97 protein-coding genes and 1 pseudogene (1 of these 98 cut by a window edge) are annotated in these 108,324 nt (G+C 43.0%); 49 read left to right on the top strand and 49 right to left on the bottom strand.

The window, feature by feature from the left end; translation table 11 throughout:
* On the top strand, positions 1-939 hold a 939-nt coding region (locus tag V7K50_RS07485; protein ID WP_334958661.1), incomplete at its 5' end, for a dihydroxy-acid dehydratase domain-containing protein.
* 658 nt (positions 940-1,597) lie between these two features.
* On the opposite strand, the gene V7K50_RS07480 is transcribed toward V7K50_RS07485, so the two are convergent.
* Positions 1,598-2,023: a universal stress protein gene (locus V7K50_RS07480; RefSeq protein WP_334958659.1), complete on the bottom strand. Its 426-nt coding sequence runs from the start codon at positions 2,021-2,023 to the stop codon at positions 1,598-1,600.
* A gap of 248 nt (positions 2,024-2,271) precedes the next feature.
* Positions 2,272-3,573, bottom strand: coding sequence for a histidinol dehydrogenase (gene hisD / locus V7K50_RS07475; protein WP_334958657.1), 1,302 nt, complete (start codon positions 3,571-3,573; stop codon positions 2,272-2,274).
* Positions 3,574-3,855: 282 nt separating this feature from the next.
* On the opposite strand from hisD, the gene rpsT reads away from it, so the two are divergent.
* The 5 genes from rpsT to V7K50_RS07450 all read left to right on the top strand — a co-directional run bounded on the left by rpsT (position 3,856) and on the right by V7K50_RS07450 (position 15,302).
* Positions 3,856-4,149, top strand: coding sequence for a 30S ribosomal protein S20 (gene rpsT / locus V7K50_RS07470; RefSeq protein ID WP_334958655.1), 294 nt, complete (start codon positions 3,856-3,858; stop codon positions 4,147-4,149).
* Between the two features lie 71 nt (positions 4,150-4,220).
* Positions 4,221-5,006, top strand: a complete 786-nt coding sequence (locus tag V7K50_RS07465; RefSeq protein ID WP_334958653.1) for a TatD family hydrolase — start codon at positions 4,221-4,223, stop codon at positions 5,004-5,006.
* A gap of 828 nt (positions 5,007-5,834) precedes the next feature.
* Positions 5,835-9,134, top strand: coding sequence for a DNA-directed RNA polymerase subunit beta (gene rpoB, locus V7K50_RS07460; protein WP_334958651.1), 3,300 nt, complete (start codon positions 5,835-5,837; stop codon positions 9,132-9,134).
* 100 nt (positions 9,135-9,234) lie between these two features.
* On the top strand, positions 9,235-11,112 hold the full coding sequence (locus V7K50_RS07455) for a DNA-directed RNA polymerase subunit gamma (RefSeq protein WP_334958640.1): 1,878 nt from the start codon (positions 9,235-9,237) through the stop codon (positions 11,110-11,112).
* A gap of 137 nt (positions 11,113-11,249) precedes the next feature.
* Positions 11,250-15,302, top strand: a complete 4,053-nt coding sequence (locus tag V7K50_RS07450) for a DNA-directed RNA polymerase subunit beta'' (protein WP_334958638.1) — start codon at positions 11,250-11,252, stop codon at positions 15,300-15,302.
* A gap of 139 nt (positions 15,303-15,441) precedes the next feature.
* On the opposite strand, the gene V7K50_RS07445 is transcribed toward V7K50_RS07450, so the two are convergent.
* On the bottom strand, positions 15,442-16,014 hold the full coding sequence (locus V7K50_RS07445) for a Uma2 family endonuclease (RefSeq protein WP_334958636.1): 573 nt from the start codon (positions 16,012-16,014) through the stop codon (positions 15,442-15,444).
* A 127-nt stretch (positions 16,015-16,141) separates the two neighbouring features.
* Between V7K50_RS07445 and V7K50_RS07440 the strand changes: the two genes are divergently transcribed.
* Entirely contained in the window at positions 16,142-17,476 is a 1,335-nt protein-coding gene (locus tag V7K50_RS07440) for a hypothetical protein (protein ID WP_334958634.1), read from the top strand.
* Positions 17,477-17,892: 416 nt separating this feature from the next.
* Positions 17,893-19,008, top strand: a complete 1,116-nt coding sequence (locus tag V7K50_RS07435) for an acyltransferase family protein (protein WP_334958632.1) — start codon at positions 17,893-17,895, stop codon at positions 19,006-19,008.
* A 172-nt stretch (positions 19,009-19,180) separates the two neighbouring features.
* Here V7K50_RS07435 and V7K50_RS07430 read toward each other — a convergent pair whose 3' ends face one another.
* Positions 19,181-19,639 (bottom strand): MgtC/SapB family protein, encoded by a 459-nt coding sequence (locus V7K50_RS07430; protein ID WP_334958630.1) that lies wholly within the window; start codon positions 19,637-19,639, stop codon positions 19,181-19,183.
* A 275-nt stretch (positions 19,640-19,914) separates the two neighbouring features.
* Here V7K50_RS07430 and V7K50_RS07425 point away from each other — a divergent pair, with 275 nt between their 5' ends.
* Positions 19,915-22,257 carry a putative PEP-binding protein gene (locus V7K50_RS07425; protein ID WP_334958628.1) on the top strand — a complete coding sequence of 781 codons (2,343 nt, stop codon included), beginning with the start codon at positions 19,915-19,917 and terminating at the stop codon, positions 22,255-22,257.
* On the opposite strand, the gene V7K50_RS07420 is transcribed toward V7K50_RS07425, so the two are convergent.
* The 6 genes from V7K50_RS07420 to V7K50_RS07395 form a co-directional block, all read right to left on the bottom strand.
* A complete protein-coding gene (locus V7K50_RS07420) occupies positions 22,258-22,941 on the bottom strand; it encodes a DUF4276 family protein (protein WP_334958626.1) in 684 nt (227 codons plus the stop codon).
* 2 nt (positions 22,942-22,943) lie between these two features.
* A complete protein-coding gene (locus V7K50_RS07415) occupies positions 22,944-24,044 on the bottom strand; it encodes an AAA family ATPase (RefSeq protein ID WP_334958623.1) in 1,101 nt (366 codons plus the stop codon).
* Positions 24,045-24,192: 148 nt separating this feature from the next.
* Entirely contained in the window at positions 24,193-24,855 is a 663-nt protein-coding gene (locus tag V7K50_RS07410) for a DUF1361 domain-containing protein (RefSeq protein ID WP_334958621.1), read from the bottom strand.
* A gap of 555 nt (positions 24,856-25,410) precedes the next feature.
* Positions 25,411-26,442 carry a hypothetical protein gene (locus tag V7K50_RS07405; RefSeq protein ID WP_334958619.1) on the bottom strand — a complete coding sequence of 344 codons (1,032 nt, stop codon included), beginning with the start codon at positions 26,440-26,442 and terminating at the stop codon, positions 25,411-25,413.
* Between the two features lie 147 nt (positions 26,443-26,589).
* A complete protein-coding gene (locus V7K50_RS07400) occupies positions 26,590-28,482 on the bottom strand; it encodes an iron uptake porin (protein ID WP_334958618.1) in 1,893 nt (630 codons plus the stop codon).
* A gap of 166 nt (positions 28,483-28,648) precedes the next feature.
* Positions 28,649-29,128, bottom strand: a complete 480-nt coding sequence (locus tag V7K50_RS07395; RefSeq protein ID WP_334958681.1) for a hypothetical protein — start codon at positions 29,126-29,128, stop codon at positions 28,649-28,651.
* A 197-nt stretch (positions 29,129-29,325) separates the two neighbouring features.
* On the opposite strand from V7K50_RS07395, the gene V7K50_RS07390 reads away from it, so the two are divergent.
* Positions 29,326-29,475 carry a hypothetical protein gene (locus tag V7K50_RS07390; RefSeq protein WP_334958616.1) on the top strand — a complete coding sequence of 50 codons (150 nt, stop codon included), beginning with the start codon at positions 29,326-29,328 and terminating at the stop codon, positions 29,473-29,475.
* A gap of 38 nt (positions 29,476-29,513) precedes the next feature.
* Here V7K50_RS07390 and V7K50_RS07385 read toward each other — a convergent pair whose 3' ends face one another.
* From V7K50_RS07385 to V7K50_RS30650, 6 genes and pseudogenes are all read right to left on the bottom strand, one after another.
* A complete protein-coding gene (locus V7K50_RS07385; protein WP_334958614.1) occupies positions 29,514-32,051 on the bottom strand; it encodes a calcium-binding protein in 2,538 nt (845 codons plus the stop codon).
* A 117-nt stretch (positions 32,052-32,168) separates the two neighbouring features.
* Complete coding sequence (locus V7K50_RS07380) at positions 32,169-32,306, bottom strand: hypothetical protein (protein ID WP_334958612.1); 138 nt, start codon at positions 32,304-32,306, stop codon at positions 32,169-32,171.
* Positions 32,307-32,436: 130 nt separating this feature from the next.
* The gene (locus tag V7K50_RS07375; RefSeq protein WP_334958610.1) at positions 32,437-33,201 is read right to left on the bottom strand and encodes an energy-coupling factor ABC transporter ATP-binding protein; all 765 of its coding nucleotides are present in this window, start codon (positions 33,199-33,201) and stop codon (positions 32,437-32,439) included.
* Between the two features lie 69 nt (positions 33,202-33,270).
* Positions 33,271-33,924 carry an energy-coupling factor transporter transmembrane component T family protein gene (locus V7K50_RS07370; RefSeq protein ID WP_334958608.1) on the bottom strand — a complete coding sequence of 218 codons (654 nt, stop codon included), beginning with the start codon at positions 33,922-33,924 and terminating at the stop codon, positions 33,271-33,273.
* Positions 33,917-34,840: an energy-coupling factor ABC transporter permease gene (locus tag V7K50_RS07365; protein WP_334958606.1), complete on the bottom strand. Its 924-nt coding sequence runs from the start codon at positions 34,838-34,840 to the stop codon at positions 33,917-33,919. The genes V7K50_RS07370 and V7K50_RS07365 overlap by 8 nt, the downstream gene beginning before the upstream one ends.
* Positions 34,841-35,233: 393 nt before the next feature.
* Positions 35,234-35,734, bottom strand: a pseudogene (locus V7K50_RS30650) (transposase); the annotation flags it as partial.
* Between the two features lie 87 nt (positions 35,735-35,821).
* Between V7K50_RS30650 and V7K50_RS07360 the strand changes: the two are divergent.
* The 4 genes from V7K50_RS07360 (at position 35,822) to V7K50_RS07345 (ending at position 41,893) form a co-directional block, all read left to right on the top strand.
* Positions 35,822-35,995 carry a hypothetical protein gene (locus tag V7K50_RS07360; RefSeq protein ID WP_334958604.1) on the top strand — a complete coding sequence of 58 codons (174 nt, stop codon included), beginning with the start codon at positions 35,822-35,824 and terminating at the stop codon, positions 35,993-35,995.
* Positions 35,996-36,383: 388 nt separating this feature from the next.
* Positions 36,384-38,081, top strand: a complete 1,698-nt coding sequence (locus V7K50_RS07355; protein WP_334958603.1) for a multicopper oxidase family protein — start codon at positions 36,384-36,386, stop codon at positions 38,079-38,081.
* Between the two features lie 596 nt (positions 38,082-38,677).
* Entirely contained in the window at positions 38,678-39,922 is a 1,245-nt protein-coding gene (locus V7K50_RS07350; RefSeq protein ID WP_334958601.1) for a glycosyltransferase, read from the top strand.
* A gap of 102 nt (positions 39,923-40,024) precedes the next feature.
* A complete protein-coding gene (locus tag V7K50_RS07345) occupies positions 40,025-41,893 on the top strand; it encodes a glycosyltransferase family 39 protein (RefSeq protein ID WP_334958599.1) in 1,869 nt (622 codons plus the stop codon).
* Between the two features lie 83 nt (positions 41,894-41,976).
* Here the strand turns inward: V7K50_RS07345 and V7K50_RS07340 are convergent, their stop codons facing one another.
* Positions 41,977-42,261, bottom strand: a complete 285-nt coding sequence (locus V7K50_RS07340; RefSeq protein WP_334958597.1) for a peptidase — start codon at positions 42,259-42,261, stop codon at positions 41,977-41,979.
* Positions 42,262-42,698: 437 nt separating this feature from the next.
* On the opposite strand from V7K50_RS07340, the gene V7K50_RS07335 reads away from it, so the two are divergent.
* Positions 42,699-43,190, top strand: a complete 492-nt coding sequence (locus tag V7K50_RS07335) for a DUF4363 domain-containing protein (protein ID WP_334958595.1) — start codon at positions 42,699-42,701, stop codon at positions 43,188-43,190.
* A 358-nt stretch (positions 43,191-43,548) separates the two neighbouring features.
* On the opposite strand, the gene V7K50_RS07330 is transcribed toward V7K50_RS07335, so the two are convergent.
* From V7K50_RS07330 to V7K50_RS07320, 3 genes are all read right to left on the bottom strand, one after another.
* Positions 43,549-44,415, bottom strand: a complete 867-nt coding sequence (locus V7K50_RS07330) for a DUF928 domain-containing protein (protein WP_334958593.1) — start codon at positions 44,413-44,415, stop codon at positions 43,549-43,551.
* Positions 44,416-44,565: 150 nt separating this feature from the next.
* Complete coding sequence (locus V7K50_RS07325) at positions 44,566-46,899, bottom strand: CHASE2 domain-containing protein (protein ID WP_334958679.1); 2,334 nt, start codon at positions 46,897-46,899, stop codon at positions 44,566-44,568.
* Between the two features lie 284 nt (positions 46,900-47,183).
* Positions 47,184-48,152, bottom strand: a complete 969-nt coding sequence (locus V7K50_RS07320; RefSeq protein WP_334958591.1) for a DUF1822 family protein — start codon at positions 48,150-48,152, stop codon at positions 47,184-47,186.
* A gap of 165 nt (positions 48,153-48,317) precedes the next feature.
* Between V7K50_RS07320 and V7K50_RS07315 the strand changes: the two genes are divergently transcribed.
* Positions 48,318-48,722 (top strand): four helix bundle protein, encoded by a 405-nt coding sequence (locus V7K50_RS07315; protein WP_334958589.1) that lies wholly within the window; start codon positions 48,318-48,320, stop codon positions 48,720-48,722.
* Positions 48,723-48,842: 120 nt separating this feature from the next.
* Here the strand turns inward: V7K50_RS07315 and V7K50_RS07310 are convergent, their stop codons facing one another.
* The 9 genes from V7K50_RS07310 to V7K50_RS07270 form a co-directional block, all read right to left on the bottom strand.
* The gene (locus tag V7K50_RS07310) at positions 48,843-51,476 is read right to left on the bottom strand and encodes a CHAT domain-containing protein (protein WP_334958587.1); all 2,634 of its coding nucleotides are present in this window, start codon (positions 51,474-51,476) and stop codon (positions 48,843-48,845) included.
* Between the two features lie 675 nt (positions 51,477-52,151).
* Entirely contained in the window at positions 52,152-52,802 is a 651-nt protein-coding gene (locus tag V7K50_RS07305) for a sigma-70 family RNA polymerase sigma factor (RefSeq protein ID WP_334958585.1), read from the bottom strand.
* Positions 52,803-53,008: 206 nt separating this feature from the next.
* Positions 53,009-54,388 (bottom strand): DUF2330 domain-containing protein, encoded by a 1,380-nt coding sequence (locus V7K50_RS07300; protein ID WP_334958583.1) that lies wholly within the window; start codon positions 54,386-54,388, stop codon positions 53,009-53,011.
* Between the two features lie 10 nt (positions 54,389-54,398).
* A complete protein-coding gene (locus tag V7K50_RS07295) occupies positions 54,399-55,259 on the bottom strand; it encodes an RnfABCDGE type electron transport complex subunit D (RefSeq protein WP_334958582.1) in 861 nt (286 codons plus the stop codon).
* A 332-nt stretch (positions 55,260-55,591) separates the two neighbouring features.
* A complete protein-coding gene (locus tag V7K50_RS07290) occupies positions 55,592-56,998 on the bottom strand; it encodes an ATP-binding protein (RefSeq protein WP_334958580.1) in 1,407 nt (468 codons plus the stop codon).
* A gap of 370 nt (positions 56,999-57,368) precedes the next feature.
* Positions 57,369-58,346, bottom strand: a complete 978-nt coding sequence (locus V7K50_RS07285; RefSeq protein ID WP_334958578.1) for a chemotaxis response regulator protein-glutamate methylesterase — start codon at positions 58,344-58,346, stop codon at positions 57,369-57,371.
* Between the two features lie 73 nt (positions 58,347-58,419).
* Positions 58,420-60,678: a hybrid sensor histidine kinase/response regulator gene (locus V7K50_RS07280; RefSeq protein ID WP_334958576.1), complete on the bottom strand. Its 2,259-nt coding sequence runs from the start codon at positions 60,676-60,678 to the stop codon at positions 58,420-58,422.
* Positions 60,678-61,400 carry a chemotaxis protein CheW gene (locus V7K50_RS07275; protein ID WP_334958574.1) on the bottom strand — a complete coding sequence of 241 codons (723 nt, stop codon included), beginning with the start codon at positions 61,398-61,400 and terminating at the stop codon, positions 60,678-60,680. The genes V7K50_RS07280 and V7K50_RS07275 overlap by 1 nt, the downstream gene beginning before the upstream one ends.
* Positions 61,401-61,409: 9 nt before the next feature.
* A complete protein-coding gene (locus V7K50_RS07270) occupies positions 61,410-63,194 on the bottom strand; it encodes a methyl-accepting chemotaxis protein (RefSeq protein WP_334958572.1) in 1,785 nt (594 codons plus the stop codon).
* A 120-nt stretch (positions 63,195-63,314) separates the two neighbouring features.
* Between V7K50_RS07270 and V7K50_RS07265 the strand changes: the two genes are divergently transcribed.
* The 5 genes from V7K50_RS07265 to V7K50_RS07245 all read left to right on the top strand — a co-directional run bounded on the left by V7K50_RS07265 (position 63,315) and on the right by V7K50_RS07245 (position 67,546).
* Entirely contained in the window at positions 63,315-63,791 is a 477-nt protein-coding gene (locus V7K50_RS07265) for a chemotaxis protein CheW (protein WP_334958677.1), read from the top strand.
* Between the two features lie 21 nt (positions 63,792-63,812).
* Positions 63,813-65,084 (top strand): CheR family methyltransferase, encoded by a 1,272-nt coding sequence (locus V7K50_RS07260; protein ID WP_334958570.1) that lies wholly within the window; start codon positions 63,813-63,815, stop codon positions 65,082-65,084.
* A 46-nt stretch (positions 65,085-65,130) separates the two neighbouring features.
* Positions 65,131-65,811 (top strand): polysaccharide deacetylase family protein, encoded by a 681-nt coding sequence (locus tag V7K50_RS07255; protein WP_334958568.1) that lies wholly within the window; start codon positions 65,131-65,133, stop codon positions 65,809-65,811.
* A 65-nt stretch (positions 65,812-65,876) separates the two neighbouring features.
* A complete protein-coding gene (locus tag V7K50_RS07250; protein ID WP_334958566.1) occupies positions 65,877-66,788 on the top strand; it encodes a HipA-like protein in 912 nt (303 codons plus the stop codon).
* Positions 66,785-67,546: an HIRAN domain-containing protein gene (locus V7K50_RS07245; protein ID WP_334958564.1), complete on the top strand. Its 762-nt coding sequence runs from the start codon at positions 66,785-66,787 to the stop codon at positions 67,544-67,546. The genes V7K50_RS07250 and V7K50_RS07245 overlap by 4 nt, the downstream gene beginning before the upstream one ends.
* Here V7K50_RS07245 and V7K50_RS07240 read toward each other — a convergent pair.
* A complete protein-coding gene (locus tag V7K50_RS07240; protein WP_334958562.1) occupies positions 67,543-68,520 on the bottom strand; it encodes a carbohydrate kinase family protein in 978 nt (325 codons plus the stop codon). The genes V7K50_RS07245 and V7K50_RS07240 overlap by 4 nt on opposite strands.
* 362 nt (positions 68,521-68,882) lie before the next feature.
* Here V7K50_RS07240 and V7K50_RS07235 point away from each other — a divergent pair, with 362 nt between their 5' ends.
* The 4 genes from V7K50_RS07235 to rfbB all read left to right on the top strand — a co-directional run bounded on the left by V7K50_RS07235 (position 68,883) and on the right by rfbB (position 72,602).
* On the top strand, positions 68,883-69,146 hold the full coding sequence (locus tag V7K50_RS07235) for a helix-turn-helix domain-containing protein (RefSeq protein ID WP_334958560.1): 264 nt from the start codon (positions 68,883-68,885) through the stop codon (positions 69,144-69,146).
* Between the two features lie 453 nt (positions 69,147-69,599).
* Positions 69,600-70,301, top strand: a complete 702-nt coding sequence (locus tag V7K50_RS07230; RefSeq protein WP_334958558.1) for a DUF6391 domain-containing protein — start codon at positions 69,600-69,602, stop codon at positions 70,299-70,301.
* A 67-nt stretch (positions 70,302-70,368) separates the two neighbouring features.
* On the top strand, positions 70,369-71,370 hold the full coding sequence (locus V7K50_RS07225; protein ID WP_334958556.1) for a glycosyltransferase: 1,002 nt from the start codon (positions 70,369-70,371) through the stop codon (positions 71,368-71,370).
* 170 nt (positions 71,371-71,540) lie between these two features.
* Complete coding sequence (gene rfbB, locus V7K50_RS07220; protein ID WP_334958554.1) at positions 71,541-72,602, top strand: dTDP-glucose 4,6-dehydratase; 1,062 nt, start codon at positions 71,541-71,543, stop codon at positions 72,600-72,602.
* Here rfbB and V7K50_RS07215 read toward each other — a convergent pair.
* Positions 72,593-72,904, bottom strand: a complete 312-nt coding sequence (locus V7K50_RS07215) for a helix-turn-helix transcriptional regulator (RefSeq protein ID WP_334958552.1) — start codon at positions 72,902-72,904, stop codon at positions 72,593-72,595. The genes rfbB and V7K50_RS07215 overlap by 10 nt on opposite strands.
* 26 nt (positions 72,905-72,930) lie before the next feature.
* Positions 72,931-73,113, bottom strand: coding sequence for a hypothetical protein (locus tag V7K50_RS07210; protein WP_334958550.1), 183 nt, complete (start codon positions 73,111-73,113; stop codon positions 72,931-72,933).
* Positions 73,114-73,226: 113 nt separating this feature from the next.
* Between V7K50_RS07210 and V7K50_RS07205 the strand changes: the two genes are divergently transcribed.
* Entirely contained in the window at positions 73,227-74,420 is a 1,194-nt protein-coding gene (locus V7K50_RS07205; RefSeq protein ID WP_334958548.1) for a serine/threonine protein kinase, read from the top strand.
* A gap of 61 nt (positions 74,421-74,481) precedes the next feature.
* Entirely contained in the window at positions 74,482-75,108 is a 627-nt protein-coding gene (locus V7K50_RS07200) for a type I restriction enzyme HsdR N-terminal domain-containing protein (protein WP_334958546.1), read from the top strand.
* Positions 75,109-75,229: 121 nt separating this feature from the next.
* Here V7K50_RS07200 and msrA read toward each other — a convergent pair whose 3' ends face one another.
* Positions 75,230-75,895, bottom strand: coding sequence for a peptide-methionine (S)-S-oxide reductase MsrA (gene msrA, locus V7K50_RS07195; protein WP_334958544.1), 666 nt, complete (start codon positions 75,893-75,895; stop codon positions 75,230-75,232).
* A 180-nt stretch (positions 75,896-76,075) separates the two neighbouring features.
* On the opposite strand from msrA, the gene V7K50_RS07190 reads away from it, so the two are divergent.
* Positions 76,076-76,573: a YidH family protein gene (locus tag V7K50_RS07190; protein WP_334958541.1), complete on the top strand. Its 498-nt coding sequence runs from the start codon at positions 76,076-76,078 to the stop codon at positions 76,571-76,573.
* 172 nt (positions 76,574-76,745) lie between these two features.
* Here V7K50_RS07190 and V7K50_RS07185 read toward each other — a convergent pair whose 3' ends face one another.
* Positions 76,746-78,944 (bottom strand): recombinase family protein, encoded by a 2,199-nt coding sequence (locus tag V7K50_RS07185; protein WP_334958540.1) that lies wholly within the window; start codon positions 78,942-78,944, stop codon positions 76,746-76,748.
* Positions 78,945-79,022: 78 nt separating this feature from the next.
* On the opposite strand from V7K50_RS07185, the gene V7K50_RS07180 reads away from it, so the two are divergent.
* On the top strand, positions 79,023-80,378 hold the full coding sequence (locus V7K50_RS07180) for a proton extrusion protein PcxA (RefSeq protein ID WP_334958538.1): 1,356 nt from the start codon (positions 79,023-79,025) through the stop codon (positions 80,376-80,378).
* Between the two features lie 202 nt (positions 80,379-80,580).
* Positions 80,581-81,849, top strand: coding sequence for a murein transglycosylase A (mltA, locus tag V7K50_RS07175; RefSeq protein WP_442944558.1), 1,269 nt, complete (start codon positions 80,581-80,583; stop codon positions 81,847-81,849).
* A gap of 209 nt (positions 81,850-82,058) precedes the next feature.
* Here mltA and V7K50_RS07170 read toward each other — a convergent pair whose 3' ends face one another.
* The 5 genes from V7K50_RS07170 to V7K50_RS07150 form a co-directional block, all read right to left on the bottom strand.
* Positions 82,059-82,292: a DUF3134 domain-containing protein gene (locus V7K50_RS07170; protein WP_334775704.1), complete on the bottom strand. Its 234-nt coding sequence runs from the start codon at positions 82,290-82,292 to the stop codon at positions 82,059-82,061.
* Between the two features lie 175 nt (positions 82,293-82,467).
* Entirely contained in the window at positions 82,468-82,896 is a 429-nt protein-coding gene (locus V7K50_RS07165; RefSeq protein ID WP_334958536.1) for a hypothetical protein, read from the bottom strand.
* Between the two features lie 135 nt (positions 82,897-83,031).
* Positions 83,032-83,160, bottom strand: a complete 129-nt coding sequence (locus V7K50_RS07160; RefSeq protein WP_334958534.1) for a hypothetical protein — start codon at positions 83,158-83,160, stop codon at positions 83,032-83,034.
* A 194-nt stretch (positions 83,161-83,354) separates the two neighbouring features.
* On the bottom strand, positions 83,355-83,516 hold the full coding sequence (locus tag V7K50_RS07155) for an integrin alpha (RefSeq protein ID WP_334958533.1): 162 nt from the start codon (positions 83,514-83,516) through the stop codon (positions 83,355-83,357).
* Between the two features lie 349 nt (positions 83,517-83,865).
* On the bottom strand, positions 83,866-84,972 hold the full coding sequence (locus tag V7K50_RS07150) for a substrate-binding domain-containing protein (RefSeq protein WP_334958531.1): 1,107 nt from the start codon (positions 84,970-84,972) through the stop codon (positions 83,866-83,868).
* Positions 84,973-86,414: 1,442 nt separating this feature from the next.
* Between V7K50_RS07150 and V7K50_RS07145 the strand changes: the two genes are divergently transcribed.
* The 12 genes from V7K50_RS07145 to V7K50_RS07090 all read left to right on the top strand — a co-directional run bounded on the left by V7K50_RS07145 (position 86,415) and on the right by V7K50_RS07090 (position 99,410).
* On the top strand, positions 86,415-87,617 hold the full coding sequence (locus V7K50_RS07145; protein ID WP_334958529.1) for a choice-of-anchor tandem repeat GloVer-containing protein: 1,203 nt from the start codon (positions 86,415-86,417) through the stop codon (positions 87,615-87,617).
* Between the two features lie 770 nt (positions 87,618-88,387).
* On the top strand, positions 88,388-89,008 hold the full coding sequence (locus V7K50_RS07140) for a hypothetical protein (RefSeq protein ID WP_334958527.1): 621 nt from the start codon (positions 88,388-88,390) through the stop codon (positions 89,006-89,008).
* Positions 89,009-89,022: 14 nt separating this feature from the next.
* A complete protein-coding gene (locus tag V7K50_RS07135; protein ID WP_334804042.1) occupies positions 89,023-89,394 on the top strand; it encodes a hypothetical protein in 372 nt (123 codons plus the stop codon).
* Complete coding sequence (locus tag V7K50_RS07130; RefSeq protein ID WP_334958525.1) at positions 89,348-92,095, top strand: hypothetical protein; 2,748 nt, start codon at positions 89,348-89,350, stop codon at positions 92,093-92,095. The genes V7K50_RS07135 and V7K50_RS07130 overlap by 47 nt, the downstream gene beginning before the upstream one ends.
* Positions 92,096-92,157: 62 nt before the next feature.
* Positions 92,158-93,021, top strand: a complete 864-nt coding sequence (locus V7K50_RS07125; protein ID WP_334958523.1) for a hypothetical protein — start codon at positions 92,158-92,160, stop codon at positions 93,019-93,021.
* Between the two features lie 231 nt (positions 93,022-93,252).
* The gene (locus tag V7K50_RS07120; RefSeq protein WP_334958521.1) at positions 93,253-94,305 is read left to right on the top strand and encodes a hypothetical protein; all 1,053 of its coding nucleotides are present in this window, start codon (positions 93,253-93,255) and stop codon (positions 94,303-94,305) included.
* 228 nt (positions 94,306-94,533) lie between these two features.
* Positions 94,534-95,358 carry a hypothetical protein gene (locus tag V7K50_RS07115; RefSeq protein ID WP_334958519.1) on the top strand — a complete coding sequence of 275 codons (825 nt, stop codon included), beginning with the start codon at positions 94,534-94,536 and terminating at the stop codon, positions 95,356-95,358.
* A 50-nt stretch (positions 95,359-95,408) separates the two neighbouring features.
* Positions 95,409-96,113 carry a hypothetical protein gene (locus tag V7K50_RS07110; protein WP_334958517.1) on the top strand — a complete coding sequence of 235 codons (705 nt, stop codon included), beginning with the start codon at positions 95,409-95,411 and terminating at the stop codon, positions 96,111-96,113.
* A complete protein-coding gene (locus V7K50_RS07105) occupies positions 96,110-97,720 on the top strand; it encodes a hypothetical protein (RefSeq protein WP_334958515.1) in 1,611 nt (536 codons plus the stop codon). The genes V7K50_RS07110 and V7K50_RS07105 overlap by 4 nt, the downstream gene beginning before the upstream one ends.
* Before the next feature lie 37 nt (positions 97,721-97,757).
* The gene (locus V7K50_RS07100; protein ID WP_334958514.1) at positions 97,758-98,330 is read left to right on the top strand and encodes a hypothetical protein; all 573 of its coding nucleotides are present in this window, start codon (positions 97,758-97,760) and stop codon (positions 98,328-98,330) included.
* 519 nt (positions 98,331-98,849) lie between these two features.
* Positions 98,850-99,089, top strand: coding sequence for a hypothetical protein (locus tag V7K50_RS07095; RefSeq protein WP_334804050.1), 240 nt, complete (start codon positions 98,850-98,852; stop codon positions 99,087-99,089).
* 60 nt (positions 99,090-99,149) lie between these two features.
* A complete protein-coding gene (locus V7K50_RS07090) occupies positions 99,150-99,410 on the top strand; it encodes a hypothetical protein (protein WP_334958673.1) in 261 nt (86 codons plus the stop codon).
* A 35-nt stretch (positions 99,411-99,445) separates the two neighbouring features.
* On the opposite strand, the gene plsY is transcribed toward V7K50_RS07090, so the two are convergent.
* The 4 genes from plsY to V7K50_RS07070 form a co-directional block, all read right to left on the bottom strand.
* Complete coding sequence (gene plsY / locus V7K50_RS07085) at positions 99,446-100,126, bottom strand: glycerol-3-phosphate 1-O-acyltransferase PlsY (protein ID WP_334958512.1); 681 nt, start codon at positions 100,124-100,126, stop codon at positions 99,446-99,448.
* Positions 100,127-100,239: 113 nt separating this feature from the next.
* Positions 100,240-101,514: a DUF3086 domain-containing protein gene (locus V7K50_RS07080; RefSeq protein ID WP_334958510.1), complete on the bottom strand. Its 1,275-nt coding sequence runs from the start codon at positions 101,512-101,514 to the stop codon at positions 100,240-100,242.
* A gap of 136 nt (positions 101,515-101,650) precedes the next feature.
* The gene (locus tag V7K50_RS07075) at positions 101,651-102,037 is read right to left on the bottom strand and encodes a DUF3119 family protein (protein WP_334958508.1); all 387 of its coding nucleotides are present in this window, start codon (positions 102,035-102,037) and stop codon (positions 101,651-101,653) included.
* Positions 102,038-102,180: 143 nt separating this feature from the next.
* The gene (locus tag V7K50_RS07070) at positions 102,181-102,975 is read right to left on the bottom strand and encodes an MlaE family lipid ABC transporter permease subunit (RefSeq protein WP_334958507.1); all 795 of its coding nucleotides are present in this window, start codon (positions 102,973-102,975) and stop codon (positions 102,181-102,183) included.
* Positions 102,976-103,391: 416 nt separating this feature from the next.
* Between V7K50_RS07070 and V7K50_RS07065 the strand changes: the two genes are divergently transcribed.
* Positions 103,392-103,685 (top strand): hypothetical protein, encoded by a 294-nt coding sequence (locus tag V7K50_RS07065; protein ID WP_334958505.1) that lies wholly within the window; start codon positions 103,392-103,394, stop codon positions 103,683-103,685.
* A gap of 230 nt (positions 103,686-103,915) precedes the next feature.
* On the opposite strand, the gene V7K50_RS07060 is transcribed toward V7K50_RS07065, so the two are convergent.
* Complete coding sequence (locus V7K50_RS07060; RefSeq protein WP_334958504.1) at positions 103,916-104,059, bottom strand: hypothetical protein; 144 nt, start codon at positions 104,057-104,059, stop codon at positions 103,916-103,918.
* A 123-nt stretch (positions 104,060-104,182) separates the two neighbouring features.
* On the opposite strand from V7K50_RS07060, the gene V7K50_RS07055 reads away from it, so the two are divergent.
* Complete coding sequence (locus V7K50_RS07055) at positions 104,183-104,332, top strand: hypothetical protein (RefSeq protein ID WP_334958503.1); 150 nt, start codon at positions 104,183-104,185, stop codon at positions 104,330-104,332.
* Positions 104,333-104,334: 2 nt separating this feature from the next.
* Here the strand turns inward: V7K50_RS07055 and V7K50_RS07050 are convergent, their stop codons facing one another.
* From V7K50_RS07050 to V7K50_RS07035, 4 genes are all read right to left on the bottom strand, one after another.
* The gene (locus V7K50_RS07050; RefSeq protein ID WP_334958501.1) at positions 104,335-104,742 is read right to left on the bottom strand and encodes a PIN domain-containing protein; all 408 of its coding nucleotides are present in this window, start codon (positions 104,740-104,742) and stop codon (positions 104,335-104,337) included.
* The gene (locus V7K50_RS07045) at positions 104,729-104,971 is read right to left on the bottom strand and encodes an antitoxin family protein (protein ID WP_334949082.1); all 243 of its coding nucleotides are present in this window, start codon (positions 104,969-104,971) and stop codon (positions 104,729-104,731) included. The genes V7K50_RS07050 and V7K50_RS07045 overlap by 14 nt, the downstream gene beginning before the upstream one ends.
* Before the next feature lie 208 nt (positions 104,972-105,179).
* Positions 105,180-105,698, bottom strand: a complete 519-nt coding sequence (locus V7K50_RS07040) for a hypothetical protein (RefSeq protein ID WP_334958499.1) — start codon at positions 105,696-105,698, stop codon at positions 105,180-105,182.
* Positions 105,698-105,901: a hypothetical protein gene (locus V7K50_RS07035; protein WP_334958497.1), complete on the bottom strand. Its 204-nt coding sequence runs from the start codon at positions 105,899-105,901 to the stop codon at positions 105,698-105,700. Before V7K50_RS07035 ends, V7K50_RS07040 begins: the two co-directional genes overlap by 1 nt.
* A gap of 273 nt (positions 105,902-106,174) precedes the next feature.
* On the opposite strand from V7K50_RS07035, the gene V7K50_RS07030 reads away from it, so the two are divergent.
* The 5 genes from V7K50_RS07030 (at position 106,175) to V7K50_RS07010 (ending at position 107,903) form a co-directional block, all read left to right on the top strand.
* On the top strand, positions 106,175-106,441 hold the full coding sequence (locus V7K50_RS07030; RefSeq protein WP_334958495.1) for a UPF0175 family protein: 267 nt from the start codon (positions 106,175-106,177) through the stop codon (positions 106,439-106,441).
* Positions 106,438-106,908: a DUF3368 domain-containing protein gene (locus V7K50_RS07025; protein WP_334958493.1), complete on the top strand. Its 471-nt coding sequence runs from the start codon at positions 106,438-106,440 to the stop codon at positions 106,906-106,908. Before V7K50_RS07030 ends, V7K50_RS07025 begins: the two co-directional genes overlap by 4 nt.
* A 154-nt stretch (positions 106,909-107,062) precedes the next feature.
* Positions 107,063-107,188: a hypothetical protein gene (locus tag V7K50_RS07020; RefSeq protein ID WP_334958491.1), complete on the top strand. Its 126-nt coding sequence runs from the start codon at positions 107,063-107,065 to the stop codon at positions 107,186-107,188.
* The gene (locus V7K50_RS07015; protein WP_334958671.1) at positions 107,185-107,712 is read left to right on the top strand and encodes a calcium-binding protein; all 528 of its coding nucleotides are present in this window, start codon (positions 107,185-107,187) and stop codon (positions 107,710-107,712) included. Before V7K50_RS07020 ends, V7K50_RS07015 begins: the two co-directional genes overlap by 4 nt.
* Before the next feature lie 8 nt (positions 107,713-107,720).
* Positions 107,721-107,903, top strand: coding sequence for a hypothetical protein (locus V7K50_RS07010; protein WP_334958489.1), 183 nt, complete (start codon positions 107,721-107,723; stop codon positions 107,901-107,903).
* Positions 107,904-108,196: 293 nt separating this feature from the next.
* Here V7K50_RS07010 and V7K50_RS07005 read toward each other — a convergent pair whose 3' ends face one another.
* A protein-coding gene (locus V7K50_RS07005) for a type II toxin-antitoxin system HicA family toxin (protein ID WP_334958487.1) crosses the window boundary here: on the bottom strand, positions 108,197-108,324 show its 3' portion. Its footprint extends 94 nt past the window's final position; 128 of the gene's 222 nt are visible here — the last part of the coding sequence; its start codon lies beyond the right edge, outside the window — the gene reads right to left on this strand; it ends in the stop codon at positions 108,197-108,199.

The following is a 108,324-nucleotide window of genomic DNA, read 5'->3' as shown; positions in this document are numbered from 1 at the left end:
ATTATCACCCGCAAATCTATAGAGAATGCCATCTCTGTGATTATGGCGGTGGGTGGTTCGACCAATGCAGTGTTGCATTTTTTAGCGATCGCCCGTGCCGCTAATGTAGAGTTAACCCTGGATGACTTTGAAACTATCCGCGCCCGTGTTCCCGTTTTGTGTGATTTAAAACCTAGTGGTAAATATGTCGCTACAGATTTACACAAAGCTGGTGGCATTCCCCAAGTCATGAAGATGTTACTTGTCCATGACTTATTACACGGTGATAGCCTCACCATTAGCGGTCAAACCATTGCAGAGATATTAGCAGACATCCCCGAAGAACCATCCGTCAACCAAGATGTGATTCGGACTTGGAACAACCCGATGTATCCTCAAGGACACTTAGCCATCCTCAGAGGTAATCTGGCAACAGAAGGGGCTGTCGCCAAAATTACCGGGGTGAAAAAACCAGTAATTACCGGCCCGGCACGGGTATTTGAATCGGAAGAAGCCTCTTTAGATGCAATTTTGGCGGGTAAGATTCAAGCTGGTGATATTCTAGTTATCCGCTACGAAGGGCCTAAAGGCGGCCCGGGAATGCGGGAAATGTTGGCTCCCACCTCAGCAATTATCGGGGCTGGTTTGGGTGATGCTGTAGGGTTAATTACCGACGGGCGTTTTTCTGGCGGTACTTACGGCATGGTGGTTGGTCATGTTGCACCAGAAGCGGCAGTTGGTGGCGCGATCGCTCTGATCGAAGAAGGCGATAGTATTACTATTGATGCACCGGCTCGTTTATTGCAGTTGAATATATCGGAAGCAGAATTAGCGCGTCGTCGTGCGAACTGGCAAGCCCCCGCTCCACGTTACACTAAAGGCGTGTTGGCGAAATATGCCTTTTTGGTATCTTCTAGCAGCGTTGGTGCTGTGACAGATTTGGACTTGTTCAATAACTAGTTAAGCCAATAGTTATTTAAGTTTCACTTTTAAAGTTTTGAGGAGTCAAAGAACGAACAGGCATCGGCGGGCGGCCTTCTTCTGTATCCGGGGTGAAGTAAGCATCCGTACAGAAAGTTACGCGCTTGGATTTGATGAGCCGCTTTTTACCCAAGCGTTCGCCACGGAGAAACCTGTAAGCTGTCGCGCAAATAAGATTGCACAACTAGGGTGGGCAAGATGCCCACCCCACAAGAGATTTATTTTTTGGAGGATGCAAATTAAAAGATTTTTAGCTTACCAATTGAAGTGTGATTTGAATTTTGCCAATATTTTTGATTTTATTTTCTTATCCCGGTTTTCTGTTCCGTTGCTGATACTGTTGGCGAATGTAATACATTATTGTCTTATTAAGTATTACCTAAGCTCAAACCTTCAATCTGTAGTTGCGGCTTTGAGTTGTAACACTTTCGCCAACAGTATCCGTTGCTACTCGCATCCCTCAAACATCGCCATCTTCCCCATACTCAAAATTAACCTTCTGTATATTGAGTATAAAAAATGCGCTACTCTTAATCGTAAGCGCATTCCCGATCATGTACTGCGATCGCAATACTCCCAGCCCAAATAATCAGGCGTGTAAGTTTAACTTTGGAAAATTGCTTCCCCTGGCAAATTTTTACCTTGATTTTACGACTAACACTGAACAATTAGCTTCTTCTACAACTTGACTGCTAACAGAACCCTGAACAATTCGCTTCATCCCCATCAACCCCCGACTGCCAATTATGATCAACTCAATTTTGTAAATATTGGCAAGGCGAATAATCTCTTCGGCAGGATCACCAGTTACCAACTCTAACTCACTTGTGACTAATAACTTTTCCTGATAGGATTGCAACTGTTTTTCAATATGAAAATAAGAAAATGTTGGGGAATCTGACTGAGGACGATCGGCGGGTAGTTCCATCTCTGACTCTGGTGTGGGAAATACATGACAGAGAATAACCTTGGCATCTTTTGACAAGGCCAAATTATCTAAAGTCTGAATTACTCGTTCTGAAATTTCCAAACCGTCCAGAGCTACCAAAATATTGTTTAGCACCGCTCTTGTCTCCTAAAAAGTAGACTCCTTACATAAGTATCTAGCAAAATAAGTCGGCAGCGACACTAAACCAATTTTTTATTTGCCAACTTAGTTTATGTAGTTTATGTCTTGAGGCTGCTTGCGTTGTAGCAACTGTTCTGGAGAAGGTTTTCACGAGTTTATGGGAGAGGAAAAACCTCTCCCATAAACTACTGTCGGCAATGCCCGACTTGTGGACGCATAAGAAAAAAAATAAGCATTGCAAATCACTCTTCTCGCTGAATTCGGCGTCGGACTGAATCAGCATGAGAAGGTAAACCCTCTGCTGTTGCTAGCACATCAATAGCACCAGCTACATTTTGCAGTGCGGTTTGGGAGTATTGAATAATACTCGAGTGCTTGAGGAAAGTTTCAACCCCTAATGCCGAAGCATAGCGGGCAGCACCAGAAGTTGGCAAGGTATGGTTAGGGCCTGCCAAATAGTCTCCTACGGCTTCTGGTGTTGAGTAGCCTAAAAAGATTGCCCCAGCGTGGCGAATCTGTGGTAATAATGCCCACGGGTCTTTGATTTCTAATTCCAGATGTTCGGGGGCAAATTCATTTGAGAGTTCTGCTGCTGCTTCGAGCGATTCCACAACGACAATCAAGCCGTAATGAGCGATCGCTTTTTCTGTGTCTATTCGCCGTGGGTGATCCACTAGCTGTCTTTCTAAGGCTAATTGCACGTTTTTTGCCAACGCAGCATCCGTCGTCAGCAAAATTGCTGCCGCCATTGGATCGTGTTCGGCTTGGGCTAGCAAGTCAGCAGCTACATGCACCGGATTTGCGGTTTCATCGGCAATCACCAGCACTTCGCTAGGGCCTGCCAAAGAATCAATGCCGACGGTGCCGTAGACAAGTTTTTTCGCTAGGGTGACATAAATGTTCCCCGGGCCAGTAATCACATTCACTTTCGGAATCGTTTCTGTACCATACGCTAAAGCGGCGATCGCTTGTGCGCCCCCAATGCGATAAATTTCTTGCACCCCTGCTTCTTGAGCAGCTACCAACACTGCTGGGTTAATAGCACCCCCTAGTCCCGGTGGTGTCACCATCACCACATGGGGTACAGCAGCAACATGAGCCGGAATTGCATTCATCAGTACTGTACTGGGATAGGAGGCACGGCCACCAGGCACATACAACCCGGCTCGATCTACGGGGGTGTAGCGTTTGCCCAGCACTACTTCATCATCGCCAAAGTGTACCCAGCTTTTTGGGACTCGCTGACGATGAAACGCTTCAATTTGGCGGCAAGCTAGCCGAATTGCGCCCAACAACTCCTTTGACACCTGTTGATAGGCTGCATCTAATTCCGAGCCTGTAACTCGGAGTTCTTCTGCTTTCAGGGTTTGTTTGTCAAATTCGGCTGTGTAATGCAATACAGCTTTGTCGCCTTGGCGCTTCACTGCTTGCAAAACTTCCCGCACCGTTGCTTCTTTGTGAATAACCTGTTCGTCATGGGTGCGATCGCAGATCCGTTGTAGTTCTGCTCTAACGTCTGCCTGCTGAGTAATGATTCGCAGCATGGAGTAAGGAGAATGCCAAAATTATAATATTGCCATCTGAGATTTAGTATTGCTCTTGACCCACTGGGGTCTACAAGCTGACTCTAATTCTCTTCTCTAGCTTAACCTGGATTTTTTTGATACTCTCAAGGCTGCCAGCATTGATTATTCATTCATCCATCTCAAATGCCCCATAGCCAATCCCAGAAATTTTTTAGGAAATTATAACATTGGCAATTTGGATGCTATATTAGTAAGTCTAGTAGTGTGTGTACATAATTAATAGTATTTTTGGAATTGACTGTGGCGAATACAAAGTCTTCTCTCAAGCGTGCCGAAATCGCAGAACGTAACCGACTGCGTAACAAAGCTTATAAATCAGCAGTCAAGACGCTGATGAAGAAATACGTTAATGCTATAGCTGCCTATACAGCTAATCCTACCCCAGAATTAAACCAAGAAGTCCAGGCTCGGTTATCCGAGGCTTACGGCAAAATCGATAAAGCCATTAAACGGGGTGTACTTCACCCCAACAATGGGGCAAGGAAAAAGTCAAGATTGGCTCACAAGCTAAAACCCTTACAAACAGCTGAGTAGTCATTGGTCATTTGTCCTTAGTCATTAGGTCATAAGACAAAGGACTAAGGACAAACAACAAAGGACAAAAGATGCAACTGATAGACACGCACGTTCATCTCAACTTTGAGAGTTTTCAGCCGGATTTAGCAGCAGTACGATCGCGGTGGCAAGAAGCAGGTGTAGTGCGTTTAGTACATTCCTGTGTTCACCCGGAGGAATTTTCCAGCATTCAATCCATCGCCCAAGAATTTCCCGAAATCAGTTTTGCAGTGGGGTTACACCCTTTAGATGCTGATAAATGGAATAGCGACACAGCCGAGAAAATCAAAGCTTTAGCAAGTTCTGACTCAAGTGTGGTAGCAATTGGGGAAATGGGGCTGGATTTTTACAAAGCTGATAACTCCGAGCAACAGTATATGGTGTTCGAGTCACAGTTAGCGATCGCATCTGAACTCAACTTACCAGTGATTATCCACTGCCGCGATGCTGCGGTGGCAACCAGAGAAGTGTTGCAAAAATGGCGGGAACTCAAAGGAGAAAGAGTCCGGGGTGTTATGCATTGCTGGGGAGGAACGCCAGAAGAAACTCAATGGTTTCTTGATTTAGGCTTCTATATCAGCTTTAGCGGAACGGTAACGTTCAAAAACGCCAAAGCAATCCAATCTTCAGCAGCGATGGTGAGTAGCGATCGCCTACTGATTGAAACAGACTGTCCATTTCTGGCTCCAGTTCCCAAACGGGGCGAGAGACGCAACGAGCCGGCCTACGTGCTTCATGTAGCCGAGCAAGTAGCGAAACTGCGTCAGGAAACAGTAGAGGCGATCGCCCATCAAACCACCCAAAATGCCTGTGAGTTATTCGGTCTGTCAATATAAAGTCTGCCCTAGTGTCTTTTGTTAAGTTGTGCTAAAAAAATAAAACTTTAGGGGGACAAAAATATGGTAATATTATTCCCTCAAAAACATTTTGCTTGCGCCATAATGATAAAGGAAGGAACCTAAAACTTCTCATCTAAATTTTCCGTGCTGTTATGGCTTGGCCATCCTCCAAATCTCTACAAGCGGATGCTCTCCAGATAATCACTAACTGTGCCAACCCAAATTGAGCTAGACTTTTGCCAAACATTAGCCTGATGTGTATTGAACCTATTCAAAATCTTAAACAAAATTGCCTTGTGAGTACAATTCAGCAAAATGAAGTGATTCTGATTCCAATCCGGCAAGGTACGGATCATTCCCTCAGACGGAGGATATCTAAATTCTCACTGAGAGTATAGACATCGGAGTGGATTTTAAGACACACCGTGTGGATCTGCGTCAGCAAATTAAGGCGCTTTTTGGAGGGGAAATGAGGAAAGTAAGTCAAACTCAGGAATATCTCAATTGTATATTCTTTTTGAAATGGGGATTGAGCATGAAGCATTGGGTACAGAGTGGAAAGACTTTCAGCAAATTATTTGCTGCTCCTGTGATCCCCAAGTCCCTAGTACCCATTACCCAGACACTATTAGGGGCGATTACCCCCTTGTCAAAATTGCTCATTCCAGCCAGCTTTAATCGCTGCGTTTGTCCACACCTGTAAATAGCAAGCAAGTGTGTAAGAACAAGTTCCCAAACAGCTAAGGACACTGGCTAGCAGTGGGAAGCGTCAAACAGCAGTGTCCAAGGGAAAATTTATTTAACCAGGTTGACAAAGGTAGAGGCATGACTAAAGAAACATATATGGAACCGGCCTTTCTGTTGCCCGACTTGATTGAAATCCAGCGCTCAAGCTTTCGCTGGTTTTTGGAAGAAGGGTTGATAGAAGAACTTAACTCCTTTAGTCCGATCACAGATTATACGGGCAAATTAGAACTGCACTTTTTGGGTCATAACTACAAACTCAAGGAGCCAAAGTACAACGTCGAAGAAGCCAAACGGCGGGATAGTACTTATGCCGTCCAAATGTATGTTCCCACAAGGCTGATTAATAAAGAAACCGGGGAAATCAAAGAGCAAGAGGTATTCATTGGTGATTTGCCTTTGATGACCGATCGCGGCACGTTTATTATTAACGGGGCCGAACGGGTAATTGTCAACCAAATAGTGCGATCGCCAGGAGTCTATTACAAATCAGAAATAGACAAAAACGGGCGACGTACTTATTCAGCTAGCTTAATTCCCAACCGGGGAGCATGGCTGAAATTTGAAACAGACCGTAACGATTTGGTGTGGGTACGCATCGACAAAACCCGCAAACTCTCAGCCCAGGTACTCCTAAAAGCTTTAGGCTTATCAGACAACGAAATCTTTGACGCCTTACGCCATCCCGAATATTTCCAAAAAACCATCGAAAAAGAAGGGCAATTCTCTGAAGAAGAAGCCCTGATGGAGTTATATCGGAAACTGCGTCCAGGTGAACCACCCACAGTCTTAGGTGGACAACAACTCCTAGACTCTCGTTTCTTTGACCCGAAACGTTATGACCTTGGTCGCGTCGGACGCTACAAGCTCAACAAGAAACTACGCCTTTCTGTCCCAGACACCATGCGGGTACTGACTGCTGGCGATATTTTGGCAGCCGTAGATTACCTGATCAACCTAGAATATGACATTGGTAATATTGACGACATTGACCACTTGGGCAACCGCCGGGTCAGAAGCGTCGGTGAATTGCTGCAAAACCAAGTAAGGGTCGGCTTAAACCGCTTAGAGAGAATCATTCGAGAACGGATGACTGTATCCGATGCCGAAGTATTAACCCCCGCTTCCTTGGTCAACCCCAAACCATTGGTAGCAGCAATTAAAGAATTCTTTGGTTCCAGCCAATTGAGTCAGTTCATGGATCAAACAAATCCTCTCGCAGAACTGACCCACAAACGCCGTCTAAGTGCCCTTGGCCCTGGTGGTTTAACCCGCGAACGCGCCGGCTTTGCCGTGCGGGATATACATCCTAGTCACTATGGACGCATTTGCCCCATTGAGACACCAGAAGGCCCCAACGCCGGATTAATTGGCTCCTTAGCAACCCATGCGCGGGTGAACCTGTATGGATTCCTAGAAACACCGTTTAGACCTGTAGAAAATGGGCGAGTCAGATTTGACGTGCCTCCAGCCTACATGACAGCCGACGAAGAAGACGACCTGCGCGTTGCTCCTGGGGATATTCCTGTAGATGAAACTGGGCATATTATTGGGCCCTTAGTGCCAGTCCGCTATCGCCAGGAATTCTCTACCACAACACCAGAACAGGTAGACTACGTAGCAGTATCTCCAGTACAGATTGTGTCGGTAGCAACCAGCATGATTCCCTTCTTGGAACATGATGATGCTAACCGAGCGCTGATGGGATCAAACATGCAACGGCAAGCAGTACCGTTACTCAAGCCAGAGCGTCCTCTGGTGGGTACTGGTTTGGAAGCCCAAGGAGCCAGAGACTCCGGGATGGTGATTGTATCGCGTACCGATGGCGATGTCACTTATGTCGATGCTACAGAAATTCGTGTCCGTCCTAAACCTAATACCCCAGAAATTAGATACACCCTTTCCAAATACCAACGTTCCAACCAAGACACCTGTTTAAATCAGAAACCTCTCGTCCGCATTGGTGAGCGGGTTGTTGCTGGTCAGGTGCTAGCTGATGGCTCCTCTACCGAAGGCGGTGAACTGGCGCTAGGACAAAATATCGTCGTTGCCTATATGCCTTGGGAAGGCTACAACTACGAAGACGCGATTTTAATCTCTGAAAGACTGGTGCAGGATGATGTCTACACCTCAATTCACATTGAAAAATATGAAATTGAAGCGAGACAAACAAAATTGGGGCCAGAAGAAATCACTAGAGAAATTCCCAACGTCGGGGAAGATGCCTTGCGTCAGTTGGATGAACAAGGAATCATTCGCATTGGGGCATGGGTAGAAGCTGGTGATATCTTGGTAGGAAAAGTCACACCCAAAGGTGAATCTGACCAACCGCCAGAAGAAAAACTGTTGCGGGCTATTTTCGGTGAAAAAGCGCGGGATGTGCGGGACAATTCCTTGCGAGTTCCCAACGGTGAAAAAGGGCGTGTAGTTGATGTGCGCTTGTTTACTCGTGAACAAGGCGATGAACTACCACCAGGAGCCAATATGGTAGTCCGGGTGTATGTTGCCCAAAAACGCAAAATCCAAGTTGGCGACAAAATGGCAGGACGTCACGGTAATAAAGGAATTATTTCTCGGATCTTACCGGCGGAAGATATGCCTTATTTGCCCGATGGTTCACCAGTGGACATTGTACTTAACCCCTTGGGCGTACCCAGTCGGATGAACGTTGGACAAGTATTTGAGTGCCTCTTAGGTTGGGCTGGTCAAACCTTGGGAGTACGATTTAAGATTACTCCCTTTGACGAAATGTACGGTGAAGAGACATCCCGCCGAATTGTACATGGCAAATTGCAAGAAGCCCGGGACGAAACAGGGAAAGACTGGGTGTATAACCCAGATAATCCCGGCAAAATCATGGTGTATGACGGTCGTACAGGTGAACCCTTTGACCGAGCAATTACTATTGGTGTGGCTTATATGCTGAAACTGGTGCATTTGGTGGATGATAAGATCCACGCCCGTTCAACTGGACCTTACTCACTGGTAACTCAGCAACCCTTGGGTGGTAAAGCCCAACAAGGTGGTCAGAGGTTTGGAGAAATGGAAGTGTGGGCATTGGAAGCCTTTGGTGCTGCTTACACCTTACAGGAATTGCTCACAGTTAAATCTGACGATATGCAAGGACGGAATGAAGCGTTAAATGCGATCGTTAAAGGTAAGGCAATTCCTCGACCTGGAACTCCAGAATCCTTTAAGGTGCTAATGCGCGAGTTGCAATCATTGGGGTTAGACATTGCCGTACACAAGGTAGAAACCCAAGCAGACGGCAGTTCCCTAGATGTGGAAGTCGATTTGATGGCAGACCAATCAGCCCGTCGCACACCTCCTAGACCAACTTATGAATCTCTTTCGCGCGAATCGCTGGAAGATGATGATTAGTGATTAGTCATTAGTCATTTGTCCGATGAATCATGACAAATGACTAATTGACCAATGACCAATGACTAATTGACCAATGACCAATGACCAATGACTAAATATGAGACCTGCCCAAACTAATCAGTTTGACTACGTAAAAATCGGCTTGGCTTCCCCAGAACGCATTCGGCAGTGGGGCGAGAGAACATTGCCCAATGGTCAAGTAGTCGGTGAAGTTACCAAGCCAGAGACGATTAACTACCGAACTCTCAAGCCAGAGATGGATGGCTTATTTTGTGAGCGCATCTTTGGCCCCGCGAAAGATTGGGAATGCCATTGTGGTAAGTATAAAAGAGTTCGTCATAGAGGTATTGTTTGTGAGCGCTGTGGCGTGGAAGTCACCGAGTCACGGGTGCGTCGTCACCGCATGGGCTATATTAAACTCGCCGCACCAGTAGCTCACGTTTGGTATCTCAAAGGCATTCCTAGCTATATTTCCATCCTGTTAGATATGCCTTTACGGGATGTCGAGCAGATTGTCTATTTCAACTCTTATGTTGTCCTGAGTGCAGGTAATGCCGAAACTTTAACTTACAAACAGCTACTGAGTGAAGACCAGTGGTTGGAAATAGAAGACCAAATTTATAGCGAAGATTCTGTGCTGCAAGGCGTAGAGGTAGGTATTGGTGCTGAAGCGCTGTTGCGTTTACTTGCCGATATCAATTTGGAACAAGAAGCGGAAAGCCTACGCGAAGAAATTGGCAATGCTAAGGGACAAAAGAGAGCCAAGCTAATTAAGCGATTGCGGGTAATTGACAACTTTATCGCCACTGGTTCCAAACCAGAGTGGATGGTAATGGCAGTCATTCCCGTAATTCCTCCTGACTTGCGCCCAATGGTGCAACTAGATGGCGGACGCTTTGCCACCAGCGATTTAAATGATTTGTATCGGCGGGTAATTAACCGCAATAATCGTTTGGCAAGGTTGCAAGAGATATTGGCACCAGAGATTATTGTGCGGAACGAGAAGCGGATGCTGCAAGAAGCAGTGGATGCTTTGATTGACAATGGTCGTCGGGGACGCACTGTGGTAGGGGCAAATAACCGACCACTGAAATCTTTGTCTGACATTATTGAGGGTAAGCAAGGACGTTTCCGACAAAACTTGTTAGGTAAACGGGTTGACTACTCTGGACGTTCGGTAATTGTGGTCGGGCCAAAGCTGAAAATTCACCAGTGCGGTTTGCCTAGAGAAATGGCAATTGAGCTATTTCAACCATTTGTGATTAACCGCCTGATCCGTAGCGGCATGGTAAATAATATCAAAGCTGCGAAAAAGCTGATATCGCGTAATGACCCCAGTGTTTGGGATGTGCTGGAAGAGGTGATTGAAGGACACCCTGTAATGCTAAATCGGGCACCAACGTTGCACCGTTTGGGTATTCAGTCTTTTGAACCAATTTTAGTAGAAGGTAGAGCGATTCAACTGCATCCTCTGGTGTGTCCAGCGTTTAACGCCGACTTTGACGGCGACCAAATGGCGGTACACGTCCCTCTATCGTTAGAAAGTCAGGCGGAAGCGCGGTTGCTGATGTTGGCTTCTAACAATATTTTGTCACCAGCTACAGGTAAACCCATCATCACACCCAGCCAAGATATGGTGTTGGGGGCTTATTACTTAACAGCAGAAAATCCCGGTGCCACAAAAGGCGCAGGAAAGTACTTTTATTCGCTGGATGACGTAATTATGGCTTTCCAGCAAGACCAAGTTGACTTGCACGCCTATATTTATGTCCGGTTTGATGGTGAAATAGAATCAGACCAAGCGGATATAGAACCCCTGGAAGTGACGGAAAACCACGATGGTACGCGGACATTACTCTATAAGTTCCGCCGAGTTAGACAAGACGCTAAGGGCAATGTACTTTCCCAGTATATATACACAACTCCTGGCCGCGTTATTTACAACAATGCCATTCAGGAAGCACTAGCAAGTTAATTCGCAATTTCTAATTCGTAATTCGTAATTGAAAAATTACGAATTACGTAGCTTGCTTCTCGCCTTCTCTACGAGACCCTACGCGAATGGCGAGTATTACGAATTATTAATTATTGATGACTTAGGACTAATGATTAATGACTAACGAAAAAATGATTTTTCGCAATCGCGTGGTTGACAAAGGTCAACTGAGAAATTTAATTTCTTGGGCTTTTACTAATTTTGGTACGGCGCGAACCGCAGTGATGGCGGACAAATTGAAAGATTTGGGATTTCGCTACGCTACCAAAGCAGGGGTTTCCATCAGTGTAGATGACTTGATGATCCCACCAACTAAGCGATTGCTCTTAGAAGCAGCCGAAGAAGAAATTCGGGCTACTGAAATCCGTTACCAACGGGGAGAAATCACTGAAGTAGAACGCTTCCAAAAGGTAATCGATACCTGGAATGGTACCAGTGAAGCCCTGAAAGATGAAGTAGTCGTCCACTTCAAGAAGACTAATCCCCTGAACTCCGTATATATGATGGCATTTTCCGGGGCACGGGGTAACATCTCTCAAGTCCGGCAATTGGTGGGGATGCGGGGACTGATGGCAGATCCTCAAGGGGAAATTATCGATTTGCCGATCAAAACCAATTTCCGAGAAGGACTAACTGTAACGGAATATATTATTTCGTCTTACGGTGCCAGAAAAGGATTGGTGGATACTGCTTTGCGGACGGCTGACTCTGGTTATCTCACGCGGCGGTTGGTGGACGTATCCCAGGATGTAATTATTCGGGAATTTGACTGCGGTACCACCAAAGGTCTTGCCATTCGACCAATGACAGAAGGTGCCAAAACCTTAATTCCTCTAGCAACCCGCTTGATGGGACGGGTAATTGGCGAAGATGTGCTGCATCCGGTGACAAAAGAAGTGATTGCAGCCCGCAATTCTCCAATTTCTGAGGACTTGGCGAAAAAGATTGAAAAATCTGGGGTGGGAGAAGTTGTGGTGCGATCGCCACTAACTTGTGAAGCCGCACGTTCTGTCTGTCAACACTGCTACGGCTGGAGTTTGGCCCACGCCAAGATGGTAGACTTAGGCGAAGCTGTGGGGATTATTGCCGCCCAAAGTATCGGTGAACCTGGTACTCAGTTAACCATGCGGACATTCCACACAGGTGGTGTGTTTACTGGAGAAGTGGCGCAACAAGTTCGTTCTAAAATCGGTGGGACTGTCAAGCTTCCCCGCAAACTGAAGACCAGAACATATCGGACTCGCCACGGGGAAGATGCCCTCTATGTTGAGGCGAATGGCATCATGCTTTTGGAACCAACAAAAGTAGGTGATGTTACCCCAGAGAACCAAGAGGTTCATCTGACTCAAGGTTCAACACTATATGTCTTTGATGGAAATAAGGTAAAACAAGGTCAGTTGTTGGCAGAGGTTGCTCTCGGTGGACGGACAACTCGGACTAATACAGAAAAAGCAGTTAAAGATGTCGCCTCTGACTTGGCAGGGGAAGTGCAATTTGCTGAAGTAGTTCCAGAACAAAAAACTGACCGTCAGGGTAACACCACAACCACAGCCGCACGGGGGGGGTTGATTTGGATTTTGTCTGGGGAAGTTTACAACTTGCCACCAGGCGCAGAATTGATTGTCAAAAATGGTGATGCGATCGCCGCTAATGGAGTGTTAGCAGAAACCAAGTTAGCCAGTTTACATGGCGGTGTGGTGCGCTTGCCCGAAGCTACCCCAGGTAAGAGTACCAGAGAAATTGAGATTATCACGGCTTCTGTGGTCTTAGACCAAGCAACGGTGACAGTCCAAAGTTCTCAAGGTCGTAATAACTACTTAGTCTCCACTGGCAACAACCAGGTATTTAACCTCCGGGCTACACCAGGCACAAAAGTGCAAAATGGTCAAGTAGTAGCTGAGTTAATTGATGACCGCTATCGCACAACCACTGGTGGATTCCTGAAATTCGCGGGTGTCGAAGTCCAGAAAAAAGGCAAAGCCAAGCTGGGTTATGAAGTTGTCCAGGGCGGTACCCTGTTGTGGATTCCCGAAGAAAGCCACGAAGTTAATAAAGATATCTCCTTGCTGTTGGTGGAAGACGGTCAGTTTGTCGAAGCTGGTACGGAAGTAGTCAAGGATATCTTCTGCCAAAACAGTGGTGTGGTAGAAGTGACACAGAAAAACGACATCCTCCGGGAAGTGGTGGTGAAGCCAGGGGAACTGCTGATGGTAGACGATCCAGAGTCAGTTATCGGGCGAGATAACACTTTCATCCAACCAGGTGAGGAATTCCAAGGCAACGTCGCCACGGAATTGCGTTATATCCAGTATGTGGAGACACCAGAAGGACCCGCCCTGTTAAGTCGTCCAGTAGTCGAGTTTGCCGTACCGGATAATCCAGATGTGCCATCAACGACATCGGTAAGTCAAGAAACCGGGCGATCAATTCAGCTGCGGGCTGTGCAGCGACTACCTTACAAAGATTCCGAACGCGTCAAATCTGTTGAAGGTGTAGAACTGCTGCGAACCCAGCTAGTGCTGGAAATTGATCAAGAAGGGGAACAAGACCATAATGCTTCGCCCCTGGCAGCAGATATTGAATTGGTACCGGATACCGAAGATCCAGAAGTTCAGCGTTTGCAACTGGTGATTTTAGAGTCTTTGGTAATTCGTCGAGACATTACTGCCGATGCCACCCAAGGTAGCACCCAGACCACACTTGAGGTACACGATGGGCTAACCATCGCCCCAGGTTCTGTGGTCGCACGTACCCAAATCTTGTGTAAAGATGGGGGAGAAGTACGGGGTGTCCGAAAAGGAACTGAAAACGTGCGTCGCTGCTTAGTGTTACGCGACGTTGACAGGCTGATCACCAATACTAGTACTCAGCCCAAGGTGAAAGTGGGTGACTTGCTAGTAGAAGGTACAGAAGTTGCTGCTGGGGTTTTTGCCCCAGAATCAGGGCAAGTAGTAGATATCAAAAGTGCTGCTGCTGCATCTGCTGGGGAATCAGCTCTGAGTAGTAAAAACTATGTTGTTACTACCCGCATCGGTCGCCCCTACCGAGTCAGCCCTGGTGCTGTATTGCAGATAGAAGACGGCGATTTGGTACAACGGGGTGACAACTTGGTGTTGCTGGTATTTGAACGCGCCAAAACTGGAGACATCATTCAAGGTTTGCCCCGGATTGAAGAACTACTTGAAGCTCGTAAGCCGAAAGAAGCGTGCATTTTATGTCGGCGGGCGGGTGAAATTAAGGTAGTTTACGCTGATGGTGGTGATGAAGCGATCGCTATCAAGGTCGTAGAATCAAATGGCGTGGTGACAGATTATCCTCTAGGACCTGGACAAAATTTGATTGTACCAGATGGATCAATGGTATTAGCGGGACAACCGTTAACCGATGGCCCATCCAATCCTCACGAAATTTTGGAAATCTTCTTCAGCCTCGGTTCCGAAGACGGAATTTATGCTTGTGCTAGCATTGCCTTGCAGAAGGTACAGACATTCTTGGTGAATGAAGTGCAAATGGTGTATCAGTCTCAAGGGATTGATATTTCTGATAAGCACATTGAAGTAATTGTTCGCCAGATGACCAACAAAGTCAGGATTGATGATGGTGGTGACACCACAATGCTTCCCGGCGAATTGGTGGAACTGCGCCAAGTTGAGCAGGTGAACGAAGCGATGGCAATTACAGGCGGTGCTAGGGCACAGTATACCCCAGTATTGTTGGGGATCACCAAAGCATCGTTGAACACCGACAGCTTTATCTCTGCCGCATCCTTCCAAGAGACAACACGGGTACTTACCGAAGCAGCCATTGAAGGCAAATCTGACTGGCTGCGCGGATTAAAGGAAAACGTGATCATCGGGCGATTAATTCCGGCTGGTACTGGGTACAATACCTATGATGAACCCGGTGCGATCGAAGATTATGCTGCTGAGATTAGTAGTAGTGTCTTAGATGAAGTTGATGATCCTCTGGATATGGTTTTAGATGATCGCACAGCTCGCACCTATAATTTAGATTCTCCTACTCTTGGAGAATCTGGTTTTGGCAGCAGACGTGCAGAAAGGTCAGTTATAGATGAGGAAGATGAGTTAATCGCCGATGAAGTCGCAGAAGACGACGATTACGAGGAAGAAGAGGAAGACGACGACGAAGATGATTTCGATGAGGAATAGAGACTTGAAATTTTGCGTCTCTATTAAAGGCTAAAAAGTTAAAAGGCAGAAGAAGAATTTCTTTTGCCTTTTTATTTTGCTCTCTAAAAACACATTTTTAAATCCTCAAGATTCTGGTTTCTGGCTAGTAGTCTGTCAATTACGGCGATTCAAAAGTAACATCTTCATAGAAATCTGCAACAGCACACCGAAAATCTACACTTGCCAGATGAATGATATCTTCTTGCCCATAAGGATAAAGTACCCATTGTCTCTCTGAGTTACGGCGAAAACACTCAACATTTAACCGAGTTGGACTCACAAGTACATATTCCTGAAGTGACTCCATCTTTCGGTAGTCAGCAAATTTATCACCTCGGTCAAAGGCTTCTGTTGTTGGAGATAGCACTTCTACAATTAAGCAAGGGTAACGCAGAAAGTTGTTAAAAGCTCTATCTCGTTGGTCACAACTTACTATAACATCGGGGTAGTAATAGATATTAATCGACTCAATATGTGCTTTAGTGTCTGAGATATAAGCCTGACACCCACTCCCGCGCAAATGATTTCTCAACATTGAAGCAATATTAAGAGAAATAATGACATGAGCATTACTTGCCCCTGCCATTGCATAAACCTGTCCCTGTCTATATTCATGCTTGATAGGACTGGTTTCTTCTCCTTTGAGATACTCTTCTGGGGAAATATAGCTAGAATTTGGAATTGCGACCATCTGTAATCACCTTGTGTCTATTTTAAGAGAAGCTTTACGGCTAAATTCGCATAAATCTAGCTACTGCTAGATGCTGTAATTCTCTCAAACGCTATAATCTACATCTGTTACACCGAGAGATTAACTTGTGGATGTCATATTAGAACGATCGCAGCAATTAAAACAAGCCTTAGTTGATTTTGTCCTTGATGCTGAAGGCGAACTGGCACAAGCATTGGAAACCTATGCAGCCGCACAGTTGCGCCGTGGAAGTGGGGATAGTACACAGCAGGACTTAATCATCGATAGCTTTCTGACAGCCGGGAAAGTCGGTGATAAGTCTCCATTAGAGTTGTTTATCGAAAGCAATCCAGATTTAGAAGAAAGCGATCGCAGCCTGATCAACAGCTGGCATCATAGTTTTATTGGCTTATTTGCCATAACTAATATTCTACCTGATGGCTTTGAATTGACTAACTGGTTGACAGATAAACGCTACATCGTCAAGCCGAACAATACTCAAACATTACAGGCAATATCTCGGTTGAAAGTCGGGGAAATCTTGCTAACTCGCATTTCTCCTGTTACCGATAGCTACTGGATGTTGTCTGGCCCTTACACAATAATGGGTAAATTGGGTAAACCAAAACTTGCTGTAGCAATTGGCAATTTCAAAGAAAACTATAAAAGTAATCTTTATAGTGATGCTCCAGACTTGCTAGAAGAAGCTTGGCAGTCAGTAGGACAATATCATCAGCAGTTTGTGGACTTTTTTGGCACTGATGAAATCACACTATCTGGATACCACCTTAATAAAAAAATAGCCGAGTTTCAAGAAGTAATTACTGAAAAAACCTTTGCAGCCGCAGGAATTGATACTTCTAAATCTCTGGCGGAAGTGGCAGAAGCAGCTGGCATTGGAGACGAGGAAATCAAAGCAGTAGCAGCAGAATTTGGCGCTGATTCCAACGTAGTCTCTCAGATGTTTAACAGCAAAAGCGGCAATAGCAAAATGGTGATGCCAAAGGTTGATTTGCCTGCTGAACTCAAGAAAGCAGAACAGGTAACAGCACTTTCTCATCCCCGTTGGGGACAAATCTTTTTACCAACATATAGTAAGGTACAAGCAATCTTATCAGCAGAGGACTGGCAAAGTGTTCAAGGGTCTGAAAAACTAATTCGCTACTACCTTGAAGATAAAAGTATTAATACTTTTATCTGGCACCGATTAGCGCAACAGTATCCAACTCAATTAGAAAAGGTGTTGCAAATATTTTTACAACGCCCAGAGTTTAGGCTCGAAAGTGACTTGAATCCACTTTTGCAAGAATTCCACAAACCTATTGAGCCAGAGTTACCAGACATTGCTAGTGTACCCATACATTTGCATAACTTATTTCAGGAAGCTTTAGGAGAAGTTAACAAATCTAAGCCAAAGAGTAAGGGGCAACAAAAGCCAGCAAAGGGTTTTCAACGAGGTTAGCAAATCTATTATCAATAAACACATCTCGAAACATCCCAAAAATTGTGGAATTTAAAGCCACATATAGGATTAATATTTGATTTTTGAACAGATACGTAGTGGCGTGGCAAGGCTAAAATGCTGCAAAAAAATTGTCGGTTGGGGAGCCACTGCGTTGCGCGGGTTAAGAGCGTTGTAGCAAGTGGCGTTGGAGGCTTTGCCAAAGCCAACATCCTGATAATCAGTTGGGTTGCACTCCGCTCCACCCAACCTACGTCTAATGCACTATTTTTTGCTTGACACGCCACTACAATACCTAATTTTTTCAACCATCTAAGTATGCTTAGGGTATCTTACAGCTTCCGTATAATTCTATTTATAGGATACAAACTATATAATGCAAACTATTGTGTCGCACACTCAAAGAGTAAAGATTTGTGGAAGAATCCTTAACATCTTCGCCTGTAGCTAATCTAGAGTCTTCATCCTCTGGGAATGCACACTCAAAAATGCACATACCATCCCTTGATGGAATGAGAATTATTGCTTTCTTAATTGTTTTTTTATCCCATACAGGACTTGCGAAGACTTTTCCGGGAAGTTTCGGCGTAACAGTATTTTTCTTTCTCAGTGGTTACTTAATTACAACTCTTCTCAGGCAAGAGTACGATCGCTATGAGACTATTGATTTTAAGCATTTTTATCTAAGACGAATCCTGCGTATTTGGCCGTCATTTTATCTAGTCTTGGGGTTAGGAGCTGGCTTAACTCTCTTAAAATTACTTCCGGCAAAAATTCTCCTCCCAGCATTCTTGGCTCAGTCTCTTCACTATACCAACTACTACGGAATTTTTTTTAGTGGTGGAATGGCTGCTGGTAGTTGGGTATATTGGTCTCTCGCTGTCGAAGAACACTTCTATTTACTTTTTCCAGTGTTTTATCTAGCTCTACGGAAACTGCGTGTGAGTTCACGTGGGCAAATGCTAATTTTTTGGGGGTTATGTTTAGCTGTCTTACTTTGGCGGTGTGTTCTAGTTTATGGTTTTAGAGTACCTGAACTACGTGTATTTTGTTCAACAGATACCCGGATAGATAGTATTCTCTTTGGTTGTGCCTTGGCAGTCAGTGGTAATCCAATGCTGGATACACAATATTTATCTAACAAACTTTGGAAGTATTTATTTCTGCCAATAGGAATAATTTTGATTATTTTTTCATGCCTATCTCGCTCATCGGAGTTTCGAGAAACCATTCGTTATACCATACAGGGAATTGCCTTATATCCAGTCTTTATTACTGCTATTCGCTTTCCCAGTTGGGGATTATTTGCGGCGCTAAATCTAAAGTGGATGCGTTTTCTTGGTGCCCTATCTTACTCTTTGTACCTTGTTCATTACAGTGTTATTTTCTTTGTTTGGAGGTATCTACCCCAATTACCTAAATTTGTCCAAGCAGGAATTTCTCTATTAATTTCTTTTGGATTAGCATATCTGATTTACCAGTTTATAGAACTTCCAATTGGACAGTTACGCAAAAATTTATCCCGGAGATAAATTGGCAGATAAAGACAGCATTTACTCAAACTTGAAGTAGATCGGTGTTAATATTTTTATTTGTAATCAAGCAGGTATAGGACTTACGCAAAATTATACGTGGTAGGGGCAATTCATGAATTACCCCTACCTTAAAATAAGGGTTTCAGCTATTGTTTGCGTAAGTCCTAAACTATTGACGTTTTTCTAACCTTTTAAAAACGTTGAGAACCAAAAAAGCCAGGAAAGCACCAATTAATCCTAACTGCCATAAACCACAGCCGGCAGCAATTCCCAATGCAGCTGAAACCCAAATAGCGGCTGCTGAGGTGAGTCCATGAATTTCAAGTTGCTGTGATTCTTGGGAAGATTGGCGCACAATTTCTCCAGCACCGATAAATCCTACACCAGTTGCAATTCCCTGAATCACGCGGCTAAGTGCATCAGGACTAGCTTTCAGTCCTCCTGTTTGCATAATTATCAAGGTAAACACGGCTGAACCAAAACTCACCAGTATATGAGTTCTTAAACCGGCTGGTTTGCGGCTAATTTGGCGCTCTAAGCCAATCATTGCTCCAATAAGTAATGCAATGCATAGCCGGAAGCTGATATTCAGCCAATCATTAGTTGTAAGGTAGTAAGTATTTGGCAATGCTTAGTTATTAAAATGATTTAGATATCAAATTATACCTTAAGTTGCTAGATTTAACTCATGCACTCAATAATTAAATATGATACTGCCATGTACAACTCGATCAAAGAACTAAACCGCCGGTTTTAGGAAAGGGAGGCAAAATGAAGCAAAAAATTTGATAGTCCTATTCATGAGTGCTGAGTTAACCCCATAGCGAAACCGGGGGATTGAAATAACCTACCAGGAAGAAATAGCCGTGGCTACAAATAGACAACTGACAAGTAACAAATTGAGTGGATAAACTCTACTGGCTAGACCAAATTAAACTACAAGACTGCGCCAAAGTAGGGGATAAAGCCTTTTACTTGAGCAAAATTACTCAACGTGGCTATCCGGTGATGCCTGGTTTTGTCATTTCGGCGGAAATCTTGCAAGAATTTCTCGAAAATCTCAACAGTTCAGAGTCCTTAGTGGCTGACTTACCCCATTCTTCGTTACACCTGGATGTCACTAATTGGCGTCAACTTCAGCAGGTGGCTAGTCGCTTACGTCAAGAAATTCTGACTGCGACTGTGCCCCAGCAGTGGGTAAATACAATTTTCCAAGCAGCTAGAGAATGGGAAATTGGCTGTTTAATTTTTAGACCTACTTTGGCAGTATCGACTGCTACGCCAGGGATGAAGAATACATCTGGGTTGTTGGAGTCGGTGTTTTGCCAATGTGAACCGGAAGCGATCGCACTGGCTCTCAAGCGGACCTGGAGCCAGATATTTCGCGCCCGAAGTCTATTATCTTGGCAGCACTCAGGAATTAATCTGCAACAAATTAATCTGGCAGTTTTGGTGCAACCTGTTGAAAATGCGATCGCTAGTGGTTTGCTAAACGTCAACCCTTCTGGGTGGGAAATTGAAGCTACTTGGGGATTAGGAATTGCGATCGCTCTTGGCGAAGTCCAGCCAGATATTTACTACATTCAACCGGAAACTGGGGTTGTACTTGAGCAACAGATGGGCAATAAAATGCTGGCTTATGGTGTTGATAATGCCGCGCCTGGAGCTTTTTCGCAACCCGCGCCTAATTCAGGGCTAACACCAGATCACACTTGTCTGATTACATATCTACTTCCAGAAGCCCAACAAAAACAGTACTCTTTGCAAGAAGAATACTTACAACAAATAATTGCTCTGGGAACTCAATTGGTGAGTGAATTAGGTAAAACCTTTACCATTAAATGGACTATCGTCAGGCAAACTATATCTGACAAGCTCTACATAACACAAGTTAGTCCTTCCCAATCGATAGTTCCCCACGTACACTTCATTCGGGGATTAGGGGCAGCTGGGGGACGTGTTGTAGCCACTGCCCTGGTAATTATTAATTCGCAACAGAAACCCGAACAACTACCCAAGGGAGTGATCTTAGTAGTACCAACGATTACACCTGATTGGTTGCCATTACTCCAACAAGTTGCTGGTATTATCACAGAACAAGGGGGATTAACTAGCCACGCGGCAATTCTAGCTAGAGAATTAAGTATTTCAGCAGTAGTAAACGCCACATCTGCCACAACTTTAATCCAAACTGGCGAACGATTACTGCTTGATGGCGACAGAGGAGAAGTTTATCGGATCAAAGGAAACTCAAAGGAGGAGATGGAGAAAGGGAGAGAAGAAAATCTTCTTTCGCCTCATCAGCCGAAAGTGTCCCATGCGCCTCTTACTGCTCATCTACCGATGATTGCTACCCAACTGCTGGTTAACTTGAGTCAGTCCACTTTAATAGAACAAGTGCGAAGCTTACCTGTGGATGGGGTGGGATTGTTGCGCTCAGAATTGATGGTATTAAATATATTGTCCGGGCAACATCCTAATAGTTGGATTTTAGGCGGGCGTCAGGCAGAATTATTAGAGTTATGGTCTGAGCAGATTATGCAGTTTGCCCGTGCCTTTGCACCAAGACCAGTTTTTTATCGTTCTTTAGATTGGCGATCGCACGATTTACCATCGTTGAGTGATAATTTAGAATCTTCGCCCCAGTCGATGTTAGGTGAACGCGGCACTTTTAGCTATTTACAAAATCCCGCAGTATTTGAACTGGAACTGCAAGCTTTGGCAAGTGTGCAGCAAGCTGGTTACACTAATATCAACCTACTGTTGCCCTTTGTGCGGACTGTGGAAGAATTTGTCTTTTGCCGTCGCAAAGTTGAGCAAGCTCTTTTAACCGAGGTGGCGCAGTTTCAATTGTGGATGATGGCAGAAGTACCAAGTGTTCTATTTTTACTGCCAGAATATGTTAAGGCAGGTGCAGCCGGAATTTCCATTGGTACAAACGACCTGACTCAATTATTGCTAGGAGTGGATCGAGAACAAGGACAGCTAGCAAAAGTATTTAATGAACGTCATCCGGCGGTGATGAGTGCGATCGCGCAACTGATCCAAATGGCTGAAAGTGCCGGTATACCTTGTTCAATTTGTGGTCAAGCACCAGCCCTCTATCCAGAAATTATTGATAAGTTGGTGGAATGGGGTATTAGTTCCATTTCCGTGGAACCGGAAGCAGTGGAGCGAACATATCAGGCGATCGCTCGTGCTGAACAACGCCTAATTTTGGCAGCAGCCCGACGAAAACTGCATTAGCTAGGAGTCATTCAATGATTCTAGGCGTGATAGCCAGATGTTGAAGTGGGGACACCTGCTCCGAATTATTTCTAGTCCAATTCGTTCAGCCAACTGTGGCCCAAAAGCAGACTTTGCTCTTCCATAATCAGGAAACCGAGCGATGATGCGTTTACTCGGAGCTGTATCCTGTCCGTCGTTGATCAACTCAGGTGTTTCATATTGATTAGCGATCGCCTGGAGAGCCTCAATTTCCTTTGTACGACTAGCATCAAGGTATTCAAAGCACGTTGGATCAGCAAAAAGGTATGCCTCATATTCATGTAACTGAATGTACGGGATGAATCGGTAATCGTTAATATCTTCTGCAAAGCGTTGCTCTAGAAATTCGACCCGTTGTACAGAATTTTGGCGCAGACTCTCAGCTTCAGCCAATCCCGGAAAATCAGGATGGATAGCATACAAATCAATCATCGTAGTGAAGAATACATCACGATTACTATCTTCGTTGAGCGATCGCAGAATATCATTTTTCATTGGCGCGTAATTGCGCCCACCACCGCGATGCACCTTCCCCTTTTTTCTGGCGTGAGCGATCAGCCGAGGGTAGTGCATAAACACTTCATGTTGAGCTAAGTGCGGTTTTATCAAAGTGTCGGCGAATGTCTGCTCAGTTTGTCCTTCAGCAAATAGGTAGAGGCGCATCCTTAATGTGGTCCTCCCCCAATAATATTTTTCTCCCAGACTTCTCCCAGACTGTACTCTTCGAGCCAAGTTTCTAATACTGTGGGATTAAGCCGCTTAAATTGCGATTCCTTACCCTCTCGGTTTACCGCAATCACATCTTCAGGATCAAAATTATCCAAAAAAGAACTAGATTGGGTGCTGATGAGGATTTGCGTATGGAGCGAAGCCTTGCTAAACAAGGCAGCCAGAACATTTAGAGCATAGGGGTGAAGACCTAATTCTGGCTCATCAACAACGATGAGTTTTGGTAGTTCATCCTCTGGCTGTAAGAGCAATGTTACAAGACATATAGCGCGTAAAGTGCCATCTGAAAATTGATGGGGTCCAAATACGCTATCTGAATCCTTTTCTTGCCAGTTCAGAATAACACGACTAGATGCATCTGGCTCAAGAACAAAGTCATGGAAAAATGGTGCAATTAAACGGATTGTTCCGATGATACGTTGATAAGTTGAAATATTTTCTTCGCGGAATTTCAGAAGTAATGCAGCTAAATTTCCGGCATCAGGCATGAGCCATCGGTTATCGCCAACGTAACAGGATTGCCGCACTCCCGCCGTAGAAGATGTATCGTGAAAGTGATATACACGGCAACGATCAAGCAAGTATTTGAGCGTCCTGGCTGTTTGTTTACCTTCCTCTGCTGCTTGACTAATTTTTGTTTCCTGATGCCCTGCACTCAACTGGTCAATCCTTGGGGATGTCCAACCCTTTTGCAGAAAGCTCAATGTCTCATCGGCGAAGATCAGCGTATCACCGGCTGCATGGAATAATCGCAGATGATAGGTATCCACCCCGTTTTCGACTTCAAACTCCAATTTTGCTTCGATCTGAGGAGTTATCTTGGGTCCAAAGTGCAAGAGGGACTGAGCACGCCCCGACATACCGATATATTGTTGGAAGCGTCCGGCCATCATCTCATTAAGCATCTTGAAGAACGAGATAAGATTGCTTTTGCCTGCTCCGTTTGCTCCAATCAAGATATTTAAGGGACGCAAATCAAGATCCATCGCCTTAATAGACTTGAATCCATTAAGGGTTAATCGTTGCAGCTTGTTCAAAAGTCGTCTCCTGAATCCGTAAATGTGTATTTGCTTCCTCTAGACTTCTAGTAGAGCGTTTAGAGTGGGTGTGACGAGGCAGATACAGTTAACCATGCGACTACAAACCAATTTTTTCGATTTATTAAGCCTGCTTCGACACAGTTAGTCATCGAGCATTTGGGGTGTTGGTATCGGCTGATTGTGTGTTGATCGGATATGCATTTTTTGGTTGTCTGATAAAACCCAAACTCACTCGTTTCATAATCCAGTACAGCCCGACAAGGATCACAAAAGTGATAGCAATAATCACCAATGGCTGTTTACCAAGAATTTCCTCAACACCTTCAGCTAGTACGGCATCGGGTTTAGTAATAAAATCCCAACTGTTGAAACGCAAAAATCGTCCCCAATACACACCAATTGCACACAGAAAATGGGTAATCAACTCAAAGCGCCAAATCCATTGGCTTTTGCCGATACGATGTAAGTAGTGTCCCCAATTAATTAACGATATTACATAAGCTTCAAATCCACCTAGAATTACTAGCAAATACACAGGAATAAGTACTAAAGTAATTATCCACACCGATTGAATCGTGCGGATATCATCTATTAAGTGAATTACATCAGTCAACAAATATGGTGCATTTGGTAAGAAAGCATAGAAAACTAAGAATCCTAGCCACCAAAGCCAAGTGCCACCGCGCTTCATGCGAAATAGCCATACACTCAAAGCTAAAGGTATAAAGGCCAGAAACAAATTCCAAGTCATCCAACTCATATTAATTCGCAAGACCTGCATGACTCTGGCTATCAATTCTTCTTTCATAGGTGCTTACTCGGAAGATGTTTAATTGATGTAGATTCACTCTGTAGTGGTAGTGTTAACATTATTGATTGGTCAATTTTTTATAGTTCCCAAGAAAATTAGTTTTCTCCAACATCAGACAGTATTTTTGTGTCAGTTAAAAGTCAAATACACACTCATTCATGTCCAAAATTTAGAGTTTTTGTATGTTTCATGCTGGGGGATGAAATTTATTAATCAGCTTAAATCACTAGTATAGCCAGAAAATCATCAGGGTAAAATCTACCACCGAAAGGAAGTCTGAGCAGCAAAAACGCTGCGAATGACTTCTGGTAGACTTTTTTAATTGCAATTTTGCCCGTGTCGTGGCTATTAGATAGATTTCATTTTGTCCTGCTAGAGTTCCAGAAAGACCTAAAGTTTTTGTCAAGAGGGGCGGGCGAGACGCCTTTAACCCGCGCAGGCGGTCACTGAGCCTGCCGAAGTGCGGGTTTTGCCTATGTAGACGCGGTTTCCAACCGCACTTTTAGCGTTAAGTTGACACCTATGGCGAGATGCCCACCCCTAAGTCCTTAACTAACGCAGTAAAATTCGACTACGGGGACCGATCGCTTGCTTGGTCAAAGTCGATCCTGTACAACTCTTGGCAGAATTCTGTAAACAAGCAGTTTGAGCAAGGGTTGCAGGGGTCACAACTACTTGATTGACCTCCACGGAATTACCGTTACTCAATTCCATATTAGGTGTAGTAGAGAGCAATGGAGAATTCGATCCAGATGTGTAGGTTGTGGGTGTCGAGGGAGCGATCGCACTACCACCATCAACTGCGGATGTGGGATTAGGTGTACTACCACCGCTAATTACTGGCGGGGGAGTGGGTGTGCTACTACCAGTAGTTGGTGCAGGAGTTATGAGAGTTGCAGTTGCAGGTACTTTAATTGTTATTCTCGCTAGGGGAGAGTTAGTCATTTCCAAGGATGTCACCTTTGGCGAACCTGGGATATCTGACTTGAAATCAAAGACTGTGGGGGTTTTACCACCATTGCCATCGCTATATCGCACTCCATATCCACTCACTTCAAAAGTCCCCTGATACTGGTTGCCAGTCTTTGGATCGGTGACAGTACCAGTGTATAAGGCTTTTGTGAGATTAAATTCATCTTGAACTACTCCTTGAAATGTAGTTCCTGCCAATTGTCCTTGGTATTTATAAGGTGTCAACTCACCACCAGAGAGAATCGGCGAAGTTAAAACGCCATTAAAGGAGACAATGGGAATGCCTTTAAAGTCAACAAAATAATGCAGACTACCATCAGAGCGTGTTTGTACCTTCACATAGTCTGACTTGTATACAGGAACGTAATTAGGATTGTTATTAGTACCTAAGTTCCGCGAGTAAGTCCCAGTGTTGTCTGTATCAACACGAGTAGTGCTTTTATTGAAATTGGGATTATTTCTGGGAAGTTGGATAGTGCCTGATAATGTGCCAGTGCTTTGAATTGTGATTTGAGCGGAAGCACTTGTTCCACCTAAACCAATGAAAACTGCGGCTAAACAACTGTTGCTAACAACTGCACAACCCAATTTAGTTAATGAATCTAATTTCATAAAAAATTTGCTCCTTCTATAATCTAAAAAAATACGTGTATGTTTACGCACGAGTTTTTCTTGCTCCCACTGGATTAGGAAAGTATCTAATACTGAATAGCTCAGTATACAAACAGCGAGTTTTATTACACTTACATCAGTGTAAAATTAAAACCGGAAAGTTGCTCTTAATGCTCCAACTATTAATGGATCATTAGCAGCATTGTGATCGGGATTTAAAATGACAAACAAGCCTGGAGTCAGGGCGATGTTATCGCTCAGTTGGGCGCGGTAAAAAAATTCTAGATGAATTGATGTGTCATTACGTCCGCCTGCTGTTCCCCCATCAGAAAAGTTGGGAAAATTGAAGCCTTCGGGTAAAGTACTAGAAGTAATTTTGGGTGGTTGTCCTACGAGAACGCCCCCTAAATTCCCAGGATGCAGCAAATTGGGAAAAGCCGCGAACATCATCCAATTTGTGGTTTCCACACTTCCAGACAAGTTTAATGGCTTGGAGGAAGTAAAGCCACCCCAACCGCCTAACTGCAAGTTAGGGTTAACTCGCCAAGCAACGGTAGCGCCAATTGCTTGGGTATTGAAAGCTGTAGCATCTGCAAAAGGCGAAATTAGTTGAGAATCGCCAATACCACTTCCCAATAAACCATCTGGGGAGTGGGAATAAAGATAATGTACGCCGATATCGATGTGATTGGTGGGTGCTAGACTTAACTGAGCGCCAGTAGTAAATCTACCGCCAAATAGTCCGCCCTGCTTGCTGTCGCCAGGGAAACTGGGAATTTCCGCACTATAAACGCCTTGTAAACTAATGCGATCGCTAATTTGCCAGTCAAACCCTATACCACCAGTGCTATTACCAATACTTAAAATCGGGTTGCGCTGACCAAATAGAGAAATTGCACCGTCGCTAGAACCTTCTAAAGGGCTAATACCACGAAAGGTGTTGATGGGGTTGACTCCCGCCGTACCGATGACAATTCCCAAGTGATCCGAGATGAGAAATCGATAAGATAAGTCACTAATAACTAGATTGTTGTCTGTATTTGACTCGAAACCCAACCGCCCCATATTGGTAGATAGCAAGGATGCATTAGAACCCAAGTTACCCGCCGATAGCCCTGTTAGCAGCAAATCTCGCCCTGTAAATGAAGTTGCTAAGGTTAGTTGGGCGCTACTTGTGAAAGTCAGATTGGTTTTTCCCTGGCGTTCAGGTACTCCATCTCTGGGAAACAAATCGACATTGGGGCTATTGGTTCCCTGAACGCTAAAAATGGCTTGACCATATAATCTAGTAGTTGTAGAGAACTTATTTGCTTGTAATTCACTAGTTCGTTCTCCCACAGCCTCTACACGCTGCTGTAATTGCTGCAACTCTGCTTTGAACTCGCCCTGTAACCTTTGCAGCAAGATTAAATCTTGATTATTAACAGTATTAACTTTATTGTTAGCGTAGGCGATGCCTGCGGCAGGCATCGCATCGTTAATCTTCTCCAAGCAAGCATTTAAACCAGCTGCAAATTCATAACGGCTGATGCTACGATTCCCCAGAAAAGTCCCATCAGCGTATCCAGCAATGCAGCCATAGCGTTCTACTAAAGACTGCAAAGCACCAAAAGCCCAGTCGGAAGGTTGCACGTCATGGAGTTGTGATACTGAGGTGACTTGAGACATTGGGTTGTCTGAGTCTGGGGGATGACTAGATAGGGAAAATTCTTCTGTATTTTCCTGGTTCTGTGCAACTTCTGTTACAGGTTGAGTATATTTTCGTTCCAGTAAATTAGGCGAACTTATGAATTGAATTTTCTCTCTACTTTTTTTAAGTATATTTTCGTACTTATTATTGATAGCTAACAAGTTGGTTATACTTGGCTGCACAAATTCAGGCGGTGTAATTTCAGCAGGTGAGACAACTTGAGATAAATTTTCCTGTGTTGACTGCTGCACCGTGCTATCTGGCACAATTACGGGCTGTTCTGGTAAATTTAGCACAGACATTGGCGCTGTTGTCAGCACACTTGCCATCAGTATAATAATATCACTCATGGTATTCCATTTGACTTTCACCAACATTTATTTTGACAGGGAAAGTTGGTGTATATCAGGAAGTTTTTGAAGAAATAAGTGATAAAAGTTACTATAACTCGGAGCAGGGAGCAGGGAGAAGAGTTTTCCCCTCTGCCTCTTTTCAATGCCCAATGCCCAAATTGGATTATTCTGGTTGGCTACAATACTTATTCATTTCATTGACTAACGTATCTGACTGCTTGCCAACAGTTGTAGCTGCTGTTGTCAGTGTTGAATCAATTTCGGCTCTAGCCTTTTGGATTCTTTCTCTGCCAGATACAGAGGCTTCTGCTGTTTTGGTTGCACCCAGCGCCCTACCTGCCTTAGCGATCGCTTGACTGAGATTTTGAAAAATCTTGACAAAACCGCTTTGAAATTCTTTCAGCTTCGGATCTGTTAACTTCAGTTCCCCAATGGATTTAGTCACAAATTCTAAATCTTTAGATAGCTGTATGCTAGTTATCACTTGGGTTCCTTTATTTTTATCAATCAGAGAAGTTCCGGTATTCACAACTTGAATTAGTCGCTGGCATTGGGAAACTTTATTTTCGCTGCAACTAGTAACGAACAAAGCAATGCTCAGGCTAACAGGAGCAATAAAAGTATATTTATGTAAAACAGACATTAACACCCCAACAGCAATAAAAGCCACAATATAGTATTCAATATTACGACATTGGGCACTTGTACTGAATTCTTCCCCATAAACAACGTAACCGCTCAATAATCCGGGGTAAATCGCTCAGTGACAAGGCTCAAATGGCGTAAACTCGTTCTTGAACTGGTAGTTGCCCCGATTTATTGAGCGGATAGTAATGATGGATGAGCAGAACAATCAAAATTATCGTTCACAAAGTCGTTACTGACCGTCCCGCAGGCAGGGAACCACGAGTTCAAAAACGCCGCCCCAAAGCTTACCCCTTCATGACAAAACTTCGACAAGAATTACGTAAACAACTGCAAACTTCTTAATTAGCAACTGTTTCCGCTTTTCTTAGTACCATTTGTCTTTAGGCTACAGTGATTCCTAGCGTATAAGAACCAGGATTAAAAGAGCCAGAACTGAAAGTCCCGCCATTTTGCGGGAAATAATCATAATCACTTACTGAAATGGAGTAAGTACCTGCCCCTAGTGAAGCGGTGATTGATTGAGAAGTACTAGAACTCTGTAAGTTCCCGGCACTATTAAATAGGCCGAGAACTGGATAGAGACCGTTATAATTCGACGTGCTGATAGTCACACTTCCTGGGTTGGCTAAAGAAAATGTGAAAAAGTCGAAATCAGGATTGTTCCCTGGAAGTCCTGCCAGTTGAGCAGAGGTATTAACTTCTGAACCTAATGTTAAAGTACCTAGCTTCTCAGCAGTGGCTAGTGTGTTGTTTGTCCCTTGTCGAGCATCTTCTTTTTCGTAGAACAGGAAGTCGTCACTATCAAGCCTCAGAGTCGATGCTTGCACAACACCAACAAGTTCATCTAGCTCTCCTGAGTTGTCCAGAAATATCCTTGTATCGGCTCCCACAGTCTGCAAGCGATAGTCTGCCAGTGTTCCTTTGAGCTGGATTGTATCTTCGTTGGAGTTGAAGCCACTGATGGTAGCGTAGTCTGCAAAACCACTACTTCCACTGTTGTTATCGTCATAAAAGACATTAGTAGCATCTCCAAGTAAGAACTGATCTTCCCCAGGACCTCCAGTTAGGGTATCAATCTCCCCTAATCCAGGAGAATTAGAACCGTTAGTATCAACGCCTATGAGGACATCATTTCCAGGATCTCCAAGGAGAGCGTCATTGCCGACCCCGCCACGGAGGGTGTCATCGCCTTCTCCTCCTTTGATTTGGTCATTGCCAGCCCCGCCAAACAGGCTGTCATTCCCATCCTCGCCCAAGACGAGGTCATTACCTTCCTGACCATCAAGAAAGTCATCGCCATCCCCACCAAGCAAGGTGTCATTGCCGCTTCTGCCAAAGAGGGTATCACTGCTGCCTCCTCCAATCAGGGAGTCGCTAAAACTAGAACCAAAGACTTGCTCGATATTGAACAGGTCATCATTTCCATCTCCCCCACTGGCAGTTCCAGTGCTAAGGTCAACGGTGACTCCGACAGTGGCATTTAAATAATCAGCAGTATCAACGCCGTCTCCACCAAAGAGTTGGTCATCCCCGCCTCCACCAAGGAGAGTGTCATTGTCACTTCCACCAAGCAGAATGTCATTGCCGCTGCCACCTAGCAGGGTATCATTGCCTTCTCTACTAATGAGAGTGTCATTCCCGTCCTCACCAAGCAGAATGTCATTGCCAAGCCCACCAAGCAGGATGTCAGTGCCGCTACCGCCAAGCAGGGAGTCATTGCCGTTCCCGCCATTGATAAAGTCGTCGTTAGTCCCGCCAAGGAGGGTGTCATTGCCGTTATCGCCAAAGAGGCGGTCATTACCAGCCCCACCATTGACAGAGTCATTCCCGTCCCCACCACTGAGGAAGAAGTCATTGCCAGCTCCGCCAAGGAGGGTGTCATTGAACCTAGAACCAACGAATTTTTCAATCTCCAACAAGACATCATTCCTGCCCTGCCCTGTAGCGGTTCCAGTGGCAAGGTTAATCGTGACTCCGGCGGTGGCATTTAAATAATCAGCAGTATCAACACCAGATCCACCCAAGAGTTGGTTATTGCCAGTCCCACCACGCAAGGTGTCATCGCCAGCCCCACCACGGACAATATCGTTGCCTTCCTCGCCATCAAGCACGTCATCGCCAACTCCACCATCAAGCAGGTCATTGCCACCTCTACCAAAGAGGGTGTCATTACCGCGCCCGCCAGTTAGGGAATCGTTGAAACCAGAACCAAAGACTTGTTCGATATTAAATAGGACATCATTCCCAGCCCCTCCACTGGCAGTTCCAGTCGCTAGGTTAACGGTGACACTAGCAGTGGTATTTGAATAGTCAGCAGTATCAATACCAGTCCCACCAAAGATTTTGTCATCCCCGTCCCCTGCTTCGAGTCGGTCATTGCCATCCCCGCCAAGGAGGATATCATTGCCAGCCCCGCCAAGGAGGATGTCATCGCCAGCCTCGCCATCTAGCTGGTCATTGCCAGCCCCGCCATTGAGCGTGTCAACCCCTTCCCCGCCAAAGAGTTGGTCTTCACCGTCTTCTCCAGAGAGTCGGTCATTTCCGTACCCGCCTTCGAGAAGGTCATTGCCAGTTCCAGCAAGGAAAGCATCATTACCGAACCCACCAAGCAGGGTGTCGTCACCGCCTCTGCCAAGAAGTTGATCGTCCCCCTCATCGCCTTGGAGAAGGTCATTGTCAGATCCACCAAGGAGGATATCATCGCCGATTCCACCAAGCAGAGTGTTCTGGCCCCCCTCACCATTGAGAAGGTCATTGCCGTCCTCGCCATTAAGCGTGTCATTGCCAGCCCCACCCAAGAGGTCATCATTGCCGCCCCGACCAAAGAGGTTATCATCACCGCCCAGACCAAGGATAGCGTCATTCTCAAACGTGCCAATTAGAGTGTTATTCTTGTTGTCTCCAATAATGTCTGCCATATCAATCACCTCGGTTATAAGTTTGATTCAGAGATATTCGCTGGCAGAGGTCTCATCTATGACTAGCCCTGCCAGCTAGGGGAAAATCTAGATAGGTAGTTCAAATAAATGCAGCATCTACTTATTAGACTGTTTTTGTAACCGCTCAATAATCCGGGGTAAATCGCTCAGTGACAAGGCTGAAATGGCGTAAACTCGTTCCTGAACTGGTAGTTCGCCCCGATTTATTGAGCGGATACGCTTTTGCGTCATCATATTATACGGCGCTATGTGCATCTATCCACTTTTTCTTTTTTCCACTACCCCGATTTATTGAGCGGATACTAAACAACTCCTAATGTAGAGACGTGATTAATCGCGTCTCTACAAACTCCCTCATCTGAAATTACCAATCTATCGGCAAACCCAACTGGTCTAAAGTCGCACCATCTTGCAAAAGTGGTTGAATATCACTGTCTATTTGAATGCCACCACTAGACAGTACCAAAGCCCGTTGCGTAACTCTGCCTAACCAATGTAGATCATGGGAGGCAATTAATATCACCTGCACAGGTAACTTTAACAATACTTTTGCCAAATGACGCCGCCATGCTGGATCAAGACCGTTAGTTGGCTCATCCAAAATTAGAATTGTCGGTTCTAGGGCTAAAATCGAGGCTAGGGCGGCTAGCCGTCTTTGTCCACCAGAAAGTTCGTGGGCGGAACGATTGGCGTAGGGTTCTAGACCAAAATCAGCTAATAACTGACGGGCGCGATCGCTTGCTTCTGCTGCTGACATCCCATAGTTGCGTGGCCCAAAAGTAATATCTTCCAAAATGGTCGGCATAAATAGTTGGTCGTTGGCATCTTGGAACCCAAAGCCAATTTGACGACGCACTTGGGGTAAAGTTTGTGATTCTACGGGGATACCATTAATTGTAATTTTCCCAGATTGTGGTTGTTTTAAGCCGATCAGGTTCTCCAGCAAGGTGCTTTTTCCAGAACCAGTTGCTCCCATCAAGGCCACGCGATCGCCTTTGTTCAAGGTAAAAGAAATTTGTTGTAATACTGGCGACTGGCGAGAATAGGCATACACCAAGTTCTCAACCTCGACGACGGCTGTGTGGGGATTACTGGTTGATGTTTGGTAATTAGAAGTTAATGATTTCAAAATTTACAAACTCAATATGTAAAGGAGTGAGGAGAGACGCGATTAATCGCGTCTGTACTGGGGAGTGGGTTAAATTTTGTAAGAAGTTAGGGTTACACCAGCAGCGATCGCCCAAGCTAGTAACAGGGCAAAACGTTCTTTTGGTCTGAGGGTAGAATCTGTGGGCAATTGTCCGTTGTAACCACGAGCCACCATTGCCGCGTAGACTCGCTCTGCCCTGTCCAGACTACGGAGATACAAAGCTCCAATCATGGCAGCACTGGCATAACGCAGCCATCCCCCTGTTCCAGTCAAACCGCGTAATTGGGCGCTGCGGCGCATCCGCGTTACTTCGCAGAGCAAAATTTCCATATATTGCCCAGTTAACAACAAGTTTTCCCTTAAAGGTGCTGGTACAGGTAAGCTTTTGAGGGCGATGCCGACACTGTGGGGCGGTAAGGTTAACAAAAAACTATTCATCGTAACCAGACAAACCAGCGAACGAAGCAACAAAAAACTCGCTCGTTCCCATCCCAAGGGCAATGCTAGCAATGACAAAAAAATCAATTCTGTACCGAGTAATCCTCCCAATTGGCGAATTGGTACGCGCAACAGCCAAGCCCATAAAAGTGCGATCGCAGCATATACACTTAGTCCATACCAAGCAGAATGCTTCAATAAAGCTGCCCCGACTACAATCACTAGAGACAGTTGCAAGCGTAGCGGTAAGGAAAGTTTAAGCATTCTTCGGTTTCACCACATTGGCAATGCCAAAGGCAACAGCAAAGCAAACTCCAGACCCCAGAAGTCCAGCAATGCTGGTGCTAACTTTCCCATCTAAGCCCTTAACCTTGTAATCAGCCAAAGGAGTAGGAATTTCAACTACTGGGGCTTCTTTGTCTTTGAAGCGGTATTTTTCGGCTACTGAGTCCAATCCATCAGGCCAAGTTGAGGCAAACAGTGATAGCACACCAGCAATTAGGAGAACACTCACCACTGGCACCAACCACTTCTGTAATTGCGGCTGTTCTCCCGGTAAGAGGTCAGGTCGGACTTTGACAAGATAACTTAACACGCCCCCTGTAATCAGTCCTTCACCAATGCCAATCAAAATATGCACACCTGCCATTGCTGGTAAACCGATGTTCAAGGGTATTGTTCCTGAAATGGCTAACTCAATAGCGCAAGCAATGGATGCCGCCACCACACTGAATGCTGCTGCAATGCCAGCTGCTAGAGGTAAGCGTCCTCTAGAACCTCCCAGTAGTCGCTGTAATGGTTGGTATAACAACCAACCGACCCAGATTCCCACTAGCCCCATGTTAAAAATATTTGCCCCCAGTGCAGTAATGCCACCATCGGCAAATAGAACTGCCTGAATGACGAAAACCGTTGACATGGCTAAAGTTGCTGCCCAAGGACTACCCAAAACGATCGCCGCTAAGGTTCCCCCCAACAAGTGACCACTGGTACCTCCTGCTACCGGAAAATTGATCATCTGGGCGGCAAAAATGAAAGCGGTGGTTAGTCCCAATAGGGGCGCACGACGCATACCAAAAGCTTTTTGCGATCGCTCGAAGGCAATGAAGATCGCCGCCAAACTCACTAAACCAGTAGCCCCTGCCACCGGAACAGAAACAAATCCATCAGGAATATGCATGATTTACCCTGTATTTTTTAGATGTTCATTTACTCACAACAAGCAATAAAACTACGCTATCAAGTTAATAACAAACAAGATTTTTCTCTTTTTTGCAATGCCCTATTGGAGGATCTTAAATTGTTACTTTTTACACTCCCATAATCCAGTATCTACTCAATATTATACTTAATTTATTAAGTCGTTAATTTTTGTTAAGTTTATTTTTTATCACTAAAAGTTGATAAAACCTGCAAAAAGGAATATTTTTATACTTAAAAAACACTGAAGGGAGATATCCCCGAAGTAAACCCATCAAAATCCCAAAAATTCTGATGGGTTTACGTCTTTTAAGTCGGGGTGGAATGCCGACACGGTAAATTTATTTACCGTCAAGATTATTTTGCTTTCTGAAGGATCGTTGATATATTTCTGGATAATTGCAAAACTTATTTTACCAGCTATGTCGTAGAAATAAGCGTGACTCCACAAGGTCGAAAGTCTCAAAAAATGAGGAAATTCTTACCTTAAATATCGAGATGATCAACATTAAAAGCTTTACAGCAGATTTCAGGGAAATGAAGTACATATATAAAACCTAAAACCTTGTAGAGACGTAGCACTGCTACGTCTCTACGTGTATTCGATTAGAGCGCAATCTGCTTTAACTATTTGATTAATCGCAACACTAGAATCGGATTCGACTAAAATATGAACATAATATCGCGCTATTTCTAAAGCTTTGATAATCCATCCTTTTTCATTGGCCACTTCTGTTAAGATTTGGCTAAGTCTAAGCTTTATTTCTCACACCAAAACTTTCTTGCGACCTTTGGAAATCCCAACTAAATGGACATTTGCTGAACCAACTCAATGATTGTTATGTTGATACTGTCTGTTATTTGCTGCATTCATTATAGAGATACAATAACTAATTGACAGGAACAATGCTTTATTATATATTTGTTTCCAGGTCGATACTATCTCTAAATCAAAAGATAAATGATAGCTAAAATTTCCACTGATTCATTCATCACAGAAATGCCTTTAATTATTGACAGTAAACAAGAAAAAGCATTGCTAGCTCCGTTTCAAGCAGGAAGACAACTCTATAATGCTTGTTTGGGTGAAATAATGACAAGGTTAGAATTAGTGGGGAACTCATCAGCTTATTAGCAAGCTAAAAAGATACACAGAGGTAATAAAAAAGAAAGAAGTAATGCCTTTGCAGAGACAAGAAAAGCTTCTGATTATGGCGAATACGACTTACACTCTTATGCTGCACAGGTAGCTAAAAATTCAAACTGATTTTCGGAGATGTATAAAAAGTAAAACTACTGTCGCACAAAGTTTTCAGTGTCAGTTTGAGCATTGCCAAAAATTACACCAAACTACTTTTAAAACAACCTCTTAGAGTCGATCTCTGTCGAGGAAAAATCTCTTAGCCAGATAGCTAATAAGGCCAAATACCTAACTTAACTTTTACCCGATTCTCCGCACTTGTAGCGCAGAGAGTGGCTCAACTTGCAAGTGTTACTTAACTTCTTTGAGAGAAAAACCATTCATGACCAGAATTATTAAACGAATAGCATTAAAGCTTGCAGCGCTCCCAGAGGTATTGAAGAGAAGACAACTGCGGCAACTCTTAAAGATTGCTGGCAGTGTTTTTTTTGTTCTTGTTGTTGTGATATATGCGTTGCGAGGGACGGCACAAACCATCTCCCCATCTTCTGTTTGCGCTGTACCACCTGCGGGAAGCATTGTCAAAAACCCACCAGAAATCCGCAATCCTGATGCCACCCATGCAGCAAACTTTACGGTTGTCAACATTGCCCCTAAGCAAAACTGCTATGTTGTCAATGGAAACCTGCAAGCACCAACTATTAGGGTTAGTCCAGGTAACACAAACTTAGTACTGAGATTGAATAACCAATTACCAGGTCAAGCAAAAGGAACACAAGACCAAAACTGTCAACGCCAATATCCTGGAGGAATGGCACCTGCAAATTCAACCAACCTGCATTTTCATGGCTTGAGTATATCTTCAAAATGCCATCAGGACGAAGTTGTGCGGACGGTGGTTGAGCCGAAACAGACCTTCCAGTACAATATCAATATTCCACAGGGAGAGCCACCCGGACTATACTGGTATCACCCACACGTCCACATGCTGAGTCAAACCCAAGTGCTAAGTGGATTAACAGGTGCCATTATTATTGAAGGCATCGGGAAGTATAACAACCAAGCTGCTCGACTTCCAGAACGGGTGTTTGTGCTACGTGATACGGATCTACCAAAATATTTTGACTATCAGCAACCACTGAAGGATATTTCCATCAACTCAGTTCCAATTAAGTATAAAGGTGGGGGGATTTACGATCCGCCAGCCATCATTCAAATGAAACCCAATGAACAACAGTTTTGGCGTGTGGCTAATACTGCGGCGGATAGCTTCTTTGATTTGCAAGTCCAATACAATAGCATTGCTCAACCGCTTCAATTAGTATCAATGGATGGTGTTCCAATCAATGCTAATAGTCAGTTGCTGAACCAGACTAAATCTGTCTACCACATTCTGCTACCCCCAGCCGGAAGGGCAGAGTTCATGATCAGGGGTCCTCAAGCGTCGGTTAAAGATGCCAAGTTTTTGACGCTGAATTATGTCACAGGGGCACAATACGCTAGGAACCCACAACGAACTATAGCTAAAATTCAGACGCAAGCGGCATCATCTGCTTCAGCCTCAAATCCTGAGTTAAGCGTTGACTTAAGCAAGGTATCGGGCAATCGCTTTTCTGGACTAAATCAGAACAAGCCTGTAAAGCAGCGCAAGCTCTACTTTTCTCAAACAGCTCCTAATGTACAACCAGAGCAGTTCTACATCACAGTCGAGCCAAATAAGCCGAAAGCTTACGATCCAAACTTCAAGACTCCCGATATCACGGTTCAGGAGGGAACGACTGAGGATTGGATCGTGGAAAACCGAACTTCGGAAGTCCATAACTTCCATATCCACCAAATCCACTTCCTCGTCTCGAACAGTTCCGATGCAAGTGAGATCGGGATGATGCGCGACACAATCAATGTACCTGCCTGGAACGGTAAGCCAAACACCCCGTTTCCCAGTGCGAAACTGCGAATGGATTTCCGAGGTATTCAGAATGGTACAAGTATTGCAGGTACCTTTGTCTACCACTGCCATATCTTGGAACACGAAGACAAGGGTATGATGGCATCTATTCAAGTCAAGAGTGCTAACTAGACCCGTCAAAATTATACAGCGTTTTGCAACTAGCTGCCTATAGAGAGATAGCAGCCAATTCCTCAGAAGTATTTGTCAACGAAGAGGAGTAAGTTTGTGTAGCCGCGATTTCCAATCGCTCGGTGTTTCTTCCAAAAGTGGATGCTCCCAAAATTTCTGACTTGATCTTCAAAACTCAGGTTTAAATTGATGGTAAGCAAGTTAGTAGTAAGAACTTCAGTCTTTATATCTTAAGCACTAAAGTGCTTACTACTAACTCTTAATTACTAGCTTGACAAAGTAGTATTAAGAAATCATAAAAATACGCTTTATAAACTGTATATTTTCTGACTTAATTTACTTAATTATCAGGTGTATTTATATAAAAATATATCGGTATTGTAAATATACCATAAAAATAAGTGGTAAAATCTAAATTTTAGATAAAACTTGCGAAAATACTCTGAATCGAAGTGCGGAAATTACTAAACTTTCAGAAAAGCTAACTGTAACAAAAGTATTTCTTAAGTTTTAAATAACTAAGTTCAGTCAATAAAGCCAGCAGTTCGGCTCTATTTTCCACGGACTTGAGACACCCTCGTTCTGCAATTTGGAATATGAAGACAAACTCATCCAACTTACTGTTAACAGTACCAACTGGTCCACTAAAGATTTTAGATTTGCCTCCTAACCCTGTGGATACAGGTAGTGAATCTATTCATCTTTCTCTAGTAATTCCTACTTATAAAGAGCGTGACAACATCAAGAATGTGGTCAGTATATTAAGTCAATTACTGGATGAATCTATTCCCGGGAACTATGAGCTAATAGTGGTAGACGATGATAGCCCAGACCGAACTTGGGAAATAGCACAATCTTTGACGACAGAATACCCACAGTTGCGGGTGATGCGTCGCCAACAAGAACGGGGGCTGTCCTCTGCGGTGATTCGTGGGTGGCAAGCAGCGACGGGGAATGTGTTGGGGGTGATTGATGGAGATTTGCAACATCCACCAGAGGTACTGATACAATTATTGCGTAGTGTTGACCAGGGAGCAGATTTGGCAGTAGCCAGCCGTCACGTCGAAGGTGGTGGTGTTAGTAGCTGGAGTGTTGTTAGGCGTTTCTTGTCTCGTGGCGCTCAGTTGTTAGGCTTGGTGATCTTACCGGGGGTACTGGGCAGAGTTTCTGACCCCATGAGTGGTTATTTTATGGTGCGTCGGAGTGCGATCGCCAATGCAACACTTAATCCCGTAGGATACAAAATTCTCTTAGAGGTAATCGGGCGGGGAAAAGTAGACCAAGTTGCCGAAGTTGGGTATGTGTTCTGTGAACGTAAAGAGGGTGAAAGCAAAGTTACATGGAAGCAATATATAGATTACATCCACCACTTAGTGCGGTTGCGGCTTTCCACAGGGCGAGCAGGACAATTGAGTAAAAAAGTCAATTTCCCCATTGGTCGATTCCTGCGCTTTGGGTTGGTTGGCTTTAGTGGGGTATTTGTGGATATGGGATTACTTTATCTACTCAGCGATCCAACTACTTTGGCTTTGCCCCTGACACGTAGCAAAATTATTGCTGGTGAAATCGCAATTTTAAATAATTTCTTTTGGAATGACGCTTGGACATTTGCTGATGTCAGCGCTAGACAGCAAGAATGGCATCAACGCCGGAAGCGCTTTTTAAAATTCAACGCCGTTTGCCTTGCTGGACTCCTCTTGAACGTACTGATATTAAATCTGGTATACAATTTTATCATTCCTAACCGTTATATTGCCAACTTTATTGCGATCGCAGTTGCTACTATCTGGAATTTCTGGATTAATTTAAAACTTAGCTGGCGCGTCACTGACGTAAAATAGTCACAACGAGGGATTTGAGATTTTGATTTTTGTTTTTAGATTTGAGAACGAACTTAAATCTCGAACGTCAAATCTACAAATTCATTCGTGTGAGTCTTGCCAATGAGAGTTCTTTTCCAAGGTGCATTTTATTTTTATAGAAAAATTATCGCGTTGCTATCTGTATCTACTACCCATTTCCTGTCTTTGGCAAATATAAACTCTGGCTCACAACACAAGGATTGGCATAATTGGCAGACTCGTCTCCCTGCTTCTTGGCTTCACCCCTTGCTGATCTTAATATGGTTGATCATCGGCATCAGTTTACGCCTAGCCAACTTGACTGCAAAGCCTCCTTGGACTGATGAGTTTTCTACCTTGGTGTTTAGTTTGGGGAATACTTTTTTAGGAGTTCCCCTAGATCAAGCGATCGCACCTGATATCCTATTGCAACCACTGCAACCAAACCCAGCAGCTAGTATTGGTGATGTGGTTCATAACTTACTTACACAAGATAACCATCCACCACTGTATTTTGTCCTGGCTTACCTGTGGATGAAATTATTTCCCAGCGATGGAGGATTAGTATCGCTATTTGGGGCGCGATCGCTACCAGCCATCATCGGTGCGATCTCCATTCCCTGTGTTTACATATTAGCTAGAGTAGCGTTTCGTTCACGATTAGTGGGACACTTGACTGCTGCCATGATGGCAGTATCACCCTACGGCGTATTTTTGGCGCAAGAAGCGCGTCATTACACCTTGGCAGTCTTATGGGTAATTGGTTCCCTTACCTGCTTAGTAATTGCCACACGTCATATTCAAAACCGCACACCTTTACCCATCTGGGTAGCACTTTTCTGGGTAGTAATTAATGCTTTAGGTGTTGCGACTCATTACTTTTTCACCCTCACCCTCTGTAGTGAAGCTCTAGTTTTGATTTTTCTGGCTTGGCGTCAATTGCAGACTAGCAGCAAATTTTCTCTCCTCTTCTCTCCTCCTTGGCGGCGCATCTATGCCGTTGCTACAGGTACTTTTGTCACGAGTTTGATTTGGCTACCAATCTTTTTAGAGAATAAATATCGGGAAAATTTGACCGAATGGATTCAAGGTTCGCGCGTTGGACTAGATTGGTTCAGCCCAATCTTTCAAGCTTTAGGAACATTGATTGCCATGATTTGCCTGTTACCAGTTGAATCTTCACAGATATTGGTTGTGATTCCTTCTGGAGTGGTGATGTTGACTTTCTTTATTTGGGCAGTACCAATTTTGCTGCGGGGGATCAAGATTCAACTACAGCACCCAGAAAACGGGATAATGATGCAGGTGTTTATCGGAATTGTGATCGGCGCGATCGCTTTATTCTTTATCTTTGCCTACTTTTTGGGAATCGATCTAACTAGGGGCGCTCGTTATAACTTTGTATACTTTCCCGCGATCGTTATTTTACTAGGGGCAAGTCTCGCAGTCTGTTGGCATCCTCTCAAGGAATTGATGGGAAGAGAATCAGGGAAAAATGGCATAAAAGAGATCGGCAGATGGGGAATAAACGGGAAAAAAGCCGTGATGTTAATTTGGTTAATGGCATTGCTGAGTGCAGTTACAGTCTTCTGCAATCTTGGCTATCAAAAATATTATCGCCCTGACTTGTTTGTGCAACTAATTAAACAAATATCCCCAGTGCCAGTACTGATTGCCACCACCCACAAAACTTATGTACACACTGGGGAAATGATGGGGGTAGGTAGGGAAATTAAACTTGCCAATTCACTCCAAAAACCTCTGTTTCTCCTTGCCCATCAAGACCAAGATCCGAATACTTCTACCATTGCTCTGGAAAATACTTTAAAGAATTTACCACGACCTTTTGACTTATGGTTGGTAAACTTTCACGCTCCTGTTGCAGAAACAGTCAAAACATGCATTATATCTGATACTAAATCTTTTCCAAGGGTGAATGGCTATGAATATGAACTTTATCATTGTCAATAAGCTGGGAAGTGGAAGCCCATGAAAAGCTAACCCACTAACCCCATTCCCAAAGTTCTAAGGGGAAAAATTCCAAGTCTCTCTGTTTAATTCTTGGGGTTTGACCGAGTTTTTTTACCAAATAAACCAGACATACTTAATCCTGTTGCCAACAATCCCAGAAGTCCTAATCCGTTCAAAATTGGGTAGATTCCTTCCAGATGAAAGATTTCGCCCGTATGGATACTTAAGAGGAAGCTAGCTGGAACTCCTATACTCATAGACCACTCGCGAACAAACGTTGTTAACATCCCAGTCAGTACGGTTAAAACAAGTGGCACAGATAAGATGATACCAAAGATCCGATGATACTTACGAAATGAGCGTTTCATAATAGTTCTCCGATCAGTATAAACTTTATTACAATCTAGGCTCACTATCACCTAAATTGCAAATTTAGATGATAAAAATCGAGTCTTGTCAGACAAGACTCGAAGTAAGCAATTGGTATGAGGAGTTTTTAGAGACTCTGTTCTTAAGTTAAAGCACAGCAGGTAAAAAACTCGGAAAGATAAAATATTGGTTTTTTCGGAGTTTTTTATCTTAATAGCTTTAATATTTGAATGGCAGAAATATTACCCAATATTTTTGTTCATAGTGAGCGCGATATCTGAACACTAGTTCTGTTCTTGATTACACTCTCAAAAGCCTTGAGAAAATACTAATTCTATTCAGCACTCAGTATTGGCTCTTAAGCCTCTTCAACTGGATAGTTATTTCTGCAAGGCTGTATTAGTCTACAAAAACGAGTTTTGATGAGGAGTCTATAATGAATCGTTTTAATCCTGTACTGATAGTCTCTCTAATCAGCCTGATGGCTTTGGTTGGATGCAACAAGGGTGAAGAACCTACTGCACAGACATCACCTGCTGGGAGTTCTGTCTCTGATACGGCAAGTCCTGCGGCGACAACCAGCGCCCAAACATCTGCTAGTCCTGCTGCGACAACCAGCGCCCCAACAGCAGTTAGTCCCAATGCAAATACCGAATTTAAAGGTTTAGAGGCTGTTGTTACCAATACGAAGACGGCAGTTGTGGCGGGAAATTTTACCAAAGCTAAAGGGGAATTTGATAAGTTTGAGGATTTCTGGTCAAAGGTTGAGGATGGAGTTAAAGCGAAATCTCCCACTACCTACAAAGAAATTGAAGATAAATCTGATGAGATTAAGGCAGGGCTTAAAGCCTCTGCACCAAATAAACCAAAATTGTTAACAGCCTTAGCGTCTCTTAACAAGAATGTCACTAGTGTTGCCAAGCCTTAAGAGGATGTTTGAAAAGTCCTCTTATCGGTAGCAAAAAGTTATAGATCCCCCTAAATCCATGCCACTTGATGCCAGTCCGCTCAAGTCGGGAAACCCGCCCACGCGGCTGGCTCCTCTACTTGGGGAGACACGCCAGATCCTCCACTTGGGGAAACCCCTCTGAGCGACTGGCTCCCCAAGACCGCAGTGGCTCCCCGATAAATTGGGGGACTTTGATTCCGGTTCTCCCCTTTTTAAGGGGGGTTAGGGGGGATCAATCAGTGCCTAAAATTACAGCAAACCACTTTTTAAACAACCTCTTACTTAGCGCTCTTTGCGTCCTTTGCGGTTCGTTCTTTTATCCATCAAAATGTATAGTTTAAGGTGTTCTTGGAAGAATGGGTTCTCCTGCAACATCATCTAAGCGGATGCTGCCTAGTAAATTCCGCCACTGTGCCTGAAGTGCCGCATTTTGAGGATTTTTTTGACGCAGTTCAGCTAGCGTCGTCAGTGCCTCGTACCATATCCCCTTTTGGGCATAGATTGCGTAGCGCTTTAGAGGTTCTGCCGTTTCTAGTTCTTTGACTGTTGCTTGACTCAGGTTAACTCGTTGTATTACCCCTTCAACATAAGTCCAGGGAGAATTTTCTTGTTGATCACAGTTAATGCTGAAAAACCAGCGATATTGTTTGTCTACTGCTAAAGCCGGAGCAGTAGTAGGCAAAGAAACGCGGATGACTCCTGACTTATCCGGTAAAGCGATCGCTTTTCGGTAAATCTCTTTAGAGTTTTTAGACTCAGGATCTTCTTGCAGTACAAATTCAACTACATAAGGCAAATCTTTAGTATAAGGCACATAGAAAAACCAACTTGGGCGTTCTAGCGTTGTCTGTCCCCAGACATTAATCACTGAGTTAGCTTCTTCAGTAAAGGGCACGAAAGCAGTCAGATCAGGTTTAGTAAGTGGACATCCCAGCGTCCCGCGCTTTGCTCCACCACGAACGCGACCTCCTGGAGGGGGACCTGGTGGAATTGGAGGTTGATTAAAGGTTGTGCCTTGAGCAAGGGTTTTAAGATCAGAGCGTAGGCGTAGCCCGCCTTCTCTACGAGACGCTCCGCGAACGGCATCGCTACCTGAAGAAGCAGAGATTGATTTCGCCGGTACCAGAATCAGGCTAACGAGTAAACTTGTACAGCTAAAAGCTACTACTAAAAACAGTTTTATCGGTTGTGAATTTGAATTCATAAAAACCTCATCGGATTTTAGATTTTAGATTTTAGATTTTAGATTTGGCATTGAAAAGAGGCAGAGGGGCGGGGTGCAGGGTGCAGAGGGGAAAACTCTTCTCCCTGCTCCCTGCTCCCTCATCTCCCTCATCTCCCCATTCCCCATTCCCTATTCGCCACTCCCCTCCCGTACTTTTGTTTTTGAATTATGAATTGACATGAAGCCCACCATAGTTAGCAGCGATAAGACCGACGGGACAAAGGGCACCCAAGCACCCGAAATTAACAGACCAAAGCAAACTAAATACAAAACGCTAGAGGTAACACCAACTGCCAATGCCAACCAGGGTAACGAAAGTCTGCGCCAAGCCAGGACTCCTCCTACTAAAGACCAGCCCCAAATCCAGACCACCTCAACCCACAGTAACCAAACCCGCAGCAATGGCCGCCCATCCTGGACAGCACTGAGGATCTGGCTGATCATGTGCGCTTGTACTAACACTCCTGGCATTTGCTCATCTAAAAAAGCGCCATAGGGTGTCGGCCAGGTGTCTGGAGAATCCCCCTTTGCTACCACACCAATTAAAATAATCCGGTCTTTGATCGCGTTGGGGTTAACCGGACTAGATAAAAATTCGGTTAGCTTCACCTGTTCGGCGATCTCTTTTGAGGAACGGTAGTTGAGCAAGATTTGACCGCCATTGGGATCAATATTTTGATAGCCGCCAGTATGAGATTTCAGATTCCCAAAAATAGTTTTACCTAGCTGCAAATTACCTTCAGGGGTGAACTTGGTTTGAATTCCTAAAGGGCGCAGATAGAGGGAAGCTAGTTGTACACTGAAGGAATATGGAGCCGGACACAATGATGTCGCCTCTTGGTTCATGAACAAAAGATGCCGACGAATAACTCCATCGCGATCGTGAATAAAGTCGCTGAATCCCAAGTTTTCTGTGGGGATTTCTGGCGGTGGCTTAATACCTTTGATATTTTCTGTGCGATCGCTCCCCTTGCATACACCAATCAAGTTCTGAGTTTGCTGGAGACGAGTAATTAAATCTGGCTCTTTGGCGGTAAAATCACGGTAGACATCTAAACCGATGGCACGGGGTTGATATTGATTCAGTTTTGCTAAGAGTTTGTTGAGAGATTTTTCGGAAATGGAAGCTCCGATTAAATACTCGCCATTTTGTCTTTGAGTTGCCAAATCATCATCGTCAATTGTGATGATCAACAGGCGCGGATCAAGTTTCTCTCCAGGGCGCGATCGCATCATCAGGTCAAAGGCTTGAATTTCTGGATTTTCCAGCCATCCCACCAATCTCACCCCACAAACCAAGGCTGTAATTGCCAAGCTGGATAACAAAATTCTCTGAAATCTGGGTCTGCTAGACAAAGCTAAATTCGGTGGATCTTCATTTTTGACAAACCTTAATTCATCCCAAGTGGGCGGTATCTGCGCGGGATTTTGGCAAATCACTGGTAGCCAAGTTGCACAAGGAAATCGATCCTCAAGTCCTTGCAAGCGTTCCCGCCCTTGGCGTACCGCTTGATATAAAGACTCGCTACCGGCAAAGCCTTCAAGAAAATACTTTAAAAACTCTTTTGCAACCAGGTCTGGCACTGGTTCGCGCATGACGATCATTTGAGGAATTTGCAAATCAGCCAATTCTCGCGCCAATCCCAATCCATCACAGGAGTTGAATATAGCTAACTGCAACCCGTTTTCAATGGCTTTCCTGAGAGCATATTTTAACTCGCTAATAGTCAGACTATCAGTTTTATTTAGGTAAATTCGTCCACTTTCTGTATTTCTGTTACTAGAACTGTGTCCAGCAAAGAAGAGAATATCCCAGTTTTTTCCCCAAAGATGGTCAGTCAATTCCTTACGTTGTGGTTCTACCAGAAAGCTAACGTCTGCGTTACTACATCGTTGCAGTAAAGCTTGATCGGCTTGAGTGTCAATTCCTTGACTATTGCCGACAATTGCCAAAATGTTGACTAGTTTATTAGGAATGCGTGGCTTGTGAATGCGATCGTAGGATGGTGAAGCCAGGGCAATTTCCGCTTTTGGATAGCGTTCTAACAAGTCCCACAGATGCCAGGGTAATAGCTGCAATTGGCTATTTTCTGTTTGCAAAATTACCCGGATTTCTTCCGTAGAGGACAATCTTTCTAACCATTTTTCCCTCAAAGGGCGAAACTCTTCTGACCGCAGCCAGGTATTAAAGCGTGCCCGCAAAATATGGGAAGCGTTTTCGCAGTCTTGAATCATCGATACATTCGTCACCTGCATTTGGTCAGCATGGAGGCGATAACGATTGCCCATCTGCCGATAACTAGACTGCCAATGACTATAGTAAAGCGGCATTTCCGGGAATGAAGGTAACTTCCCCGTGATTTCTGTTGCAGCCCGCTCGGATTCTTCACCAATTTGGAGGTTGACAGCAAACCCCTGCTCAAAACTACCCTCTGCGAATTTCAGAACCACTAACTTACCCATGACCGTCGCTATGCCCCTGTGCAAAATCATGCCCTGTTCTCATGTCTGATCAGCAAATTTTAGATTTTAAATAATGGAATTGAAGATTCAAAATCCAAAATTTAATTACTTTTCCTTGACTTGATTGTTAGAGTCAATCTAAAATCTAAAATTGTTTTGACAAGCTCGACAAGCGTCTACAGACTTTTTTCAAAATCTCCAAAAGCAGACTTGAATTTTTAATTTCTAATTAACCAATTACTACGTAATAAATTACCGACAAAGAGGGAAAATAGCTACATATTTCAAATTCGGAAATGTTCGGTAATGCTGGTATTATCCAAGGCTACCCTAACGCTAAATTGCTCTGTGGGTTCGCCACGAAACTGTAACTGAATGTAGTTGTCCGATTTTCGAGATTGAGCGTCTAGAAATACTGCTCCTGAACTATCTAAAACGGTGAGATGAACTCCTAGCGGTAAATAGATTTGATTCCCAGTGGCGTGTAATTGCAGATGAATACTGGTTTGTTGATCTTTTTCGGGATTGATTTCCACAATCAACATCACAGGTTGATTGAGAATTTGGATACCCAAATCAATCAGTTTTGCCCGTTTAGTAATTGATTCTGGTCGGTTGAGGGCATCTAGTTCCAAAGTTTCAGTACTGCGAAAGGCATAAGTTGGTCTGAGTTCCGGCACATTCCACAGGGATTCAATAGTCTCCCAGCCCGTCTCAAATATACCAGCAAACCACTGACTCAAATTCACTATTGAACTAACTGGAGATTGGCGCAGTTGCCACAGGTGGTCGATAAATGCTTCTAATGGTTGCAATTGCGCTAAAGGCAGTGTTTCAGTTGTGATACTTGGGATAAAACCAAGCAGCCGAGCTTCTTGGAGCGATTCATCAAATTCAACTACTAAATAACCCACCCGTTCTTCCCATGTTTCTGGAGGAATGGAACATATCTGCTGATGCAGATGGACAGGGCGACATTCCAGACGACCAATTGAGGGTATGTCTAAGTCAGCTATATTTCCACAAAGGCGCATGATAGGGTTCCAGCTGTCACTAGCTTGAAGATCAGTAGGAATATCCATCATTTGTAAGTAGTCATTCACCACCGATACAGCCAGAGTATTCAGTCGGACTTGCTCTGCTTTTTGAGAATTTGGCTGCTGACTAGCAAATTTCTGGGCAATTCTCCGAGCTGATTGGGAAATCGGCAATGTTAAAGCGAAGTCGTCTAGCTGATAGGTGGAGTTATTCATAATTCAATTCCTACTGATCAATGCTGCTATGTACATATCACCCGCATTCACTAAATTTATGCCACAAAATTGAATACTGGGGATTGGGGATTGGGGATTGGGGACTGGGGATTGGGGATTGGGAAAAATATCCTATAAAATTGATGGATTGTATATTGAGATGATATGGGAGATAGAGGTTTTGAGTCTTTAGACTTCTATCAAGAGAGCCTCAAGCTGCTAAAAGCGGCTTATCGATTGGCAGATAGGTTACCAACTTTTGAGCGTTACAATTTGAGCGATCAATTACGAAGATCCGCTTGCAGTGTTTTGCTGAACATAGCTGAGGGCTATGGACGTTATCATTATCTAGATAGATTGCGTTTTATGTACATTGCTCGTGGCTCATTAACTGAGACTAAAAGCGCCTTCATCATTGCTGAAAGCCTGGGGTACTGCAATGCAGAACAATTACACTGGGTTAGTCAGCTTAAAGACCAGATTGAAAAAGGTCTTAACGGTTACTGTCGTTTCATTCGTTCCCAGCAACAAGGTAAAGAAGAGTACGGTACTCGATTAGGTGATTGGTGATTAGGTATTGGCAGATTTGAAGTTCTGAGCTAGATAAACGAGTCCCCAGTCCCCAGTCCCCAGTCCCCAATCCCCAGTCCCCAGTCCCCAGTCCCCAATCCCCAGTCCCCAATCCCCAATTTACAACCAATTACCAATCAATACATAGGCAGACCAAAAGCTTGGTGCATGATAGTTGGGATGTTTCAGCAGCTTTAGCTGGGCACGGTGGACTGCTTGGGCTTTGGTGATTTTGCCACTCTTGAGTTCTCGATAGAAGGCACTCACAAACATCGCTGTCGATTCATCATCTATTTGCCATAGGGAAGCGATGGTACTACGTGCCCCAGCCCGTACTGCTGCCCCTGCTAGACCGAGTGCTGCACGGTTGTCTCCGGCGGCTGTCTGGCAAGCACTTAAAACTAATAGTTCTACTACGGTTTTACCCTGACTGCGGAAGAGATTATCAAAATCTTTGACATTGATTTGACCATCGAAATCTAAAATAAAAGTGTCTTCAAGGCGGGAACTAAACTGTCCGTGGGTTGCTAAATGCACTATGTTGAATGAAGCAGCAGCAATTTCACTCTCTAAATTCTTTTTCTTAAAATCCCCATCTAGTAGACGAGTTGTGGATACTCCGGCTTTGGTAATGCCGTCGAATTCAGATTTGATCCCAAGCAATGGCCCATAGCTGGCAAATCTTGGCGGGGGCTGAGTTAATCCTGCGGTTAGCGCTCTTAACTGCTGTTGCACCAGTGGTTTCGGGTTGAGGAGTTGCAGCCCTACGCTGAGAGCGATCGCATATTTTTCTACCAAGTATTGTTTACCATCATAGAGAGCTGCCATTGGTAAATTGCGTAACGCGCCATCCAGAACGAAAACTAGGGTGTCAACGCCACTTGTTTCCAATTGTGACTCAATGGGTTTGAGCAGCCAGTTGTAAACTTCTTGGGATTGAGTTTGGACAATCTTGGTAGCGGTGGGATTGACAAGATTTCTTCGCAGTTCTACTAAGAGTTTTTCTACTTCTGGTTGGGAAATCTCAGTCTTGTAGCTTCGCAGAGGTTGTTTGGGAATTTTGACAATTACCTGGAGTTCGTCAGGAAGAATAATCGGATAAAGGATGGCAGCCTGGGAATTATCTTGGTCTACCATTTGATCGAGGGCTACTTTCTGACCTTGCAAACAAGCTTCCTGGAAAAAGTCGTCCAATTCTGCTAGTTGGAGTGCTTCAATCCGTTCGCGGGCTTTCTCCAATATTTTTTCATCTGGTTTTCCTTGTTGGGATTGCAGCAGTAATTCTACTGACTGGCGATAGACGGGTTCGACGCTATCCCGAAAGTTGAATTGCACATCCTGGTTCACTACATCTTTATTCACTACTAAATCTCTGCGGAGAGACTTGAGAGTGTTTACAGCAGCATCATAAGCCGCGATCGCACCATTAATATCTTTTTTTGCTTTGAGCAATCTACCTAACTGCCATTCTAAGCTATAGGTAATTTCTGGTGCATTGCTGCTCTGTGCCAAGGCTAATCCTTGTCGGGTCAGGTCTTGCGCCTCTGACCACTGTCTGGTTTCTTCGTACAAGCCGCCTAAACTTTTCAGAGCATAAGCCTCTGCCCGCTTGTCCCCTAAACTGCGCGATTGCTGGATGGCACTAGCGAGTAATAGTGCTGAGTCTTTGGTGCTGAATCCTGAGTAATAATTCTGACTAGATGCTTGGAAATTACCACTCTTGACTTTTGCTAAACTTTGTGAAAAGTTAACTTGAGCATAGATACTCCCACGGCTGAGGGGGAGTTGGTCGAGTTGGGACTTAATCAACGGCAAGAGAGTTTGAACCTCTGCCGATTGTTGGTCTTCAATGAGTAGTCCCAGTTGATTCAGTTGCGCTTGGACTTTTGTCAGGGGTGAGGGAGATGCCGTGACTGTTTGTTGATAATAGGCGATCGCTTGTTGTTTTTCCTGTTGTTTACGGGCATTATTTCCCAAGCTGAAGAGACTCGCCGCAATATCCGCGTTTGATTGCAGATTTCGAGCAATCATCAGACTTTCTTTTAGGGCTTGGCGTGAGTTTTCCAAATCGCCCAATACCAAAAGGGCATCACCGAGCGATCGCAAACTCACTGTCTTTTCTCTGGAATCTGGTTGAGATTTTAAGGTCTGACTTACCTGTTCGAGTATTTTGACAGACCGGGGGTAAAATCCTTGAGTTTGCCACGCCTGGGCTTGATTGATTAGCGATCGCACCACGCCACTTTGATTATCTGTTTGCTTGTAAATTTTTTCTGTCTGTTGCCAAGTTGCTAAAGCCGCCTCAGCTTCTCCCATTGACAATTGCAGACGACCTTGAATGTCTAGTGATTGGGCAAATATTTGCAGATTTTGGTTTTCATTTTCTCCTTTGAGCAAATTTAAGCTTTCTGTAATTGCTTGCTGCGCCTGACTCCATGCACCGAGTTGCTGGTAAGCTAGGGAAAGATTACTTAGTGTCGCTGCCAGTCTGCGGCTATCCCCTTGCTGCTTATATTCCTTCACAGCCTGTTGTAACAACTCTACAGCTTTGGCAAAGTTTCCCGCACTGTATAAAATTTTGCCCTGTTCTAGTAGTGAGGCAGGATCAACCGCCACCGCCAGGGATGTAAAACTGTTTATTGGCAGTTGAGATAATAAATTGATTGAGCCAGAAACTTTTGCCAGCACAGGTGAACCGAGAATGCATAGCAAAGCGATCAGGAAGTACAAAAGCAAACGTAAAAGGTGAACCAATGCGGTGAATATGTGCGTCGGGCGGGTGCCAAAAATCCTAGTTGTTTTAGCCTTGACACTCAAAAGTTGTTTCGGGCGTGGACTTTCCCCCAGTCCGGGGGTAGGTTTTTAAATCTTGTACTGATGAGGTTATTTTATCATAACCTAAGAGGTTGTTTGAAAAGTCCTCTTGTCGGTATCAAAAGTTTTAGACCCCCCTAAATCCATGCCAGTTGATGCCAGTCCGCTCAAGTCGGGAAACCCGCCCACACAGCTGGCTCCTCTACTTGGGGAGACACGCCAGATCCTCCACTTGGGGAAACCCCTCTGAGCGACTGGCTCCCCAAGACCGCAGTGGCTCCCCTTAAAAAAGGGGGACTTTGATTCCGGTTCCCCCCTTTTTAAGGGGGGATAGGGGGGATCTCAAGGTGCTTAAAGCCACAGGGAAACACTTTTCAAACAACCTCTAAGCCGCAATCGCCTTTTGCCGCTTTCAGTTCCGCAAACAACATAAGGGACTTCCAAATAAAAAAATACCCAAAAAACTGGTGAAAAAACTCCCTCCTCCTTATTCCTCTGTGTCTCTGTGGTTCGTTTATTTGGGTAATTTATTTCTTGGAAGTCCCTAAGTGAACCAGCAATTGTTGGTAGTGTTCGGCGGGGGACATAGCTCTTTCTTTTTAAAGCAGGGAATGGTTACAACAATCCCTCCAACTGTGCGAATTTACGCAAACGCGGTAGACATTGGCGCTGATAAAAACTGCTTAATGTCGGAATTGACAGCCCAAATTCCTCAGATAATTCTTTCCAGCTAACTTCTGGGGGTAAGCGTTTGAGAATTAACACCTGACAATTCACATCTGGATGCCCTTTAATGTAAGTACCGCGCAATTCTCCATCAGAATCAGTCTGCACCCATATCTCCAAATCTTCTAGAATTGCAGGTACTTGGGGGCTAGCCGGGAGATTCTCTACAGGGTCAATGGTTTCACTTGTTCTACCCGATGTAGACTGACGAATTTTCAGAGAGACTGTTGTGGCTTTTTCCCGGTTTTGGTTAATGTAAAAGTCTTGTAGTCTCCGTTTTAGGTAAGCATTCAGCCAGGTGATGACACTGCCATAAGTAGAGTCATAGATTTGACCTGTCAAACCTTCACAAACATTACGACAAAAATACAACCAAGTTTGTTGTAGTGCATCTTGATAGTAGGGAGTATTTTCTCTCCAAAGTCTACTTGCACTCAAGCGAATAATTTGCGTGAGCAGCTTCTGACGCTGAGGGCTTCCAGGTCGGTGCCCACAGGCTTCTTTAACTAAGCAGCGTAGCTGTTCATCGAATTGAACCATGACAATCTTGGCGAAGAAAGCAAGAATATCTTAGTATTGCGTATAACAACACCCAAAGAATTACCTTTCGTCACGATGTTGGGGATTGGGGAGTGGAGATAAGGGAGATGAGGAAGAATTTTTGACAATGCCCAGTCCCTAGTCCCCAGTCCCCAGCGATGCACTGAGCTTGTCGAAGTGTCCCCAGTCCCCAATCCCCAATCCCCTCAATACAATCCCAGCCAGGACATGAAATTTTCCCACCAAGAATATCTCAAATTCCCGACACTCAGCTTCATTTTGTTGCGAATGTCTTGGATTTTCCAATTGGTTAGTTTAGCTAGAGTTTGCGCCTCTTGTTCAAAACGCTTAGGTAAAGACCGCTTATATTCTCTACCCGCCTGACATTTAAGTTCCCCTTGGAACGGATGTTGCAAAACATAACGCCCTTGGAAAGATTCACTGTTAGCAGTTTGTTGAAATATCAAGTCTTCAGGGAATTTGTCACGGGTGTAGCGGACATGCAACCGAGAGATGAAAACGCTATTTCTAGGAAAGGAGCGACGAAAGCTTGGGGATACTGGCAGATTATTTCCAGAATTATCATCTAGCCAAAATACGCCTGCTTCCTTGAGTTCTTCTGGAGTTAGAGGATCGGCAGAACAGGGATCGCAACTACTCATGTCCCAAGCGTATTCTAAAAAACCAACTTTCCGATCTTCTTTAGTGTAGCTAGTTTGAAACATGGATTTGTAGAATTCCCCAAATTCATCTTTGACAAACAAGGGAATGTTTGCGTCGGAGGGAATTTTCACCGTCCGATAGTTAGTGATTTCTGCCTGTCCTTGGGGTGAAAGAATATAGACTATGAGATCCTGCTCTGTCGTAGCATTGATCATGCCCAAACGAATTGGCAGCATGAATTTAGGTGACTGGTAGGAAATTTGTAGCGGACGGAGGAACTGATAGCCAGATTGCTCAAATTTATCTAAGTTAACTTTGGCAACAAAAAACTTCATTGAGGAGCGAATATAAGGTTGAAGTAACTGTTTCGCACCTCTGGGAATTTTGTAGCCACTGCGTTTTAGCCAAGTTTCCAATCCGCCAGATTCTTTCGCACTAAGGATTACAATGTCGTATTCGCCCACGTTGAAACGTGCTTCGACTGTTACCCCCAAACTGCGATCGCTCCTTGCATTCCGCGCCTCACTTCTCGCTGCGGCTGGCGCTGGTACTGCACCCATCCCATCGGTATTACCTATTGGGGCACAGGGATCTGAGTCAAAATATTCTACCAATCGCGGCGCACTAAAAGCATCTAGGCGTTCAATAATCTTTGGTTCAGTTACGTGAACTTGCTCTTTTTGTAATACCGTTGGTACAGGTATTACTATCGCAAAATCTTTGACTTCGCCTTGAAAGTCATTTGCCATTGTTAGGACAGTGCGATCGCCATCCCGTGCGATCGCCACCTGAGAAGCTTTGTTATATAGTTTTGTATCAGCCTTGGCTACATAAAATCCACAAAATGCCCAAGCTGCCGGTGCAAAGCACAAAACAGCTACAATTGCTAACAATAATGGCGTTAAAAGTCGGAAAAATCTCATTTTTTATCCTCTACTTTTTTAGTAATGAGTGCTGAGTTAGCAGTACTACCCCATCCCCCTCATCCCCCTCATCCCAACCAAACCTCGGCGCTAACCAAAGAACATCTATCAAGATGCTCAACGGTGCAAGGGCAAACAGCGCCCAGAATACTGCTGTGGAAACAAAGAAATAATTTCGCAGGATAAAGGTTAATCCGGCGATGCAGGTTGCCCAAACTACACGCCCAATTCGGGAATTGGGAATCGATCGCGGATCTGTAATCATAAATAAGGCGAACAGCAGCAAAGATCCGCTCATCAATCTATGCCAGTAAACATCCCAAGTCCAACCCAGCCAGAGGTTGCGAATGGCTTCTAGCAAGGAGTAGGAACCCAAAAAAGCTGCTGTGGTGTCCCAACGCCCAACGCGCTGCAAAATCATGCCGCCAGTACCGACAAATAATAGCCCATACCACCACTCTTCACCCCATTGTCCCGGCGAAACCCAAGCATCGGGGGTGAAAATCAAGGCAGAAATGATGCCAAAATTGGCGGGATTGAAGAAATGCTTATCGCCAACTTGAAAAATAAATTTGCTAGCGATCGCCATTGCTGCGGCTATTGCCATTGTCGTCCAGTGATCAGCCCGCAACAATAAACTGAGTCCCAGTGAGGTAATTAAAGCACTACGGAGATTTGGGCTTTGTCCTTTGTTCTTTGCTAATGACCAATGACTAATGACAAATGACAAGATCCATTGAGTTGCTAGACTTGTGGCGATCGCTACCCCAATTAACTCTGGTCGCAGCGTCCAATCTCGTGTACCGATTCCCAAGACTAGGAATAAGCCCAGAAATAGAATTTGATAATCTCGTATATCTTTGAGCAACATTACCCTTTTATTCAGGGATTCCCCCTAGATTTGTCATTAATCTAGACGAGTGTTAGCTCAAATAGTATTGCTGTTACAAATTTTGTTACAAAGCGTCCCCACTCTCCACGTTTTCTTAGTAAAACGGAGAGAGGTTTAGTATACAAGTATCTCATACCAATTCTATATTGCAGATGGCGCTGTTTCTCTCACCATAGGCGATCGCCGAATATAGCGGTTCCCATTCAGATGCGGTACAACATTACATTACATCACGAAATGTAGGGGGACGGCAATGCCGTGCCCCTACGGATGTACCTCATGTAAACGAGAACCGCTATATTTGGCACGGTTTATAATCGGCTTTTTTGCAGTTCGCTACATATAGCAGGTAATGCTATTGGAATTTCGATTGCAAATTCTGTTCCATAAGCAAGTTCAGACTTTAGCTGGATATTGCCATGATGTTTCTCAATAATTTGATGGCTAATTGCTAAACCTAGTCCCGTTCCTTTGTTGATAGGTTTAGTTGTAAAAAAAGGATCAAATATCTTGCTTTGAATCTCGGAATCTATTCCATTACCGTTATCTCTGAATGTAATTATGACTGTTGACAATTCAGTTACTTCAGTTTTAATCACAATTTGCTTTTCGATCTGATTATCTAGCTCTAGTAAAGCATCAATGCCATTACTAAGGATATTCATAAATACTTGGTTTAGTTGTGCTGGATAACATTGAACTGGTGGGAGATTACCATATTTTTTAATAATTTCAATTTTTGGTTGTAGCCGATGATTTAAAAGTAATAAAGTACTTTCGATACCTTCATGAATATTAACAGCTTTTTTTTCTGACTGATCAAGTCGAGAAAAATTTCTTAGGGATAGTACAATGTCACGAATACGATCAGTCCCTATCCTCATAGATGAAAGAATTTTTGGTAAATCATCAATGATGAAATCAACATTAAAGTCACCAAACTTGTCGGCAAATAAAGAATACAACTCTGGATGTTTTTCTTGATATAGTTCGATTAAATTTAAAAGACAGTTTACATGATTATTAAGATGATTTAAATTGCCATGAATAAAATTAACAGGATTATTAATTTCGTGGGCTAAACCTGCGACCATTCGACCCAAACTAGACATTTTCTCAGTCTGGATCAATTGAACTTGGGTGGTTTGTAATTCCCGTAACGTATGTTCTAACTGTTGTGCTTGAAGTTGAGCAGTGGCAGTAGCAGTAATGAGTGCTTTGAGATTATTGTATGCTTTGGAATGATAACGAATGCGGGCAATTAACTCAACTGCATCGGGTAACTTAATTAGGTAGTCATTTGCACCCTCAGCAAAGGCATCGGCTTTCAACTTTGCTTCTTCTTTACTAGATAGCATGACGATAGGGACATCACGAGTTACTGGATGAGAACGGAACCAACGCAGCAATATTAATCCATCGATCTCTGGCATGATCATATCCAAGAAGATCACCGTTGGTGCAATGGCGATTGCATCTTGAATAGCTTTAGCTGGATTACTTGTGTAGTGAAGGGAAATATCTGCTTCTGTCGCAATAATCCGACGGAAAGCTTCGCTAATAATTACCTGATCGTCAATTAGCAAAAGCTTCACTGCGGATGTTTTAGAATCCAGAATAAATGGCACGGCTTCTGGGGTTTGTGGTTCATTCCACTTCACTGATAATCTTTTTTTATCTTGAGATATTTGTAAGAGTGCTGTTTCTTGCAGATTCATTTAGCACCTTTATTTAAATGGTGTTGGTATAATTACAAACTAATAACGGGCATTATTATTTTATGATGTCGCAATTATTTTCAGATCATTAATTCACCATTAATAGGAATTTCAAACACTTTCTAAAGGTATCTCGATCATCTTATTTGAATTTATAGTAATTGATTATACTATAAACTTTTATAGTAATTATAACTAATTCATAGAGTATATTTTATTATTTATAACTAAGTATTTTGCCGTAAGTGAGTTAGAGCAAGCCTAATAACAACCGGGACTTGGGTATGGGATATTGGGAAATAGATAATTCTCCGCTTTTCGTTAAAGATTTAAAACTCTCCGCGTCCCCTTCTGCATCTTTATGTCAACGTTAACTCGGCAATTTTGAGTTCGGTGAAAACTTCATACAGGCTGATGCGATCGCTTCAACTGGCAAAACCTCCACAACAGATCCTAATTCCACTGCTACTTTCGGCATACCATAGACAGCGCAAGTTTTGCGGTCTTGGGCAATAGTCTGCCAACCTTCTTGGCGCAATCGTTTTAAGCCTTGAGCGCCATCTTGACCCATCCCCGTTAGCAACACTCCAACTCCCTTGCCAGTCCAATTTTTAGCCACACTCGTGAAGAAAACATCGATTGAACGATGGGAGGAAAAATTTAGTGGTTCTTTGTCATAGCGAAGGGTGAGGTTGGGACGCATCACCAAATGATGATTTGTGTCGGCAACAAGAATTTTACCAGGCTGTGGTAAGGTATCAGCGATCGCTAGTTGTACAGGCATAGGAATTTGCTCGTTTAACCAGGCGGCAAAACCTTGGACAAATTGGGCATCTATATGCTGGACAATTACCACAGCCGCCGGAAAATCTTGGGGAAATTGGGAGAGAATAGTTGTCAATGCTTGGGGGCCACCAGTGGAAGCGCCCATGACAATTAGGGGTGGAAGTGATAGCGATCGCTGATGTGAAGATTTACCAATTAAGCGAGCGATCGTGGCAATTTTATTTAGTAGCCCATCATCACCTAAGATTAGCGTGTTGATGGCATCCAAGGCTCCATAGCCCATTGCTTCAAAAATCTTGGCTGCATAGTGATTAACGCTAGCTGTTACCATCACAATAGCGCAGGGAGATTGGCTCATGATATGCCGTGTAGCTTCTACTCCATCCATGCTAGGCATCAGCACATCCATCAAAATCAAGTCGGGAGTATCAGCCGCACACTTGCTCACAGCTTCCGCGCCATCGTAGGCAACCCACGCCAGCTTGTAGTTTGGTACTTTTTCCACAACCCGCCGCAGTGCCTCTACAGCTATGAACATATCGTTAGCGATCGCAATTCTCACAGGTTATGGCATTTCTCCAAAATACACCAGATTAACAATTCAAAATTCACGCAGTAAAATCCTCCTGCCTCCTTCAAGCCTCTCCAATTAAATCAATCACCGCCTTTAATAGAGTGTCATCATGAAAGCTGCTTTTAGTTAAGTAGTAGTCTGCACCAGCTTCTAACCCTTGCAGTCGGTCTTCTTGGCGATCTTTGTAAGAAACGATAATCACGGGTGTTTGCTTCAACTTGGTATGAGTTTTGATCTGGCTGGTGAGTTCAAAGCCGTTCATTCGGGGCATATCAATATCTGTCACCACTAAGTCATAATTGCCGCTACGGACTGCATTCCAACCATCAATGCCATTAACAGCCACTTCAGCTTTGTAACCATTGTTTTCCAGGAGTTTGCGCTCCATTTCGCGCACAGTGATCGAATCATCTACTACTAACACTCGCTTGTAAGTTTTGGTAACTGCTTGATCAGCCGACTGATTTACTTGAGAAATTTGTCCATTGGAAAACACCTTAGCAATGGAACGTACCAAATCTTCGACATCGACAATCAACACTGGCGAACCATCATCCATGAGGGCACTGGCGCTAATGTTTGGGACTTTACCAAGGCGGGGATCTAGAGGTCGGACAACCAAATTGGACTCACCCAGAAACCGATCTACAACTAGTCCATAACGGTTGAGGCGATCGCTAATCACAATCACTGACAGCGATTCTATATTCACCGCAGGCGAGGGTAACTCTAAAACTTGACTTGCCAAAATCAACTCTATAGGTTGATTATTCATTAGGAAAAATGGACGATTTACCGATACAGCAATATTAGACCTAGACAAGATCGCTACCTGTTCAATGCGTGTCAGCCCAAAGGCATAAGGTTCACCGGCAATTTCTACCAACAGGGTACGAATCACAGATAGTGTTAGCGGTAACTGCAAGTAAAAAGTCATACCCTTTCCCAACACAGAAACCGCCCGCAGCGTTCCGCCAACTTCCCGCACTGTACTATGGGCTATATCCAGCCCCACACCTCGACCCGAAATTTCGGTGACAGTCTCGGTTGTGGAGAAACCAGGTAAAAACAGGAACTCCATTAACTCGACTTCGGTAAGTTGGGCTGCTATTTCTGGGTTCGTCAGTTGTTTAGTGATGACTGCTTGACGCAAAAACTCGATATCGATTCCCCGTCCATCATCTGCAACAGTGATAAACAGCATTCCGGCACGATGGGCAACTTCAATGCGAATAATTCCTTCTTCTGGCTTTCCTGCTGCTAGACGCTCCTGGGGCAGTTCAATGCCATGATCGATTGCATTCCGCAGGATATGAGTCAATGGAGCTTCGAGGCGTTCTAGAATATCTCGATCTACCAAAGTAGACTTACCGGCGATCTCCAATTTCACCCGTTTACCCAATTGTCTTGCTAAGTCCCGTACCATTCGCGGAAATCCCTGTCCCCGATCAGCAAAGGAACACATTCGGGTAGCAATGACTTCCTGATATAGGCGCTGGGCAAGGTTAGCAGAACGCTGAGAAAATTGTTCTAGTTCGTTTTGGCGATCGCTCATCATCTGGTAACATTCGTTAGCTTTTTGATGAGCTGCACTCAAGGTTTCTTTAATTTGCCGATCCAGATGAGAGTTGCCCAATAACTCCTGTAACTTCTCCAGTAGGTTAGACAATTCTCCCTGATTGCTTCTCAGTTTGAGCAAAGAGTTAGCAAATGGTTCTAACAAGTTCGCCTCAACTAAAGACTCTCCTGCTAAACCCATCAAGCGATTGAGATTGTCAGTACTCATTCGCACTGCCCGATTTTGGGTGATGCCTAGTTCTTCTAGTGGGGATGGGGAAATAAGGGTTGTGTGTTGGTTCTCTTCTAACTGCGCTGTTGTCAGCAGGGGATGAATTTCTGTAGAGGTTGCCTCTGGAGTTAGGATATTAGCGATCGCACTCACTAACGATTGAATGCCGATATCTTCTAAAATCTGCAAATTTGGGTTGGCTGTAACTGTTTGGGCTAGATGCAGGAGCATATCTACCCCTTGCAGCAACACATCAATGTGAGCCGCAGTTAAGGTAACTTTTCCCTCCTGAGCCGCCACAAAGCAGTCTTCCATGACATGGGCAAGGTTGACAGCCGGATCAATTTGGACAATTCTAGCAGCGCCTTTGATGCAATGGGCTGCCCGCATTAAGGCTGCCAGTTCTGTTTGGGGATCGGGTTTCGTCTCCAGTGCCAACAGGCAATCATTTAACACCACAACTTGAGTTTTGACTTCCATGTTGAATAAATCCAGCAAGGAAAGATTGCTGACATCAAATTCTTCTAACATCACAGCATCTTCCTAGCTAAGGTGGTGAATAACAATTCATCATCTAAATAGCTGACACTGTGCCAGCGCGCCATTGGTGATCCCGCAGGTTGCCATTGGAATAATCCTTTAGTATAGGATTGAGTCAGACTCTTGGGCGGCTCTTGTAACTCATCCTGGTGAAATCGGTGTACTCCATAAAGTTCATCTACACCAAAAACCCAAGTGTTACCTGCCTTTTCCAGAACTACCATCCGCGAATACACCACAGGAGTTAGCGTTTGTACTGGTGTATCGGCAACTTCCAGATTCAGCAGATGACTCAAAGAGATGCACAATCGCAATTCGCCTCGGATATTCACCAATCCCCGCAAGATTTGGTTGCTGCGATGCGGTAGGATATGAACCACGCTCGGAGGGGAAATTTCTTTGAAGATTTGGGCAGAAAGTGCTAGCCATTCCCGTTGCAGACGAAAAATTACCACCGTCAGAGTTTGAGTAGTGGGTAAAGTATGGGATATCTGGGAATTTTCATCGACTCTAGATTTAGCTAGTAATTGAGTCCACTCTTGCCGATAATCTTCAGGTATAGAGCGCTCTAGTAAATAGCGTCCAGCAGTAGAGTAAACAGGGCAATTGCGGCAATGGGTATAGGTGGCTAATTGGGGACAGGAGCGATCGCCCTCAATGCCGATAAAATTCCAACAACGTTCAATATTTAAGGGACTTGCGATCGGGTTCATAAAGGTTGCTCAAGAGAGTTGGTGAATTAGAGGTATAGCGTCTTCTGTTTTCACCTGAAAGCGGGCAATCTCTTGACGCAATCCCTGGGCCACTTGGTTAAGTTGGGCTATGGCATGATTAATTTCCCGCAAGGAATCCGTAGTTTGCACAGAGGTGCTGCTTAACTGCACCATCGCCTCACTAATTTGTTGCGCTCCCACAGATTGGGTTTCCATACCCTGGTTGACAAACTCAAATCGCGGATTCAGGTCTTGCACTTGCTGGATTATTTGCCCAACCTGTGTATTGATGTTGCCAACATCTTCTATACTCCGCCCTACTTCTGCGGCAAACTTGTCCATCTCCATTACACCTGTAGAGACTGACGATTGCATCTGCTTCACCATCTGCTCAATGTCGAGAGTAGCAACGGCGGTTTGATCTGCTAGTCGGCGAATTTCTCTCGCAACTACAGCAAAGCCCAAGCCATACTCTCCAGCTTTTTCGGCTTCGATCGCCGCATTTAAAGATAGCAGATTCGTTTGGTCTGCCACCTTGGTAATTGTGACAACAATAGTATTAATGTTGTTTGCCTTTTCGCTAATTACTCCCAGTCGGGCAGCGATCGCATTAGTGGCTTCTGCTAACTGCCGCATGGTGGTTTCCATCCGCACTATGTCTTTTTGACTATCATTCGCTGCTGTCGTCGTGATTTGGGAAATGGTCGCAACTTGTTCCATTGCACTTACTAATTCCCTAGAGGTGGCGGAAATTTCTTTGCTAGCAGCAGTTACCTCATTAGTAGAAGCTATCTGCTCCGTGAGCGTCCCTTCTAATTGTTTACCCGAAGCTGCTATTTGAGTAGCTGAGGTAGTCACTTGAATGCCTGAATGCTGTACTTGACGAATCAGAGTGTTGAGACTCTGGGTCATGGTTTGGAAAGCACTTAAAAGTCTATTCATTTCATCTTTGCTGTTGGGGTCAGCCTTGACCTGAGTTGTTAAGTTCCCCCTAGAAATTTGCTCTGCAAGCCCAACGACACCCATAATCTGACTAATAATCTGCGATGCAACTTGCCGAGCGATTACAACCCCCAAAATAATCGCAGTTGTGGGGCCAATGAAAATTCCTACACAAATCCAGAAAATGCTGCGAGCTACATTCTGTTCGACTTCTTTTTGTAAATCTGATATGTAACCTTCATTAAGTTTTAAAAGTTTGCCTGCTTGCTCATCAGTTATTTTAAATAACGGCTCCTCCTTATTTGCGCCATCAGAATCCATGCGATCGCGTAATCCAAGAGCCATTTGAATAGTGGCAAACTCCGGTGATTTTTCTTTTCCTTGACGGATTAATGCAATTTGTTTTTTCCAAGGATTGCGAGCATTAAGTTGATTGAACTGTTGCTCAATATCTAACAATTTCTCATGGGCTTGCTTCCAGACATCCAGTTGGTCTTTAAGTAAGTCATACTCTTTTTTTTCTTGTTCGGTTAATGGCGTTGCTTCGTACTGTTTAATCCCTTCGTTAATCTGTTTCCAAGCATCCTGGATTTGAGTTATTGCACCCTGTCTTTCAGTAACAGTTACTTCAGGATCAAATAGTAACCGTTCTGCCGATTGGATTTGTGTCTGACCTTCGTTAATCTTCCATATCCCGGATACACTGGGGATGTTATCCTTCTCTAGTATGTTAATGTACTGATTTAACTCGTTGGTGGTGAACCATCCCAGCAAGGCCATTATGAGTACGATCAGTCCCATGAATAAAAATGAACTGATCAATCGTGTTTGCAAGGTCATATTCTTGAACATTGGATATCCTACTGTTTCTCTGCTGGTGTAAAACGCGTTCAGTTATTACAATTCCCAAATCACAAACAAAATGAACATAAGGAATACAAAAGCTAGCACTGGAGATATAAATTAGTGTTGATGTTACTTCTCAACATTGGGAATGAGCGATATGCCATAGAAAGCCGACAGGTTGTAGAAGTAATACCACTGGTTGTGCTTAAAACTTTGCCCCACCAGCCTGAGTATATAACTGGTGTTTTTAACTACCGGGGACGCATTGTACCAGTAATGGATTTATGTCAGTTGATGCGTGGCAAACCCTCAGATGAGTACTTGAGTACTAGGATTGTACTAGTCAATTATTGGGGAAATAATAAAACAGAACTTCAGGCACCCTATATTTTGGGTTTAATGACAGAACAAGTTGTGGAAACATTAGACAAGTCTGAGTCTGAATTTGTTGATCCAAATATCCAGATAGATACAGCGCCATATTTGGGCAAAATGATTGTAGATGACCAAGGGATGATTCAGTGTCTTCGCATTGAGTACTTGTTGTCAGAAGCACAGCCAGTCAATCTCTTGCCAGAAAGTCATGACAATACTGGATTTTAGAGTGGTCTGAAGACTCAATAAATGGCACAATCTGTGATTGAAGCTTTATTAAGAAGCAAGATTGGTTTAGATGCAAATTCTATTGGTGCTGATGCGATCGCTAGTGCTATTTATCAACGCATGGCAGATTGTGGCATTACGGATATTACTAACTATCTAGGAAAATTGCAGGCATCTACCCAAGAATGGGAAACACTGATTGACAGCGTAATTGTTCCAGAAACTTGGTTTTTCCGAGAACCAGAGTCCTTTGTATTTCTGAAGCATTACGTATTATCTGAGTGGTTGCCAAAAAATCCACAAGGCGTACTGCGGGTTTTGAGTGTACCATGTGCAACAGGTGAGGAACCATATTCCATTGCGATCGCTCTCTTGGAAGCAGGATTGAACCCTACAAACATTTACATCGATGCTGTTGATATTAGCAAAAAGTGCCTGTTAAAAGCCCAAGGAGCAATCTACAATCAATACTCGTTTCGTAGCAATAGCCGATCCTTTCAAGAGCGCTATTTTCAGGCAACTGAGGCAGGATACCACCTGTGTAAACAGGTGAAATATATGGTGAATTTTATTAATGGCAACTTGGCAGATCGGGATTTTCTAGCTGACACGCCGCTTTATGATGTAGTGTTTTGCCGTAATCTGCTGATTTACTTCGATCTGATAACAAAAGAGCGCACCATTCAAGTCCTAGAAAGGTTGCTAAAGCCAGAAGGCTTGTTATTTGTTGGACACGCAGAAGCTTGGTTATTGTTTAAAACTCAATTGCTCTCAGTTCGCCAACATTCAGTAGTTGCTCATCGAAAGTCGAAAGCGTGCGAAAATATAAGCAAAAATCATCATCCCAATCTTCAGAGACAAGGCTTCACAGGCAAAAATATAGATATTCTCAACAGGCGACAGCTACCGGAAAAAAACCATTCTAAGTTGGTAACACAAGAAAGATTAAATCTTACTCCCCAGAATCTCAGATCGCCAATAGACCTCAAGGTAAATTTGTTAGAGACAGCTAGAGCTTTAGCTGATCAAGGTCGGTTGAATGAAGCGCTTAAACTATGCAACAACTATCTCAAGCAAAATCAGGTGAGTACTGAAGCATATCTTTTACTAGGTCAGGTGCAGCAAGCGATGGCACAAAATGACCAGGCCGCACAATCTTTTCAAAAAGCAATTTATTTACAACCTACTCACGAAGAGGCGCTGACTCATCTGGCATTACTCAAAGAACATCAAGGAGATATGGATAGTGCTAATCTTCTCTGGCAACGAATTTACCGATTAAGAAAGGGGTAAATGTTCGTCAAATCCATGATTTAACATTGCACCAGATAAACCCAAAATGCAACTAGCTCCCCTGTTCCCAATTTTATATCGCATTCTCCAGCCAAGTTTTCCCAACTGCCTTTGGCGGGGAAATTCTCATGGTAAAGCGATCGCCCTCACATTCGATGATGGGCCACATCCGCAATACACACCCGAAGTCTTGGCTGTATTAGATCGTTACAACATTACAGCGAGTTTTTTTTGGTTGGGTGTTTGCGTCAACCGTTCACCAGCCATTGCTAAAGCCGTTAGCGATCGCAGACACTGGATCGGATTGCATGGTTACGATCATCGCTCTTTCCCCATGCTTTCCCCAAATGACTTGAAGGAAACTTTAGAAAAAACCCAAGCTGCCATTTACAACGCCTGCAACCTGCAACCTGAACAAGTGCGAGATGTCCGCCCCCCCAATGGTTTATTTACACCTGCGACTTTAAAATTGTTCTTTCAGTGGAATTACCGCCCAGTGATGTGGAGCGTTGTACCAGAAGACTGGGTACGCCCAGGCATTACGACTGTGGTAGAGCGAGTTATGCAGCAGGTCAAAAATGGTTCGCTAATTGTTTTACATGATGGTGCTTGCGGTGGAGAAGATGTTGCTGCCACAATCCAAATTCTTATTCCACAACTGCTACAACAAGGTTATGAGTTTGTAACTGTTGATACCCTGTGGGAGCAAGCTAAGGCTAACCATTGACTGTTACATATTTTAAAAATAGCTGAAGTTAATAATTTGCTCTAAATCAGGCTTTCCCATAAATTATGCCAGAGCAGTTTTCCATCATTGAGGTTCCCCTAGACGCTCCTGATGCTGATGAAGATTTAGGAACAAAACAAAAGTTCTGGTTTCGCCATCAGTATTTAGGTCGTTGTCTTTACAAGAAAGCTAGACCAAACACAGGAGAAGACTGGGCAGAAAAGATTGCAGCTCAGTTGTGTGAGTTGCTGGGTTTACCACATACTGATTATGAATTAGCGACATTTAATGGGGAAAATGGCATTGTTTCACCCTCATTTTTGCCGCCTCAACAAGGTGCAATTCTCATCCTTGGTAATGAAATTCTGGCTAGGATAGTATCCAATTATCCACAAAATTCTAAAGACCTATCCCAACACACAATAGATAATGTATTCAATGCTATCGGAGATGCTTCACTAAATTTGCCCATCGACTGGACACCACCAGAGGGAATTAGTAATGCGACGGAAACTTTTGTTGGGTATTTACTTTTGGATGCTTGGATTGGAAATAGCGATCGACACCATGAAAATTGGGCACTCATAAGTTTACAAGAGAAGATTTATCTAGCACCAACTTATGACCATGCCTCCTGTCTCGGTAGGAACGAGTCTGATTATAAAAGGAAAAGTAGGCTAACCACAAAAGACGCTGGCTTCTCTCTCCAAGCCTATGTAGAAAGATGCAATTCTGCCTTGTATGCTAGAGTTGATGATAAAAGAACCCTCAAGACTTTTAATGCATTTTGTGAAGCGCAACAACGGTATCCAGATGCAGCCAGGGTGTGGTTAAATAATTTAGCAAGGGTGTCAAGCAATGATACGTTAGAGCTTTTTGAGCGTATTCCATCTAATCGCATATCGCAAACAGCAATTGAATTTGCACAAAAGATATTGGAGTTAAATCAAAGTAAGCTGCTGGACACCCTACGATGAAAACACTTTTTTTAGCTTGGCAAGATCCTAAAAGTCGCGCTTGGCTTCCCATTGGTCGCTTAACATTTGACGGAAAAAAATATAAGTTTGTATATACGCAAGGTGCTGTTAAAGCTCAAGCTGAACATAATTTTCAGCTATTGTATTCCTTCCCAGAGTTGAACATAGAATACGCATCAATTGAACTATTCCCCCTGTTTTCTAATCGATTAATGCGACGCTCTCGCCCTGACTATAAAGATTATATTGAATCGCTAAATATTCCAGAAGGACAAGACGATCCAGTTAGCATTCTTTCTCGGAGTGGTGGGCGCAAAGTAACAGATTATTTTGAAGTTTTTCCCTGTCCAGAACCAGATGAAAATGGTTTATACCGCATCCATTTTTTTGCACATGGACTGCGGCATCTTCCTGCTTGTGCAACTGAGCGAATTAATCAATTACAAACGGGTGAACTGTTACATTTAGCTAACGAATTTCAAAATCCCTATGACCCGCGTGCATTGCTCTTATGCACTGAGGATCATCACATCGTAGGTTATTGCCCTCGGTATATTGTGGATGATGTTTTTAAACTCAAGAACAAAAATTCCGAACTAGAAGTACATGTTGAGCGCGTTAACCCAGTACCAACTACTCTCCAACTACGTTTATTGTGCAATATGACCGCAGAATGGCATGAAGATTTTCGTCCATTTTCTAGCCAGGAGTATCAGCCTGTGGTGGCTGATATCCCAGTGGCTTATGCTAATTCCTAGAGTTGATGTGTGGCTAGAAAAGCTTCGACTTCAGCAGTTGTTGGTTGAGAAGCGATCGCACCTGGTTTAATGGTAGTCAGTGCCCCAACAGCACTGGCATAAGTGACAATGCGTTTTGCGGTTTCGGCATCCCGCAAGCCGTGGATGCCATGCTGACTCAGTTGGTTGATGAATCCTGCCAAAAAGCTATCTCCTGCACCAGTTGTATCAACTACAGGGATGGAAAATGAGGGTAACTTGCCTTCATTCTCACCCAAACAATAAGTGCAACCGTTTTCCCCATCTGTCACCAGTACCCCTTCAATTGAAGCTAGACGGTAAGTGATGGCTCCGGGATCTGCGGTTTCAAATAGCCATTCAGCTTCTTCTTTGGAGAGTTTAAGAAAATCGACACGCTTAAATAATTCTGGAATTTTTTGATGAGCGATGTTTGGCTCATCCCAAAATACAGGACGCCAGTTGACATCCAGCACAATCTTCAAGTCATAACGTTCTGCTAACTCTAGAGCGCGGTGAATTGCCTCTTCACTTTCAGGATAGGCTAATTCCAAAGTACCCAAAACCAGAAAATCTGCTTCTTGAAACAGCGAATCTGACAATTGTTTAGCTTGCAGGTGAGTATCGGCAAATTCTGCGGTGTCATACTGACCAAATCCGGCGAAGGTGCGATCGCCAGCCAGATCCCGTGTAACATAAACTTGCCGCGTTGGTGCTGTGGGATGGCGTTGTACCCCCGTCGTATCTACACCTACATCTTGTAATAGCTTTACCAGTGCATTCCCTGGTTCATCTTCGCCAACGGCTCCGATAAATCCTGCTGAAGTTCCCAGCTTGACTAAAGCACAAGCTACGTTAGCTGGTGCCCCTCCTGGATAGGGAGTCCAGGATTTCACTTCTTCCAGCTTTAGTCCTAATTGATCGGCTAAACAATCAAACAAAATTTCACCAAGGCATAAAACACGGGGATTGCTCATCTCATTTTCAATTTTAGATTTCGATTTGGGATTAGGAATTTACAGTATAAAATCTACAATAATTTTTGCTAATCTGTCGCCAGTTCTTCATAGAATTAAATAGCAATTTTTACTACTTATATAGTATGTATATGCTTCTAATCTCACTTTTTCTAGCTAAGTGCTTAGACGATATATTTCCTTTTAATAGCTATAATTATTACTTTAAATGTTGCGTGATTTATATTCATACCAACATGAAATCCAAAGAAAATATTGACAATCGTATAACTGCTAATAGTTGAAACCCCTACCAACAGAAGAATCTTCTAGAATTAGAAAGAGCGATTAAGTACATATACCAAGGGAGGATAGAAATAGTTATGGCTGGTGGCAAGTCTGAGACCCCCGTTAGTCTGTCAGACAGAGAACTGCAAATTATCGACCTAGTGGCCGCTGGCTTAACTAACCAAGAAATTGCAGGAAAACTGGAGATTAGCAAGCGTACAGTTGATAACCATATCAGTAATATTCTCACCAAGACCCAGACAGAAAATCGAGTAGCTCTTGTCCGATGGGCTTTACAGTGGGGCAAAGTCTGTTTGAATGATGTGAATTGCTGTCTTCTGCCTAACCAGATCGAATAAACAATTTACTAGTAGCAGCGTAACTGCTCTGAACTGGTATAATTGCAAGCCGATTTTGAAGTTGACTAATTGTTCCCCTGCTCACGCCTAAGTTTTCAGTGTGAACACTCTACCAAAAGTTCCGAGTCCTTCACTCAGCCAGGGTTTATGTTAGTGGAACCAGCTGACCCTCGGACTCGGAAACTATCAATATCAAAATTACTTTCCAAATTGAGCAGAACAAGACTGGGGACTGGGAGAATGCCCCATACTTCGGCTACGCTCAGTACAAGTGCCCAATGCCCAATGCCCACTTGCCCTGAGCGAAGCCGTTCGCGTAGCGTCTCGTAGAGAAGGGATGCCCCATGCCCAAACTAAATAATCATCCACAAAAATTAGCAACAATTCAGTGGTGCAAGCGTTACATTTGAAAGAAATCTATGTTGCCCCATCAGCTTTGGGAGGAGTGTTGCAATGAATACTTCCGCTTCTTTTTTGGGTAGCTCGTCTCCCTTTGAATTTTTTAACTTTGATTTTACAATACCTGTATCTGAGAAAGTTCCGAATGTTGAAGACCGATTTTCAGACTTTCCGCAACCTACACAAGATACCGACTTACTCAAACAGCTATCGTTTATTCCAGGGTTGAAAGAAATTTTGATGCTGCGACAGGTTCACGCCTTAGAACACGCGACTGTTTGGGTTCTTAGCGAATCAAAAAGCGCTTATGCTGCCACAGGAGAACCCACTAACGTTCAACTAGATAATGAACTATTAGGCGGTTTGTCTACTGAGCAGGGATTCTACCTTTATGGTGACGTAAATATTAGTAATTTGCGGGCTGCTGTCGCACTTGCTCGACATCGCATCACCAGTGGAGAATGGGATTTGGCTGTACATCCCCGTTGTGGCACAAATTTATCAGTAGCAATGCTCTTAACAGCTGGACTAGCTGTAGGTGTGCATCTATTGCTACCATTTCGACCAATCGAGCAACTTATAGGTTTGGGTTTAGCGGCGACGACAGCCGCCGAACTCGCACCTAATTTAGGTTCTATGGCACAGCGTTATCTAACAACTGCCATTCCTTTTAACCTAGCAATTGAAAATATTACCCGCACACGCGACGTTTGGGGACGTGAGGCACATTTTGTGAAAGTGGGCTGGCAAGAATGAACAGAGTAAGGAAGCAGAGGGGCAGAGGAAAATAACCAATTCCCAATGCCCCAATCTAAAAAAAATTATGAGAAAACTTTACTTCTTACTACCTGGTACAGATGGCAAATTTGCCTGTGGCGGTCTTTGGGCAGAACTAAAAGCACTTAATTTAGTTCAGCATATTTGTAGTGCTGATGTTGTAACTTACCGTCAACGCGAAAAAGATCAGCTTTTTCTTGACGATTTGCTAAAAGAGAAAAATTTAAGTGATGTAATTTTTGTGATCAGTTGGGGATTTGATATAGCTCAACTCGTGGCTAAACTAAAGCAATACAATGTCGTTTACCATGCACATAGTGCAGGTTATCCATTTAGACTACCTGCGAGTATTCCCATCATCACTGTTAGCCGTTATACAATGGGATATTGGGGAGAGAAATCACCCAATTCTCTGATTTATTATTTGCCCAATCAAATTTCTGATGAGTTTCAAAATTTAGGTCTAGAACGGGATATTGATGTTTTAGTTCAGGCTCGAAAGTCTTCTGAGTATTTAATTAAAGAATTGATTCCAGCGTTGCAAAAACGTTGTAAAGTATTAGTTGTTGATTCATACATAGAGGATTTACCTGGACTATTCAACCGAGCTAAGATTTACCTCTATGATTCGGCTGAGTACTGGGCACAACAGCGCGTTAGTGAAGGATTTGGTCTGCAACCAATGGAAGCTCTTGCCTGTGGCTGCCAGGTATTTTCTAGTGTTAACGGTGGACTGGCTGATTACTTAGATCCGGGATTTAATTGCTATAAAATTGCTGGATATTCTCAAGAATATGATGTCCAACGTATTATGAAGGTGATTGATTCTTCAGTAGTGTTTAGTTTATCTGAAGAGTTTTTAGTTGAGCATCGAACTGAAAATATTATTCAGCGTTTTCAAGTTATTCTGGATGAGTTAAATGAGTTTTTTGACCATAAAATTCAACAGCAATCTAATATTAAGGATTTGACGAGAATACGTCTGGCTAAATTACTCGCTCAGAGGATATACGGGAAACTGGGGAAGAAATACTTTAACTTGAAATAGGGACTTCCAAATAAAAAAATATTCAATTATTTATTGTGGGGTGGGCATCTTGCCCGCCTTTGGTTACGCTCATGTTGCCCACCCCACAAGATTGGATAATTTATTTCTGGGAAATTCCATACACGAATCGCTCTAGGTGCTGAGAATATAGAAACAAGTGAGGAAATTGAATGAATCGGCGGTTATTAGTTACAGGGGGTGCGGGGTTTATTGGGGCGAATTTTGTCCATCATTGGTGTCAGGTTTATCCAAATGATCGGGTGGTGGTGTTGGATGCGCTTACCTACGCGGGGAATCGTCTGAATTTGGGGCTGGTTGATGGTGGAAAGAATTTTCGGTTTGTGCAGGGGGATATTTGCGATCGCACCATCATAGACGAGCTATTATCAACGGAAAATATTGATACCATCGCCCATTTTGCTGCTGAATCTCATGTTGATCGTTCGATTCTGGGGCCGGCGGCTTTCGTGCAAACTAATGTAGTGGGAACTTTCACCCTGCTTGAAGCTTTTCGGCAACATTGGGAGACAAAAGCACAGCCATCTGATTATCGTTTTTTACACGTTTCTACTGATGAAGTCTACGGTAGTTTGGGCGCAGATGATGCAGCTTTTTGTGAAACTACACCCTACGCTCCCAATAGTCCCTATTCAGCCTCGAAAGCTGGTAGCGATCATTTAGTGCGTGCTTATTATCATACTTATAAACTTCCAACCATTATCACAAATTGTTCTAATAATTACGGCCCTTATCAGTTTCCCGAAAAACTAATTCCTCTGATGTGTATCAACACTTTGATCGGAAAACCATTACCTGTTTATGGCGATGGTAAAAATGTGCGCGATTGGCTTTATGTAGGCGATCATTGTCTGGCTCTGGATGTGGTAATTAATCATGGTAAACCAGGAGAAACATATAATATTGGTGGCAATAATGAGGTGGAAAATATTAACCTCGTGCAACTTTTATGTCAAATGATGGATGAATTAGCACCTGATTTACCAGTACGTCCAGCCAAGCAGTTGATTAATTTTGTCAAGGATAGACAGGGACACGATCGCAGATATGCAATTAATGCGAATAAGATTAAAACTGAGCTTGGTTGGACACCTTCAGTAACAATTGCTGAGGGTTTACGTTTAACTGTTGAATGGTATCTCAATCATCGTGATTGGTGGGAACCTCTGCTGTCTGCGGAATATCAAGCTTACTATCGCAAAAATTATCTGTAGAATGACCGAAAAATGGGACTAACTTTCACAAGTAATGGTCTGAAATTTTTATAGGGAACTAATTTGTCATAATGTAAGTGACCAAGAATTATGCCTGGATGTCTATTTTGATTTTGAGCAAATTCTTCAATTGCTTTACGAGAAAAGACTTTTTTATTCCTAATAATAAATTCATTGATGGTTTGAACTGGACGCCCCATAATTTCTGCTAAATCTTTCTGTGTCCAGCCACGGGCTTCTAATTCTCGACTTAAAATTTTTCCTGGTGTTGGTACTCTTGCTGGTACTAGCTTTTGGCTCATATTGCTGTCTCCCCTGCTGACTCAAGTTAGTGGTAGTCTTCGATATCGATTATTGTGAGAGCGACAACGCGCAAGGATGCTAACAAAGCGCCGGAATCGTTGTCTTCTGCATATTCCTGAAACATCTCAGTCAAATAATCGTCGATTTCTTCTGGGTGTTTGCGGCAATACTCTTCTTCAAATTCATCGAGTGTTCTAAATTTTCTCACGGCTTAGGTACTCCTTGTTCAATAAATTTTCAGGCTCCCACAGTTTATCTAGATAATGACTATCCTTGAATATAAGGGAATCACATCAACGTAAATTGCCAGCAGGTGTTAAGATGCTGCAACCAGAACAGATATTACAAGACCGTTATCAAATTCAACGTCAACTCGGTAACAATGGAATTCGTCAAACTTGGCAAGCATTGGATTTACAAGCCTCTGATGGCAAAAATTCGACTGTTGTGGTCAAACTTTTGGCCTTTGGTGGTACTGTGCAGTGGGACGATCTAAAACTTTTTGAGAGGGAAGCACAAATTCTTAAACAGCTAAATCATCCTCGCATCCCCCGATATATAGATTATTTTTGTATTGACGATCGCACACTGTGGTTTGCCTTAATACAAGAATATATCCCCGGTGAGTCGCTTAAGGATAAACTTGCTGTTGGCAAAAGGTTTAGTGAAAAACGAGCGAGGAAAATCGCTGGTGAGATTTTAAATATTCTCATATATCTACATGAGTTAAATCCAGGGGTGTTGCATAGAGATATTAAACCGAGTAATTTAATCTGGGGCGAAGATAATCGGATTTATTTAGTTGATTTTGGCGCAGTTCAGGATAAAGCGGCAAGAGAGGGCGTTACTTTTACCGTTGTGGGTACTTATGGTTATGCTCCAATGGAACAATTTGGTGGTCGAGCGGTTGCGGCTTCAGACCTCTATGCACTGGGAGCAACTTTGATTCATTTACTCACTGGAACTTCACCCTCTGATTTACCACAGCAGGATTTGCGACTGCAATTTACAGACCGAGTTAATCTCAGTCCCAGTTTTATCAGTTGGCTACAAAAGTTGATAGAACCCGCTCCCGAACAAAGATTTGCTAGTGCAAGCGTTGCGCTAAATGCTCTCAAATCGGGGCTGACTGTTAAATCTGCAAACAGGAATCAGCTTTTGCCGCTAAAAGAAATAATCAACAATTCTGGATGCGGGATAAATAATCACAATGAAACAGTCCCAGAGGAAATTCTCGGTTGGAATTGGGGCGCGTTTTTGATGCCTTGGTTGTGGATGTGGCCAAATCAAACGTGGTATGGACTATTCTGTTTTATACCCCAAGTTGGGTGTTTAATGGCGATCGCACTCGGTGCCAAAGGCAATGAATGGGCTTGGAAAAGTAGACGGTGGCGCAGTATTGAGCAATTTAAGGCGCATCAAAGAGGCTGGGCGATCGCTGGGATTCTCATTGGAGCGCCTATTAGTATTATGCTGTGGGTCGGCGCGATCGCTTTACTAAAATCGTCACTGTAAGGCAGTCTTTTGGATAAATATCAAGGGAAGGTTTTTTAGGCAAAGTATAAGGGTTCAACAAATGGTTCAAATTCTTCAAGGAAAAGATATCACCCTAACCCAACTGATTGATGAATTTGGCCTACAACTTGCAGACGAGGAAGATTTTTTTTCAGAATGGCGGCAAGATTTAGCTGAGTTGAGTGACTTAGAAAAGCAATCTCTCAACGAAGTCAAGGCAGAATATTTGCCTCTATCGAAATATCCTATTTTAGAACCTGTAGTCAAAATGGTGGTGCTATCTCCACTATTGCGTCTAGCAGGTTTTTATCAACCGCCTTTCTACATTGCCTCAGAACAAGAGGTAAAAATCTCTTCTGAAGACGAAGGCAGGATTATCAGAGGACGTATTGACATCTTGGTGTTGCATCCTCCATTTTGGGTTCTCGTTATTGAGGCAAAACGAGCAGATTATTCATTAGTGCCAGCAATTCCCCAAGCATTGGCTTATATGTTAGCAGATGCAACTTCGGCTAAACCTGTTTTTGGGTTTATCACCAATGGTAATGAATTTAGATTTATTAAGTTGACGAAGCAGGGTACACCGAGATATGCATTATCTTACACACTGTCAATGAATCGTGGAGATGACCTACATACTGTTGTCAAAGTGTTAAAACGCCTAGCTCATTTAATTCGTAATTCGTAATCTTGTAGGGTGCGTTATGCCCTTGGCTAACGCACCATCCCAATACTTTCGGTATTTTATGCGTAGGCGTAGCCCGTCGTAGACATCGCTACGCTAACACACCCTATCAACTCCATTTCTATCAATTAACTTGCGATTCAACTACACCCACGGGACAAGAAACATTTGTCCCTCCTAAACCACAATATCCATTGGGATTTTTAGCCAAGTATTGCTGATGATAAGCTTCAGCATAATAGAATTCCGGCGCATCCAAGATTTCTGTGGTAATCTTGCCATAACCTGCACCGTTGAGGGCTTGCTGATAAGCTGACCGCGATGCTTCTGCTAGCTGCTTTTGACTTTCGGAATATACATAAATTCCCGAACGGTATTGAGTGCCAGCATCATTACCTTGGCGCATCCCTTGGGTAGGATTGTGGCTTTCCCAAAAGACTTTGAGCAGTTCGGCGTAACTAATTACTTTGGGATCAAACACAACCAACACCACTTCATTGTGACCGGTTCGCCCACTACATACCTCTTCATAAGTGGGGTTGGGTGTTAAACCAGCAGCGTAACCGACTGCGGTGGTGTAAACTCCTTGAAGTTGCCAAAATTTGCGTTCTGCACCCCAAAAACAGCCCAAGCCAAAAATTACCTTCTCAAATCCATCGGGATAAGGGGGTTGTAAGGGATTCTTGTTGACATAATGAGCTGCGGGTACTGACATAGATTGTGCCCTTCCTGACAAAGCTTCGTCAGGTGTGGGCATAACTGCCTTTTTGCCAAATCCGAATAGTGCCATTGATTTTGACTCTGATATATATCTTTACCTTATTTACTATTGTAAAGATTCTGGCGATCGCTTGGGGTCTTCTTAGAATCATCATTGGACTGTGTTGATAGTTACAGATGTATCTCAGTGTTTGCTCTTTGACTGGTTAATGCTATTCATCAAAGAGGAAATTCGCATCAGCAGCTACTCATGGATAAAATACCGAAAATTGACCGTCAAAGGGAGCATCAAGCGAACGAACGTACTTTTCTGGCTTGGCTACGCACTTCTATTGCATTGATTGGCTTTGGTTTTGCGATCGCCCGATTTGGTATATTTCTGCGCCAGTTGAATCTTGCTATTACTCAACAACAACCTCCGGTACATCAATTATCCAACTCGGAAAATTTGGGTGTTGCTTTGGTAATTTTTGGAATTTCAACTATTGCGTTAGCTGCGTGGCGATACAACCAAATTTTCTGGCAAATTGAACGAGGCGACTATAGACCAAATAGGTTAATGGTTTGGATAATGACCGGAGTAGTAATTATTTTGGGAATTCTCAGTATTCCTTTGCTTTTAAGGCGTGATAAATTACCTTCTCGTTATTCTGTTCCAATTCAACCACAGTCGCGTCGCTTTGCTCCCAATTCAAAATTTAAAATCGTTCGACTGAACGCTCACGACAAGTCCAAAATTCAAAATTAATAATCCCCATTAATAAATTTAGGGGGTTGTATCCTTTTCTTTCTCGGTAACGAAATTTATATTAAAAATCACTACAGCAAAATGCTCAAAAATATCCTAGAATCAGAAATTAAGTGATTAATAAGTCATAAGATTTTTGAATTATTCGTGAATAACTAGATCCCCGACTTCTTCAAGAAATCGGGGATCTGAGGTTCTCAGAAGACTCAGAAATAACTGTCACACAGGCATTCACTAAGGGTAAAAGCGGCCCTAATTGCTCTTGTCCATTCACTGCTAAATCGCTATGACACAAATAAACTCTATCGGACACACGAGACAATAAATCTGTCAAAATTCTTCGTAGTCTTTGTTCTTCTGCTAATTTCTCATCTTCTGCTGTCCAAGGTTCGCCTAACCTGTCTCGCAGGAAAAACGGCGCACCGAACAAAGTCGCGGCACCACCTTTCGCCCATAGAGGTGAACCAGCATCTAGCCAAAAATGCCAACGGTGCGATCGCCTACTAGATCGATATTGAAATATAGTTGCTAAGGTGACAGCCTTTCTCACTCCACCAATGGGACGCACAGGGTAAGGGTTGGCGGTGATTGTACCACGTCGCAGTAGTTGAATAAATTCAATAATAGTTGTGTACGGCGTTGTCTCAACTGGGGCAATTTGTCGTAATCTGGTGTCAATTTCCCAGTAGTGTTGGGCGGTTTCTAATAATTCGCGCAGCGCTGCTAGTTGTTCGTAGGGAAGATTACTACCATTCCACAAAAAGCGTTGAATTGCTCTGTCTAACAGAGAAATGGGGCTAGGAATTAAACGTAGTTCTTGTTGCGATCGCTGCTGTTCTAACCACTGCAATATCTCATTATAAGCTGTAGTCGCTGCATAGCCGATTCGATCCCAGCGCTCAAAAGTTGATACTGGTAGCAAGTTCGGACGATCGGGATGGGGTACAAAGCAGTAATCTGCAATCAAACCAGCACGTACCGGATCAATATTTGTAGAGACGCGATTCATCGCGTCTGTAGAGTTTTCTGGTAGTTGTTGTTTCCTACTCAAGACAACTAGCATTTCTGCCACAGCATCCCGATCTACCAAGCGTCCCAAGCCGGGATAAACTAGTGCTAGGATGGTGAGTAAGGCGCGAATCACGGGTGAACTAATTAGGGGACGTTGGTCATTGAGCGATTCTACTTGGATATTTTGCTTGATGAGGATTTCTACTAGAGTATAACGAGCGATCGCATCTAAACCTGGTGCAATAATTGCTACTTCTTCTGGTTGCACTTGTTGAGATTGGATAGCATTAGCAATTACCTCTGCTGTTTGCCGCAATAATTGGGCGCGGGAGGTGGTTTGAATTGAATGCACTATTTCAGGTAAACTCAACAGTACCATCGGTTCTGTGACTAATTCCACCATCTGTTTAGTCAGTTCCTCACCCAGAGACTCAGGAGGCGTCCCGGTCAAGATTTCTACCCGACAACGCTTTGCTAACCCTTCTAGATAGTTGGGATCTGCTCCCAATCCCAATCGCACTGCACCATCAGGATTGTAGCTAAACGCGCCAACTGCACCTTGATCTAATAGCAATTCAAACAAGAGACGCGCTACGCTAGGATAGTCATCGACATCATCCGCCAGTACCGCCTGATAGCGTTTAGCTAGGTGCTGCTGGTAATTGCGATCGTTTAATAAATGCTGACTATAAAGTTCAGTAATAATCCCATAAGTTAGTAACCCCCTCTCTAAACACCAGTTACGCCAATCTAGGAGCAAAGATGCTAAAAATTCCGGCTCTAAAGTTGTGGTATTTTCCCCCAAACCTCTTGCCAAAATCTGGGCAATATCTTCGCAAGGTACACCACTGTAAGCCGCTAATTGCAACAAGTCTAGGATGCGACGCACCAGGCGAGACTCATTCACACCCGCAAGACGTAAAATTTCTTCGTCTAATTGGGAACGCCAGAGTTTAGTTGCTAATTCTTGTTCTGTTTCTGGTCGCAACCTTACAGGAAACTGTGCCTTTAGGTTCAACGAGTTAATTAGCAACGGCCAAAATAAAATAACTTCATCCTGAAAAAAACCTAGTGGTGTCTTCGCCCGAACCGGATATTTCCCGAAGGTAGATGTAACAATAATATCTCCCAATTCTCGACGATTATCATCATTGGCAGCTAAGACTAAAACTCCCGGCTCTGTTTGCTTAAGATCGGAAAATTCGCCGACATGACTACTTTTTTTATTTGCTGATTTTTTAGTATAAAATGATTCAATATATTTATTTTCCGATTTTACCCAATTACAAAATTGCTCAACCAAGCGAGCCGTCTTACCACTGCGACTAGTGCCAACAATCCAAACCGAATGAGAAACCACAAACTTTCCCCTTGTAGATTTGCTAGTATACCTCGTGCGTTAACTTAAGGTTAATAGTCACCAAATAATGCTGGATGATTGTCTGCAATGAAAAACTCTGTTTTTAGCCAAAAAATCTATTCTTTCTTACTTGCTGCTTATCGATGGTACTTACAGACTCCTGAACGTTCTTTAGATGAGGCTTACGATGCAGCATTAAAGATTCAGGAAATAGAAAACAAACATTTTAATGGTAATAAAATAGACACTGACTCAGCCACATACAGTAACAGTGTGATGGATTATTTTCAGTCAGACCTCAACAAGCTATTAAAAGTTGCGAGGATGCGGCTTACCGAGTTGAAAGCAAGCCGTTGGTTTCTAAATGAAGAAGATCAAAAAGCTGCCGAGAAAGCAGGTATAGAGTATTTAAGTCCTTCTTTGGTTTTAGAAAAGCTAAACTTTATCGATCAAGTTATATCCAAATACACAACAATTTCTGATCAAACAACTTCCAAAGCTTTAGTAGTTAGACCTCCAAATCTACCAGTTAACTCTGTGATGTCTGACGACGAATCGCTGCTCGTCAATACTCCAACATTGCCACCCAAAATACCCAATCAAGACTCGGATAAAAAACTAAAAGTTCAGCGTAAAACCGATACAATTGGTGTTTTGCCCCGTTCTATTTTAAGTACTATCAGTCGTTTGCAAGTTGAACTAGACCCGAATGCTGAACAAGAGGTAATTCAGAATTTTCGTCAGACTCAAAGAAGAACAATAATATCTATCAGGTTTATTTTACTATTAATTATCGTACCACTTTTAACGCATCAGATAGCAAAAGCTTTCGTAGTCGGCCCAATTATTGATCGGTCTAGAAACGCAGAGCAAATGCAGATATTCCTCAATTCCGAAATGGAAGAGGAAGCCCTTGGAGAATTAGAAAGATTTGAAGAAAAGCTCAAGTTTCAAAATCTCATTATCAAAGCCCCTCCACTGTTACCTGAGCAGCTGGAAACTGAAATGAAAAATAAGGCTATAGAGCTTGCTGAAGAATTTCGTCACGAAAGCTCTGGTGCGATCAAAAATGTTTTTGCAGATATTTTCTCGGTGGGTGCTTTTATCTGGTTGTTGTTAGTCAGCAAGTCTTCTATTGCGGTGCTAAAAGATTTCTTTGATAATATTGTCTATGGACTTAGTGATAGTGCCAAGGCATTTATCATCATTTTGTTCACTGATATCTTTGTAGGTTTCCACTCTCCTCACGGCTGGGAAGTACTTCTAGAAGGTGTATCACGCCATTGGGGATTACCAGCAAATAGAGATTTTATCTTCTTATTTATTGCCACCTTTCCAGTGATTTTAGATACCATTTTCAAATATTGGATATTCCGATATTTGAATCGGATATCGCCTTCTGCCGTTGCTACTTATCGTAATATGAATGAATAGGTATTGGGCATTGGGGATTGGGGACTGGGGACTGGGGATTAGGCATTGGGAATTGGGCATTGGGCATTGGGGAAAAATTTTGTGTTGTGAAATATTAAATTATCCTCTCTCTGTGTTCTCTGCGCGGCAGTCGCTCATGGGGGAAACCCCCAAGACCGCGCTGCCTTGTCTCTGTGGTTCGTTTATTTGGATAATTTATTTCTTGGAAATCCCTAAAATTATCGCCATCAGCTTACCTGTAGTTTTGTCAGTTTTACTGGTGCGAATGCAATCCTTGGCACATCGAGAACTCATTTCGCCAGAATGTCAGGTGAAAAAATGGGATATACCAGTATCCTTGACTGCTGAAAATCAAGATGCATTTTCACAAAAGCAAAAAGCACCATTAATTCACAGACTACCAGTTACTTGTTGTCAAGGTGATGCCTCTTGTTTAGATGAAGTTCTCTATGGACAAATACCAGATAAAAAAGCACTGATAAGTGCGATCGCTCACAGTCTCCAATACCTGCAAACAGCTAATGCGGCGGCTGCTTATGAAAACTATCCAGTAGCTGGGATTACGCGCGATCGCGTCTTCAATAGCTTGAAAAGATTCCGCGAACTTCTATTAAAAACTAATTCTGCCACAGAATTACATCAAGCCATCGAACGAGAATTTGTTCTTTACCAATCAGTGGGTAAAGATCGCAAAGGTTCCGTTTTATTCACCGCCTATTATGAGCCACTTTACGCAGCCAGTCGCGTCCCCACAACAGAATACCGCTATCCTGTTTATCGCTTACCTCCCGATTTCAACTCCTGGACTAAACCTCATCCCACACGCCAAGAATTGGAAGGAGTAGATGGTTTGCAAAGCGCAAAAGGAAAATTACGAGGATCAGAGTTGTTTTGGTTTAGCGATCGCCTCGAACCATATCTAGCTCAAATTGAAGGTTCGGCGAGACTTCAGCTTCCCGATGGTACTCAAACAACAATCGGCTATGCAGGTAATACCGCTTATACCTACAAAAGCATTGGCCGACAATTAGTGAATGATGGCAAATTACCTCTAGAAGGTATAACTCTGCCAATTATTCTCGACTATTTCCAAAAGCATCCCCAAGAATTAAATATTTATATACCGCGCGATCGCAGCTTTGTTTTTTTTCAAGAAAACCACGGCGAACCAGCCCAAGGTTCTATCAATGTACCATTAACAGCAGAGCGTTCTATTGCTACAGATAAATCCCTCATGCCTCCTGGTGCTTTAGCGTTGATTCGCGCTTCCATTCCCTTTGTTAATCCTACCGGAAAAATGGAAGAGCGCATCGTTAGCCGCTATGTTCTTGACCAAGATACCGGAGGCGCAATTAAAGGCGCAGGTAGAGTAGATTATTTTTTAGGTACTGGGAAAATAGCAGGCGATCGCGCTGGTGTGACAGTCAGCAATGGCCAATTATTTTATCTATTACTCAAGTCCAAAAATTAAACACATCTAATTTGCATATTAAAGTTCTCTCAATATCTTGTGGGGTGGGCAACATGAGCGCCCTGACTATGCAACTTGAATACCGATTAGCTTAGTAGTCTGTAAAGTTTAAATTGATGGGTAAGCAAGTTCGTAGTAGGGACTTTAGTCCTTATTTTCTAAGCACTAAAGTGCTTACTACAAACACTCAAAACCAACTTGACAAAGTACTAGGCTTCTAAATCCATATCAGCATCGTCATCGTCATGATCATAAGGGATATCATCAAGGTCGATCATTTCCGAAATTTCTTCTACTTCAGTTAGATACTCAGATTCTTGATGTTCACGCTCAATTAGACGACCAGTTGACTTTAGCCATTCCAAAAGAATAAACTCATTACTTGTACGAATTACAGGCGCTCGCTGGTTACGAGGTTCTTCACGCAAAGGACTTGTAGGCATAAAAAAAACTCACTTTGAATTATTGTACATTAAAGTTAAAAGTCTTGTGATACAAGACTTTTCTGAAAAGATGAAATATGAACTATTGAGCTTTTGGTCTCAAATGCATCTAGTTACCTACCATTAAAATGTCTCCGCATTAGTCCTAATAATCAATATTCAAGCGGATGCAATATTACAAAGTATTTGGTAACTTGGCGAGAGTTTCATACATATCAGAAGGCAATGCAGACAATCTGTTCGCTACAGCTACTGCATCAGCTAAGTTACTAAATTGACACCTGACTATATCCTGTCCATTTCCTGAAGGGAATCGCTTCCTAGCTTTGTTAGATACAGCACAAATAATCGCTAAAGCTTTGGCGAACCCATCTTTTGTCAATATTGTTTCTTGAGCGAATCCTTCAACAGGGATAAGGCAAACCTCAAACCGATAGCCCGGTCTGGGAGAAACAGCTATATCGATATATGGTTTATCTTCTTTTCTGATTCGGCGTAAATATTTGGCTGTCAAATTAGTATCATGCAAATCAGTCCCAAGGGCGTAGGTAAAGAAGCAATCTTCTGTGAGAGACTCAGGACGAGTAATTATATCCGTGGGCATAAGTTCAAGTAGTATCCGTATGTTGTCTGGGTTTGTGACACACTAGACTTGTCCGTTCTTCTTAGCACATTTTTTGACAGTTAGATGTATCAGTGTCACACGATGTATTCCAATACAGTTCAGCTAACTAAAATTTCAATTTTTGGAATGCTGAAGACTCTTGTTTCTAAAGGTATTAGCTCTATTAACTTTGAGACTATGACCCATCCGTTGGATATTTCTTAACGCCTGAATAGCGGTTACTTCTTCAGCATCAGTTTCCATTTATACAACGGCAAATCCCCTCTTTTTGCCACATTTCTAATTTTTAGACACCAAACTAATAATTATAACATATTTGATAGGTTAAATTAAAAAAAATTATAACCGATAGATATTTGGTAAAAAGTCACAAAAAATGTATTAATTCTGACTTTTAAGCCAAGAAAAGGATAAATACTGATTGCGATCGCATCATCTCATAAAGTCAGGCTGTTCTTGCTGCCAAACACCACGTAGCTTTGTCCTCCACCTGAAGCGGCCTTGGGTGCGCCAATAATTAGATCGTCAATGCCGTCGCCGTTGATGTCTCCAGCACTGCTGACTGATGTACCCAGGGAGTTAGTAGCTTTGCCGATCAAAAACTATCTTGTTTTTAACAGATGAATAAATCGAGAATCGCTATAAATAAAACCCCAGGATTGTAAATATAATCCTGAGGCGGAATTTTCATATCCTTGTCAACATCTTTTCACAAACTGTGAAATAGGGTGTTACTGAATTAAGAGTATGAATTTTGTTTCGTGCAAACGAGCAAAAACAAAGGTTTCAAGGGTTTAACTTGGAAATTCCATACTTAAATTCAGCAATACCCCTGATGGCTGTTAAAGTCTACGAACAGAATTAACAGCTATTATCCGATAGTGTGCTAGGTCAATTTATGAACCTAATTGCAAGGATAAGTACCTAAAACAGTATTTACCCAAGTATTTAAAACACACCTTTAGACACAGTTTTAATGGGAGCGGGAAGAGGAGCATATCCAAGAGATTTAGCTAAAGTATCCCCAGCTGTTCCAAAAGCAGAGTCGATCAAGGTTTTAATACCAGTGGTAGCATCTGAGTAAAATAGCAAATAACTTGCTGTGGAAATAGGATAAGCAGCTGCACGGGTTGGATCGTTCAAATTGTCAATTCTAATCAGCTTGTTATTACTACCGTATTTGACGACAGTCCCACCTAGAATAGCCTCTGTAATTGCATCTGTTGAGGGAGCAATGTAATTACCTGCCTTGTTAGCTAAAACTGCGGCAGTTAGACCTTTAGATGAACGTGTAGCACTATCCACATAACCAATTGCACCTTTAGTACTTGCGATCGCAGTGGCTACACCACCACCACCAGTAGCGCCAACGAAAGTGCTTGGCCAAGCAACAGTTTTACCCGCTCCTAGATTCCACACATAAGCTGCTGGAAGCCCTGGAGTCCCAGCAGTCTTACATGCAGTATTGAGATGAGTGGTTAAAACAAAAGTGCTACCACTTGAGTCACTACGATGTACAACTTTGATGGGTACGTTGAGTGCTATTTGGCGACCGTTATCGGCAGCAATGCTGGGAGCGTTCCAATTTGTGATGCTACCGTTCAAAATACCACAGTAACTAGCTCGTGAAAGCTTAATTCCACCTGCTGGTACACTAAGACCAGTAGCGTTATAAGCTAATGTGATTCCAACACCGATCACAGGTACTTGGACGTAACCACGACCGCCACTAACTTTTTCTGTTCCTGCTACAGGGTCGTCACTAGCTGCAAAAGTGATTGGCCCAGGAGTACCTGCTGGTGGGGTTTGAGTTAAAAAAGCTGTTAACCCTGCGCCACTACCAACTGGAGAATATGTGTATGTGAAGGTCGGAGGGACTGTTTTTAGACCTGTAAACAAAGCATTTACAGTGCTTGCACCTGCACCATTACCTACTGTGGTTTGGGCTAGAGATTTCTGAGCAGCAGATTGACCTACTACTAAACCAGTTGCTATGGCAAGTACAGAAATTGAACTTGCCAAATAGGTCAACTTGCGATCGCGATAAAAAACCATATCAAGCTCCTTGAAATTAATTAATTGGAGATTACAAACAACCTTGTATAAGCAAAATGAATTTGCATAACAATGGTTGTTGATAAATCAAAAGTTCCCACAAAATTCTGAAGAATGTAGAGCAAATCTAAGGCAAAACCTTAAAGATTTAGAGGGCGTTAAGCTATTACTAATTCACGCTGTTACATGATGATTTGCTACTTGAAATCTCTACATTCACAAAGTAAGTTTATATAAATAAACATTTACTGGCTTTGGTATAAGGGAGTAGTTGCTAGGTACTATGAATCATGCATCAATTCCCATCCTTAGTCTCTTATTCCTTTTTAAAAAGCCATGTTTAAATTTATCCACTTACTTATTTTGGATGGCATTTTTATCTGAATTATGAAAACCAGTTTATCTCATGCAGATGTGTAGCAATTTGCTACGATCTACCGCTAAGGTGCGAAGTAAAGAAAGTGGGTATTTCACATCACAAATCTTTTAGGACTGCTATGAATAATAGCTGTCAAATTCTGCCAACGAAATCAACAGTATAATGTCAAGGTAAAGCTCAAGTCATGATTACATTATGGAATGATTAAAAAACTTAAATATATTTCTGGAATTTAGAGGTGTTTGAAAAGTAGTTTTTTTGCGTATTTTATTATTCCGCCAGAGTAAAATCGAAATTTTGGCTGAGTATGTGGTTTTGCTGATTAAGATTTTTTAGAGGTTTTAATGAGTATTTAATAGAATTTACTAAATACATCAGTTTACTTGACAAAAAGCACACTATCTGAACTTATTTTAAATCGAAACTTAACGGCTATTTCTGCCAAAATTGTGAATTTTTCACTGTTTTTTGTGTTTTTCACGACGTCAAAAAAAATAAATAGTGGTTTATGCTACATAACGAAATCATTAATCGTCCCATTCACGTTATTGACTCAGTGCTAGTACGGCTTTTGTGGTGTAGATAGAAAGAGGCTTTCTGCCTCCTTTTCAAATAGGGTTATACCAACATCTAAGGCATTTTCTCACTAATGCCTAGTTCAATGCGCTAATTTTTTTAGTGTGCGAGTTGGTAAACTATACCAATTTTTAGATCAGAATATGCTCAATACGCAGACTAAAGTTGTAGCAACATCTTGTAGTTCACGGGGTTAAACCCAACACTACAAGATATTGAGGCACTGGTTTCCCAAACTATATGTGTAGCAGCAATCATTTTTCAAATTGGTATTAATCGTGAGTCGCAGCCATCACAAAATCCGTTAGGGACTGACAAATAAAAAAACATCCCAAATTTTTTGTGGGATGGGTGGGGACACCCATCCCAGATTTAGAGCGCTCATGTTGCCCAGCCCACAAAATGGATAATTTATTTCTTGTCAGTCCCTTAGAACTAGCTACGATTCCGTCTCCACTAAACTTTTTTGAGGTATTCAACAATCAACATGATTAACCTGTACAAACAACACCAGAGCAAAAATCGGGTATTGATTTTAACTTCCCTAACTGTTTTGGCCTCTTCATTAGTACTACCCTTCCAACAAGCCTTTGCTGGAACATTGACTACTGTTGTAAATTTCAACGGCACCAACGGAGCTACGCCAACAGCTGGTGTACTTGCGAATACGAAGGATAAACTTCTTTATGGAACCACTTCTGCTGGTGGTACTTCTGGTAATGGAACTGCATTCAAGTTAAGTCCTACCGCTACTTTCACTACTCTGACCACACTGATAAACTTCACCGGAGCATCTGGAATCAACAAAGGGACTAATCCAGTCGCTAGATTATTTCAAGCAGCCGATGGCAATTTATATGGGGCAAGCTTTACAGGTGGCACGAGTAATCTCGGCACTCTGTTTAAGTTGGCAGAAACAACTTATACAACCCTGACAACTCTTGTGAATTTCACAGGTGCTAGTGGGATCAATCAAGGGGCCAATCCAGCAGGCCGACTGATTGCAGACAATGCTGATGCCAATGTATTGTGGGGGACAAGCTCTACAGGTGGGGCTAATAATAAAGGAACTGTATTCAAGGTTCCCACCACTGGCGGTACACTCACCACCGTTGTGAGCTTCAACGGTACTAATGGAGCAACTCCATTAGCAAGATTGCTATCGGCTACCGATAAAAACTACTACGGCACAGCCTATGCCGGCGGAACAAGTGGTCAAGGAGTTGTGTTCAAGTTAACTCCCGCAGGAGTACTGACTTCATATAGCTTTAGTGGCGCTAATGGGGCAAATCCCCAGGCTGCATTAATTGAATCTAGTGGATTCCTCTACGGCACGACTAAAGTGGGTGGAGCTAACAATAAGGGAGCTATATTTAAGGTTCCCATCGGTGGCGGTACACCTGTTTTAGTTGCTAGTTTTAATGGCACTAATGGGGCTAACCCAACAGCTGCACTCATAAAAGCAAGCAATGGTAACTTCTATGGCACAGCTTCTGCTGGTGGGGCAAATAACAAAGGAGTTATCTATCAGCTGACTGGGGCAACCATCACCAACTTAATTAGTTTTAATGGCACTAACGGGGCAACACCACAGTCCACGCTAATTCAGCTCTCAAGTGGTGACTTATACGGTACAGCTTCTTTTGGCGGTAGTTCTAATTTAGGAACTGTGTTTAAGTTTGTACCTTAGTCTGAAATCTAATTTGTGTGTAGAAAAATGGTAATCGTTCAAATTTGGGTTTTACCATTTTTCTACAATAATCAAAATCTCTTTGAGTATATTCACAAATATCCAGTCTATAGAGAGCCACTCAAAGAGCGATGTCTCTTGACAAGTCTCCGGTTCAGGGGTGCTGTGATGTTAGCGGATAGCTAAGGTTGAGCCAGTGCTGAGTTAGTCCATAGATAGATTTAGGGGATTGAAGTAAGGATGCATTATTTCTTGTGGCACTTGACCTCGAAATAAATATGTATTTCTTTTCATGTCTGAAGGCGATCGCATTCAGACTTTCTTTGTGCTGAGTTGGTCTCATTTTACTCGGCACTGGTTACAACATTCAATGTCAGTCGCTCATCAGGGAAACCTTTAAGATCGCGTTGGCTCACCTCTACACGTCTACGCCAAACTGCAATAATTTATAGCACTTAGCCTAAAATCCCCGTGAGGTAAGGAAAGTTAAGGCTTGGAAGTTAGTTTATCAAAGCTAAATGTATGAGAAGATTCTCAAATTCCAGAAGGACTCTAGCAGTTCAATATCGAGATTTGCAATCCGGCCTCTCAAATCAGAGATATTGAGTTTTATATAAATCTTAATATTATGTTAACTTAACTTCATAATAATGTAGAACTCTAGTACAAGCTCATAATTTGATTAATAATGATGTTAAACCATGTTAAATTGTAGTAACTGTAAAATTTGATAAAACATAAATTATAGTACACCATAGGAAAATTAGCAAATGTCTAGACAAGGTTCTCACGAGAGAAACTTTTTCAAAGCTTTAACTGGTAGTGCGGCGAAAGAATCTCATAAGTTCAGACAGGGTTTTAAATCATGTCTGACTATTCTGGTTGAATCTGTACCTTTTTTGATTGCTTGTGCTGTATTCGTTAGCGTCATCAGCCTAAAAAGTCCGATCCTGCTGTTTTGTTTACTAGTTGGTAGTTTAATTGCAGTTATCACCCAGCAAATTGGGCAGCAGTTGAATTTACCAAGGCGATCGCTAATATTATTACAAATTTTAGCAGCAGCGATCCTTCTCAGTTTATATTGGTTAGACTGTTTTGCAGCCCCCGCACAAGCACAGTTTTTTGGGGAAGCTGAAAAGTTCTTCAAAAAAACCTTACAAGATGGTTCAGGAGCCAATGCTGGTGGTAGCGACACAGCAGTAAGTTTGATATTTAATGTGTTGCGGGCGATTTACTTACTCTATATTGCCATCTCTCTAGTTGGTGTGATTAACGCAGTGCGTAAAGATGAAGATTGGCAAAGCATTGCCAGAACTCCCCTATTAGTGGTTGTTGCTGTTACCATTGCTGATGTACTCACACGCTTTGTAATTGGCGATAGCAGTAAATAATTCAAATATTTCAAATGTCTCAAGAGCGGGAACAAGAATTTCGTCCAGTAAATCAGGTTCTGGGAAGCCAACCTTCGTTAGGACCAATTCCTGCCGATCAAATTCTTCCTTGGACGGTAATTGCCCTAGCCTCCTATTTTATGATTAATGGGATTTTTGGGGGTCTTTTCCAAGAAGAGTTTCAAAAATGGTTGTGGACAGTACTAATTACCGGTTGGGGAATAGGAACTTGGTGGATTTTAACTGGTGGTAGGAGTTGGAGTTTTTTAAGTAAATTTATCGGCGTTCCCGCTTGGACAAGAGGCTTTGCTCGTTATCAAAGCTTACTGGAAGTTAACCATGAAGCAAAAAATCGGAAAACAAAGCGTCGGCATCGCCGGAAGTGAAAATAGATTAACACCATTTGAAGATGCCTTGCACTTGGCAACAATGCTGCGTGTGGCAATGAATGGACGTGATATTGGCGCTTACCTTTTGACAAAAGGCACTCAAAAAGATCGGTTCTGCTTTGTTTTTGGTTTTGATTGTAAGGGAATTCATACCACCTTAAGACCTGAACAAATAGATACACTTTTTAATAACATTGAAGCCGGATTAAAAGACATCCCTAGCGGTGAAAGAATGACACTGCACTTGGGTTCTTTTAGTTCAGATAAAGAGCGCCAAAAAGAATTAGCAACACTAATAAAAAATGCGCCATCACGAGACATTAAATATTTGTTGATGGCGGAAAGAGCCAGAGTCAAAGAACTAACTATTTCTGGGATTCGGAAGCCTAAATTTTTGCGGATTTATGTAACTTACACCATTGAATCCAACTCCCAACATGGAGATGATTGGATAGAAAAGCTTTTAGTCAAAGCTGAATCGTGGTGGTTGAAGTTCAAAGGTGAACTCTCAGAAGTAGAAAACCAACGCATTGAAAGCCTGATGTCAAATGCTTACAAACAGGGTTTTCTCCGTTGGGAACAAATTTTATCTAACCAAATGGGCTTGGATGTCAAGCCTTTAAAAGCTGATGAACTCTGGGGAGAAGTCTGGAGAAGGTTTAATGATACAGATCCAATAGATATTCCCCAGTTAATGACTTTAGATGAACAAGGACTGCATGAGCAAGTTAATTCAGATTTAGCTAGTACTAAATTGCTGATAGAGAATATCCACGGCACAACTTTGCTGATGGAATCTAGTGTACCTTGTGCCGATCGCCGTTGGGTTAATGTTAACAATCGTTATATTGGCGCACTGTCATTTCTGGAAAAACCCGGCGGTTGGACTAATAAATCTACCCAACTGCGCTATTTATGGGAACTTTTGGCCAGAGAAACAGTAGTAGATACAGAGATTTTTTGTGAGTTGACTGCTGCAAATCCAGCAATGGTAAAAACTACTCTGCAACGAGTGCTGAAGCAGTCAAATATGACCACAATTATGGCTCAAGAAAAAAGTAAAACTATTGATGTCAATGCTCAATTAAAGTTAAAGAAATCGGTAGCAGCCCAAGAACAATTATTTGAAGGTGCAGTCCCGATTTATACGAGTGTTGTCATTTTAGTACATCGTCCAACTGTCGAGAAATTAGATGAGGCCACAAGATATATTGAAAACTGTTTTCAACGTCCAGCTAGGGTAATTAGGGAAACTGAATATGCTTGGAAAATTTGGCTGCAAACTCTACCGATAGTTTGGGAAGGTTTATTAGCAACCCCCTTCAACCGTCGCCAGCTATATTTAACCAGTGAAGTTCCGGGATTAATGCCTTTAGTTTTAACTAAACGGGGTGATAAACAAGGCTTTGAGTTGATTGCTGAAGAAGGCGGAACACCCGTACATTTAGATTTATTTAATCAACACAAAAATTTAGCTTTGTTTGCGACAACTCGTGCTGGTAAATCGGTGTTGGTGTCAGGAATTTTAACTCAAGCTTTGGCGCATGGGATTCCAGTTGTGGCCTTAGATTTCCCTAAACCTGATGGGACCTCTACTTTCACTGATTACACAGAGTTTATGGGGGCAAATGGAGCCTATTTTGATATTTCCAAACAATCGAATAACTTATTTGAACAGCCAGATTTACGATCGCTAGAACCAGAACAACAGCGCGATCGCTTCAACGATTATACTGCCTTCCTAGAATCAGCGTTAATGACAATGGTTTTAGGATCATCTACCGAAAGTCAGATTTTATCGCAAACCGTGCGATCGCTACTCAACCTCGCTTTAGAAGCCTTCTTTGCAGATGAGGGCATCAAAGAGCGATATCGACAGGCGATGGCGGGAGGATTTGGCACTCATGCTTGGCAGAAAACCCCTACCTTAAAAGATTTTCTCTTTTTCTGCTCACCAGAACACTTACAGCTAAGTTCCTTAAGTGGCAGAGTTGAAGACGGTCTGAGTCAAATTCAGCTGCGCTTGCGATTTTGGCTTTCTAGCCGCGTGGGACAAGCCATTTCTGCACCATCTAGCTTTCCTACCGATGCCCAACTTTTAGTTTTTGCTCTCAGAAACCTATCAGATAGCGAAGATGCCGCCGTACTATCATTGAGTGCATATTCAGCAGCATTGCGACGCGCATTAAGTAGTCCCGCTTCCATCTTCTTTATCGATGAAGCGCCAATTCTATTTGAATTCGAGCAAATTTCCGACTTAGTTGGCAGAATTTGTGCGAACGGTGCTAAAGCCGGCATCAGAGTCATCTTATCAGGACAAGATCCTGATACCATTGCCAAATCGAAAGCTGCATCTAAAATTTTGCAAAACCTGACAACACGATTGATTGGACGCATTCAGCCAGTTGCAGTGGATAGTTTTGCAGACATCTTGAAATATCCCCGCCAAGTTATTTCTCGTAATGCTTCAGAAAGCTTTTTTCCTCGGAAAGAAGGCATTTATAGCCAATGGCTGCTAGATGATAACGGTATTTATACATTCTGTCGTTATTATCCAGGTTACGAACAATTGGCAGCAGTTGCTAATAACCCCTCTGAACAAACTGCACGTAGTAAAATGATGCAGTCTCACGGCAATAAATATGAAGCAATTTCTGCATTTGCACGTCAGTTAGTGGCGACTCTACGTAGTAGTTAATCAGGTTCTGTAAGCAGCTAATACACTCCATAATATCATCTAACTTTTTCAGGCACAGATGTATGAGAAAAACTACCATTTTTACTTTTACTTTGTTATCTCTGGCAATACTACCAGCGATCGCACAAGGTCAGACGGACCAATTAGGCCAGGTTTGGACTGATTTTCAATCATATTCCACAGATTTGCAAAATTACCTTCAAGATAAGAATTTGACCGATACCTTAAAGCTTCAACAAAAACAGAGCCGAGATGCTCTTACTTTTAATAGTAGTCCAACGGAAGGATTGAATATACCTAACCCCGTGGCTGCGGGAAAACAGGTTCGTGAGGAATTAATATCTAACTACCCTTATCGTTATAACGCTACATCAAACCGCTTTGAGAATAATTCAGCAGTACAGGGAAATTTAGTTAGTAATGAACTCAATCGTGTAATTACCCGTGAAATAGCGGAAAGTATTCTTGGTCAAAATGGACAAATTAGGACAAGACGTAAGTTAGAAAGTACAGAGAAAAGTCTGGACGATATTGCAGCATCGGCCCAGGAAACAGATGCTAATAATAGTAAATTGATCAGTCAAATTAAGGGCTTTGCTGTTAAAACTGATCCCGCATCATTAGCCACAGTAAATGCTATTTCCGGCTTGGGAGAATTACTAGGTGCTAGCCAAGTCCAAATTCTGAAAATTCAACAGGAACAAATAAAAATTGTAGCTGAAACATTGGGTCAGACATTACAAAGTAATCAGTCTTTGCAATACTCAAACTTAAATTTGGCAAATATTTCTCAGCAGTCGGAAGAGGCAAATCGCGCTCGGAGAGTAGATACATCTACAGAAGCGGCGCGACTTTTACGAGCTACTTCTCAGCTAGATTTGTTTGGCAGAAAACCTAAAAAGTACGAATTGAGGATAAAACTCTAATTTTCCATCCAATTTTTAAAATTATAAGAGGATATTTCAAAAGTCCTCTTATCGGTAGCAAAACGTTCTAGATCCCCCTTAAAAAGGGGGACTCTGATTACGCTTCTCCCCTTTAGGAGGCTTGATCGGGGGGATCAATAAGACAGTGTAAGCCACCGAAAGCATCCAGGATGGTGCGTTACGTTCCTAACGCACCCTACGAAATCTACAAAAACAACCTATAAACTCAAAATGCAACTTGCTATTCAACTAATTTTTGCCCAAGTAGGCATCGGTCAGGTTATCGATAATGGTGCCGCAACTTCCCAAAGTATTGCCGAAGGTTGGGACAAACAATGGCTGGATTTATTACAAAATAACACCAGTAATAACTTGTATGTAGCGCTGACAAATCTGGGTAGATTTTTTGCGGTAGGAACCCTGTTATTTTTTATGATACAATTCCTCAAAGACTTAATATCCTACGAATACACCCGTCCCATATCAGCTTTAATTTGGCCTTTTATTGTGGTACTACTCTTAAGTAATTCAGGCAATGGAAGTATGCTGTCTAATCTGACGCTGGGAGTACGGAATAATGTTTTAAATCCTGTGAATCAGCAAGTATTAGTAACAGCAGATGCAAATAAAATTTACCAACAAGCACTGAATATGAGTGTTGCTGAAGAAGTAACTGGTTCTTTTCTGCGTCCTTGCCAATCGCTAACTGGCGATCAACAAAGTAAATGCTTTGTCCAAGCTGCCGATAAAATCAACGAACTCTTGCAGAAATATAAAAATAATTATGGAAATAAAATCTGGATCATTAGGCTACAAACTAAGATAGATAATATTATAAATGCCAAAGGCTTTGTATCAGAAACCTCATTTAATTCTTTGTTAGGTTCTACAGTCCAAACAAGCATCAAAAACTTTTTAGTTTCCTTGCAATATGCCTTTCAGAATTTGATAGAAGCTAGTATGTTGCTGATAGCAGCTTTAGGCCCAATAGCGCTAGGTGGGTCTTTGCTACCTGTAGCTGGTAAACCAATTTTTGCATGGTTGACCGGGTTTTTATCTATTGGAATCGCCAAGATTTCATTCAATATTATTGCTGTGCTGACTGCCGCAGTTATTGTTAATGGCCCAGGTCAAAGTGCTAGTGCTGATCCAGACTTAATGTGGTTCATCATTTTTCTGGGAATTTTAGCACCAATTTTATCTTTACTTGTGGCTGCTGCTGGCGGTTTTGCAGTCTTCAGCGCTATCAATAATACGGCTTCTTTAGTAAGGGAGAGGATATAAGTAGGTAGGTATAATTAAACATCAAATAAATTCCGATCGTTCGTAGTGAGCGATTCATCGCTCAAAACAATGACTAAAGTCATTACTACAAACTTTAATTTATTTTCGCCTAGCTAGTTAAGAAATTTAAAATGAATAAAATCGATTTTGAGAAGTGTCGTAACTACTGACAATATGCAAAACATCATACATAATAGCTGAGTTTTTTTTGCAAGAGGAGGTGAGAAAATGGTGCGTTTACTAGAAAAAAGACAAAGAACGGGAAGTGCTTTAACAGTTTTTGCGATCGCTACCTTCAGTTTACATATATTAGTTTTATTTTTATTCATATTACAAGGGTTAAATATCCGGCAACTCAGTCTGAGAAAGCCTCCCAACTTTGTGCAATTAATCGACGGTAAACCAGTAGCTAATATTGATGATTTAGCAAGAGAACCAGAAGCAATTCGCCAATTCGTCAGTAAAACGATGATATCAATGTTTAGCTGGTCTGGAACCCTACCACCACAAACTATTGAAGAAGTCGCAAACCCCAAATCAGATTTAGGAATTCTTATTAACACACCTCAAGGTGGTAGCCAAAGAATTAGTACCAGCAGTTGGGTAGCTAGTTTTGCCTTATCAGAAGACTTTCGCAAAGGTTTCTTAAGCACAGTCGCAGAAATGACACCACCAGAAGTTTTCTCTGAAAATCCCGACCAAATGATGACATCACAATTAGTTATTAAGCGGGTTTATCCGCCAAAACAAATTGCACCAGGTAAATGGCGAGTGGGTATGGTAGCCAACTTAATTCAAAAAAACCGAGTCGGTGGTGCAAAACTCATAACTCCTTTTAATAAAGATTTTCTGGTACGTGCAGCAGATTATTTTGCTAATCCCCAAGCCGATAATGACACCGACCTCCAAAAAGCAATTTATAGTGTCCGCACTGATAGATTAGAAATTTATGAAATTCGTAACTTATGTTTGCTAGATAACTACAACAACCTGAACGGAGGTCCATTAAAGCAATGTGGAAGTGGACAAACATCTGATAGCTTTATCAGATAATAGATTTCTAATTCGCTGGCTCATAGTCCAATTTATATAATCAATTATTAATGCAATTACTCAAACCAGAAAATAAAAAAAATAGCCCCTTGCCACTGTTGGCAGTGGGAACCCTTGGTTTACATCTATTTACCTTGCTGTTACTAATATTTCATGGTTCTATGTTACAACAGTTAGGTCAGCAACTTACACCTCAAAGTTTAGTACAACTTGTTGATGGTCATGCTATAACCGTAGACCCTCAACAAAATTTAGAACGACAACCAGAGACTATTCGGCGTTTTGTGGGTGAAACTATGAGCTTAATGCTTACCTGGTCAGAGCAACAGCCACCCACACAAGTCTGGGAAATTACCTCCCAACTGGTAGCTGATGATTTTAAACAAAAACTTAAGTCACAACTTACTAATTTAAATCCAGATAGCCAATTTGAAAATGTTAATAGAGGAACGGAGAATGTATTAGTAATTCAAAAAATTTCTCAGCCTACAGAAATAGGCAAGGGAAAGTGGAAAGTGGAGATGCTTGCCAATCAGTTGATTTTTAGCGGTTATGATAAATTGGGAAAATCAGTTTCTTTTAATAAACAAATTTTAGTTAGATCAATAGATAAACCAGCGACTTCACTACCAAATGCAGCACCACCGTCGTACTTCGCAGCTTACCGCCTTGGTGAAGCCAGACTAGAAATTTATAATGTCTGTGAAATCCAAGATCAGAATTGTTCTGTAAATCCCAACCAAGGTCTACCATGACTCAATACTCAATTCCTACGGAAACGCCTCTCCAAAATGGATTTACTCTAACCACCGACGATCGCCAACCAGAAGTAGAATCTTTAGATTGGGAATCACAGATGTCAAGGTTGGTCGGCTTTGAAGAAGAATCTTCTTCTGCTACTAATCCCCAAGGTTCAGAAGACTCTGCAACGCCGCAAGAGTCGATTTCTCAACCACAAGAAGTTCAGACTCAGCAACCCCTCTCATCTAATCCCTTTGCAAAGTTAGCCTTGGTAGGTGCTGCTACCTTAGCGGTAGTTTTGGTTGGTGGTGTGTTTTTGTCTCGGTTGATGAGTACCAGCAATGAAAAGCCAAAAACTATTGTCTCACCAGAAGTGCGATCGCAGCCCACTGATCAATCTAGCTCTCAACAGCTAGAAGGTGAAGTAGATACTCTCAAAACGAAATTAGCCCTGACTGAACAAGCACAACTGGTAAAAGCCGCCCAACAACAACTCAGAATTGCTAAATCAACGCCCACAGTAGCCTTACAAAAACCGTTAGTTTCTTCCATAGATAGACAGAACGTGATCCCAACACCGGCACCAACAGTTTACGTACCTCAACCAGTGGCGGCTGCTCCCATAGTTAAAGCACCTGCTTATCAACCTTTGCCATCACCCCAGCTACCAGTTGTCAACCCAAACACTCAACCAGTAGTTAATACAACTCCACCATCTCCACCAAGCCCCATTGAAGAGTGGATGAGGTTATCAAAGTTAGGTAGCTATGGTCAAGTAAATGCTAGCACTCAACCTATTGCAGCCGCTTCTGAACCTGTAAATAATACCCAAGAACAGACACCAAACCCCAATCCTAGCCCAACTCCACAACAGCCAGCTCCTGTGGTTAGTCAAGCGCAACCGCAGGGACAGAAATGTCTAGCAGTTGGGAGTAGTGCGAAAGGTGTGTTAGCGACAGCGATATTTGGGGAAAGTAGTAAAGGTGGTGGTGGTGGTGGTGGTGACGCAGACGAAAACAAAAACGTATTTGTAATCCGATTGCAAGAACCCCTAAAATGTAAGGATGGTACGATCGCTCTACCTGCAAACACCGAATTCCTCACTGAAATTCGTTCCCTTTCCGACCAAGGTCTTTTGCAGATGAACGTAATTAAAGTTATCTCGCAAAATAATGGCAACCCTACAGAACAAACCTTACCCAACAATGCAATTATTCTTCGCGGTACCCAAGGTAAACCTTTAATCGCAAATAAATTTCCCAGTCAGAGTTCATCCATAGCATCAATGGATGCAGGACAATTCCTTGTGGGAGGTCTTAGTAAAGCCGCAGAGTTAATAAATCGCCCTGATACCACACTCGTGTCCTTACCCACCACCACCACCACCACTAATGCCGACGGCACCACCTCCCCCGTCACTACTTCTACTACTGGTACTATCACTGAGAACAGACGCAACCTTGGAGCTGCGGTTGTGGAAGGTGGTTTGAACAGTCTAGGAAACCAAATTGCCCAACGTAATCAACAGGCGATCGCTCAAATGTCACAACAAAATAATGTTTGGTTTTTGCCAGCAGGCACAAATATTGAAATCTACGTTAATCAACCAACCCAGCTTTAGAAGGTAGGATTTATACCAATTTTACATATTTGCAACCATGAAAAATAATACTAAATTGTCAGGAAATACCCGAAAACGTTCTTATTTCCTACCTGTAGCTTCCTTAATTTTCTCGGTTGCTATGTTGTTGTTGGTAGGTCGGGCTGTAGCTAATAACGCCGTTCTGCGTTCTGTATTTTCCTGTCAAGCGCAGGGTTTAGGGGGACTAATACCTACTATCGATGTTTGGTATCAAGAAGGAACAAATTTAAGCTTTATTCCGGCTGGAGAAGTAATTAAAAAAGTTTGGTTAAACGATCCATCACAGGTAACTATAGATTTTGATGGGCCGGTATGTATGCAGTATGGCCCAAAACCTAATAGTAGTTCAGGAGACTGTAAAAACTCAGCCGCGAATGTAATGCAACTCAGACGAATTAAAAAACTGGACATTCCCGGACTTCCTAACACTAGTAATACACTTTTAACAGTTGTTACCGAAGGGCAAGGTAGAAACAAACTGTATACTTTTCGAGTGATATATGGAACAGATAACCCTGAATATCACACCTTAGCAATTTTTCCCGATCCTTCTGGTCAAGAAGGAGCTTGTGCGAGAGTTTCACAATAGGTCTCTTGCAAGGCAGCGTTGTATTTCAATTAATTGAAATACATCATAATTTACAGCAGATTGCGAGTTGATGAGGTACAAAAATACCCCACCCTAACCCTACCCGATATATTGGTGAGGGAACTAGATTTGTTGTTTCCCGCCCCAATACAGCAGATTGCGCTCTCATCGAATACACGTAAAGATGTAGCACTGCTACGTCTCTACAAGGTTTTGGGTTTTATATATGTACTTCATTTACCTGAAATCTGCTGTCGGGGGGATTAAGGGGGGTAATTCACCATAGCCCCAAGCAAGGGAAGGGTGTACTTCACTTACTTGCAAAGTGCTGTAAAGTTTGTAGTTAGGACTTTAGTCTTGATGATCCTTGTTTTGAGCGATGAATCGCTCACTACGAACTAGGAGGTCTACTTAATCAGCCGTTTCCAACCCACATCTTTATAAATCTTCAGATAAAAACTAACCACAAATTCCAAATTCGTGTAAATATGAAGAAAAGCTTAAGAGGTTACAGGCTTCATGGTCACTGCCAAAATGATGCAACAGCTCTGGGCTGTAATCGAGTCTACCCAGGTCAGCACCCTGCTCCAATTTGACGATGCTGCTTTAGTACAATTGCTCCTCCATCAGTTAAAAGCTAAACAGGGGATTGATGCCCAGGCAGATAGCACCCTCAATACTTATATAAAATCTAAACTGCCCCTAATTCGTGATACGGCTGAAGGTAGATTATCCTTTGGACAAGGCGGCAATCATTAGTACGAGAAATCAAATGATTGATCACTGCCAAGTATACGCTCAGAGTTCAAACAATTGAATATTATCAATCACTGGCTAGTAATCGCCCTGGTAGCTTATCTAATTGGAGCAGCCATTGAAGGGGTGAGTACAGCCAGTCAGCTATCTCATTCAATGCCAGAACTAGCTAAAAATACACAAGCTCATCCTTCAGAGTCTAGCACTGAGCCTAGTTCGAGTTGGCGAGTTGTGGCCGCGATCGCCTCAGTCAGTATTTGTGGAGCTTTTTTGTGGCCTTGCCGCCTTTTCCACCGTTTAATTAAAGGTAACGTTCGTTCTTGATAACTCCCACAGCTTCAAGCCTGGGGATTTTTGGTTCATGCAACTTGTTCTGGTTCTGTCGCTACAGGTTGCCCAATTTTTGGCTCTGTTCCTGCAAGCAGTCGTTCAATATTAGTGCGATGGCGCAAAATCACATACAATCCACCAGCAATTGCAAACAGAATATATGGTAAGGGTTGATGCAGAAGTAGCATGAAAATGGGAACTGCGATCGCACCGACAATTGAACTCAAAGAGACAGTCCGCGATATCGCCACAACGAAGGCAAACACACCTGCTGTCGCTAAACCTATTTGCCAACTCATTGCCAATAAAATCCCCAAGCTGATAGCAACAGATTTACCACCAGTAAAGCCCAAAAAAATTGATTTACTATGTCCCAGGATGGCAGCTGACCCAGCTAAAGTTACTATACACGGTTGCCACAGTTGTGCATCTACCGTTGGAGGTATATAGTTTTGAATTGGCTCAAAATTGAACAACCAGTAAACTAGACCGATCGCTAATACTCCCTTTAAGGAATCAATTACTAAAACCAATGCTCCTGGTACTTTCCCCAAGGTTCTTAGTACATTAGTTGCGCCAGTGGAACCTGAACCAACTTCCCGAATATCAATACCCTTTAACTGCTTCACAGCAATATACCCAGTAGGAAAAGAACCCAGCAGGTAAGCTATAAGCACAATTAGCAAGCACAAAGTTAACCAGATAGCCATAATACAATTCAAAATTCAAAATTCAAAAAAGTCAAGAGTAATATCTCTTGACTAATGACTAATGACCAATACTTCGACTACGCTCAGTACAAGTGACTAATGACTCATTTAATTTAAAAGTCGTCATCATAGTTTCTCACTATTTTGGGGTCAGGAGCAAAAGCTAACCACAGGGGAAATTGCAGCAGTGATAAACTGATTTGCTCTTCTGAATCATCAATGATAATTAAGGGCAGTTGATTGGCTTTCGTCAATCGGTCTGCTTTTTGAGCCAGAGCGTCTGATGCTTCAAATAATACCACACCCCGGTCTGGGCCAAAATCTGGGCGACCGATTCCCAGACAGTCTTGCAAGCCGCGCCGCCATTCACCTAATCGCTCAGGTGTATTAGCTAAAACTAAACTACGGACGCGATCGCCATACAGCTTGTGTAATATCGAAATTGTGGCTGAGGCAATTAAAATATTCTGTAAACGGCTACCCATTGTCCGCAAACCACCCCGTCCCCCTTGGGTAAAAAACCAGTTAGATACACGTTCAGCGTGGATTGGTTCAAAAGTTCGGCGTAGTTGCCACGCAGGTCCATAATAATCTGGTTTATTGCGGTATTGGTCAATTATGCGGCGAATTTGCTTTGTCGTATCTTGAAACTGCTGTTGGGCAAATTGGGGTATTCCAGGTTGGGATTCAACTGGTTTAGCTTCTTTTACAGATGGTTTTTCTCGTTCCACCACTCTTGGTGTCAATTGCAACTGCTCGGCCGCAGAGGCCAAATCCTGTAAACTACCCGTGAGATAGTCTTTGAACCCCTGCACCCGAATTGCCAAGTCTTGGGATGTACCAGCAAAAGTGGTTCGCATCTCGTTACGGATACGTTCTTGACGGCGTTCTAATTGTTCTACAGAAATTTGCAGGGTTTGTTTGCGTTGTTCTAACTGCACCAGCGACTCTTGCACGAGTCGTCCCAGTGAGGTTTGAGTTTCACTCACTTGTGCCTGAAGGTTTTTGTAAGAAGCTTGCAGTTTGGCTATTTCTGACTTGAGAGCGGCTTGGGCACTCTGCAACTCTGCCACTCGCTGCTCTGCTTCTGTATATAATGAATAATTTCCTGATTCTATCTCTGATCCCAGTACGACATTTTCTGCTTCTAATTGGGCGACAAACTCGCCATTTGAATTTTCGGTTAGCTCTACTGTAGAATCTACAACTTCTGCGTTGGAAATGAGTGGCTCAAAAGTTGTGTAATCTTCTGATGAGCTAATGGCTTCTGTTCCTACCACTGACTCAACAGATGGATTTACTGGATGTTCAACTGGATTCTTCTCTTCTGGTTTTTCTGCCAACTGCTCATCAATTGGTTCTGGGGTTTGAGATGCCTCTGGGTTCATAAACAATAGTGTAATTCCGATGACGCGAATAAATAGCTTTCAGAAATATTACAATTGACCAGCCACAAAAGTCCTGAGCATGAGTGCTGAGTTATGAGTCTAGATCAAAACTACTCAGCACAGATGTCACTCAGCACTAAATACGCGGACAACGTTTTTCTAAGCAAGTTTTCAAGGTGTTGGGGTCAAATAAAATCGGTAAAAAGTGAATACTTTTAATTTCTTTAAAGTAAAACAGGATGGGGACTCGATTCCAAAAAATCCGCCAGTTTTGCCATTCCTGGTAAGGAAAGCGCCGAATCAATTTTTCGCTTCTGTAAATATCTAAGTCGGTGGCAGTAAATTGCAAACGCAGCGTTAACGCCTGAAACATGAGAAACAAACCAAACAGTGTGAAAATGGAGCCTACCCACGGTTGTACCAACAGTAGTGGAATAGCGGCAATCACCAACACTATAGGTATATTGTAACTAGGTTTGAGTTCCACAGTTGATGTGGTATTAGGAGCAAATGAACTGGTCACAGTCTTAAATCCTGCTTTCTTTATTAGTAGGCATCTTGATCTATTTTAGGAGTCATGAGTTAGGAGTGAGGAGTTTGAACTCATAACCCTTAACTGTTAAACGAAGGCAGAGCATTTCCGGCTTTGCTCCTAACTTATCAGTTTTACATGCCGATAAATGCACTGCCAGTCCCCTGAAACATTAACCAAGAAAGAAAGAAGTTGCTCACAAATATAATCATTAAGGCAGTCACAACAGCAGTTGTAGTTGACTGTCCGACACCTTTGGCTCCTCCTGTTGTCGTCAACCCCCAACTGCAACCAATTACGGCGATTAAAATGCCAAAGCAACACGCCTTAATCATGGCGCTAAAAATATCCCAGATTCCAAGAAAGTTACGGGCTGAGTCTAAAAATACCGTATCAGACAGATTGTAGATATTTATCGCAACCATAAATCCCCCAAACATCCCTGTTAGCAGAGACAGGAGGGTTAAAATTGGTAGCATTAAACAGCAAGCAAGGACGCGGGGAATAACGAGGTAATCGATTGGATCTGTTCTTAACATCAACATGGCATCGATTTGTTCTGAGACCCTCATGGTACCGATTTCTGCTGCAAAGGCAGAACCGACTCGTCCGGCCAAAACCACTGCTGTCAACACGGGAGCGAGTTCTCGTGTCAACGCTATAGAAAGCACTCCACCGATAATGTTTCCTGCGCCAAAGTTGATAAATTCCCGTGCCACCTGAATGGTAAACACCGCACCAACGAAAATAGCCGTCAAGAGGGCAATAAATAAGGAATCTGGCCCAACTGCTGCCATTTGTTCTAAGGTGTTGCGCCGATGGATTTTGCCCCTCAATAGGTGAACTAGTACTTGTCCACCCAGAAAAATCGCCGCCAGCAGTCGCTGACTCCATTCTCCTAAACTGGATTTGGATTTAGTCTGGTTCAATGTTCTGTAGCTAACTCGGTAACTGCCTTAAGAATAGCGGAAGTCATGGGAATGGGGAATGGGGAGAATTAAAAATTACTTCTTTCCCCTCTGCTCCCGTGCTTCTTCTCCACTCCCCTAAGAAGGCTGAATATTAACTTAGATTAAAGACGCTCTCAGAAAATGAAGCTGTTATTAAACGTCCTGCAAAGCAATAAATAGGTGCTAATCTTGGATATAACCTTGATTTTGCAAGGTTTTTAGAGATTTAAGTCATTTTTTATATCCCCAGCATCTGCTGTAACTGGTAGCAGGTTATTTTAATGAAAACTTAAGATTCTTGACAGATTGTTTGCTCTGGAGCGATCGCCCGTATTGTAGAAAATGACAACCCGCTATCTAGCTCTTGTCATCTCTACTCACGGAGTTTGTCTGAAATGACTATTTTTACTAACTTTCTCCGCTCCCTACTACTCACGATCATTTTTAGTTTTATCGTTCCGATGTTTCTCGTTGGTGGCGGATTGCTATTTCTATCCCTCATTGGTCACTTCCCTGGCTTACAAGAGTTGACTGAGGCGATCGCTACTGAGATTATGCATTTTCTCGCCACCTTTGGTAGTGGGACTCCCCTACGCGGATTATTTGTAATTAGCTTGACCTGTAGTTTCGTTGGGGTACTGTTTGATATGTACGTATATTATAGGTATCAAATTTTACGAATAAACTGATAATTAGTGGAAACAGTTTCGTCAGGCGCTCATGATCTGTAGAAAACAGGAGAAAGTAATATTTCCAACAGTGAAAGTACTACTGGTCTAAAGCTAAATAGAGATTCGTGTTGGCGAATGAATTTTTTTTATTAATTAAATTGATTCCTGAAGTTATTGATTAAATATTCATTAGTTATCAGAAAAATGGGTTTAAAACCCCGTCCTTCGAGGACGGCTTTGGGAGCATGTCAACCTGCGACTTCTAACCACCAAGGAGATTTTTTCTGGACAAACCCATACAACATCTGTTTCATTTCTGCCAGTTCTGTCTCCAAAGTTGCAACTCGCGCTTCGAGTTGTTGAGAGGGTTCTTCAAGTTGCTGGGAGGTCATAGGGATCTGGGACAAGTTAGAGTTCAACAAGCATTATAGCGAGATATCTAGAGTCGCTGAATTACTAATTCGTGAGCATTAGATTCACGTTAACGTCCTAGCATTTTATCCCGCAGATGTTTAATGCGATCGCTTCAACAAGTCATTAACGGCTCAAATCAGGACGGTAAGCAAGCAATCTCGAACTCAGCAGCAATTTGCAACCGTCTGCTGCAAAGGGGTTGTTGTGCGGCGATGGCACTGGGAATTCATAGGAATCTGCGGCAACTTTGACTTCAAGGAGCTTTAAATGGATTAACAATTCCTAGCCCATCAATACTTGAGTATCCAAAATCTTCTGTGTACAGCGTTTGAACGTTTGCTTCTAAACAAGCGGCAATAATCATTGAATCCCAGTGAGATAGACTAAAGCGGCTCATCAGGTTCTCTGCACGATCAATAACGCTCCATGTTGGGAGCGCAGTGTACCAAACCTGCTGTAAATCACGAACGTACTGATAGGCTTGCGCTCTGTTATATCCCAATGATTCCAATTTGCGACTGACTGCCAAATACTCACAGGCAACCTGCCACAGCAAAACACTTTCTGTCAGAGCAGATATGAGAGAAACTGCAATTCCTTGTTTAACTGGATCGCGGGGATCATTTACGTAGATTAAGATGTTGGTGTCAACAGCGTTCATGCAGCATTTCCCGTGTGAACCGAGGAGCATTAAGCGGAATCGGATTTTGCTGCATCCGTTCGACTAGCGATCTGAGAAACCGTTGTTTAGCCTCTGTATTAGAAATTGGCGGTGACACAACATAAGGGGACTGAATCAACAATTCAACCTCAGTTCCTTCAGGCAACTCAAAAGCTGTTTGAAGGATGAATGCACCGTTACGATAAATTGCTTTCAGAGCTTGGGTCATATTGGAAGTCTATGCAGGTCGCTATCCCCTCAAGCATAGCCCATCGCCTTACCATCACACTCAAAACGAAAACGTTGCCTCACTGACATCTCACACTAACTGAATCATTGAATACCAACAGATTAGATTGTGGTTACGCCCTCACCAAAGGCTCAACAGCATAACGGTGCTGTTCAGAGGCTGCCAATAAGTTTTGCTACCACACCGATCAACCTTGCCAGTGCGTTGCAACAGTGTTGTTATACCGCGTCGCAACCTGAATATTATATCTCAATCCCTCATCACTCTTCCGACTTCGAGATAAGGTGTTGCAATCCAAACCGTTCAGGATTTCAAGGCGCTCATTCTTAAACTGCAAAGCAATCCCTGAAAGTATCCACGCTTCTACGCCCAGAAAAGTTTGCATATCTTTTTCGACGCGAGATTCCACAATTTCGATTCCTGTGACAAGTTCTCCTACTAGATCGCTGAACTCAGGATTTTTCTGCTGAATCCATCGTAATGGTTTTCTGTCAGGGTCTTCATCTCCACACCAATATACCGGACTGCTCAAGTCAATTGAATCCAATGAAAAGGAAAACTCATTTAATTTAGTGGCACAAAATTCAAGTTGCTTTTCCTGTGTACAGATAACTACGGGAGCATCGCTAAACCATTCGTCACTTTTCTCATCCCATAAACTCCACACAGTTTGAACTTGAAGTCCTGTTAGAGGAATTTGCACCATTAATTCCAATAGCTCTGTAGCTGAGTTGCTCCACTGCGGCTGATAATTTTGGATTCCCCACTCGCCCATACATCTGACTTGCGTCCATTGATATCTAAAATCCAGTACTCAATAATACCTGACTTAGCATAAGCGTTCGCTCTTGGCATTGGCGTTGGCGTTCGCGTAGCGTGTCGCAGACAAGCCTCTCGTAGAGAAGCCATCGCTTTTACTTCTCGATCATACTTGAGATTGGAATCAGCTATTTCAATTTAGGGCGAATATTGGTCAGCATCAGATTCACGTTAACGTCCTAGCATTTTATCCCGCAGATGCTTTCTGGCGATCGCTTCAACAAGTCATTAACGGCTCAAATCAGGACGGTAAGCAAGCAATCTCGAACTCAGCAGCGATTTGCAACCGTCTGGTGCAAAGGGGTTCTTGTGCGGCGATCGCTTACCATAGAGCTAATGATTAGATTATATGTAGCTTGAAGTATGCAAATTACCATTGAAATTCCCGATGAAATTGCCCAGCGACTAGACCAAACGCAAGGGAACCTCTCTCGTCGCTTCCTAGAACTAATTGTTGCCGATGCTTACGGTTGTGGCAAGATTAACACTGCTGAAGTGCGTCAAATTCTCCAGCTACCAACCCGTCTTTGTGCTCATATCTTTCTGAAGCAGATGGGTATTTATCTAAACTATGACGAAACTGAATTAGAACAGGATCTTCAGACTCTTAAGGAATTCAGAGTACAATGATTGTTGTCTCTGATACCTCTCCAGTTTGTTACCTGCTATTAATCAATCAGATTCTCGTATTACAGCGTCTATATGGATGTGTGATCATTCCTCAAGCCGTTGCAGATGAACTAAGAGCATCTGAATCACCCCCTGTTGTGAAAAACTGGATTGCTCAACCTCCTAATTGGCTTCAAATACAACCAATCGAACTTCCTCAAGACGTTGAACTAGAAAAGCTTGACCCTGGTGAACGAGAAGCAATTTTACTTGCAGAACAACTGAAAGCCGATTTAGTGATCTTGGATGACAAAGCAGCAAGGCGAATTGCTGTGGAACGTGGATTAAAAATAATTGGGCTTCTGGGCATTTTGAAAGACGCTACCAGATATGGCTTGCTGGATTTAGAAGCAACGTTTGAACAGTTGCAAGATGTTGGCTTCTGGGTTGCACCAAGTTTGCTGAAACGTTTACTCAAAGATGATTAACTTGCGATGTCTACGACGGGCGTAGCTGCCACTCTTGTCACTCACAATATGAACGAATTTTCTAGAGTTGGGGGACTTGCGATCGCCTACTAGTAATCTGATAAACTGACTTTTGCCCTGAACATCAATTAGGAAAGTTAGGAAAAAAACAAAAATGGCAACTATCTACGGCACCACAGTTTCTGACACAAGAAATGGAACTTCGGGAAATGACATATTATATTATATGGATGGGCTAGGGGTGGCAATGCTAATAGCCCGTCTGGTAATGACACCCTGAATGGCAGCTCTGGTGACGATATCTTAAATGGTGGGGCGGGTGCTGACAACCTTTTCGGTGGCGCTGGCAATGATAGCCTGATTGGCAATGATGGCAACGACGTGCTGACTGGCGGCACCCGTAATGACACCTTAGAAGGTGGGGCGGGTGCTGACAACCTTTTCGGTGGCGCTGGCAATGATAGCCTGATTGGCAATGATGGCAATGACGTGTTACAAGGTAATGCCAGTGATGACGTCCTAGTTGGAGGCTTGGGCAGGGACATACTTACAGGCGGAGACGGTAACGATAGATTTTACTTTAATTCCCCAGATGAAGGAATTGATACCATCACTGACTTCGATATCTTCACTGATGAGATTTGGATTTCCGCCGAAGGTTTCGGAATAGATACAGACGCTCTCGATGCGATTACGTTCGACAGAAGTACAGGCGCACTGTTCGTTGAAGACACTCAGATTGCGAGAGTTTCCTCTATTTTGAGCTTATCACCGATTTTAAGTAGTGTCATCACCATTTTCTAGAAACCTGTGTGCGGTTATGGCCTGTCACGAATCAGGCGATCGCTAATCAGTCATTTGATTCCTTAGATGAGCTAGAGTCCGTTTTATTTCAACGTTGCAAGCTACTATCTAACGAGCGTGATTTAATTCGTGGTCTAACTTATTGCCACTGGTGGTCAGAAACAAACAACAATTTAACTGTGTGCATTTAACCAGATTTGATATGACTGGCGATCGCACCAAAGAAAATTAGGACATAATCTTTGAGATTGTGAAAGCTTTGCTTGAACAACGGCGATCGTTGGATGCCACCGCACTACCCATCAAGCATTAAGGCTTAAGATTACGACATTAAGGCTTAAGGTTACAACATTAAGCCTTAAGATTACGACATTAAGGCTTAAGGTTACAACATTAAGCCTTAAGGTTACGACATTAAGGCTTAAGGTTACGACATTAAGGCTTAACATTAAAGCTAATGGCGATCGCTTCACCCAGTCCCGCCCTATAGCAATGCAATAAATTCCTCTACACTTAAATCAGCATCCCGAATTATTGCCCGCAACGTACCCTTGGCTAATTCCTGATGATCTGGGACAACAACTTGAGCAAACGGTTCATCTCGTGGTAGAA

The sequence above is a fragment of the Nostoc sp. genome, assembly GCF_036917135.1.
Classification (GTDB): domain Bacteria; phylum Cyanobacteriota; class Cyanobacteriia; order Cyanobacteriales; family Nostocaceae; genus Nostoc.
Note: the sequence above shows the minus strand (reverse complement) of the source record. Positions and strands in the feature narration are given on the sequence as shown.

What these genes read in the sequence shown, in the direction of transcription:
- V7K50_RS07295 (WP_334958582.1), bottom strand. Translation starts at nt 55,259, where the DNA reads ATGTTGCTCAAAGATATACGAGATTATCAAATTCTATTTCTGGGCTTA.
- V7K50_RS07420 (WP_334958626.1), bottom strand. Translation starts at nt 22,941, where the DNA reads ATGCGCCTCTACCTATTTGCTGAAGGACAAACTGAGCAGACATTCGCC.
- V7K50_RS07020 (WP_334958491.1), top strand. Translation starts at nt 107,063, where the DNA reads ATGGCAACTATCTACGGCACCACAGTTTCTGACACAAGAAATGGAACT.
- V7K50_RS07385 (WP_334958614.1), bottom strand. Translation starts at nt 32,051, where the DNA reads ATGGCAGACATTATTGGAGACAACAAGAATAACACTCTAATTGGCACG.
- V7K50_RS07055 (WP_334958503.1), top strand. Translation starts at nt 104,183, where the DNA reads ATGCGATCGCTTCAACAAGTCATTAACGGCTCAAATCAGGACGGTAAG.
- V7K50_RS07065 (WP_334958505.1), top strand. Translation starts at nt 103,392, where the DNA reads ATGACTATTTTTACTAACTTTCTCCGCTCCCTACTACTCACGATCATT.
- V7K50_RS07230 (WP_334958558.1), top strand. Translation starts at nt 69,600, where the DNA reads ATGAATACTTCCGCTTCTTTTTTGGGTAGCTCGTCTCCCTTTGAATTT.
- V7K50_RS07080 (WP_334958510.1), bottom strand. Translation starts at nt 101,514, where the DNA reads ATGAACCCAGAGGCATCTCAAACCCCAGAACCAATTGATGAGCAGTTG.
- V7K50_RS07405 (WP_334958619.1), bottom strand. Translation starts at nt 26,442, where the DNA reads ATGAAATTAGATTCATTAACTAAATTGGGTTGTGCAGTTGTTAGCAAC.
- V7K50_RS07040 (WP_334958499.1), bottom strand. Translation starts at nt 105,698, where the DNA reads ATGGTGCAAATTCCTCTAACAGGACTTCAAGTTCAAACTGTGTGGAGT.
- V7K50_RS07165 (WP_334958536.1), bottom strand. Translation starts at nt 82,896, where the DNA reads ATGCCCACGGATATAATTACTCGTCCTGAGTCTCTCACAGAAGATTGC.
- V7K50_RS07110 (WP_334958517.1), top strand. Translation starts at nt 95,409, where the DNA reads ATGCAATTACTCAAACCAGAAAATAAAAAAAATAGCCCCTTGCCACTG.
- V7K50_RS07315 (WP_334958589.1), top strand. Translation starts at nt 48,318, where the DNA reads ATGGGAGATAGAGGTTTTGAGTCTTTAGACTTCTATCAAGAGAGCCTC.
- V7K50_RS07395 (WP_334958681.1), bottom strand. Translation starts at nt 29,128, where the DNA reads ATGTCTGTTTTACATAAATATACTTTTATTGCTCCTGTTAGCCTGAGC.
- V7K50_RS07130 (WP_334958525.1), top strand. Translation starts at nt 89,348, where the DNA reads ATGAAGCAAAAAATCGGAAAACAAAGCGTCGGCATCGCCGGAAGTGAA.
- V7K50_RS07300 (WP_334958583.1), bottom strand. Translation starts at nt 54,388, where the DNA reads ATGAGATTTTTCCGACTTTTAACGCCATTATTGTTAGCAATTGTAGCT.
- V7K50_RS07465 (WP_334958653.1), top strand. Translation starts at nt 4,221, where the DNA reads ATGCAACTGATAGACACGCACGTTCATCTCAACTTTGAGAGTTTTCAG.
- V7K50_RS07345 (WP_334958599.1), top strand. Translation starts at nt 40,025, where the DNA reads ATGAGAGTTCTTTTCCAAGGTGCATTTTATTTTTATAGAAAAATTATC.
- V7K50_RS07215 (WP_334958552.1), bottom strand. Translation starts at nt 72,904, where the DNA reads ATGAGCCAAAAGCTAGTACCAGCAAGAGTACCAACACCAGGAAAAATT.
- V7K50_RS07280 (WP_334958576.1), bottom strand. Translation starts at nt 60,678, where the DNA reads ATGTTAGAAGAATTTGATGTCAGCAATCTTTCCTTGCTGGATTTATTC.
- V7K50_RS07060 (WP_334958504.1), bottom strand. Translation starts at nt 104,059, where the DNA reads ATGACCTCCCAGCAACTTGAAGAACCCTCTCAACAACTCGAAGCGCGA.
- rfbB (WP_334958554.1), top strand. Translation starts at nt 71,541, where the DNA reads ATGAATCGGCGGTTATTAGTTACAGGGGGTGCGGGGTTTATTGGGGCG.
- V7K50_RS07450 (WP_334958638.1), top strand. Translation starts at nt 11,250, where the DNA reads ATGACTAACGAAAAAATGATTTTTCGCAATCGCGTGGTTGACAAAGGT.
- V7K50_RS07150 (WP_334958531.1), bottom strand. Translation starts at nt 84,972, where the DNA reads ATGGTTTTTTATCGCGATCGCAAGTTGACCTATTTGGCAAGTTCAATT.
- V7K50_RS07365 (WP_334958606.1), bottom strand. Translation starts at nt 34,840, where the DNA reads ATGCATATTCCTGATGGATTTGTTTCTGTTCCGGTGGCAGGGGCTACT.
- V7K50_RS07335 (WP_334958595.1), top strand. Translation starts at nt 42,699, where the DNA reads ATGAATCGTTTTAATCCTGTACTGATAGTCTCTCTAATCAGCCTGATG.
- V7K50_RS07360 (WP_334958604.1), top strand. Translation starts at nt 35,822, where the DNA reads ATGATAGCTAAAATTTCCACTGATTCATTCATCACAGAAATGCCTTTA.
- hisD (WP_334958657.1), bottom strand. Translation starts at nt 3,573, where the DNA reads ATGCTGCGAATCATTACTCAGCAGGCAGACGTTAGAGCAGAACTACAA.
- V7K50_RS07050 (WP_334958501.1), bottom strand. Translation starts at nt 104,742, where the DNA reads ATGAACGCTGTTGACACCAACATCTTAATCTACGTAAATGATCCCCGC.
- V7K50_RS07275 (WP_334958574.1), bottom strand. Translation starts at nt 61,400, where the DNA reads ATGAACCCGATCGCAAGTCCCTTAAATATTGAACGTTGTTGGAATTTT.
- V7K50_RS07355 (WP_334958603.1), top strand. Translation starts at nt 36,384, where the DNA reads ATGACCAGAATTATTAAACGAATAGCATTAAAGCTTGCAGCGCTCCCA.
- V7K50_RS07170 (WP_334775704.1), bottom strand. Translation starts at nt 82,292, where the DNA reads ATGCCTACAAGTCCTTTGCGTGAAGAACCTCGTAACCAGCGAGCGCCT.
- V7K50_RS07125 (WP_334958523.1), top strand. Translation starts at nt 92,158, where the DNA reads ATGAGAAAAACTACCATTTTTACTTTTACTTTGTTATCTCTGGCAATA.
- V7K50_RS07200 (WP_334958546.1), top strand. Translation starts at nt 74,482, where the DNA reads ATGGTTCAAATTCTTCAAGGAAAAGATATCACCCTAACCCAACTGATT.
- V7K50_RS07235 (WP_334958560.1), top strand. Translation starts at nt 68,883, where the DNA reads ATGGCTGGTGGCAAGTCTGAGACCCCCGTTAGTCTGTCAGACAGAGAA.
- V7K50_RS07270 (WP_334958572.1), bottom strand. Translation starts at nt 63,194, where the DNA reads ATGTTCAAGAATATGACCTTGCAAACACGATTGATCAGTTCATTTTTA.
- V7K50_RS07145 (WP_334958529.1), top strand. Translation starts at nt 86,415, where the DNA reads ATGATTAACCTGTACAAACAACACCAGAGCAAAAATCGGGTATTGATT.
- V7K50_RS07045 (WP_334949082.1), bottom strand. Translation starts at nt 104,971, where the DNA reads ATGACCCAAGCTCTGAAAGCAATTTATCGTAACGGTGCATTCATCCTT.
- V7K50_RS07350 (WP_334958601.1), top strand. Translation starts at nt 38,678, where the DNA reads ATGAAGACAAACTCATCCAACTTACTGTTAACAGTACCAACTGGTCCA.
- V7K50_RS07320 (WP_334958591.1), bottom strand. Translation starts at nt 48,152, where the DNA reads ATGAATAACTCCACCTATCAGCTAGACGACTTCGCTTTAACATTGCCG.
- V7K50_RS07455 (WP_334958640.1), top strand. Translation starts at nt 9,235, where the DNA reads ATGAGACCTGCCCAAACTAATCAGTTTGACTACGTAAAAATCGGCTTG.
- V7K50_RS07160 (WP_334958534.1), bottom strand. Translation starts at nt 83,160, where the DNA reads ATGGAAACTGATGCTGAAGAAGTAACCGCTATTCAGGCGTTAAGAAAT.
- V7K50_RS07390 (WP_334958616.1), top strand. Translation starts at nt 29,326, where the DNA reads ATGAGCAGAACAATCAAAATTATCGTTCACAAAGTCGTTACTGACCGT.
- V7K50_RS07250 (WP_334958566.1), top strand. Translation starts at nt 65,877, where the DNA reads ATGCCAGAGCAGTTTTCCATCATTGAGGTTCCCCTAGACGCTCCTGAT.
- V7K50_RS07445 (WP_334958636.1), bottom strand. Translation starts at nt 16,014, where the DNA reads ATGGTCGCAATTCCAAATTCTAGCTATATTTCCCCAGAAGAGTATCTC.
- V7K50_RS07225 (WP_334958556.1), top strand. Translation starts at nt 70,369, where the DNA reads ATGAGAAAACTTTACTTCTTACTACCTGGTACAGATGGCAAATTTGCC.
- plsY (WP_334958512.1), bottom strand. Translation starts at nt 100,126, where the DNA reads ATGGCTATCTGGTTAACTTTGTGCTTGCTAATTGTGCTTATAGCTTAC.
- V7K50_RS07330 (WP_334958593.1), bottom strand. Translation starts at nt 44,415, where the DNA reads ATGAATTCAAATTCACAACCGATAAAACTGTTTTTAGTAGTAGCTTTT.
- V7K50_RS07140 (WP_334958527.1), top strand. Translation starts at nt 88,388, where the DNA reads ATGTCTAGACAAGGTTCTCACGAGAGAAACTTTTTCAAAGCTTTAACT.
- V7K50_RS07265 (WP_334958677.1), top strand. Translation starts at nt 63,315, where the DNA reads ATGTTACTTCTCAACATTGGGAATGAGCGATATGCCATAGAAAGCCGA.
- V7K50_RS07035 (WP_334958497.1), bottom strand. Translation starts at nt 105,901, where the DNA reads ATGGCTTCTCTACGAGAGGCTTGTCTGCGACACGCTACGCGAACGCCA.
- V7K50_RS07400 (WP_334958618.1), bottom strand. Translation starts at nt 28,482, where the DNA reads ATGAGTGATATTATTATACTGATGGCAAGTGTGCTGACAACAGCGCCA.
- V7K50_RS07100 (WP_334958514.1), top strand. Translation starts at nt 97,758, where the DNA reads ATGAAAAATAATACTAAATTGTCAGGAAATACCCGAAAACGTTCTTAT.
- V7K50_RS07305 (WP_334958585.1), bottom strand. Translation starts at nt 52,802, where the DNA reads ATGGTTCAATTCGATGAACAGCTACGCTGCTTAGTTAAAGAAGCCTGT.
- V7K50_RS07030 (WP_334958495.1), top strand. Translation starts at nt 106,175, where the DNA reads ATGCAAATTACCATTGAAATTCCCGATGAAATTGCCCAGCGACTAGAC.
- V7K50_RS07340 (WP_334958597.1), bottom strand. Translation starts at nt 42,261, where the DNA reads ATGAAACGCTCATTTCGTAAGTATCATCGGATCTTTGGTATCATCTTA.
- V7K50_RS07120 (WP_334958521.1), top strand. Translation starts at nt 93,253, where the DNA reads ATGCAACTTGCTATTCAACTAATTTTTGCCCAAGTAGGCATCGGTCAG.
- V7K50_RS07255 (WP_334958568.1), top strand. Translation starts at nt 65,131, where the DNA reads ATGCAACTAGCTCCCCTGTTCCCAATTTTATATCGCATTCTCCAGCCA.
- V7K50_RS07260 (WP_334958570.1), top strand. Translation starts at nt 63,813, where the DNA reads ATGGCACAATCTGTGATTGAAGCTTTATTAAGAAGCAAGATTGGTTTA.
- V7K50_RS07205 (WP_334958548.1), top strand. Translation starts at nt 73,227, where the DNA reads ATGCTGCAACCAGAACAGATATTACAAGACCGTTATCAAATTCAACGT.
- V7K50_RS07115 (WP_334958519.1), top strand. Translation starts at nt 94,534, where the DNA reads ATGGTGCGTTTACTAGAAAAAAGACAAAGAACGGGAAGTGCTTTAACA.
- rpoB (WP_334958651.1), top strand. Translation starts at nt 5,835, where the DNA reads ATGACTAAAGAAACATATATGGAACCGGCCTTTCTGTTGCCCGACTTG.
- V7K50_RS07135 (WP_334804042.1), top strand. Translation starts at nt 89,023, where the DNA reads ATGTCTCAAGAGCGGGAACAAGAATTTCGTCCAGTAAATCAGGTTCTG.
- V7K50_RS07290 (WP_334958580.1), bottom strand. Translation starts at nt 56,998, where the DNA reads ATGAATCTGCAAGAAACAGCACTCTTACAAATATCTCAAGATAAAAAA.
- V7K50_RS07410 (WP_334958621.1), bottom strand. Translation starts at nt 24,855, where the DNA reads ATGAAAGAAGAATTGATAGCCAGAGTCATGCAGGTCTTGCGAATTAAT.
- V7K50_RS07325 (WP_334958679.1), bottom strand. Translation starts at nt 46,899, where the DNA reads ATGGGTAAGTTAGTGGTTCTGAAATTCGCAGAGGGTAGTTTTGAGCAG.
- V7K50_RS07105 (WP_334958515.1), top strand. Translation starts at nt 96,110, where the DNA reads ATGACTCAATACTCAATTCCTACGGAAACGCCTCTCCAAAATGGATTT.
- V7K50_RS07370 (WP_334958608.1), bottom strand. Translation starts at nt 33,924, where the DNA reads ATGCTTAAACTTTCCTTACCGCTACGCTTGCAACTGTCTCTAGTGATT.
- V7K50_RS07380 (WP_334958612.1), bottom strand. Translation starts at nt 32,306, where the DNA reads ATGATGACGCAAAAGCGTATCCGCTCAATAAATCGGGGCGAACTACCA.
- V7K50_RS07240 (WP_334958562.1), bottom strand. Translation starts at nt 68,520, where the DNA reads ATGAGCAATCCCCGTGTTTTATGCCTTGGTGAAATTTTGTTTGATTGT.
- V7K50_RS07025 (WP_334958493.1), top strand. Translation starts at nt 106,438, where the DNA reads ATGATTGTTGTCTCTGATACCTCTCCAGTTTGTTACCTGCTATTAATC.
- msrA (WP_334958544.1), bottom strand. Translation starts at nt 75,895, where the DNA reads ATGGCACTATTCGGATTTGGCAAAAAGGCAGTTATGCCCACACCTGAC.
- V7K50_RS07245 (WP_334958564.1), top strand. Translation starts at nt 66,785, where the DNA reads ATGAAAACACTTTTTTTAGCTTGGCAAGATCCTAAAAGTCGCGCTTGG.
- V7K50_RS07190 (WP_334958541.1), top strand. Translation starts at nt 76,076, where the DNA reads ATGGATAAAATACCGAAAATTGACCGTCAAAGGGAGCATCAAGCGAAC.
- V7K50_RS07095 (WP_334804050.1), top strand. Translation starts at nt 98,850, where the DNA reads ATGGTCACTGCCAAAATGATGCAACAGCTCTGGGCTGTAATCGAGTCT.